General features: G+C 65.5%; 115 protein-coding genes and 1 tRNA gene (1 of these 116 cut by a window edge). 52 read left to right on the plus strand and 64 right to left on the minus strand.

The annotated features are described in order from the left end of the window. The first annotated feature begins 17 nt into the window (after positions 1 to 17). On the plus strand, positions 18 to 929 hold the full coding sequence (locus tag J2W22_RS14565) for a transglutaminase family protein (protein ID WP_307118957.1): 912 nt from the start codon (positions 18 to 20) through the stop codon (positions 927 to 929). Positions 930 to 1090: 161 nt separating this feature from the next. Next, entirely contained in the window at positions 1091 to 2281 is a 1191-nt protein-coding gene (locus tag J2W22_RS14570; RefSeq protein ID WP_307118958.1) for a calcium:proton antiporter, read from the plus strand. Between the two features lie 118 nt (positions 2282 to 2399). Here the strand turns inward: J2W22_RS14570 and J2W22_RS14575 are convergent, their stop codons facing one another. From J2W22_RS14575 to J2W22_RS14590, 4 genes are all read right to left on the minus strand, one after another. Then, positions 2400 to 2672 carry a hypothetical protein gene (locus J2W22_RS14575; RefSeq protein WP_307118959.1) on the minus strand — a complete coding sequence of 91 codons (273 nt, stop codon included), beginning with the start codon at positions 2670 to 2672 and terminating at the stop codon, positions 2400 to 2402. A 38-nt stretch (positions 2673 to 2710) separates the two neighbouring features. Then, positions 2711 to 2884, minus strand: a complete 174-nt coding sequence (locus J2W22_RS14580; protein WP_307118960.1) for a hypothetical protein — start codon at positions 2882 to 2884, stop codon at positions 2711 to 2713. 222 nt (positions 2885 to 3106) lie between these two features. Further along, on the minus strand, positions 3107 to 3352 hold the full coding sequence (locus tag J2W22_RS14585) for a hypothetical protein (RefSeq protein WP_307118961.1): 246 nt from the start codon (positions 3350 to 3352) through the stop codon (positions 3107 to 3109). 208 nt (positions 3353 to 3560) lie between these two features. After that, positions 3561 to 3776: a helix-turn-helix transcriptional regulator gene (locus J2W22_RS14590; RefSeq protein ID WP_307118962.1), complete on the minus strand. Its 216-nt coding sequence runs from the start codon at positions 3774 to 3776 to the stop codon at positions 3561 to 3563. A gap of 757 nt (positions 3777 to 4533) precedes the next feature. Between J2W22_RS14590 and J2W22_RS14595 the strand changes: the two genes are divergently transcribed. The 4 genes from J2W22_RS14595 (at position 4534) to J2W22_RS14610 (ending at position 8088) form a co-directional block, all read left to right on the plus strand. After that, the gene (locus J2W22_RS14595; protein ID WP_307118963.1) at positions 4534 to 6261 is read left to right on the plus strand and encodes a ParB/RepB/Spo0J family partition protein; all 1728 of its coding nucleotides are present in this window, start codon (positions 4534 to 4536) and stop codon (positions 6259 to 6261) included. 55 nt (positions 6262 to 6316) lie between these two features. Continuing rightward, on the plus strand, positions 6317 to 6553 hold the full coding sequence (locus tag J2W22_RS14600) for a sigma-70 region 4 domain-containing protein (RefSeq protein ID WP_307118964.1): 237 nt from the start codon (positions 6317 to 6319) through the stop codon (positions 6551 to 6553). Between the two features lie 67 nt (positions 6554 to 6620). Next, positions 6621 to 7544, plus strand: a complete 924-nt coding sequence (locus J2W22_RS14605; protein WP_307118965.1) for a nucleotidyltransferase and HEPN domain-containing protein — start codon at positions 6621 to 6623, stop codon at positions 7542 to 7544. Between the two features lie 94 nt (positions 7545 to 7638). Further along, positions 7639 to 8088, plus strand: a complete 450-nt coding sequence (locus J2W22_RS14610) for a hypothetical protein (RefSeq protein ID WP_307118966.1) — start codon at positions 7639 to 7641, stop codon at positions 8086 to 8088. A 56-nt stretch (positions 8089 to 8144) separates the two neighbouring features. On the opposite strand, the gene J2W22_RS14615 is transcribed toward J2W22_RS14610, so the two are convergent. The 3 genes from J2W22_RS14615 to J2W22_RS14625 all read right to left on the minus strand — a co-directional run bounded on the left by J2W22_RS14615 (position 8145) and on the right by J2W22_RS14625 (position 9302). Next, complete coding sequence (locus tag J2W22_RS14615; RefSeq protein ID WP_307118967.1) at positions 8145 to 8645, minus strand: MucR family transcriptional regulator; 501 nt, start codon at positions 8643 to 8645, stop codon at positions 8145 to 8147. A 104-nt stretch (positions 8646 to 8749) separates the two neighbouring features. Next, positions 8750 to 8962, minus strand: a complete 213-nt coding sequence (locus J2W22_RS14620) for a conjugal transfer protein TraD (protein ID WP_307118968.1) — start codon at positions 8960 to 8962, stop codon at positions 8750 to 8752. A gap of 19 nt (positions 8963 to 8981) precedes the next feature. Next, entirely contained in the window at positions 8982 to 9302 is a 321-nt protein-coding gene (locus tag J2W22_RS14625) for a conjugal transfer protein TraD (RefSeq protein WP_307118969.1), read from the minus strand. A gap of 171 nt (positions 9303 to 9473) precedes the next feature. On the opposite strand from J2W22_RS14625, the gene traA reads away from it, so the two are divergent. The 6 genes from traA to J2W22_RS14655 all read left to right on the plus strand — a co-directional run bounded on the left by traA (position 9474) and on the right by J2W22_RS14655 (position 20414). After that, positions 9474 to 12290 (plus strand): Ti-type conjugative transfer relaxase TraA, encoded by a 2817-nt coding sequence (traA, locus tag J2W22_RS14630; protein ID WP_307118970.1) that lies wholly within the window; start codon positions 9474 to 9476, stop codon positions 12288 to 12290. A gap of 425 nt (positions 12291 to 12715) precedes the next feature. Beyond that, positions 12716 to 13210, plus strand: a complete 495-nt coding sequence (locus tag J2W22_RS14635) for a TIR domain-containing protein (RefSeq protein WP_307118971.1) — start codon at positions 12716 to 12718, stop codon at positions 13208 to 13210. A 19-nt stretch (positions 13211 to 13229) separates the two neighbouring features. Continuing rightward, positions 13230 to 14681 (plus strand): SIR2 family protein, encoded by a 1452-nt coding sequence (locus J2W22_RS14640; protein ID WP_307118972.1) that lies wholly within the window; start codon positions 13230 to 13232, stop codon positions 14679 to 14681. 6 nt (positions 14682 to 14687) lie between these two features. Continuing rightward, on the plus strand, positions 14688 to 15242 hold the full coding sequence (locus J2W22_RS14645) for a toll/interleukin-1 receptor domain-containing protein (protein WP_307118973.1): 555 nt from the start codon (positions 14688 to 14690) through the stop codon (positions 15240 to 15242). Positions 15243 to 15592: 350 nt separating this feature from the next. Then, positions 15593 to 19204 carry a YobI family P-loop NTPase gene (locus tag J2W22_RS14650; RefSeq protein WP_307118974.1) on the plus strand — a complete coding sequence of 1204 codons (3612 nt, stop codon included), beginning with the start codon at positions 15593 to 15595 and terminating at the stop codon, positions 19202 to 19204. Between the two features lie 121 nt (positions 19205 to 19325). After that, a complete protein-coding gene (locus J2W22_RS14655) occupies positions 19326 to 20414 on the plus strand; it encodes a protein NO VEIN domain-containing protein (protein WP_307118975.1) in 1089 nt (362 codons plus the stop codon). A 129-nt stretch (positions 20415 to 20543) separates the two neighbouring features. On the opposite strand, the gene J2W22_RS14660 is transcribed toward J2W22_RS14655, so the two are convergent. The 4 genes from J2W22_RS14660 to J2W22_RS14675 form a co-directional block, all read right to left on the minus strand. Further along, positions 20544 to 20696: a hypothetical protein gene (locus J2W22_RS14660; RefSeq protein WP_307118976.1), complete on the minus strand. Its 153-nt coding sequence runs from the start codon at positions 20694 to 20696 to the stop codon at positions 20544 to 20546. A gap of 185 nt (positions 20697 to 20881) precedes the next feature. Then, positions 20882 to 20956: transfer RNA gene (locus J2W22_RS14665), tRNA-Glu, on the minus strand. An 82-nt stretch (positions 20957 to 21038) separates the two neighbouring features. Continuing rightward, on the minus strand, positions 21039 to 22802 hold the full coding sequence (gene recJ, locus J2W22_RS14670) for a single-stranded-DNA-specific exonuclease RecJ (protein ID WP_307118977.1): 1764 nt from the start codon (positions 22800 to 22802) through the stop codon (positions 21039 to 21041). Positions 22803 to 22863: 61 nt separating this feature from the next. After that, on the minus strand, positions 22864 to 23025 hold the full coding sequence (locus tag J2W22_RS14675) for a hypothetical protein (protein ID WP_307118978.1): 162 nt from the start codon (positions 23023 to 23025) through the stop codon (positions 22864 to 22866). A gap of 233 nt (positions 23026 to 23258) precedes the next feature. On the opposite strand from J2W22_RS14675, the gene smpB reads away from it, so the two are divergent. The 5 genes from smpB to J2W22_RS14700 all read left to right on the plus strand — a co-directional run bounded on the left by smpB (position 23259) and on the right by J2W22_RS14700 (position 29651). Further along, positions 23259 to 23741: an SsrA-binding protein SmpB gene (gene smpB / locus J2W22_RS14680; RefSeq protein ID WP_307118979.1), complete on the plus strand. Its 483-nt coding sequence runs from the start codon at positions 23259 to 23261 to the stop codon at positions 23739 to 23741. Beyond that, positions 23734 to 24291 carry a DUF2062 domain-containing protein gene (locus J2W22_RS14685; protein ID WP_307118980.1) on the plus strand — a complete coding sequence of 186 codons (558 nt, stop codon included), beginning with the start codon at positions 23734 to 23736 and terminating at the stop codon, positions 24289 to 24291. Before smpB ends, J2W22_RS14685 begins: the two co-directional genes overlap by 8 nt. A gap of 295 nt (positions 24292 to 24586) precedes the next feature. Beyond that, entirely contained in the window at positions 24587 to 26671 is a 2085-nt protein-coding gene (locus J2W22_RS14690; RefSeq protein ID WP_307118981.1) for a M13 family metallopeptidase, read from the plus strand. Positions 26672 to 26851: 180 nt separating this feature from the next. Next, positions 26852 to 29248, plus strand: coding sequence for a hybrid sensor histidine kinase/response regulator (locus tag J2W22_RS14695; RefSeq protein WP_307118982.1), 2397 nt, complete (start codon positions 26852 to 26854; stop codon positions 29246 to 29248). 40 nt (positions 29249 to 29288) lie between these two features. Continuing rightward, a complete protein-coding gene (locus J2W22_RS14700) occupies positions 29289 to 29651 on the plus strand; it encodes a response regulator (RefSeq protein ID WP_307118983.1) in 363 nt (120 codons plus the stop codon). 20 nt (positions 29652 to 29671) lie between these two features. On the opposite strand, the gene J2W22_RS14705 is transcribed toward J2W22_RS14700, so the two are convergent. Beyond that, the gene (locus J2W22_RS14705) at positions 29672 to 30334 is read right to left on the minus strand and encodes a hypothetical protein (protein ID WP_307118984.1); all 663 of its coding nucleotides are present in this window, start codon (positions 30332 to 30334) and stop codon (positions 29672 to 29674) included. A gap of 151 nt (positions 30335 to 30485) precedes the next feature. Between J2W22_RS14705 and J2W22_RS14710 the strand changes: the two genes are divergently transcribed. Next, positions 30486 to 32039, plus strand: a complete 1554-nt coding sequence (locus J2W22_RS14710) for a PQQ-dependent sugar dehydrogenase (protein WP_307118985.1) — start codon at positions 30486 to 30488, stop codon at positions 32037 to 32039. Here J2W22_RS14710 and J2W22_RS14715 read toward each other — a convergent pair. Beyond that, positions 32036 to 32752, minus strand: coding sequence for an MOSC domain-containing protein (locus tag J2W22_RS14715; protein WP_307118986.1), 717 nt, complete (start codon positions 32750 to 32752; stop codon positions 32036 to 32038). The genes J2W22_RS14710 and J2W22_RS14715 overlap by 4 nt on opposite strands. A 9-nt stretch (positions 32753 to 32761) precedes the next feature. Beyond that, complete coding sequence (locus tag J2W22_RS14720) at positions 32762 to 34630, minus strand: hypothetical protein (protein ID WP_307118987.1); 1869 nt, start codon at positions 34628 to 34630, stop codon at positions 32762 to 32764. 197 nt (positions 34631 to 34827) lie between these two features. On the opposite strand from J2W22_RS14720, the gene recA reads away from it, so the two are divergent. The 4 genes from recA to J2W22_RS14740 all read left to right on the plus strand — a co-directional run bounded on the left by recA (position 34828) and on the right by J2W22_RS14740 (position 38650). Next, the gene (gene recA / locus J2W22_RS14725) at positions 34828 to 35907 is read left to right on the plus strand and encodes a recombinase RecA (RefSeq protein ID WP_183996220.1); all 1080 of its coding nucleotides are present in this window, start codon (positions 34828 to 34830) and stop codon (positions 35905 to 35907) included. Between the two features lie 246 nt (positions 35908 to 36153). Continuing rightward, the gene (locus tag J2W22_RS14730; protein WP_307118988.1) at positions 36154 to 37548 is read left to right on the plus strand and encodes an RNB domain-containing ribonuclease; all 1395 of its coding nucleotides are present in this window, start codon (positions 36154 to 36156) and stop codon (positions 37546 to 37548) included. Next, positions 37545 to 38027, plus strand: coding sequence for a DUF1801 domain-containing protein (locus tag J2W22_RS14735; protein WP_307118989.1), 483 nt, complete (start codon positions 37545 to 37547; stop codon positions 38025 to 38027). The genes J2W22_RS14730 and J2W22_RS14735 overlap by 4 nt, the downstream gene beginning before the upstream one ends. Next, entirely contained in the window at positions 38024 to 38650 is a 627-nt protein-coding gene (locus J2W22_RS14740; protein ID WP_307118990.1) for a glutathione S-transferase family protein, read from the plus strand. Before J2W22_RS14735 ends, J2W22_RS14740 begins: the two co-directional genes overlap by 4 nt. On the opposite strand, the gene trhO is transcribed toward J2W22_RS14740, so the two are convergent. Beyond that, entirely contained in the window at positions 38641 to 39501 is an 861-nt protein-coding gene (gene trhO, locus J2W22_RS14745; RefSeq protein ID WP_307118991.1) for an oxygen-dependent tRNA uridine(34) hydroxylase TrhO, read from the minus strand. The two genes, J2W22_RS14740 and trhO, sit on opposite strands and share 10 nt — an antisense overlap. Then, a complete protein-coding gene (locus J2W22_RS14750; RefSeq protein WP_307118992.1) occupies positions 39488 to 40807 on the minus strand; it encodes a dicarboxylate/amino acid:cation symporter in 1320 nt (439 codons plus the stop codon). The genes trhO and J2W22_RS14750 overlap by 14 nt, the downstream gene beginning before the upstream one ends. A 156-nt stretch (positions 40808 to 40963) precedes the next feature. Between J2W22_RS14750 and J2W22_RS14755 the strand changes: the two genes are divergently transcribed. Then, positions 40964 to 42217, plus strand: a complete 1254-nt coding sequence (locus J2W22_RS14755; RefSeq protein WP_373422978.1) for a M24 family metallopeptidase — start codon at positions 40964 to 40966, stop codon at positions 42215 to 42217. A gap of 258 nt (positions 42218 to 42475) precedes the next feature. On the opposite strand, the gene map is transcribed toward J2W22_RS14755, so the two are convergent. Beyond that, complete coding sequence (gene map / locus J2W22_RS14760; protein WP_307118994.1) at positions 42476 to 43234, minus strand: type I methionyl aminopeptidase; 759 nt, start codon at positions 43232 to 43234, stop codon at positions 42476 to 42478. Between the two features lies 1 nt (position 43235). Further along, on the minus strand, positions 43236 to 43442 hold the full coding sequence (locus J2W22_RS14765; protein WP_307118995.1) for a ParD-like family protein: 207 nt from the start codon (positions 43440 to 43442) through the stop codon (positions 43236 to 43238). Positions 43443 to 43720: 278 nt separating this feature from the next. Between J2W22_RS14765 and alaS the strand changes: the two genes are divergently transcribed. Then, positions 43721 to 46372 (plus strand): alanine--tRNA ligase, encoded by a 2652-nt coding sequence (alaS, locus tag J2W22_RS14770; RefSeq protein ID WP_307118996.1) that lies wholly within the window; start codon positions 43721 to 43723, stop codon positions 46370 to 46372. Positions 46373 to 46459: 87 nt separating this feature from the next. Here the strand turns inward: alaS and J2W22_RS14775 are convergent, their stop codons facing one another. From J2W22_RS14775 to J2W22_RS14785, 3 genes are all read right to left on the minus strand, one after another. After that, complete coding sequence (locus tag J2W22_RS14775) at positions 46460 to 46978, minus strand: hypothetical protein (RefSeq protein WP_307118997.1); 519 nt, start codon at positions 46976 to 46978, stop codon at positions 46460 to 46462. A gap of 5 nt (positions 46979 to 46983) precedes the next feature. Beyond that, positions 46984 to 47496, minus strand: a complete 513-nt coding sequence (locus J2W22_RS14780) for a hypothetical protein (protein WP_307118998.1) — start codon at positions 47494 to 47496, stop codon at positions 46984 to 46986. Between the two features lie 72 nt (positions 47497 to 47568). Beyond that, positions 47569 to 49365 carry a cation:proton antiporter domain-containing protein gene (locus J2W22_RS14785; protein WP_307118999.1) on the minus strand — a complete coding sequence of 599 codons (1797 nt, stop codon included), beginning with the start codon at positions 49363 to 49365 and terminating at the stop codon, positions 47569 to 47571. A 424-nt stretch (positions 49366 to 49789) separates the two neighbouring features. Between J2W22_RS14785 and J2W22_RS14790 the strand changes: the two genes are divergently transcribed. Next, positions 49790 to 51511, plus strand: coding sequence for a hypothetical protein (locus J2W22_RS14790; RefSeq protein WP_307119000.1), 1722 nt, complete (start codon positions 49790 to 49792; stop codon positions 51509 to 51511). Positions 51512 to 51568: 57 nt separating this feature from the next. Here the strand turns inward: J2W22_RS14790 and J2W22_RS14795 are convergent, their stop codons facing one another. Then, positions 51569 to 51976, minus strand: a complete 408-nt coding sequence (locus tag J2W22_RS14795; protein WP_307119001.1) for a MarR family winged helix-turn-helix transcriptional regulator — start codon at positions 51974 to 51976, stop codon at positions 51569 to 51571. Between the two features lie 62 nt (positions 51977 to 52038). Between J2W22_RS14795 and J2W22_RS14800 the strand changes: the two genes are divergently transcribed. The 3 genes from J2W22_RS14800 (at position 52039) to J2W22_RS14810 (ending at position 57409) form a co-directional block, all read left to right on the plus strand. Then, complete coding sequence (locus J2W22_RS14800; RefSeq protein WP_307119002.1) at positions 52039 to 53802, plus strand: chloride channel protein; 1764 nt, start codon at positions 52039 to 52041, stop codon at positions 53800 to 53802. Positions 53803 to 53999: 197 nt separating this feature from the next. Further along, positions 54000 to 56588, plus strand: a complete 2589-nt coding sequence (locus J2W22_RS14805; RefSeq protein WP_307119003.1) for a TonB-dependent receptor — start codon at positions 54000 to 54002, stop codon at positions 56586 to 56588. Next, a complete protein-coding gene (locus J2W22_RS14810; RefSeq protein ID WP_307119004.1) occupies positions 56588 to 57409 on the plus strand; it encodes a hypothetical protein in 822 nt (273 codons plus the stop codon). Before J2W22_RS14805 ends, J2W22_RS14810 begins: the two co-directional genes overlap by 1 nt. Positions 57410 to 57615: 206 nt before the next feature. Here J2W22_RS14810 and J2W22_RS14815 read toward each other — a convergent pair whose 3' ends face one another. Together J2W22_RS14815 and J2W22_RS14820 are read right to left on the minus strand one after the other, a co-directional pair. Next, on the minus strand, positions 57616 to 58836 hold the full coding sequence (locus J2W22_RS14815; protein ID WP_307119005.1) for an NADP-dependent isocitrate dehydrogenase: 1221 nt from the start codon (positions 58834 to 58836) through the stop codon (positions 57616 to 57618). A gap of 211 nt (positions 58837 to 59047) precedes the next feature. Beyond that, entirely contained in the window at positions 59048 to 59665 is a 618-nt protein-coding gene (locus tag J2W22_RS14820) for a class I SAM-dependent methyltransferase (RefSeq protein WP_307119006.1), read from the minus strand. A gap of 151 nt (positions 59666 to 59816) precedes the next feature. On the opposite strand from J2W22_RS14820, the gene J2W22_RS14825 reads away from it, so the two are divergent. The 3 genes from J2W22_RS14825 to J2W22_RS14835 all read left to right on the plus strand — a co-directional run bounded on the left by J2W22_RS14825 (position 59817) and on the right by J2W22_RS14835 (position 61829). Next, on the plus strand, positions 59817 to 60212 hold the full coding sequence (locus J2W22_RS14825) for a hypothetical protein (RefSeq protein ID WP_307119007.1): 396 nt from the start codon (positions 59817 to 59819) through the stop codon (positions 60210 to 60212). Between the two features lie 61 nt (positions 60213 to 60273). After that, a complete protein-coding gene (locus J2W22_RS14830) occupies positions 60274 to 61002 on the plus strand; it encodes a phosphatidylserine decarboxylase (RefSeq protein WP_307119008.1) in 729 nt (242 codons plus the stop codon). A 50-nt stretch (positions 61003 to 61052) separates the two neighbouring features. Continuing rightward, positions 61053 to 61829: a CDP-alcohol phosphatidyltransferase family protein gene (locus J2W22_RS14835; RefSeq protein ID WP_307119593.1), complete on the plus strand. Its 777-nt coding sequence runs from the start codon at positions 61053 to 61055 to the stop codon at positions 61827 to 61829. Here J2W22_RS14835 and J2W22_RS14840 read toward each other — a convergent pair. After that, positions 61780 to 61998, minus strand: coding sequence for a hypothetical protein (locus J2W22_RS14840; protein ID WP_307119009.1), 219 nt, complete (start codon positions 61996 to 61998; stop codon positions 61780 to 61782). The genes J2W22_RS14835 and J2W22_RS14840 overlap by 50 nt on opposite strands. A gap of 356 nt (positions 61999 to 62354) precedes the next feature. Between J2W22_RS14840 and rpsB the strand changes: the two genes are divergently transcribed. The 12 genes from rpsB (at position 62355) to fabZ (ending at position 75891) form a co-directional block, all read left to right on the plus strand. Beyond that, positions 62355 to 63152 (plus strand): 30S ribosomal protein S2, encoded by a 798-nt coding sequence (gene rpsB / locus J2W22_RS14845; RefSeq protein WP_307119010.1) that lies wholly within the window; start codon positions 62355 to 62357, stop codon positions 63150 to 63152. A gap of 216 nt (positions 63153 to 63368) precedes the next feature. After that, the gene (gene tsf, locus J2W22_RS14850; RefSeq protein ID WP_307119011.1) at positions 63369 to 64301 is read left to right on the plus strand and encodes a translation elongation factor Ts; all 933 of its coding nucleotides are present in this window, start codon (positions 63369 to 63371) and stop codon (positions 64299 to 64301) included. Between the two features lie 239 nt (positions 64302 to 64540). Beyond that, positions 64541 to 66424: a beta-N-acetylhexosaminidase family protein gene (locus J2W22_RS14855; protein ID WP_307119012.1), complete on the plus strand. Its 1884-nt coding sequence runs from the start codon at positions 64541 to 64543 to the stop codon at positions 66422 to 66424. A gap of 232 nt (positions 66425 to 66656) precedes the next feature. Then, positions 66657 to 67388 (plus strand): UMP kinase, encoded by a 732-nt coding sequence (pyrH, locus tag J2W22_RS14860; protein WP_307119013.1) that lies wholly within the window; start codon positions 66657 to 66659, stop codon positions 67386 to 67388. Between the two features lie 13 nt (positions 67389 to 67401). Beyond that, the gene (gene frr, locus J2W22_RS14865; RefSeq protein WP_307119014.1) at positions 67402 to 67959 is read left to right on the plus strand and encodes a ribosome recycling factor; all 558 of its coding nucleotides are present in this window, start codon (positions 67402 to 67404) and stop codon (positions 67957 to 67959) included. Between the two features lie 54 nt (positions 67960 to 68013). Continuing rightward, the gene (locus J2W22_RS14870; RefSeq protein ID WP_307119015.1) at positions 68014 to 68745 is read left to right on the plus strand and encodes an isoprenyl transferase; all 732 of its coding nucleotides are present in this window, start codon (positions 68014 to 68016) and stop codon (positions 68743 to 68745) included. Continuing rightward, complete coding sequence (locus J2W22_RS14875) at positions 68742 to 69536, plus strand: phosphatidate cytidylyltransferase (RefSeq protein WP_307119016.1); 795 nt, start codon at positions 68742 to 68744, stop codon at positions 69534 to 69536. The genes J2W22_RS14870 and J2W22_RS14875 overlap by 4 nt, the downstream gene beginning before the upstream one ends. Beyond that, positions 69533 to 70690: a 1-deoxy-D-xylulose-5-phosphate reductoisomerase gene (dxr, locus tag J2W22_RS14880; protein ID WP_307119017.1), complete on the plus strand. Its 1158-nt coding sequence runs from the start codon at positions 69533 to 69535 to the stop codon at positions 70688 to 70690. Before J2W22_RS14875 ends, dxr begins: the two co-directional genes overlap by 4 nt. Next, positions 70687 to 71820: a M50 family metallopeptidase gene (locus J2W22_RS14885; protein WP_307119018.1), complete on the plus strand. Its 1134-nt coding sequence runs from the start codon at positions 70687 to 70689 to the stop codon at positions 71818 to 71820. Before dxr ends, J2W22_RS14885 begins: the two co-directional genes overlap by 4 nt. A 68-nt stretch (positions 71821 to 71888) precedes the next feature. Then, complete coding sequence (gene bamA, locus J2W22_RS14890; protein ID WP_307119019.1) at positions 71889 to 74660, plus strand: outer membrane protein assembly factor BamA; 2772 nt, start codon at positions 71889 to 71891, stop codon at positions 74658 to 74660. Then, positions 74660 to 75415 carry an OmpH family outer membrane protein gene (locus tag J2W22_RS14895; protein ID WP_307119020.1) on the plus strand — a complete coding sequence of 252 codons (756 nt, stop codon included), beginning with the start codon at positions 74660 to 74662 and terminating at the stop codon, positions 75413 to 75415. The genes bamA and J2W22_RS14895 overlap by 1 nt, the downstream gene beginning before the upstream one ends. Next, positions 75412 to 75891 (plus strand): 3-hydroxyacyl-ACP dehydratase FabZ, encoded by a 480-nt coding sequence (fabZ, locus tag J2W22_RS14900; protein ID WP_307119021.1) that lies wholly within the window; start codon positions 75412 to 75414, stop codon positions 75889 to 75891. The genes J2W22_RS14895 and fabZ overlap by 4 nt, the downstream gene beginning before the upstream one ends. A gap of 77 nt (positions 75892 to 75968) precedes the next feature. Here fabZ and J2W22_RS14905 read toward each other — a convergent pair whose 3' ends face one another. Further along, on the minus strand, positions 75969 to 76415 hold the full coding sequence (locus tag J2W22_RS14905) for a hypothetical protein (protein ID WP_307119022.1): 447 nt from the start codon (positions 76413 to 76415) through the stop codon (positions 75969 to 75971). 126 nt (positions 76416 to 76541) lie between these two features. Here J2W22_RS14905 and rpmE point away from each other — a divergent pair, with 126 nt between their 5' ends. The 3 genes from rpmE (at position 76542) to J2W22_RS14920 (ending at position 77781) form a co-directional block, all read left to right on the plus strand. After that, entirely contained in the window at positions 76542 to 76772 is a 231-nt protein-coding gene (rpmE, locus tag J2W22_RS14910; protein ID WP_086130097.1) for a 50S ribosomal protein L31, read from the plus strand. A gap of 139 nt (positions 76773 to 76911) precedes the next feature. Beyond that, positions 76912 to 77169 carry a PilZ domain-containing protein gene (locus J2W22_RS14915; protein ID WP_307119023.1) on the plus strand — a complete coding sequence of 86 codons (258 nt, stop codon included), beginning with the start codon at positions 76912 to 76914 and terminating at the stop codon, positions 77167 to 77169. A gap of 93 nt (positions 77170 to 77262) precedes the next feature. Beyond that, entirely contained in the window at positions 77263 to 77781 is a 519-nt protein-coding gene (locus J2W22_RS14920) for a hypothetical protein (RefSeq protein ID WP_307119024.1), read from the plus strand. A 16-nt stretch (positions 77782 to 77797) separates the two neighbouring features. Here J2W22_RS14920 and J2W22_RS14925 read toward each other — a convergent pair whose 3' ends face one another. From J2W22_RS14925 to J2W22_RS23510, 16 genes are all read right to left on the minus strand, one after another. Next, positions 77798 to 78838 (minus strand): DUF2332 domain-containing protein, encoded by a 1041-nt coding sequence (locus tag J2W22_RS14925; protein WP_307119025.1) that lies wholly within the window; start codon positions 78836 to 78838, stop codon positions 77798 to 77800. A 91-nt stretch (positions 78839 to 78929) separates the two neighbouring features. Further along, complete coding sequence (locus J2W22_RS14930; RefSeq protein ID WP_307119026.1) at positions 78930 to 80777, minus strand: methyl-accepting chemotaxis protein; 1848 nt, start codon at positions 80775 to 80777, stop codon at positions 78930 to 78932. 137 nt (positions 80778 to 80914) lie between these two features. Further along, a complete protein-coding gene (locus tag J2W22_RS14935; RefSeq protein WP_307119027.1) occupies positions 80915 to 83425 on the minus strand; it encodes a TonB-dependent receptor domain-containing protein in 2511 nt (836 codons plus the stop codon). Between the two features lie 786 nt (positions 83426 to 84211). Then, positions 84212 to 84430 (minus strand): helix-turn-helix transcriptional regulator, encoded by a 219-nt coding sequence (locus tag J2W22_RS14940; RefSeq protein ID WP_307119028.1) that lies wholly within the window; start codon positions 84428 to 84430, stop codon positions 84212 to 84214. 74 nt (positions 84431 to 84504) lie between these two features. Further along, on the minus strand, positions 84505 to 85140 hold the full coding sequence (locus tag J2W22_RS14945; protein ID WP_307119029.1) for a hypothetical protein: 636 nt from the start codon (positions 85138 to 85140) through the stop codon (positions 84505 to 84507). Continuing rightward, a complete protein-coding gene (locus J2W22_RS14950) occupies positions 85137 to 87245 on the minus strand; it encodes a ParB/RepB/Spo0J family partition protein (RefSeq protein ID WP_307119030.1) in 2109 nt (702 codons plus the stop codon). Before J2W22_RS14950 ends, J2W22_RS14945 begins: the two co-directional genes overlap by 4 nt. 93 nt (positions 87246 to 87338) lie before the next feature. Continuing rightward, on the minus strand, positions 87339 to 87647 hold the full coding sequence (locus J2W22_RS14955; protein WP_307119031.1) for a hypothetical protein: 309 nt from the start codon (positions 87645 to 87647) through the stop codon (positions 87339 to 87341). After that, positions 87644 to 87850, minus strand: coding sequence for a hypothetical protein (locus tag J2W22_RS14960; protein ID WP_307119032.1), 207 nt, complete (start codon positions 87848 to 87850; stop codon positions 87644 to 87646). Before J2W22_RS14960 ends, J2W22_RS14955 begins: the two co-directional genes overlap by 4 nt. Positions 87851 to 87852: 2 nt before the next feature. After that, positions 87853 to 88089, minus strand: coding sequence for a DUF2312 domain-containing protein (locus J2W22_RS14965; protein ID WP_307119033.1), 237 nt, complete (start codon positions 88087 to 88089; stop codon positions 87853 to 87855). Next, positions 88079 to 88234: a hypothetical protein gene (locus J2W22_RS14970; RefSeq protein WP_307119034.1), complete on the minus strand. Its 156-nt coding sequence runs from the start codon at positions 88232 to 88234 to the stop codon at positions 88079 to 88081. Before J2W22_RS14970 ends, J2W22_RS14965 begins: the two co-directional genes overlap by 11 nt. Positions 88235 to 88236: 2 nt before the next feature. Continuing rightward, complete coding sequence (locus J2W22_RS14975) at positions 88237 to 88455, minus strand: hypothetical protein (protein WP_307119035.1); 219 nt, start codon at positions 88453 to 88455, stop codon at positions 88237 to 88239. Between the two features lie 44 nt (positions 88456 to 88499). Next, positions 88500 to 88949, minus strand: coding sequence for a helix-turn-helix domain-containing protein (locus J2W22_RS14980; protein WP_307119036.1), 450 nt, complete (start codon positions 88947 to 88949; stop codon positions 88500 to 88502). 81 nt (positions 88950 to 89030) lie between these two features. Further along, a complete protein-coding gene (locus J2W22_RS14985) occupies positions 89031 to 89351 on the minus strand; it encodes an ogr/Delta-like zinc finger family protein (protein ID WP_307119037.1) in 321 nt (106 codons plus the stop codon). Next, positions 89351 to 89866, minus strand: coding sequence for a hypothetical protein (locus J2W22_RS14990; RefSeq protein ID WP_307119038.1), 516 nt, complete (start codon positions 89864 to 89866; stop codon positions 89351 to 89353). Before J2W22_RS14990 ends, J2W22_RS14985 begins: the two co-directional genes overlap by 1 nt. After that, positions 89863 to 90039: a hypothetical protein gene (locus J2W22_RS14995; RefSeq protein WP_307119039.1), complete on the minus strand. Its 177-nt coding sequence runs from the start codon at positions 90037 to 90039 to the stop codon at positions 89863 to 89865. Before J2W22_RS14995 ends, J2W22_RS14990 begins: the two co-directional genes overlap by 4 nt. Before the next feature lie 337 nt (positions 90040 to 90376). Beyond that, complete coding sequence (locus J2W22_RS23510) at positions 90377 to 90595, minus strand: DNA-binding protein (RefSeq protein ID WP_373422980.1); 219 nt, start codon at positions 90593 to 90595, stop codon at positions 90377 to 90379. Positions 90596 to 90622: 27 nt separating this feature from the next. Here J2W22_RS23510 and J2W22_RS15000 point away from each other — a divergent pair, with 27 nt between their 5' ends. Continuing rightward, positions 90623 to 91042 carry a helix-turn-helix domain-containing protein gene (locus tag J2W22_RS15000; RefSeq protein WP_307119040.1) on the plus strand — a complete coding sequence of 140 codons (420 nt, stop codon included), beginning with the start codon at positions 90623 to 90625 and terminating at the stop codon, positions 91040 to 91042. On the opposite strand, the gene J2W22_RS15005 is transcribed toward J2W22_RS15000, so the two are convergent. Further along, positions 91039 to 91805, minus strand: a protein-coding gene (locus J2W22_RS15005) for an IS5 family transposase (RefSeq protein ID WP_307119041.1) whose coding sequence is annotated in 2 segments (ribosomal slippage) — positions 91039 to 91493 and positions 91493 to 91805 — 768 coding nt in all. Because the reading frame shifts where the segments join, the coding sequence is not laid out codon by codon here. The two genes, J2W22_RS15000 and J2W22_RS15005, sit on opposite strands and share 4 nt — an antisense overlap. 86 nt (positions 91806 to 91891) lie before the next feature. Here J2W22_RS15005 and J2W22_RS15010 point away from each other — a divergent pair. The 3 genes from J2W22_RS15010 (at position 91892) to J2W22_RS15020 (ending at position 93694) form a co-directional block, all read left to right on the plus strand. Next, positions 91892 to 92185: a barstar family protein gene (locus J2W22_RS15010; RefSeq protein ID WP_307119042.1), complete on the plus strand. Its 294-nt coding sequence runs from the start codon at positions 91892 to 91894 to the stop codon at positions 92183 to 92185. Between the two features lie 148 nt (positions 92186 to 92333). Then, positions 92334 to 92825, plus strand: a complete 492-nt coding sequence (locus tag J2W22_RS15015) for a hypothetical protein (protein WP_307119043.1) — start codon at positions 92334 to 92336, stop codon at positions 92823 to 92825. Positions 92826 to 92848: 23 nt separating this feature from the next. Next, positions 92849 to 93694, plus strand: coding sequence for a hypothetical protein (locus tag J2W22_RS15020; protein WP_307119044.1), 846 nt, complete (start codon positions 92849 to 92851; stop codon positions 93692 to 93694). Between the two features lie 37 nt (positions 93695 to 93731). Here the strand turns inward: J2W22_RS15020 and J2W22_RS15025 are convergent, their stop codons facing one another. The 10 genes from J2W22_RS15025 to J2W22_RS15070 are packed head-to-tail and all read right to left on the minus strand — an operon-like array spanning position 93732 to position 100719. After that, complete coding sequence (locus J2W22_RS15025; protein WP_307119045.1) at positions 93732 to 94760, minus strand: contractile injection system protein, VgrG/Pvc8 family; 1029 nt, start codon at positions 94758 to 94760, stop codon at positions 93732 to 93734. After that, positions 94757 to 95134, minus strand: a complete 378-nt coding sequence (locus tag J2W22_RS15030; RefSeq protein WP_307119046.1) for a phage tail protein — start codon at positions 95132 to 95134, stop codon at positions 94757 to 94759. The genes J2W22_RS15025 and J2W22_RS15030 overlap by 4 nt, the downstream gene beginning before the upstream one ends. Next, complete coding sequence (locus J2W22_RS15035) at positions 95134 to 97116, minus strand: phage tail length tape measure family protein (protein WP_307119047.1); 1983 nt, start codon at positions 97114 to 97116, stop codon at positions 95134 to 95136. Before J2W22_RS15035 ends, J2W22_RS15030 begins: the two co-directional genes overlap by 1 nt. Then, positions 97113 to 97316 (minus strand): GpE family phage tail protein, encoded by a 204-nt coding sequence (locus tag J2W22_RS15040; RefSeq protein ID WP_307119048.1) that lies wholly within the window; start codon positions 97314 to 97316, stop codon positions 97113 to 97115. Before J2W22_RS15040 ends, J2W22_RS15035 begins: the two co-directional genes overlap by 4 nt. Then, positions 97250 to 97552, minus strand: coding sequence for a phage tail assembly protein (locus tag J2W22_RS15045; RefSeq protein WP_307119049.1), 303 nt, complete (start codon positions 97550 to 97552; stop codon positions 97250 to 97252). The genes J2W22_RS15040 and J2W22_RS15045 overlap by 67 nt, the downstream gene beginning before the upstream one ends. A gap of 12 nt (positions 97553 to 97564) precedes the next feature. Continuing rightward, positions 97565 to 98074 carry a phage major tail tube protein gene (locus tag J2W22_RS15050; RefSeq protein ID WP_307119050.1) on the minus strand — a complete coding sequence of 170 codons (510 nt, stop codon included), beginning with the start codon at positions 98072 to 98074 and terminating at the stop codon, positions 97565 to 97567. A 23-nt stretch (positions 98075 to 98097) separates the two neighbouring features. Further along, positions 98098 to 99270, minus strand: a complete 1173-nt coding sequence (locus J2W22_RS15055; RefSeq protein ID WP_307119051.1) for a phage tail sheath subtilisin-like domain-containing protein — start codon at positions 99268 to 99270, stop codon at positions 98098 to 98100. Positions 99271 to 99280: 10 nt separating this feature from the next. Beyond that, complete coding sequence (locus tag J2W22_RS15060; RefSeq protein ID WP_307119052.1) at positions 99281 to 99640, minus strand: GPW/gp25 family protein; 360 nt, start codon at positions 99638 to 99640, stop codon at positions 99281 to 99283. A 5-nt stretch (positions 99641 to 99645) separates the two neighbouring features. Continuing rightward, positions 99646 to 100233, minus strand: a complete 588-nt coding sequence (locus J2W22_RS15065; RefSeq protein WP_307119053.1) for a phage baseplate assembly protein V — start codon at positions 100231 to 100233, stop codon at positions 99646 to 99648. 3 nt (positions 100234 to 100236) lie between these two features. Further along, entirely contained in the window at positions 100237 to 100719 is a 483-nt protein-coding gene (locus tag J2W22_RS15070) for a hypothetical protein (protein WP_307119054.1), read from the minus strand. A gap of 192 nt (positions 100720 to 100911) precedes the next feature. Here J2W22_RS15070 and J2W22_RS15075 point away from each other — a divergent pair, with 192 nt between their 5' ends. Next, entirely contained in the window at positions 100912 to 101445 is a 534-nt protein-coding gene (locus J2W22_RS15075; RefSeq protein ID WP_307119055.1) for a hypothetical protein, read from the plus strand. Here the strand turns inward: J2W22_RS15075 and J2W22_RS15080 are convergent. Genes J2W22_RS15080 through J2W22_RS15100 form a run of 5 tightly spaced genes read right to left on the minus strand, consistent with a single transcriptional unit; the run spans position 101442 to position 106372 of the window. Then, entirely contained in the window at positions 101442 to 103280 is a 1839-nt protein-coding gene (locus J2W22_RS15080; protein ID WP_307119056.1) for a hypothetical protein, read from the minus strand. The genes J2W22_RS15075 and J2W22_RS15080 overlap by 4 nt on opposite strands. Positions 103281 to 103283: 3 nt before the next feature. After that, on the minus strand, positions 103284 to 103778 hold the full coding sequence (locus tag J2W22_RS15085) for a hypothetical protein (protein ID WP_307119057.1): 495 nt from the start codon (positions 103776 to 103778) through the stop codon (positions 103284 to 103286). A 2-nt stretch (positions 103779 to 103780) separates the two neighbouring features. Further along, positions 103781 to 104815, minus strand: a complete 1035-nt coding sequence (locus J2W22_RS15090) for a gp53-like domain-containing protein (protein WP_307119058.1) — start codon at positions 104813 to 104815, stop codon at positions 103781 to 103783. Further along, complete coding sequence (locus J2W22_RS15095) at positions 104812 to 105471, minus strand: phage tail protein I (protein ID WP_307119059.1); 660 nt, start codon at positions 105469 to 105471, stop codon at positions 104812 to 104814. Before J2W22_RS15095 ends, J2W22_RS15090 begins: the two co-directional genes overlap by 4 nt. Next, positions 105461 to 106372: a baseplate assembly protein gene (locus J2W22_RS15100; protein ID WP_307119060.1), complete on the minus strand. Its 912-nt coding sequence runs from the start codon at positions 106370 to 106372 to the stop codon at positions 105461 to 105463. Before J2W22_RS15100 ends, J2W22_RS15095 begins: the two co-directional genes overlap by 11 nt. 167 nt (positions 106373 to 106539) lie before the next feature. On the opposite strand from J2W22_RS15100, the gene J2W22_RS15105 reads away from it, so the two are divergent. Next, on the plus strand, positions 106540 to 106851 hold the full coding sequence (locus J2W22_RS15105; protein WP_307119061.1) for a hypothetical protein: 312 nt from the start codon (positions 106540 to 106542) through the stop codon (positions 106849 to 106851). A gap of 10 nt (positions 106852 to 106861) precedes the next feature. Here J2W22_RS15105 and J2W22_RS15110 read toward each other — a convergent pair whose 3' ends face one another. The 6 genes from J2W22_RS15110 to J2W22_RS15135 form a co-directional block, all read right to left on the minus strand. Then, positions 106862 to 108622 carry a DGQHR domain-containing protein gene (locus J2W22_RS15110; protein ID WP_307119062.1) on the minus strand — a complete coding sequence of 587 codons (1761 nt, stop codon included), beginning with the start codon at positions 108620 to 108622 and terminating at the stop codon, positions 106862 to 106864. Then, on the minus strand, positions 108622 to 109581 hold the full coding sequence (locus J2W22_RS15115; protein WP_307119063.1) for a DNA-methyltransferase: 960 nt from the start codon (positions 109579 to 109581) through the stop codon (positions 108622 to 108624). The genes J2W22_RS15110 and J2W22_RS15115 overlap by 1 nt, the downstream gene beginning before the upstream one ends. 116 nt (positions 109582 to 109697) lie before the next feature. Further along, the gene (locus tag J2W22_RS15120; protein ID WP_307119064.1) at positions 109698 to 110180 is read right to left on the minus strand and encodes a phage virion morphogenesis protein; all 483 of its coding nucleotides are present in this window, start codon (positions 110178 to 110180) and stop codon (positions 109698 to 109700) included. Then, positions 110177 to 110662 carry a phage tail protein gene (locus tag J2W22_RS15125; protein WP_307119065.1) on the minus strand — a complete coding sequence of 162 codons (486 nt, stop codon included), beginning with the start codon at positions 110660 to 110662 and terminating at the stop codon, positions 110177 to 110179. The genes J2W22_RS15120 and J2W22_RS15125 overlap by 4 nt, the downstream gene beginning before the upstream one ends. Further along, positions 110659 to 110808 carry a hypothetical protein gene (locus J2W22_RS15130; RefSeq protein ID WP_307119066.1) on the minus strand — a complete coding sequence of 50 codons (150 nt, stop codon included), beginning with the start codon at positions 110806 to 110808 and terminating at the stop codon, positions 110659 to 110661. Before J2W22_RS15130 ends, J2W22_RS15125 begins: the two co-directional genes overlap by 4 nt. A 7-nt stretch (positions 110809 to 110815) precedes the next feature. Continuing rightward, on the minus strand, positions 110816 to 110941 hold the final stretch of the coding sequence (locus tag J2W22_RS15135) for a hypothetical protein (RefSeq protein WP_307119067.1). It continues 297 nt past the right edge of the window; the window shows 126 of its 423 coding nt (coding positions 298-423); its start codon lies beyond the right edge, outside the window; the stop codon is at positions 110816 to 110818.

The raw sequence follows: 110941 nt of genomic DNA on the forward strand, positions 1-110941 counted from the left end.
CCGGGAGGCAGAAGGCGATGCGACTCACAATCCTGCATGAGACCACCTACCGCTATGCGCGGGCGGTGACGCTGTTTCCGCACCGGATGATGCTGAGCCCGCGGGGTAGCCATGATCTCAAGCTGATGACGACGCTGATCAGTTGCTTGCCCCCTGCCGATGTTGAATGGACACAGGATGTGTTCGGCAATCTGATCGCGACCGCCAGCTTCTCCCTAGCGGCCGACACGCTTACCATTACCAGCCAGCTGGTGGTCGAGCAGGACGCATCCGCCTGGCCGGTATTCCCGATCGCGCCGCACGCGCACCGTTATCCCTTCGCCTATTCGCACGACGAGCGCGTAGATCTGGGCGCATTGCTGGTGCCGGAGCATCCGGATCCCGAGGGGCGGCTACTGGCCTGGGCGCAAGCAATCGTCGCTGCGGAGCGGACCGACACGCTCGCCCTGCTTCAGGATCTTAACAGCGCAGCTCGCGCCGGGATCGCCTACGGAGAGCGGCGCGAGGAAGGCACACAGCACCCGTTGAAGACGCTCGACGACGCATCCGGCGCCTGCCGCGATCTCGCGACGCTGTTCATCGAAGCAGCGCGCCATCTCGGCTTCGGCGCGCGAGCAGTCTCCGGCTATCTTTACGATCCCCCTGCTTCCGGCGACGAGCAAGTACCACAGCATGGCGCGACGCACGCTTGGGCGGAGGTCTACCTGCCCTGCGCGGGATGGATCGCCTTCGATCCCACCAACGCCCGGATGGGCGAGGCAAATCTGGTGCCGGTCGCGGTGGCGCGAAATATCACGCAGATTCCGCCGCTGGAGGGCCGCTATGCGGGAGCGCCAGAGGATCTGATCGACATGACGGTGAAGGTAACGGTGAGCTCCGGCAGCGGCCTGACCGCACGGCCGGGCCTGGAGGTGCGCCCGCCCGCCTAGGCGCGAATGGCATCCTTCCCAGAGGCCGGTCTGCATATGCGGGCGGCGGAGATATGAAATGGAACCGAGACTGATAGCCGCCTACACCTTGATGCTGCTCATGGCGCTGCTCCTTGCCGCGTTCGTGGGTTACCGAATCTATCACACGCACGAGCGGCAATATGCGCGCAGGCTCCGCCGCGAAGCGCGCGCGCATGCCCGGGCGCAGCAGCCCGAACAGGATCCGCCGCATCCATGAGCCGTTAGTGACGAGGCCGGGATTTATCCGCCTCGCGGTTGCCTGGACCACTGTGGCCGCGATGCTGCTCGCCGACCCGGTGCGGCTAGTCGGCGCGCATCCGGTGATCACGGCGCTGCTTTTCGCGTGGCTGCTGGCGGTGATCCTCTGGTCAGCATTCGGGGTGGTGCATGAGGCCGAGGAAGTGGCCGAGCGCCTGGGCGAGCCGTTGGGCACGCTCGTGCTCACCTTGTCGATCGTCATCATCGAAGTGGCGTTGATCGGCGCTGTGATGCTGAGCGCCAAGGCGGTGCCGACATTGGGACGCGACACGATGTTCGCGGTGCTCATGATCGTGCTGAACGGCGTAGTCGGCTTGTGCCTGCTGGTCGGCGGGCTGCGCTTCCACCAGCAGAGCTACAATCTTCAGGGCGCGACAGCCTATCTTGCTGTCATCATCCCGCTGAGCGTGATCGCGCTGGTTCTCCCCAACTTCACCACCTCGAGCGCGACAGGCATGCTGTCTCTTCCACAGGCGCTGTTCTTCTCCGCCTTCACCATCGCACTCTATATCGGCTTCCTGTGGCTCCAGACCGGCAGGCATCGCGGCTTCTTCGTCGCTGTCGGGCAGCAGGCCGGAGAGGATGCCGCAACCCCACCACCCCATGGTGAGCGTGTCCCCGGCTCGAATACCAGCCGGGTGTTGCTGCTTCTCGCGAATATCCTCCCGATCGTGATCCTCTCGAAAGATCTGGCGAAGCTGCTCGATCATGGGATCGCAGTGTTGGGCGCACCGACGGCCCTCGGCGGCATCCTGATCGCGCTGATCGTATTCACGCCCGAGGGCATTTCGGCCCTGCGCGCGGTCGCGGCCAACCAGCTTACACGAGCGATCAACCTTTGCCTTGGAGCCGCCACCTCGACGCTGGGTTTGACGGTGCCCGCCGTTCTGTTCATCGGCCTGGCAACGGGTCAACCCGTGATCCTGGGCGTCTCCCCCGCCAACATGGTGCTGCTCGGAGTAACGCTGATGCTCAACACGCTCACTTTCTCCGGCACGCGGACCACCATGCTCGAAGGGGCGGTGCACCTCTCGTTATTTTCGGTCTTCCTCGTGCTTGTGTTCAGTCCCTGATGGTTCGGGCGACTTGCTTCCCCGCTGCTCCCAGATCGGGATTATCGATCACGAAGATCAGACCTTCACCATGTCGCGAACGCGATCGAGGGGCGCGTCGGTAAAGGCGAGCGGGCGCTCATTCCAGGCCAGCCCGCTCGCTGATCGCACGCTCCACCGCTTCGCAGCCGATGGGGCTCGCGACGGCCAGGTCGAGCGGTATCCCTTCGAGATCGGTATGAAAGCTGTTCAGGAAACGGATCGCTGCGTCTGCTCCGAGCAGATTCCACGCCATGAGGGTAACCTGGCTCTGTCGCTCCACACTTTCTGGAGAAAGGCGCGCGCCGGTGAACGGCTTGCGAAACATCCGCGCCCTGGCTGGCGGAGTACCCGTCGCTTGCTTCTCATCCATCAGGCGTTCCCTTGAAAAGGAGACAGAGGTGATCGTCGTCAGCTGGCACGAACAAGGTTTTGCTCGAGGCCAAGTGCGACCCGTAGAGCCCGAATGCGCTCGGCGTAGCATCGTGCGAGGCCGCGATGCGCGAACCGCGCTTCCGGGCTGGTGGCGGCAGCCGCATGCATCAGCGAAACTTGATGGCGATGAAGGAGATAATTGAGATCCATGATCTGCTCCGGCTTTGTAAGCGGGAGCACTCGGTCTCTCAGCCGCCGGCGCCTACGTGATCGTCTGCCAGCGATGTTCAGTGTTATAGCGAATTGGACGCGATAAAGATACCCGGCAGAGGATTAGTTTCTTGGGGCCCTACAGGTGTTGTCGCGATCTCGGCGTTCGGGAATTTAGCGGGTCTTATTTCCCTCGCTTCGTCTGAGCTATTTCGGCGCAATTTAGTGCCACGCGCGGGCACCCGCGAGATGCATATGAATTAGGCGCTGGCCAATGTCGGTCCAGTGCATGGCGGCAGCAGCATTGTGTGACCGCCACGACGCTTCGATGTTGCCGGCAAGGATATCGGGGCCGTCTTCGCCGTGTTCGTCGCAGAATGCGAGGGCAGCTAGCCAGCTTTCGTGATTTCCGGGCATCGTCTGAAATCCGGCGGGATAGCCATGCCCAAGGGCTCTGGTAGCGAACATGAAGGCACCTCCTTTTGGCCTCCAATCCGCTGGAACCCTTGCATTGCCTAACCAAGGACCGCCGGACGAGTTCCGCGGTGCTCTGTTCCCCCATGTACCGAATGCGCGGGGAACCAGAAGGAGCCTGATGGGCAGTGGGGGAAGGGAGGTGTCCACCTCGTACTTCACGGCTATGTCATGGACTGGCGGATCCACCTGTCGACGTAGTTCACACCGAAGCATCGTCGTTCGTTGAATAGAACATCGGATTTCGCAGCCAGGCGCTGATCGCGGACTCGCGCCAGCCGGCGCAGCGCGCGCTGATCTTGATGGCAGGCGGGAAGGTGCCATTCTGCATCTTGCGGTACATCGTCGAGCGGCTGAGGCCGGTGCGCTCGAGGACGGTCTTGATCCGGAGGATGCGGTCGGGGGTGTCTGTCTGCATCGGTATCACCTTGGAACTTGTGCGTCTGAGTGATGCTCCCCGGGCAGAGTTGGACAGAGATTTGGTCGGGAGAAAAGAGCCTCTCTGGTGACTGTGGGGCCATTGGCGGTGATTGGCGGCTCCAGCGTAGATTAGCGTAAGGGCCGGTGTTTGAGGCTGTCGGCCCATGGCGTCTCACGCGCCGCGTGACTGCGCTCTACGCGCTTGCGCGCCGCCGAGTCGCGGTGCGCCTCGGCCCATCCGGGTGACGATCGCGGACGCGGGATCAGTCCCGGGGGACCGATCCGCCGGGCATCGCCGGGGAGCGGAACGCGATAGCGGATGAGCGTGCGCTGGCGGGCTTCTGCGAAGCCGCCAGGGTCCGCAGCGCCTTTTTGGTTTCCGCGTGGCACACCCGACCGGCCGGAAGGCGCGGCGGCGGCTGGCGCACGATTGCGCGCGCACGCCGCCACGACGGCCGGCCGGACTCGAGAGTGCTTCTTTTGTGGGCTCCTGCGGAGCCGGTCGCGCTTCGCGCTGATTGGCTGCGGACGCGCCGCTGTGCGGCGCGGCGTTTGGCCTCCGGCACTCGTTCTGGCGGGTGGGCGTCGCTACCCTGTGATCCCGCCGCGGCGTGCCGCAAGCTGGCTGTGCCAGCTCCTGCTCTTCGTTTCGGCCCTTCGGGTGCGGCCCGCCTCTGCCGGCGGGATCGTCGGTCCGCTCCTGCCGCCCACCCGCCATTCCGGCGCCGGTTGCGGTGGTTTGAGGAGTAAGGACAATGGAACTCAGGCACATCGACATCGCCAATCTCTGCGTCTCGGCCACGAACATGCGGGCCAGAGGGAGCAAGCCGGACATCGCCAACATCCTGCCGTCGATCCGGGCGCGGGGCGTGCTGGTCCCGCTGATCGTGCGGCCAACGCAAGACGAGGGGCGGTTCGAGGTCGTGGCGGGCAAGCGGCGCTATCATGCGGCGCTGGAGGTTGCGGCCGAGAGCGGCGAAGGCGAGGCCCTGCCCTGCGCGGTGATCGCGGCGGGCGACGATGCGGCGGCGCTGGAGGCCTCGCTGATCGAGAATGTCGCGCGGCTCGACCCGGACGATGTGACGCGCTGGGAGAGCTTCACGCGGCTGGTGAAGGAAGGGCGGACGCCCGAGGACATCGCGCTGACCTTCGGGCTGACCGAACTGCAGGTGAAGCGGACGCTGGCGCTGGGCAACCTGCTACCGCGTGTCCGGGGGCTCTATCGCAAGGGAGACATCGATGCGGCGACGGTGCGGCATCTGACCCTCGCCTCCAAGGCGCGGCAGCGCGACTGGCTCGGCCTGCGCGACGATCCCCACGCCTATTGCCCGAACGGGCACCAGTTGAAGGCGTGGCTGTTCGGCGGCGCATCGATCCCGGTCAGCGCGGCGCTGTTCGACATGGCCGACTATCCGGGCGAGGTGATTTCGGACCTGTTCGGCGACGAGCGCTGGTTTGGCGACACTGCCAGCTTCTGGGCGGCGCAGACGCCTGCCATCGAAGCCAAGGCCGAGAGCTACCGCGAGGCCGGGTGGCGCGAGGTGATCGTGCTGCCGACCGGCGAGGCGTTCCAGAGCTGGGAGCATGAGCGCTGCCCCAAGCGCAAGGGCGGCAAGGTGTTCTTCGCGGTCGGCACGCGCGGCGATGTTACGGTCCATGAGGGCTATGTCTCGCGCAAGGAGGCCAGTAAGCTCGAAATGGCGGACGTGGCCGAGAAGCCGGTTCGGCCCGAGACGAATTCGGCGATCCGCAACTATGTCGATCTGCACCGGCACGCGGCGGTACGCGCCGATCTTGTCGGGCATCCCTCGCTCGCGCTGCGGATGCTGGTGGCGCACGCCATTGTCGGATCGCCGCTGTGGAACGTCCGGGTCGAGGATCGGCACGCCGTCACCCCGGAAATAGGCGAGAGCGTGCGGGCCTGTGCTTCGGAGGAGCCGTTCGCCGAGAAGCGGCGCGCGGTGCTGGCGCTGCTCGGCTTTGACGCGAACAGTGCGACCGTTACCGGCGGCTATGACGGCGAGCATGGGTTGGCCGGACTGTTCCTGCGCCTGCTCGAGCTTCCCGAACCGGCGCTGCTCGACGTGTCGGCAGTGGTGATGGGCGAGACGTTGCAGGCAGGCAGCGCGCTGATCGAAGTGCTGGGGCCGTTGCTCAGCACCGACATGGCCAAGGTCTGGCAGGCGGACGACACGCTACTCGACATGGTCCGGGACCGCGAGGTGCTGGGCGCGGTGCTGCGCGATGTGGCGGGGGAGACGGTGGCGAAGGCCAACGAGGCCGCGACCGGCAAGGTCAAGCGCCGGATCATCCGCGACTGCCTGACCGGCAATGGCCGCGCCAAGGTCGAAGGCTGGGTGCCCAAGTGGATGGCGTTCCCGCCCGCTGCCTACACCGAGCGGGGAGGGGTGCCGACCGTCACCCGCGCCGCCAAGGTCAACGGGCTTTCCACCGCATCCGAGCCGCTGCGTCAGGCGGCCTGAGCCTCATGCTGGCGGCCACCGTGCCGCCAGCTTCCCTCGTGTCGGGAGATTTCCGATGACCGACCAACTCGATCCCCGTCTGGCGCGCCGGATGCAGCGTGCGATCCGCAAGCTTCCCCGCGATCAGCGCGACGTGTTCTGCGCCATCCGCTACGACGATCTGGATTACCATCAGGTCGCCGAGCGGTTCGGCATCACGGTCGCCGAAGTCGAGGCGCTTTTCGCCAAGGCGCTCTACAACTTCGTGCGCATGGTCGATGCGCCGCCGCGTCCGTGGTGGCGCTTCTGGTGACTACCTGCCGCGCGGTCCAACCCGCGCGGTTGTTCTTTTCTGTCATGCTCGGATAGGATCGCCGTACATGCGTACCGACCTCGATCATCTCCCTCCGGCCAAGCAGCGCGAGCTGGAACGCGTCGTCCAGATCCTCTTCGAGGAGTTCGCCGACGCGACCGTTCTTGCCAGTTCGGACTGGAAGAAGAATGCGCGCATTCTCAAGGTCATCCTCTACGGCAGCTATGCGCGCGGCGGCTGGGTGGATGAACCGCACACCGCCAAGGGCTATCAGTCCGACTTCGACCTGCTGATCATCGTCAACAACCAGAAGCTGACCGACCGCGTCGAATTCTGGGTGACTGCCGAGGACCGGCTCAACCGCGAACTGGCGATCACCAAGACGCTGCACACGCCGGTCAACTTCATCGTGCACACCCTGCATGAAGTGAACGACGGGCTGGCGCATGGGCGCTATTTCTTCATAGACATCGCCCGCGACGGTATCGCGCTCTATCAGAGCGAGGACAATGAACTCCATGAGCCCAAACCGAAGACGCCGGAACAGGCGCTGGCGATGGCGCGGGAGTATTTCGAGGAGTGGTATCCGAGCGGCGGCGAGTTTTACGACAACTTCCGATTCAACCTGTCGCAGGGGCGACTGAACAACGCAGCGTTTCAGCTACATCAAGCTGCCGAGCGACTTTACCACTGCGTTTTGCTGGTCTGCACGTTCTACACACCGCACGTTCACAACCTCGGCTTTTTGCGCACCCAAGCAGAACGGATCGATCCGCGCCTGATCGACGCTTGGCCGCGCGATATGCGCGTCGATCGCTCCCGCTTCGAGAAGCTCAAGGCAGCCTATGTGAAGGCGCGCTATTCGAAGCAGTATCGGATCAGCGAGGAAGAACTGACGTGGCTCGGCGAGCGCGTTGAAGCATTGGGCCACGCCGTACAAGTGATCTGTGAGGAGCGCATCTCCGCTCTCGAAAAAAGTGCCGCCGCCTAACTGGCACATCTCGTTGTTTCCGCCGTTGCTCGTCCCCGCTTTCGGATTCGCGGACTGTCGTCTAAAGCTGGAAAGCGTTCATCTGGGGGCTCCGATGCTTGCCATATATCTGATCGCGGCTTTGACGCCGCAGGAAGCGCCTATAGCGCTGGTTTGCAGCGGCGGCGGTTCCGCCAACAAAGTCACCACCTCCAGTGCTGAAGCGTGGGACAACCACGGCAACACCGCTGGTGCCACGATCACCGGGCACCGGTCGCAAGGCTTCGAGGATCAGGTGGACCTCGTGATAGACGGCGAGAATAGCCGAATTCGAATGCCCAGGACGATGTTGCCACCAATCCGTGGCGGGGAAGGCGGTTGGTTCAAGCTGAAGAACCTGAAGATCACCGATGTGTCCTTCAGCGGCTCGGCAGCGGTAAACTTCATGAACAGCCCGAAGGTCTTCGTTGATCGTCGCACGGGAACGATCAGCATCAGCGGGAAGGCGGGCGACTACTCGGGCCGCTGCGAACGCATCGAGGCAGGCACCGCGACCAAGTTCTAGTCAGCGACTCATGTGGTAGACTGCGGGCCGGGCCCATCGCGCCCGGCCTGCCAGATTCACGCGGCGGTGCCGGCTTTGACGCGCGGCTTGCGTGTGGGCGCTGCGGAGGCGCTGGACTTTGCCGCACGGCCTTTCGCGCCCAGCCCAATCTTGTGCGCCATCGCGCGGCGGGCCTCGGAGTAGCTCGGCGCGACCATTGGATAGTCCGATTTGAGGTTGTAGCGGGCGCGATACTCTTCCGGCGTGAGACCATGCGTCGAGAGATGCCGGCGAAGTGTCTTGTAGGGCTTGCCGTCGATCATCGAGATGATGTGATCTTTCGAGCCGAGCGATTTCCGCACCGATACGGCCGGCGTGTATTCGGTTTCACCGCCGGCTTCATCTGCCGGCTCAGCTGCCGAGGCGGTTGTTCCAGCGAGCTCGATGACCGTCGTGTGCATCGTGCGCAGGAATGCAGGCACATCTTCAGCGGCCACGCGGTTGTTCTGGTTGCCGAGCCAAGCAATCGTGAGTTCAGCGGCAAGTTCGACGGCGTTCAGGGAATTTTCGTCCGACATACACAACCCTTCCGTGGTTGGCGCAGCGCGGTCTCAGATTTGATAGCTGCACGCCTGGTTGTCGTCCCTGTCGTATGTTGGTCGGCGAAGCAACCAACTCCCGGTCAACCATCGGCTGTATTATCGAACGCGCGCTTTCCGCGGCGGCGCCACAGCAGCACTGCTGGATCGCGGTCCTCGCCTTGTAGAGTCGCTGCGGCGCTCACCAACAATCCGAAGATCACCGCCCGATCATCATCGGTCAGGTCGACTAAGCCCGCTTTCGCGACCAGGCCGCCCAACTCGATCAGTTGGCGCGTGCGCTCGCGGCGCTTCATGACCCATGCCCGCTTATCATCACGCGCGATCTTCGCTTGCAGCCGGTGGAGTGCTGCCCGCGCCCGGCGCAGCGCCAGGATCGTCCGTTGTTGCGCCTCGAGCGCTGCGCGGTGCTGCCTGAAAGAAGGCCGCGCCGCGTTTGCGCCAACCCTCCTTCGCGGCTGCATCCTTGGTGTCGATGGCGCTCAACAGCGCGCCGGCCAGTTGCTCGGCCGGGAGCGCGTCGGCTCCAGTCGCGATGACCAGCTCGCCGAACTGGCGCAGCTTGCGGTCCTTGAGCTGCTTCGCCTTGTCGTTGAGCGCTTGGAGTTCCGAATCATAGTCGCGGGGTTTACGCATCGCGCCGTCCTCAATTGATGATCGAGAACGCTTCAGTTAGTAACTGTATCGATCAGCGTAAATCACCTGAAACATCGTGGGACGAACACGTCCCGAAAAAGATGAATTCTTTTGAGGGCGCGCTTATACGTCGTGCCGACGTTGCTCGTGTAGTTTAGGTGGATTGCCGCCATGGCGATCTACCATTTCTCGGCCAAGATCATTTCCCGTGCCAACGGATCGTCGGCGCTGGCGTCCGCTGCCTATCGCTCCGCTTCGCGCCTCTATGATGAGCGGCTGGATCGACACCACGACTTCTCGAACAAGGCCGGCGTCGTTCACTCCGAGGTGATGCTGCCGGAGAGGGCACCCGAGCATCTCGCCGACCGGGAGAAGCTCTGGAATGCGGTCGAAGCGGCCGAGCTGCGCAAGGACGCGCAGCTTTCCCGCGAGGTGGAATTCGCCATCCCGCGCGAACTGGACCAGACCGAGGGCATCCGCCTGGTACGCGACTTCGTCGAACGGGAGTTCGTCACGCAGGGCATGATCGCAGATCTCAATGTCCATTGGGATGTTGGCGCCGACGGCGAACCTAAACCGCACGCGCATGTGATGCTCACCCTGCGTGACGTCGACGAGAACGGGTTCGGCAAGAAGAACCGAGACTGGAATCGCACCGACCTTCTGGAGAAATGGCGCGAGCGCTGGGCCGAGCACGTCAACGCGCGGCTGGCCGAACTCGATATCGATGCACGGGTCGATCATCGTTCCCTCGAAGCGCAAGGCATCGATCTTGAACCGCAGCACAAGATTGGCCCGGCCGCTGCGCGGATGGCGGAGCAGGGGCTCGCCTCTGAGCGGTTGGAAGAGCACCACGCCATCGCGTACGCTAACGGCGAGAAACTGCTGGCGAAACCGGCGCTGGCGCTCAAGGCGATCACCCGCACCCAGGCGACCTTCACCACGCGCGACCTTGCGATGTTCGTGCACCGCCATAGCGAGGGAAAGGATCAGTTCGATCGCGTGATGGCGGCGGTGCGCGCATCGCCGGAGTTGGTCACGCTCGGTAAGGATGGACGCGGCCAGGACCGTTTCACCAGTCGCGACATGGTCGAGACCGAAAAGCGGCTCGAACGCGCCACCGTCCGGCTGGAGGCGAGTCGGCGGCACGGCATGGACGAGCAGCATCGCAAGCTCGCATTGGTGCGCGCGGAAATGCGCGGCCTGTTGCTATCAAGCGAGCAGCGCAGTGCCTTCGACCATGTTACAAAGGGCCAAGGGTTGGGCGTAGTCATCGGCTATGCCGGCACCGGCAAGTCGGCGATGCTCGGCGTCGCGCGCGAGGCGTGGGAGAGTGCCGGATATTCGGTCCGCGGCGTAGCGCTGTCCGGCATTGCCGCCGAGAATCTTGAGGGCGGTTCCGGGATAGCGTCACGCACGATCGCCAGCATGGAGCATCAATGGGCCGATGACCGTGAATTGCTGACCAATCGCGATGTGCTGGTGATCGACGAGGCCGGTATGATCGGCACTCGGCAGATGGAGCGCGTGCTTACCGAAGCCGAGAAGCGTGGCGCCAAGGTCGTGCTGGTCGGCGACCCGGAACAGCTCCAGGCGATTGAAGCGGGTGCCGCATTCCGCGCGACTGCGGAGCGGCATGGCAGTATCGAGATCACCGAGATTCGCCGCCAGCGGGTGGACTGGCAGCGCGATGCCACGCGCTACCTCGCGACTGAACGGACCGCGGAAGCGATCAGCGCCTATGGTCGGCACGACCGCATTCATGATGCCGAAACGCGCGAGGATGCACGCGCCGACCTGATCGATCGGTGGGATCGCGATCGTTCCGAAGCGCCAGGTGCTTCACGGATCATCCTGACCCACACCAACGACGAAGTGCGCGAACTCAACCTCGCCGCGCGCGATCGGCTACGCGCTGGCGGCGAGCTGGGCGAGGGCGTGCTGATCTCGACCGAGCGAGGCGCGCGCGAGTTTGCGCCTGGCGACCGGATCATGTTCTTGCGCAATGAGCGCGGCCTCGGCGTGAAAAATGGCACGCTTGGACAGGTGCAGTCCGCTACCCAGGCGCGGATGGCAGTGCTGCTCGACGACGGACGTTCGATTGCTTTCGATGTGAAGGACTATGCGAACCTTGATCACGGCTATGCCGCGACCGTGCACAAGGCACAGGGTGTGACAGTCGATCGGGCGCATGTACTGGCCACGCCGGGGCTCGACCGGCACGCCGCTTATGTTGCGTTGTCCCGTCATCGCGATAGCATCGACCTACATTACGGTCGCGATGATTTCGCGGATCGGCAAGCATTGACCCGGGCGCTTTCGCGCGAACGCGGCAAGGACATGGCTGCGGACTATCCATCGCCCGAACGGGCGCAGATGCAGCAGCCGGGGCATAACCGCTTCGCCGGGCTGAAGCTTCGGCTCACGCCGGAGGTGCCGGAGCTGTCTCCGTTCGAACGAGCAGTGGTGCGTGTGGCCCGTTCGGCAGCCGATATTCTGCGCGTCCGAACCGAAGGCTCTGCGGAACTTCCGCATCAACGCGCCGCACTCGACAAGGCTGTTGCTGAAATGGAGGGACTCCGCCCGGGCGTTAAGGGCGACCTGCAGAACGTGTTCAATGCCGATCGCACGGCGATCGATGAAGCGGCGAACGGACGACCGCAAAGAGCGATCCGCGCGATGGCGTTGGAAGCCGAGATGCGAGCCGATCCAGCCAAGAGGGCCGATCGGTTCCTCACGCGCTGGGAGAACCTGCAGAAGCAGTCCCAGCGGGCGTATGTGGCGGGTGATATGACAAGCCACAAAGCCATCCGGAACGAGATGGCGGGCATGGCAAAAAGCTTGGAGCGTGATCCCCAGATAGAGTCGATACTCGCCGTTCGCAAAGCGCAGCTCGGGATCACGATCGACACCGGCCGCCGGCTAGGAGCGGAGCTGGCTTTCAATCACGGGATCGACTTTGGGCGGGGGCGCGGGCTTGGACGCTGAAGCGGTGGCCGCTTTGCGCCCTAATTCTGGCCGTTCAGCTTGCTCCAGCGCGAGCCCGAAACCTGCCATTCGTCAAGCGATAGCCGGAATAACCGACATTGGGACAAAGGCGCGCATCGAGCTTGCCGGCTGCGGGAAGCGGGTGACAGCGTCAGTCTGCACCTTCTGGACTAAGCTGATCGGCATCGAGCACTGCTCGGAGGGTCTTGCCGCGACGCCGAGCAAGTGGAGCGGCGATCGAGATCGATCATTCCAGTCGCCTTGCCGGGTTCACCTGACCGGAACGATCCAGAATTTGGTGGGATATTAACCGAAGGACGGATTTGTATTCGCCTTTCGCTTGGATTGCTCCAAATCGAAGTCGTTACGCTTGCAATCTCTATACTTGGCACCAGATTAGGCGGCAAAATATCAGGGAGAATTACGTGGTTCGTCGTGTCTTCTTCAGCTTCCATTTTGACAACGATTTCTGGCGGACGCAGCAGGTCAGAAATATGGGGGCTCTCGAGGGGCAATCGTTATGCACTCCGAACGCTTGGGAGGAGGTCAAGCGAAAGGGCAAGGCGTCGATTGAGCAGTGGATTGCCGACAACATGTACGGCAAGAGCTGTGTCGTCGTGCTGGTTGGTTCCCAAACGGCTAGCCGCCCGTGGGTCCAGCACGAGATCATCAAGGCCTGGAACGACAAGAAGGGTGTTGTCGGTATCCGCGTCAACAAGCTGCTCGATCGCAACAGCCAGACATCAGTTGCGGGAACCAATCCCTTCGAGGGAATCACCTTCAACTCAGGCAAGAAGCTATCTGATGTCGTTCAACTAATTACTCCGACCGGAAACGACAGCAAGGCCGTCTACGCGTCGATCTCGAATGGCATCGAGAAGTGGATTGAGGATGCTATCGCGATCCGGGGCCGCAACTGAGTAGATTGGGGACGGCGACATGGTGGCGGCGACGACGAAGCGGTTCCTGAAAGATTATCCCGAAGCCCTCATAAGCGGCACGGGCGCAGTGTTCGTCGGTGCTGGCGTATCCATGGGCGCGGGATATCCATCGTGGGCATCGCTCCTCACCGAAGTTGGCGAGGAGCTTGGGGTCAAGCCCGGGGAACTCCACGATCTTGCGGCGCTCGCCCAATGGAGCATCCAGGAGAACGGGTCCGCCACTCAGGTACGAAACGTCATCAAAGAGCAGATCGGCGTCGAACACGCTGTTCCCACGACTTTGGAGATCATCGCTCGTCTGCCGGTGAAGTTCATCTGGACCACCAACTACGATAGATTGGTCGAACGCGCCTTCGGCGGGGTAAATCGACCGATCGACACAGTCTCCGGTGCCGCCGACCTCGCCCTTCGCGCGACGCCGGGAGCCACCCGCCTGTTTAAAATGCACGGGTCTGTCGAGCGGCTAGACGATGTTGTCATCTCCACGGACGACTATGAACTTTATCGCTCAAAGCGGGGTGCCTTCCTGCCCCTGCTGCAGGCTCACCTCTCCAGCATGTCCATGCTATTCCTCGGCATTAGTTTCACCGACCCCAACATCCGGCATGTGCTGTCCCTCATCCGAGAGAGCTTCACGTCCGCACCGCCTGAACACTTCGCCATCGTCCGCCCGCCGCAGCGGGACGACTACAAGACCGACGCCGAGTTCGAGGCGCGCATCACTCAGCACAAGCTCTGGAGCCGGGATCTGAAGCGCTACGGTCTCGTCGTGGTTGAGATCGACGACTATTCCGAGGTGCCCGAGCTACTGCGGCAGGTCGAGCGGCGCGTGGCGGCGCGCCGGGTGTGGGTGAGCGGCAGCTGGCCTCCCGAGGCCGGCGACGAGATCGCGAAGGTCTATAACGTCGCGCACGCCATCGGCCGGCTCGTGGGCGATCGCAACCGCGACCTGGTCAGCGGAGCGGGTCTTGTCGTCGGCTCGGCCTCCATCGCCGGCTTCCTCGACGCGCTGCGATCGAGTGGCGGTTGGGATCTCGAGCGACGCCTCATCGCACGCCCCTTCCCCCAACCAATTCCTGGCGCGGCGCCTGACAGGGCGCAATGGGCAGCCCTTCGTGCCGAACTGGCCAGGATCGCGGGCGTCGTCGCCTTCGTCGGCGGCATGAAAATCGATCCGTCCACCGGCTCGCCGGTGATCGCGGGCGGCGTCCTCGACGAGTTTGAAGCCGCCAAGGCAGCCGACTGCTTCGTCATCCCGATCGGTTCGACTGGCGGTGCAGCGGCTCAGATCTCCGACAGCCTGATCGGGTCCGACATCGAGACGTCCGGGCACAACGCTATGCGCCCCACGGACGACGAACTGAAGGAACTTGCGCGCGACGACACCACCGTCGAGGAGATCGTGAATCTGGTTGCAGAGATCTTGACGCGCATCGCCAAACGAGTCTGAAATCACATGGTAGAATATGTTACCCGTGAAGAGCTCCGCAGTTACGCGACCCGAATGGGAACGGCCGAAACGGCGAGGATCCGCAAGGCTGCCGCTTCAAGGTCACTCGCAGGGTCCACATTCCTCTCCCATTCGAGCAAGGACGATGATCTGGTTGCGGGTGCGATTCGAGTTCTCGAAGACCATGGCGGCAAGGTCTACGTCGACGAGATCGATCCGGAGATGCCTCCCTATACGACTGAAAAGACAGCCGAGCTTCTGAAGACCCGAATTCGCGATACCAGCCGCTTCGTTCTCCTTGCCAGTAAGAACAGCAAGGAAAGCAAATGGGTGCCTTGGGAACTCGGCATCGCTGACGGCGAGAAAGGTATGTCGAAGATCGCGCTCTTCCCGGCATCTGACTCCAGATATGACCAAGCATGGGCATCATGGGAATATCTCGGCCTGTATCGCCGCATCGTTTGGGGCGGCCACCAAAGCTACAATGGGAATATCTGGATGGTGCTCAACGAGAGGGAAAACACCGCCACCGAGCTGAGCAGATGGCTGAAGGGCTACTAGTTCAACCCCGCCGGTACTTTGCTGCGGAGATGCTCGCGCTAACAAAGATGGAGCGGACGTTCCCGCCACTGCGTCGAAACGGCTTATGTTGGTCGAGAACTGATGAACCATGTTGACCCAACGAGCGTCCGCTGACCTTGAGAGACTTCCTGGAAGCGGTCAGTCTGCAAACGGCCCAGGATCTGACCGGCAGCTTGTGCAAAAGCGGCTCGGCTGGAATGCGCCCCACGTTCGGACATTGAAGATCCGCACGCCGTTCTGAAAAGCAGACGTTATGGAGTGCCCATTGTATAGGTAGTAGTCGGCCCAACGTATCAGCGTCCTATGCGCTTGTGCTAGACTGGCTACTTATGAAAGAACGCCTAATCACGCTCGCCCATTGGTTTGCCGGCCAACTCCAGGCTGTCGCCGCCATGCTGGAGGGCGTGGGCATTCCCGCTAGTACGCAATCGAAATTCGTGGATCTCGCGCCGACCGATCAGGCCGATAAGGCCGGCGTATATGCCGAGGCTCTGCTCTACGCGACAAGCAACAAAAAGGTGTTCAACATCGCGCTGACCGGTCCGTACGGCTCCGGCAAAAGCAGCATCATTCAATCCTTCCTGAAACGATATCGGCGGCGCACGCTGCACATCTCTCTCGCAGCGTTCGCGCCCGAGGGCGATACGCGCGGGGAAAGCGTCAGCCGCCAGGAGATTGAACGAAGCATCCTGCAGCAGATGCTCTACGGCGCTGACGCCAACAGACTGCCGTTGTCGCGCTTCAAGCGCATCCAATCGCCCGGGGTCTGGTCGATTTTCAAATCACTTTTCATCATGATTGGCCTGCTCGCGCTATGGCACATGTTCCAACAGTACAAGGCGATTATCAGCGGCGCCTTCTTCACCCCTTTTGCGCTTGGCAATTGGCTGAACCTGGGAAGCTTCGCGGTAGCAGCGTCGTTCCTGTGGATAATGCTTCATCATTTCTACGTCGCGAGCTTCGGAGTGTCGCTTAAGAGCATCTCGTTGAAGGACATCGAGATCAGGCCGGCTTCAGACAATTTGGAGTCGATACTCAACCGCCACCTGGATGAAATCATATATTTTTTCCAGTCAACGGACTATGATTTAGTTATAATCGAAGATCTAGATCGCTTCAATAACACCGAAATTTTCGTGACGTTACGCGAGATAAACAGCCTTGTGAACGAGAATGCTGGTGTCAAAAGAACAATCCGATTCTTGTACGCGCTTCGCGATGACATGTTCGTGAACACAGACCGGACGAAGTTCTTCGAATTCATTATACCAGTTATTCCGATCATCAACGCGTCGAATTCGATCGACATGGTGCTGGAACAGGGGAAACGGCTCGCGCTGGACGGCCGGCTCGATCGGCAGTTCCTGCGAGAGGTCTCGAGGTACCTAAACGATCTCCGGCTGATTCAGAACATCTTCAACGAGTATGCTATTTACGTCGCCAACCTCGAGACCGACCATGACAATCTCCTAGATGCCAACAAGCTGCTGGCGATCCTAATCTACAAGAATGTGTATCCTAGAGATTTTGAGCGGCTGCACCGCGGGGAGGGAAATTTCGCCGGCGTTCTGAAACGTGAGACTGACCTCGTCGCGCAGGGCGAGGCCGCGTACAGGTCCGAGATCGCGGAACTCGAGCAGCGGCTTGAAATTGCCGAGCGGCAGACACCGGCTGACCTGAAGGAATTGCGCAGGATCTACGCCATGGCCCTATTTGAGGGACTCCCGGCGGGTGTCCTCAGCATCAGCTTCGACGGACAAACATGGATTGCCCCCTCGGAGTTGGTCGGGGCCGATGGATTCGAGCGCTGGATCGACGCTCCGCAACTCACCTACCGCAACATTCACGGGCACCAGCAACGGAACCCTATCGCCACCTGGCAAGCCGATGTGGATCCTCACAGATCTTACCAGCAACGCAGGGCCGAGATTGACAATAAAGCGGCCAATAACAAGAATGAGAGCTTGCGCCGAATCAGCGAGCTCAGATCGAAGATCGGGACGCTTCGAACGACCAAATTGAACGAACTGATGCGTTTGAACTCCGACCGCCTCGAAGACCTGTTCGAGAGCTTCGGCGAGAAAGGCGAGCTAGCCCGTTTCCTGATCCTGGAGGGGTACCTCGACGACACCTATTATCAATATACCTCGCTTTTCCATTCGGGCCGGCTGTCGCCGCACGATAACAAGTTCCTGATTCAGATACGGGCATTCACAACGCCGGACCCGGAATTTCCGATCGACAATCCGAAGGAAGTCATCGTGGCAATGCGCGACGAGGATTTCCGGCAGAGCTATGTCCTCAACGTCAAGCTCGCCGACTGCCTGCTGAGTGATCGGTTCCGCTACGCCGAGCAAACGGCGAAGCTTTTCGAGTTTCTTTCGGCCAATTTCGAAAGCTGCGAGGCCTTTTTCGATGCCTATTATGCGGGCGGTCGCGATGTCGCAGGATTGCTATCGGGACTGGCTGGCGCCTGGCAGGAATACGCCCCCACAATCATCGCCAGCCCGCGCAGCCTGTCCCATGTCACGCAATTGCTATCGAGCGTGCCTGAGAAGCTACTCGAGCGCCTGGCGAGGGACAACGATGAACTCGCGGAGTTCGTCTCGGCGAATCTACCTGAGATTTTGGCTCAGGCGCCCGAGATGACTCCGGAGCGCCTCGAGCGCGTCGGCTTTGAAGTCAGGGATCTCGCTTCGATTAAGGAGCATCCCGGGATCATACGCGCGATGTTCGAGAATGGGCTCTTCGAACTCACGATCGCGAACCTGGAATATGCCTATCAGGAGGTCATGGGCGAGCCCGATCTGGAGTCGCTGCGCGCCAGGAACTACACCACCATTCGCTCCGCGAATAACGCAGTATTGATCGACAGGATCGAGCGCGACTTCGATACCTATTTGCACGATGTCCTGCTCGGGCTGGATGACAATTCGACCGAGGACGCCGCAGCTATCCTGGCTATCATCCTCCACGAGAACCTCGATCAGGAAGATCTTGAGGAGTTTCTGGGACGGCAGACGGTCCTCCTGCCAACGCTCGCCGACGTCCCCTCCAAGGCGCACGCGATGCTCTTCCAGCAGCGTGCGATCGAGCCGACTTGGGCGAACTGCCTCGCTTTCATCGAAAGCGAGGGGTTCGAGCCGGAAAGCCTGATCGCATATCTCAATCGAGAAGATGTACGAGCGGCTATCGTCAGAGAGCCGATGCCAAGCAATTCAGCTGCACAACCACTGCGCAAGTTTCTCATTGGCGCGGCGGCGCTGTCGGATGCCGCCTATAAGGAATATGTAGAGGCGTTGCCCAAGCCGTTCGACAATTTCCCGGAAGGACTGGATCGAGCCAAGCTTGGAATCCTGATAGAGGAAAGAAAAGTCACGTTCGACAAGGCTAGCCTCGACGCGCTCGCCCCCGAGCCAGAATTGCAGCTGTTATTCGTGGCAGCGAACGTCGCCGCCTATCTGGCCGATCCTCAAAGCTTTGCGCTCGACGACGAATTTCGGGAACGACTGCTCCGAACTGAAATCGGCGATGGAAACAAGCGCGCGCTGGTCGATTTGATGGACCTCGGCGCGCTACCCGGCCTGCCCGAGCGCGCAGCGCTTATCGGTCCGGTCATCGACCGCAGCGGTACCGGAATAGCCGGTCTGGATGCTGGCTTGGCGCAAACCTTGATCACGCATTCCAAGCCCATCTCGACGCAAATCTCGCTCTTCAACAAATTTCATTCCGTTCTCGCGGACAGCGAAGTCCGTCAGGTGCTGGAAACTCTCCCCCGGCCATTTTCTGAGATCAGGACGGGCTACAGCTCCCCTCGCCTGACGAACACCACCGAAAACATCGCATTGGTCAAATGGCTCGATTCCAGAAACATAATCTCATCCTGGAGCGAGGGTACTTTGTTCACCGACGACATACGCGTGAATCTGAAAAGGCGATGACAAGACGCAAGAGTTGGGATTTCAGCCGCGCTCGAGCTCGCCACGATTTCGAGTGCGCCGCAAGGGATTGCGAAACATCGACCCCTACCGGTTAGTCCAATCGTAAGATGAAGGTGACCCGATGAACCGTCCGCTCGTCGTGCTGCATGGCATCCATCTCAATGACTATGACGGCAGCCTGGAAGGCTTCTATGCGGGCGGCTTCAAGTGGGCGGCGGAAAATGGATGGGGCGGGGAGGTTCTGAATTTCAGGCCTGCCTCCGGTCGCTGCTATGGCCATGTCGAAGTGCTTGAGAACTCGATCCACATCGAGAAGCTCGGCACCACGGCCACGAGCGACTCCATTGACAACGTTTTGGTCGTCTGGACCGCGCCGGATCCGTCGCCCCGTCGAGGGAGGATCGTCGTCGGGTGGTACGACAACGCCAAGGTCTATCGTTATCGCCAGCAGCCCAAGGGCGCGTTGAAGCGAGCGAGGACCTATCGCGATCCGCACTCGCGCAAGCCGCACACGCTGTCGTTCCAGGTCGAGGCGGACGAGAAGGATTGCCGGCTGCTCGCGCCAGAGGAGCGGGTCCTTTGGATCCCGCCGCGCAAGAAGGGCGACAAGGGTATCCCCGGCCAGAGTCCAGTCTACTTCCCCGAGCTGCAGAAGGAGGTCGGGCCCGAGATCGCGCGCCGCATTCGTCATTTCATCGAGACCGGGAAAGCATTGCCGCTCTCGGAGGCTGTCTCGCCGAAATCCGGAAGCAAGGGCAATCGCTTCCAACCGGATCCAGAGAGGCGTAAGGAGATCGAAGATACCGCGATGCGGATCGTGACCGACCACTTCGAGGCGCTTGGCTACGACGTTGACGACGTCTCGGCGACGAAGCTGGGGTATGACCTCGTCGCCGTTCAAGGCGACGCGACGCTCTGCATCGAGGTGAAGGGCCGGTCCGGCAGGGCGGTGGTGGCGGACTTCACCTTCAACGAGTTTGACAAGATACGCCTCGAGGAACGCGGGAAGTTCCTCGATGGGAGCTATCGAATCTGCATCGTCACCGACGCATTAGGCGAGCGCGCCGGCCCGAAACTGCACCATTTCTGGTGTGTCACTCCGCCCGGCGCGGCGAAAACCGCCTCGCGGCACCGCGCTTGGCAAAACATTGGCGGCGAAGGAACGCTTGAGCTGACACCGCGTGAGGCCGCCCAAGGCCGGGTGCGCTAAGCACTCAGGTAAGGTGCGGCGCGGTCTCTGTACCAGCCACGATCGCTGCGACCTTATTCCGAGGAAATTTTGCCAATCGTAGCGGGCGATGGGCGATGCTCAAGGGCCGCCGCATCCAACTAAACGCCGTCAGCCCGGCCTGACCGCCTGACCGAGGCCGGCCGCCTCAACGATCTGTTTGGCGGTCGCGAACAGGCCGATGCCACCAAGGACTATCTGGTCGAGTAAATCCCCGCCGGCCGCATCAGCCAGCCCGAAGAGATCGCTAAACCTGCCAGTCAACTAACGGCCTAGAGGCAGTCGTAAACCGTTCGGACTTGCGAATCTTGCACCGGGGCACGGAATCGACGGCCCAAGGCGTACCGTTCGATGTCACGAAAGCCGAGAAAAAATGTGGGACGAAAAGTGGGGGCGACTTCAGCCAAATCGTCCGAAACGGCGGATTTCCGCCATTTTCCGCTTGACGATGGTGACCCCTACGGGAATCGAACCCGTGTTTCAGCCGTGAAAGGGCCGCGTCCTAACCGCTAGACGAAGGGGCCATGCCGAAGCGTGGAGGCGGCCAGTTAGGGAAGGATCGGCACGCGGTCAAGCGGCTTGATCGATCCTTTTCCGATTATTCGCCTAATCCGCCCATGCGGCATCCTCGACGTGCAATTCGGCGGCAGGGCGGGAGCCCCAGTCGTCGATCCTGGCCCGTCCGGCGAGCCAGAGCTTGCGATGGCGCGGAGCGGAGAGCAGCGCCGCGCCCAGCTCGGTATCGGCCTGGCGGAAGGCGACGGCCTTGAGGCTGCGCCCGTCCGGCCCCGAGACGATCAGCCGGACATGCCCGCCCGATCCGACCACATCGGCCTTGATCACCGTCACCGGCCCGGCGACGACGCGCGGCGCCGGCCAGCCCATGCCATAGGGCCCGCCGACTTCCATCGCATTGACCAGATCGGGGCAGACGCCGCCCGGCGCCACCACCGCGTCGAGCAGCAGCGCCCGCTCGCCCATTGCCTGAGTCACCCGCTCGGCGAGCCGCTCCTCGAGGAATTCCACGAACGCATCGAGCCTGTCCGCGTCGATCGTCACGCCGCAGGCCATGGCGTGGCCACCACCGGCCGCGAGCAGCCCGGCATCCTTGGCGGCGAGCACCGCGGCGCCCAGGTCGACGCCGGGGATCGAACGGCCCGAACCCTTGCCCACGCCGTCCTCGTCGAGCGCGATCACGATCGCCGGCCGGCCGAGCTTCTCCTTCAGTCGCCCGGCAACGATGCCGATCACGCCGGGATGCCAGCCCTTGCTCGCCACCACGACGACCGAGTGGTTGGCCTTGAGCAGGCTGATCTCCTCCGCTTCCGCCTGCACGCCCGCCTCGATCGCGCGGCGCTCCTCGTTGAGCAGGTTGAGCTCCTCGGCGATGGTCCGCGCCTCTTCTGGGTCGCGCGTGGTGAGCAGCCGCACGCCCAGGTCAGACCGGCCGACACGTCCGCCGGCGTTGATCCGGGGCCCGAGCGCGAAGCCGAGATCGGTGCAGGTCGGCGCGCGGGTGAGGCGCGAGGCCTCGATCAGCGCGTTGAGCCCGATATTGCGCCGCTGCGCCATCACCTTGAGGCCCTGGGCGACAAAGGCGCGGTTGAGACCGCGCAGCGCTGCCACGTCTGCCACGGTGCCTAGCGCGACGATGTCGAGCAGGTCGAGCAGCTTGGGCTCGGGCCGGCTGGCGAACCAGCCGCGGGCACGCAGCGTGCGGACCAGGGCCGCACCAAGCAACCAGGCGACACCGACCGCGGCGAGATGGCCATGCGCGGCGCCCTCGTCCTCGTCGAGCCGGTTGGGATTCACCAGCGCCAGCGCCACGGGCAGCTCGGTGGTGCATTTATGGTGATCGACCACGATCACCTCGGCGCCGGCGTCGCGCGCCATTTCCAGCGCCTCGAAGGCCTGGGCGCCGCAATCGACCGTGACGATCAGGCTGGCGCCTTCGCCCTTGAGCCGCACCAGCGCTTCGCCCGAGGGGCCATAGCCTTCCATCAGCCGGTCGGGGATATAGGGGCGGGCCTCCAGGCCCAGGTCCCTCAGAAGCAATATGAGGAGTGCTGCGGAAGTAGCTCCATCCACGTCGTAATCGCCGAAGATCGCCACCTGCTCACGCTTCTCGATCGCGTCGGCGAGCCGCTCCGCCGCCTTGTCCATGTCGCGGAAGATCGAGGGGTCGGGCATGAAGGCGCGGATGCTCGGCGCCTTGTGTATGTCGAGCTCCTCGCGCGCCACGCCACGGGCGAGGAGGAGCTGGGTGACCAGGTCGTCGGGCACCAGCCCGCCGCGCGAATCACTGGCGAGCCCGCGCCAATGCCAGGGCTGGCCGGTGATCGAACGCTGGATATTGAGTACCACGGACATTGGAACAGCTATGGAACAGGGCAGGGGGTCTGTCCATCGCCACCCCGCGCGCTATCCTCTGCTATTCGGCCGGTTGCTGGGCCACCTGCTGGAGGCGCTGGGCATAGGCCCGGGCGAATTGGTCGTGGATCCTGGCGAGGCCGGGATCGGTGGCGGTACGCGCCTTTTCCGCGCTCAGGCGTTGTCGGCGTTCGAGATATTCGCGGTCATTCTGCGGGGGCATTTGAAAGCTCCGGCTTCAAGCGGCAGCTCTCCCGTTGCTGTCATTCAGCGCCGTGCTCGTTCCGGGGACGCCAATGGCCTGTTGATACGCGCATCTGCCGAATCCCGCATGCATCTGGATCAAGATGCAAACGCTTTGTCGCATTTGTCGCACCGCCTGCGTCCAGCGGATTTTCTCCGTGCGAACCGACCGGGCTGGCGCTCACCGGATTACATGCCTACATCGCGCCCCTTATGGCTCGTCCGCGTCCCTCTCCCGAGAAAGTGAAGACCGTCGCCGAGAACCGGCGCGCGCGTTTCGATTATTTCATCGAACACACCTATGAGGCCGGCATCGCGCTGACCGGCACCGAGGTGAAGTCGCTGCGCTTCGGCGAGGGCTCGATCACCGAAGCCTATGCGGAAGTGAACGAGGGCGGCGTCTGGCTGGTCAATTCGAACATCCCCGAGTTCAGCCATGGCAACCGCTTCAACCATGAGCCCAAGCGTCCCCGTAAATTGCTCCTTCATGAGCGCGAGATAAACAAGCTCCATGGCGCGGTGGCGCGCGAGGGCATGACCCTGGTGCCGCTGTCCATCTACTTCAACGGACGGGGCCGCGCGAAGGTCGAGCTCGCGCTGGCAAAGGGCAAGAAGACGCATGACAAGCGCGAGTCGATCAAGGAGCGGGATTGGAAGCGTGAGCAGGGACGTCTGCTCCGCGGCGGCCGTGACTGATACCGCGTCCCCGGCCGACAAGTCGCGCTTCCGTCGCTGGCTCGACAAGGCGACGCCCAGCCGCGAATCGGTGGAGACCAATCGCTGGCTGCGTCCAGTGGCGAACCGGGTGATGCATTCGTCGCTCTGGCGTTTCACCCGCCGATCGGTGCCGCGCGGCGTGGCGCTGGGCGTGGTGACCGGCGTGCTGGTCCCGATGGGCCAGATCCCCGCCTCGGCGGTGCTCGCATTGCCCCTGCGCGCCAATATCCCGGCCGCCGCGGCGACCACCTTCATCACCAATCCCTTCACCACGCCGCCGCTCTGGGTGGCGGCCTATTGGCTGGGCAGCTGGATGATCGGCCCTGGCGAGGTCGTGGCGAAGGCGCAGGTGATCGAGCAGAGCTGGAGCGACTGGCTGGTCCACCAGGCCGGGCCGGCGACGCTCACCGGACTCGTCACCATCACCGGCGCGCTGGCGCTGATCGGCTATTTCGGCACCGCGCTGGCATGGCGGCTGTGGATCGCCCGCAAGTGGAAGCGGCGCCAGGCGGCGCGGGCGGCGGCCTGACCGCGAACGTTCGCTTCCGTTAGGAGGCGGACGCTTCGCCTTTCAGTTCCCCGGCGAAGGCCGGGGCCCAGTATCGGCGCAGCCGGTTGGGGCGATCAGTCCTCTCGAACGACATTGCAACTGGACCCCGGCCTTCGCCGGGGAACAGGGGAGGCAAGATGCACTCCGCCTCCACTGTGCAACCAACCAGAAACATAATTGGTCGCCAGAGTGTAACAATGTTGCGCCGAGTCGATTGACGGAGCGTATCGACGGCGTAAGACAGCGCGCACCAACTCGTTCGGGGGTCTCCTCAATGCGCCTGTCGCTCCTCACCACCACCTTCCTCGCCGCGCCCGTGCTGCTCGCCGGCTGCGCGCACAACCAGCCGCTGCCGACCGCCCCGGTCGAGGCCGCGCCCGTCACCGAGGCGGAAGCCGCGCCGCCGCAGCCGGAGAAGCCCAAGCCGGTCTATGGAAGCTATGGCTTCGACACCGCCGGCATGGACACCGCGGTGAAGGCGGGCGACGATTTCTACAACTACGCCAACGGCGCCTGGGCGAAGAACACCCCGATCCCGGCCGACAAGTCGAACTATGGCTCGTTCAACATCCTGGACGACAACGCCAAGAAGCAGACGCACGAGATTCTCGACGCCGCCAAGGGCGATCCGAATTCGAAGATCGGCACCGCCTATGCGACCTATCTCGACAGCGCTGCGATCGACGCCAAGGGCCTCACGCCGGCCAAGCCCTGGATCGACCAGATCAAGGGACTGAAGGCCAAGGCCGGCTATCCCGCGCTCGCCGCCGCCGCCCGCCGCAACGGCGTGGGCGTGCCGTTCGGCGCCTATGTCGGCCAGGACGACAAGGAGCCGGAAGTCTATGCGCTCAGCCTCGGCCAGGCCGGACTCGGCATGCCGGACCGCGACTATTACCTCTCGAAGGACGCCAAGTTCCTCGAGACCAAGGCCGCCTATGAGAAGCATCTCGCCGCGCAGCTGACCAATGCCGGCGAGCCCAATGCCGCCGCGCGTGCCAAGGCGATCGTCGCGTTCGAGACGAAGATCGCCGCGGTCCAGTGGACCCGGGTCGAGAGCCGCGATGCGAGCAAGACCTACAACAAGATGACCGTCGCCCAGCTGCAGAAGTCGGCGCCGGGCTTCGACTTCAAGGCCTTCTTCGCCGCCGGCAAGTCGCCGGTCGACACCGTGATCGTCGCCCAGCCGAGCGCGATCACCGGCATCGCCAAGCTGATCCAGCAGGCGCCGCTCGACGTGCTCAAGGACCAGCTGCTGGTCCGCACGCTCGACGGCTTCGCCGATGTGCTGCCGAGCGCCTTCGACAAGGAGCAGTTCGCCTTCTACGGCACCACCCTTTCGGGCACGCCGGAGCAGGAGGAGCGCTGGAAGCGCGCGGTGGACTTCACCACCGGCGCGCTCTCGGACGACGTGTCGCAGGTCTATGTCGCCAAGTATTTCCCGCCCGAGACCAAGGCGGCGGCCGACAAGCTGGTCAAGAACGTCATCGCCGCGATGGACCGCCGTATCGATAAGCTCGAGTGGATGGCGCCGGAGACCAAGGTCAAGGCGCATGCCAAGCTCGCCGCCTTCACCCCGAAGATCGGCTATCCGGATCGCTGGCAGGACTATGGCTCGCTGACGATCACCGCCGGCGACGCGTTCGGCAACAGCGTCCGCGCCAATAACTGGGGCTATGACGACAATATCGCGAAGCTCGGCCAGCCGATCCGCCGCTGGGAGTGGGGGATGACCCCAATGACGATCAACGCCTATGCCAATTTCGGCATGGTCGAGATCGTCTTCCCGGCCGCGATCCTGCAGCCGCCCTTCTTCGATCCGAACGCCGATCCGGCGGTCAATTATGGCGGCATCGGCGCGGTGATCGGCCATGAGCTGAGCCATCATTTCGACGACCAGGGCGCCAAGTACGACAAGGAAGGCCGCCTGACCGACTGGTGGACCCCCGCCGACGTCGCCGCCTTCAAGGCGCGCACCGACGCGCTGGTCGCCCAGTACGACCAGTACGAACCGCTTCCCGGCATGAAGGTGAAGGGCGCGCTGACGCTCGGCGAGAACGTTGCCGATCTGGCCGGCCTCACCGTCGCCTATGACGCGTACAAGGCCTCCCTGAACGGCCAGGAAGCCCCGGTGCTCGACGGCTTCACCGGCGACCAGCGCTTCTACCAGGGCTGGGCCCAGGTGTGGCGCCGCAACTATCGCGAGGCGAACCTGCGCCAGCGCCTGCTGACCGATCCGCACTCGCCCTCGCAGCAGCGCGCCTGGGTCGTCCGCAACCTCGATCCCTGGTACGGTGCGTACAACCCCGATCCGGCTACCAAGCTGTTCCTGACGCCCGACAAGCGCGTCCGGATCTGGTAAGCTTCTTTTCCCTCTCCCAGCGGGAGAGGGAAGGGGCCCGCGCGCGAAGCGCGTGGGAAGGGTGAGGGTCGAGATCCAGTCGACCCTCACCCTTCTGCGCCTTCGGCGCTCCCTCCCTCTCCCAAAGGGAGAGGGAATTGTGTCCTTGACCCGCGCCCTCCGACCGAACATCGGTGGCGCATGGCCACGTTGCCCGTCCACACGCCCGTATCGCCGTCTCGCCGCTGGCTGCCCTTCGCGGCGGCGGTCCTCGCGGGCATTTTCGCGGGCGCGGTGATCCTGCTCACGCTGAACGACCGCGCCGTCGCGGTCGGCTTCGTCGCCGCGGGCGTGCTCGTCGCCGGCGCGCTCTGGGGCGCGCGCAAGCTCTTCCATGCCGATGCCGCCGCCGAGCAGCCCATCGACTGGTCGGTCGCCCAGGCGCTCGCCGCCGCCAGCGACGACGCGCTCGCCGTCACCGACCGCGCCGGCCGGCTGGTCTGCGCCAACAGCCGCTTCGAGGCACTGTTCGCCGGCTGGCCGACCCCGCCCAACCTCCCCGTCAGCGATGCAGCCGTCGCCGCGCTCGGCACTGCCGCCCGCACTGCCTGGCGCGACGGCGAGGCGCGCGAGGACGGCATCCAGGTGTTCGGCGCTCCCGTCTCCGCCCGCGTCCAGCGCGTCGGCGAGGAGTCGCTGGTCTGGCGCTTCATCGGCGTCCAGGCGCTCGACCTCGCCAGCCAGACCCAGGCGCTGATCGACGGCCATACCGGCGACCGGCTCGGCTCGTCCGGCATCATGGCCGCGATGGTCTCGCCCGAGGGCCGCGTCCGCGCCGCCAACCGCGTGTTCCGCCTGCGCGCCATGGGCAGCGGCGAGGCGGCGGTGGAGGGCAGGGACTTCGCCCGCTTCCTGATCACCGACTCGATGGGCCTGGTCCGCTTCGAGCGCGAGGGGCTGCAGGGCAATCCGCTCCGCGTGCTCCAGATCCCGTTCCTCGACGGCGAGGAGGCGCCCTTGCTCGTCGCCTTGCTCGACGAGGAGGTGGGCAACGCCCCCACGCCAGCGATCGGCGCCAGTGCCGGCGCGCATGTCCGCTCGCTGATCGCGCTGCTGCCGCTCGGCCTCGCCTTGGTCGATCGCGACGGCCGCTTCGTCAGCATGAACGACGCGTTCGTCCGCGCCACCCGGGTCAACGCCGCCGCCCCGCCGCTTTACCCGGGCGACCTGGTGGTGCGCGAGGACAAGGCGGCGCTCGCCGATGCCGTGCGCCGCTTTGCCGGCGGTGCCCCGCAATCGGCCGAGATGACCGTCCGGATGTCCGACGCGCCCGACGAGCCCGTCTCGATCGGCATCGCCGGCGCGCGCGGCCTGGGTGACGCCGCGGTCCTGATCAGCCTCAAGGACTCCGGCGAGGAGTCCAAGCTCAAGCGTCAGGTCGCCCAGGCGACCAAGATGCAGGCGGTCGGGCAACTTGCAGGGGGGGTCGCGCACGACTTCAACAACATCCTCACCGCGATCATCGGCCATTGCGACCTGATGCTGATGCGCCATTCGCCCGGCGACAGCGACTATGACGACATCCAGCAGATCCGCGCCAACTCCAACCGGGCCGCCTCGCTGACCCGCCAGCTGCTCGCCTTCTCGCGCCAGCAGACCTTGCGCCCGCAGCTGCTCCAGCTGCCCGACGTGATCTCCGAAGTCTCCAACCTGCTCAAGCGTCTGCTCGGCGAGACGGTGCGGCTCGAGGTCAAGCACGGCCGCAACCTCGGCCCGGTCCGCGCCGATCCCGGCCAGCTCGAGCAGGTGGTGGTCAACCTCGCGGTCAACGCCCGCGACGCGATGCTGTCGAAGAACCCGAGCGGCGGCGGCACGCTGACGATCGAGACGATGGCGGTGCCCGCCTCCGAGGTCCGCCGCATGGACGACGACGTGCTGCCGGTCGGCGACTATACCGCGCTGCGCATCGCCGACAACGGCACCGGCATCCCGCCCGAGATCCTCGCCAAGATCTGGGAGCCCTTCTTCACCACCAAGGAAGTCGGCAAGGGCACCGGTCTCGGCCTGTCGACCGTCTATGGCATCATCAAGCAGTCGGGCGGGTTCATCTTCGCCGACAATGCGCCGGCGGGCGGGGCGGAGTTCACCATCTACCTGCCGGTCCATGCCGCGACCGAGGCGCCGGTGCCGGCCAAGCTGCCGGGCGTGAAGGAGAAGCCGGTCGATACCTGGGGCACCGGCACGATCCTGGTGGTAGAGGACGAGGACATGGTCCGCGCCATCGCCGAGCGTGCGCTCACCCGCCAGGGCTATACCGTGGTCACCGCCGACAATGGCGAGGCCGCGCTGGAGCTGATCGAGACGATCGAGCGCCCGGACCTGCTGATCTCCGACGTCGTCATGCCGGTGATGGACGGGCCGAGCATGGCGCGCAGGATTCGCGCCAAATATCCCGACCTGCCGATCCTGTTCATGTCGGGCTATGCCGAAGAGCAGCTCCGCAAATCGATTGATCTGGAGCAAGTTTCCTTCCTGCCGAAACCTTTTTCGGTACAGCAACTTGCCGAAGCTGCGCGGGAAGTGCTCGCGCCGAAATAAACCCTTGGCGTCCCGCGGCTTTTTTGCGATGGAACCCGATATGCCGGGGCCTCAGAAAATACTGATCGTCGAAGACGAGCCGCTCATCGCGATGATGCTCGAGGACTTTCTCGACGCGCTCGACCGCGCCGTCGCCGGGACCGCGGACAGCGTCGCCACGGCGCTCGAACTGGTCGAGGCGGGCGGGATCGATGCAGCGATCATGGACATCAACCTGCGCGGCGGCGAGACCAGCTGGCCGATCGCCGATGCGCTCACCGCGCGCGGCATTCCCTTCGTGCTCGCCACCGGCGGGGCAGGGGACATGGTCGCCGAGGCCTATCGCGATCGCCCGGTGCTCTCCAAGCCGTTCACGATGGACAGTGTCGAGAAGGTGCTCGACAGCCTCGTCGGCGCGGCCTGAGGCCAGTTTCCGCCTGGCAGTCAGTTCCTGAACAACTGATCCACGCTCTTCCCTGAAGCAAGCGCCGCTGCAACCTTCCGGCGGGCGTCATGGTAGACGAGCCCCGGCGTCGATTTGCCCGCAGCCCTGAGCGCCGCTGCCTGCGCATCGGATAGGCTGCTCTCCTGCGCCACATGGTCGCAATAGCCCTCGACCTTCCAGGTCGCGAAAGTCCGCGCGGCCAGGCCGTAGCGCTGGTGGATCAGCAGGTGCGTCGTCTCATGCGCGATCGTGCCGCTCAGCGTGCGCCGGTTCCCGATCGCGGCGCTGTTCTCCACGCCGTCCCCTGCGATCGAGGTGCGGTTGACCACGATGTTCATCGAGAAGGGCCGCGTCACCGCAAAGGCGCCGTGCGAGGTCGGCAGCGAGAGCAGGCTCCAGCGCCAGCCGCCATCGGTGAGATAGACGGATCGCGGGCCCAGCGGTGCCGCGATAGCGCTCATGGCATTGCGCTTCGCCGCCCGGTCGAGGATCGCAGGCATCTCGGGTCCGATCGGTGACACCGAATAGACCGTGATCTCGCCGAACTGCGCGCGATGGGGAAAAGCGAGCACCGCGGGCACATAGACTATGGTGCCCAGCGCCCCGGCGGCCGCCAGCGCGCCGCCGCCCAGCCAGCGATTGAGCTTGCGAAGATCGGTCATGCAGTTCCTCCCGAAAGTGAAACTGCCCAAGTCATCGTCCGCCCGCAAGTCGCCGGAAAGAAAGATGTTTCGCAGTTGTTTCCAGTCATGTCACGACTTGATCGAAACCGCGCGCTGGATCATTCTGCGCCCACAAAGAGGGGAAATCGAAATGCTTCTGTATCGTTCGCTGCTCGCGGGCGCCGCTCTGGCGCCGATGCTGTTCCTCACCGCTTGTGACAGCGGCGGTTCGAACGGCGGTGGCACGCCCACGCCCACCCCGACCACCACGCCGACCCCGACCAACAGCGCGCCGGTGTTCAACTCGGCTACCGCAGTGAGCGTGGCGGAGAACACCACCACCTATTTCTACACCGCGACCTCCACCGATGCGGACGGCAACACGGTCACCTATTCGATCAACGGCGGTGCCGATGCAGCGCTGTTCCAGATCGACGCCACCGGCCATCTCTCCTTCCGCAGCGCGCCCGATTTCGAGGCGCCGCGCGATGCCGACCGCGACAATGTCTATCAGGTGACGATCGCTGCCTCGGACGGCACCGCGAGCACGACGCTGGCGCTCGCCGTCACTGTCACCGATCTGACCACCGGCAATTATCGCGCCCGCCAGGTCAGCAGCGCCTTCACCCAGCCGAACAACCTCGTCGCCAAGCCGGGTGACGCCACCCAGGTGTTCGTCACCGAGAAGACCGGGCGGGTGAAGCTGCTCAACGTCGCGACCGGTGCCGTCGCCGCCACGCCGTTCCTCGATCTCTCCGGCCAGGTCTCGACCGATGCCGATGGCGGTCTGCTCGGCTTCGCAGCTTCCGCCGACTATGTCGCGAACGGCTATGTCTATGTCGCGCTGACCACGACAGCGCACAATCTCGAGGTGCGCCGCTATCGTGCCGCCGCCGGCACCCGCGACGTCGGCGATCCGTCGACCGGGGACGTGATCCTTTCGGTCGCCACCCCGGACAACAACTTCACCGGTGGCTGGATCGGCTTCGGCACCGATGGCTATCTCTATGTCACCACCGGCAGCGGCCCCAATCCGGGTTCGAACCCGAACGACCTGTTCGGCAAGGTGCTGCGCATCGACGTGAGTAGCGACGCCTTCCCGGCGGATGCCTCGCGCGACTATGCGATCCCGGCGACCAATCCCTTCGCAACCACGGGCGGCGCGCCCGAGGTCTGGGCCTATGGCTTCCGCCAGCCGCGCCGGGCGGGGTTCGATACCTTCACCGGCTACCTCTATGTCAGCGATTGGGGTGCCCCGGTCAGTTCCTTCTTCGAGGCCGAGCTCAACATGATCCGGCCCGAGGACAAGGGGGGAGACTTCTCGCCCTGGCGTGAACGGCTGACCAGCTCGGCACCGTTGCCGGCGGGGCAGTTCTACCCGGTGTTCAAGCTGGGCCGTGGCCTCTCCCCGACGACGTCGGCCGAGCACTACACGCTGTCCGCAGGTCCGGTCTATCGCGGGCCGATCGAGGCGCTCCAGGGCGCGCTCCTGACTGGCAGCTACGAATCCCTCAAGACTATCAGCGGCTGCAAGGCGGCGGCACTGGTGCAGAATTCAGCCAGCGGCAACAGCTGCGTGCAGATTCCCGATCTGCAGACCAACCTCCAGCCGGTGACATATACCTATGCCTTTGGCGAGGATGCGAACCGCAACCTCTACATCCTCCAGCCGGACGGGAAGGTCTTCGTCGTCGAGCCGAACTAATCGATCAGCCGGACCGGATCGCCCAGGCGGATGAGCCCCGGGCGCGCCGGTCCGGCATAGATGCCGTAGCAGCTGGCGAATTGCTGCGCGACGGTGCGCAGTACGCGCGGCTCCTTCGCGCCGGTATGCGGGTCGATCGTCACGATCACGCAGCGCTTGATCGGATCGGCGCACTGCACCACCGCGCCGTCCTCGTCGCTGCCGAATGCCAGCCGCCGGCCCTGCCAGTCGCTGGCGGGCAGGTCGCTCTCGACGATCACGTTGATCCGGAACCTGTCGATATCGAGCGCGCAGCCATGCGCCGCCTCCAACGCGGCATGGCCGCCGCTGCTCTGGATCGAGACCGGCATCGAATCATAGCAGCCGCGCGCCACCTGGATCAGCGCGGCGGGCTCACCCGCGGCTGCCTCCAGATGCGCCTTGAGCATCGGATCGTGGAGCGAGATGCTCGCGCCATCGGGGGTCTGGACGGCGATCGCGCTGGTCTTGGGCTTGCCCGGATCCTCGAAGCGCGCCCGGTGCAGCACCATCGCCGGCACCTCGCGCGCAGTCAGCCACGGGAAGCGCGTGCCGTTCGCCGCGCGGACGAACGCATATTGCCGGTCGCCCTCGATTCCCTGCCAGTCGAGCTCGGCCACGCCCAATTGCTCCCCGGCCATCGACTTCACCGGATAGCGATTGAGCGCGCTGACATGGCCGAGGATGCGGGTCATGGCGCGGCGCTAGCCGCTGTCCGCTTCTGTCGCAATCGCCTCGCCGAACAGTCGTTCCAGCTCGCGCGTGGCGGCCTTGCCCCAGAAATCGCCCGGCATCCGCTCGCGCAGATTGACCAGGCAGCTGTCGAGACGGGATGCGCCCTCGCTGGCGGCAACCACCACGCGGCTCTCCTCCAGCGCCATCCGGGCGAAAGGCGCGGGCTCGATCACCCCGGGCGCCGCCGCGAACAGGCCCAGCCAGCGCTTCTCGTACGAAACCGTCTGCCATTGCTGGAGGAAGAACCACAGGCCGAAGCACAGCGCCTCGGGCGTTGCGAAGCGCGTGCGCTGCGCGATGATCGGGAACAGTTTCTCCGAGCCGATCTGGTCATGCTCCTGATCGAGCGAGGCCATCCATTCTCGCAGATACAGGAAGGCATTCTCGTCAAGCTCGGCCAATGCCAGCGCGGCTTCGGCAAGCGCACCGGGCGCGGTATCCGAACTGCCCGAAGACAGCCAGGACGGGCTGCCCGCCGCCCTGCCATAGCTGGTCAGCAATGCCCGCAAGGCGGGCAGCAGCGCCGTCTGCTCGCCGGCGGGCAGGTCACGCACCGCCTGGAACAGCGCCTTCTCGCCGATCGACTTGCCGCCCGTCTTGAAGCGGAAGGCAAGCACGCCGGCGAAGGACAGCGCCTCTGGCCCCTGCGTCTCCATCCGCTGGCGCATCTCGTCCAGCGCGGCCGCGATGGCGGGGCCGCTCAGGTCGGGCAGCGCAATTCGCTGGCTCGATCGTTCGCGCAAGATGGGCTTGCCCGCCTTGTGTGCGTCATCCGCCGATAGCGTTGGCAGTGCCTCGGGCTTGCGTACGCCCGCATGCGGCTCCAGCGGTCCGATCTCGCCGTCGATCGTCACATGGCGCTGCTGGTCGCCGAAGAACGCCCTGAACCCCTTGCTGTCCGCGTCCCATGCCACCCCGTTCAGCTTGCGCAGCAGGTGCAGCAGCAGCTTGTCCTCTATGGTCTGCTCCAGGTTCTCGCGCAGCGGGAGCAGAGGCGCGTCGCCGCTGGCCAGCGCGTCCAGCACCTCGCCGAAATTGGGCAGGCCCTGCAAATCGGCGAGCGACAGGTAGCGGAGGACGATGGTGCGCTGCTGCTCCGCGGGGTCGAGCGGGATCAGGTCCAGCGCGATCCCGAAGCGCCGCGTGCCGTCGCTCAGGTCGGGATGGCGCCCTTCGTCCGAAGGGGCACTGCGCAGGAAGCGGGCGAGCAGGCCGCCGCGTCCGCGCGCGCGGGGCAGGGTGTCGAGATGGTTGCGCAGCGCCCAGCGCCCGTCGGGGCTCAGCCAGCGCAGCCCGGTTTCCGGCAGCTCGAACATCTGGCGGGGCGGATGCGGCAGGCTGATCAACCGGACTTCGCCCGTGACGGGATCGAGGATCGCGATCCGCTGCGCTTCGGTGCGGTTTTCCACACAGGCGATCGTGCCGTCCGCACGGGCGATGAGTTCGCGCGTGTGGAAACTTTCGGCAAGCCGGTGCTGCCGGTCCACGCTGCCGTCGAGCGAGCGCTCGCGCAGGATGCAATAGCCATGGCCTTTCTCGTGCTGGACGAAGAACAGCGCGGCGCGCGCCGGCGACCAGCACCACATATGGGGGAGGACCCAACGGTCGCGGAGTTCGAACACGCGCCGCCGTTCCACCAGGTCGAACACGGCAATCGGATCCACATTGTGCCAGGCGCGCCAGCCGGTCGCGAGCAGGTATCGCCCATCCAGCGGGACGATTTCCCGTGCCTCGACATCCTCGAAGGCCAGGAAATGCCAGGGTTCGGCGTCGGGTTCGCCGGCTTCGATGAGCGTGAGCGATTTCCTGCCGAACAGCGTCCCGCTCGCCACGCGCATTTGCATTCCCCCCTCGATACCTGCGCACCCAGCCTAGGCGAGGGGAAGGGCGCGGGGGAAGCCCCGGCGGTAGGAGTGGAACGATTGTGGAACAAAAATTTGTGTTCCGCTCTTGTTCTTTTGGAACAAAGGCGATACACAGCGTTCCAACACAGGTTGATGCAGCGTGCTAAACCTTCTAGCGACGGGGACTTCCAATGGCAGCTTCGCTCAAGGTGATTGACGGCAACATGGCGATTTCTTCGGACAAGCAGAAGGCGCTCGACGCCGCACTCGCGCAGATCGATCGCGCATTCGGCAAGGGCTCGGCGATGAAGCTGGGCTCGAAGGAGACGATGCAGGTCGAGGCGATCTCGACCGGTTCGCTCGGGCTCGACATCGCGCTCGGCGTCGGTGGCCTGCCGCGTGGCCGCGTGATCGAAGTCTATGGTCCGGAAAGCTCGGGCAAGACCACGCTGGCGCTCCATGTGATCGCCGAGGCGCAGAAGACGGGCGGTGTTGCCGCGTTCGTCGACGCGGAGCACGCGCTCGATCCGGTCTATGCCAAGAAGCTCGGGGTCAATATCGACGAGCTGATCGTCTCGCAGCCCGATACCGGCGAGCAGGCGCTCGAGATCGTCGACACGCTGGTCCGTTCGAACGCGATCGACGTCCTGGTGGTCGATTCGGTAGCAGCGCTGGTGCCGCGTGCGGAAATCGAAGGCGAGATGGGCGACAGCCATGTCGGCCTTCAGGCTCGTCTGATGTCGCAGTCGCTGCGCAAGCTCACCGGCTCGATCAGCCGCTCGCGCTGCATGGTGATCTTCATCAACCAGCTGCGCATGAAGATCGGCGTGATGTACGGCAATCCGGAGACCACGACGGGCGGCAACGCGCTCAAGTTCTACGCCTCGGTCCGCCTCGACATCCGCCGCACCGGCCAGATCAAGGATCGCGAGGACATCATCGGCAACACCACCCGCGTGAAGGTGGTGAAGAACAAGGTCGCCCCGCCGTTCAAGCAGGTCGAGTTCGACATCATGTACGGCGAGGGCATCTCGAAGATCGGCGAGATCCTCGATCTCGGCGTCAAGGCCGGGCTGGTCGAGAAGTCGGGCGCCTGGTTCAGCTATGACAGCGTCCGCATCGGCCAGGGCCGCGAGAATTCGAAGAACTTCCTGCGCGACAATACCGAGCTGCGCGAACGTCTCGAAAAGGCGATCCGCGCGCGCACCGAAAAGGTCGCCGAAGGACTTATGGCGGGTCCCGACGCCGATGACGGCGACGACGATCTATAATGCATTATCAGGCCGCGCCCGCGTGCGACGCGTGCGGCAGCGGTCACGGGCTCAGCCCATCGGAAGACCCGGCGCGTTGCCCCGCGCCGGGTCTTTCCCGTTCCGGGGGCTGTCGCGCGCGCGTTGGGTGTCGTGAACTTAGTGAACTTCCGCCTTCGGCCGGGCTACGCGTTCTTCGCGCCGGAACGCGCTTTGGCGTGTACTTCGTGTACTTTGCAGCGTCGCCGGGCACGCTAAGGTAGCGCGATGAAGGCCGTTCTCGATCCCGATTGCGTGCTGGCCAATGGCCTTGCCGCGATCCGCAGCCAGTATCAGGTGCCCCGCGCCTTTCCCCAGCCGGTGCTCGAAGCCGCCGAAGCGGCCGCCCGGCGGCAGCCTTCCGAGCATGTCGATCGCACCGACATCCCCTTCGTCACCCTCGATCCCGCGAGCGCGACCGATCTCGACCAGGCGCTATGGGTGGAGGCGAGCGGTAGCGACCTGCTGCTGCGCTACGCCATCGCCGATGTCGCCTGGTTCGTCGAGGACGGTGATCCGGTCGATGCCGAGGCCTGGCGCCGCGGCACGACGCTCTATCTGCCCGACGGCAAGGCCAGCCTCTATCCGCCGGTGCTGAGCGAAGGCGCCGCCAGCCTGCTTCCCGATGGCCCGCGCCCCGCCGTGATCTTTACCGTTCGGGTAGCGCCCGACGGCGCGGTGAAGCTCGACGATGCCGAGCGGGCGCTGGTCCGCAGCCGCGCCAAGCTCGCCTATGAGACGGTCACCGATGCCGACTTGCCGTCCCCGTTCGCCGAACTCGCCCGCCGCATCGGGCTGGCCGAGGCCAGGCGGGGTGCGTCCCGGGTCGATCCGCCCGAGCAGGAAGTCGCGCGCCGCGCCGATGGCGGCTATGCGCTTGCCTTCCGCGCGCGCCACCCGTCCGAAGACCAGAACGCAGCCTTGTCGCTCGCGGCCAACCTTGCGATCGCCGAGGTGCTGCAAGCTCATCACACCGGCCTGTTCCGGGTGATGGCCGAGCCCGACGCGGCGGCGGTCCAGCGCTTGCGTAACACGGCGCGTGCGCTCGGCATCGCCTGGCCCGAGGCGCAGCCGCTGGCGCGCTTCCGCGACGGACTCGATGCCGCCGATCCCCAGCAGGCTGCCCTGATGCTGGCGATCCGCAGGGCCGGGCAGGGCGCCAGCTATGCGCCGTGGCGCGCCGGTGCGGCGCCGTGGCATGCCGCCGTTGCCGCCCCCTATGTCCACGCCACAGCGCCGCTTCGCCGGCTCGCCGATCGCTATGTCATCCGGGCAACCCTCGCGATCATGACGGGCCAGCCGGTCCCGGATGCCGTAGCGGAGGCTTTCCAGCGCCTTCCTAAGGTCATGGGTCGAAGCGACGCGATGGGTGGCCAGATCGATCGCGCCGTGATCGACCTGGCGGAGGCGGTGATGCTCGACGGCCGCGAGGGCGAGACCTTCGCGGCGGTGGTCACCGATGTCGACATGCGCGGCGCCCGGATGCAGCTCGCCGACCTGCCGGTGGTCACCCGGATCGACGCGCCCGGCGCAGCGCCGGGTACGGCGCTGCAGGTCAGGCTGGTCGATGCCGATCCTTCCAACCGCAGCGTCCGGTTCGAAGCGATCGGCGGCGCGGCATGACACCGGCCGATCCCGAGGATGTCGCAGCGACCGCGGCGCAGGTCGAGACCTTCATCGCCCGCTTCACGCCCGGGATCGCCGGGCGCGTCCGCGCCGCTCGCGCGGTGCTGCGGGAGCGTCTGCCCGGCGCGACCGAGCTGGTCTATGACAATTATAACGCGCTGGCGATCGGCTACGGCCCCGGCGAGAAGACTTCGGAAGCGGTGTTCAGCCTCGCCATCTATCCACGCAATGTGCTGCTCTATTTCCTCCCCGGTGTCGGATTGCCCGATGCCGAGGGACTGCTCCAGGGTGAGGGGAAGATGGGGCGCTATGTCTGCCTGAAGGATGTGGCGCTGCTCGACGAACCCGCGGTCATTGCCCTGATCGAAGCGGCGCTAGACCGGGCGAAACGCCCCTTGCCGCCTGCGGGCGGGCGGACCATCGTCAAGTCGATCTCGGCGCGGCAGCGTCCGCGCCGTCCAGGGGAGGCAGCATGACCGTCATCGTCCACCATCTCGAGAATTCCCGCTCGCAGCGCGTGCTCTGGCTGCTCGAGGAGCTGGGGCTGCCCTATGAGGTTCGCCGCTACGAGCGGAACAAGGCGACGATGCTCGCCCCGCCCGAGCTGCGCCGCATCCATCCGCTCGGCAAGTCGCCGGTGATCGAGCATGGCGGCCAAGTGGTCGCGGAGACCGGCGCGATCGTCGAATATCTGGTCGAGCTGGGCGACGGGAAGCTCGGCAAGCCCGGGCACCGCGAGGATGCGCTGCGCTGGCGGCACTTCCTCCACTATGCCGAGGGCTCGCTGATGCCGCCGCTGTTCACCAAGCTGGTGCTCAGCCGCGTGCCTCTGCTCGGCAAGGTGGCGCAGAAGAAGTTCCAGCCGATGATCGACGTCCATCTCGACTATGTCGAGGGCGAGCTGGCGGCACGGCCCTGGTTCGCCGGCGACACCTTCACCGTGGCCGATGTGATGATGAGCTTCCCGCTCGAAGCCGCGGTGGCCCGCGCCAACGCCACCGTAGGGAGGCCCTTCATCGATGCCTGGCTGGAGCGGATTCATGCCCGCCCAGCCTATCAGGCCGCGCTCGCCGCAGGCGGACCCTATGCCTATGCGTGATCCCGAAAGGCGAGGTCGTCGCACGCCGGGCAGGGCGCGTCCTCGCCGGCGATGAGGCCCTGGCAGCGCGGGCAGAGGCTGCGGTTGCGGGGCTGGAGCGCGTGGTCGACGGTGACGCGCTGGTCGAAGACGAAGCAATCGCCCTGCCAGCGGCTCTGCTCGGGCGGGACCTGCTCGAGATAGGCGAGGATGCCACCCTTGAGGTGGTAGACCTCATCGATCCCCTCGGCCTTGAGGAAGGCGGTAGACTTCTCGCAGCGGATCCCGCCGGTGCAGAACATCGCGACGCGCGGCATAGGCCCGTCCTTCTCCCGCTCAGCGCGGAAGCGGCGGAACCATTCGGGAAATTCGCGAAAGCTGCGCGTCTCCGGATCGATCGCGCCGTTGAAGGTGCCGAGCGCGACTTCATAGGCGTTGCGCGTGTCGATCACGATCGTGTCGGGCGCGTCGATGAGTGCGTTCCAGTCGGCAGGCGCGACGTAGTGGCCGACGCCGGTGAGCGGATCGATGTCCGGCTCGCCCATCGTCACGATCTCGCGCTTCAGGCGGACCTTCATCCGGTCGAACGGCATCGCCGCTGCGGCCGAGTATTTCACGTCGACCTCCGCGCAGCCGGGCAGGGCGCGGACATGGTCGAGCAGTTGGGCGATCGTGTCGGCACTGCCGGCGACCGTGCCGTTCAGCCCCTCCTTCGCGAGCAGCAGCGTGCCCTTGATGCCCAGTTCTTCGCACAAAGCGAGGAGCGGGGCCTTCAGGCTCTCGACATCGGGAAAGCGAGTGAACTGGTAGAGCGCGGCGACGCGGACCGGCAGGTCCGCGCCGGGCACCGCTGCGGGATCAGGACTGGCCATAATCCTCGAAGCTGTCGGTCTTGGTGGGGGCGCCGCCCATCGGCAGGACCGCCGGCTCGGGCTCGCTCGGTGCGTCGAGCTTGCCTTCCCAGCGGGCGACCACGACGCTGGCGACGGCATTGCCGATCACATTGGTCGCGGTGCGGCCCATGTCGAGGAAGTGATCGACCGCGAGGATCAGCAGCACGCCGGCCTCGGGGATGTTGAAGTGGCTGAGCGTGCCGGTGATCACGACCAGGCTGGCGCGGGGCACGCCGGCGATGCCCTTGCTGGTGACCATCAGGATCAGCAGCATCTGGATCATCGTCATCCAGTCGAGATGGATGCCGTACGCCTGGGCGATGAAGATCGACGCGAACGTCATGTACATCATCGAGCCGTCGAGGTTGAACGAATAGCCGAGCGGCAGCACGAAGCTGGCAATGCGCGGCGGCACGCCGAAGCGGTCGAGCGCGTCGAGCGTGCGCGGATAGGCGGCCTCGGACGAGGCGGTCGAGAAGCCGAGCAGGATCGGATCGCGCAGGTAGCGCAACAGCGTGCCGGTGCGCGGGCCGACGATCAGGAAGCAGGCGCCGAGCAGCACCGCCCAGAGCGCGAAGAGGCCGAGATAGAAGCTGCCCATGAAGAAGGCGAGGTCGCCGACCACGCCGATGCCCTTGGTCGCCAGCGCCTTGGCCACCGCGCAGAACACCGCGACGGGCGCGAACAGCATGACATAGCCGGTGACGGTGAGCATCACCTGGACCAGCGCCTCGAGCCCCTTGACCAGCGGCTCGCCCTTCTCGCCGATCGCGGCGAGGCCGACGCCGAAGAACAGCGAGAAGATGACGAGCTGGAGGATGTCGTTGGTGGCCATCGCATCGATGCCGCTGGTCGGCACGATGTGGATGAAGAACTTGGCGAGGTCGAAGCTGGAGCGATCGACGCCGCTCGAGGCGGTCGCGGCCGGGATGGTCAGGTTGAGCCCGACGCCGGGCTGGAGCAGGTTGACGAAGATCAGGCCCAGGGTGAGCGAGACGAGGCTGGCGCAGACGAACCAGAAGAATGCCTTCAGACCGACCCGGCCGATCGCGCCGCCGCCACCCATATGGGCAATGCCGACCACCAGCGTGGAGACGACCAGCGGGGCGATGATCATCTTGATCAGGTGGAGGAACATCTGGGTGGGGATGTCGAGCCCGTATGCCCAGTTCTCGATCGCCTTTGCCCCTTCCGGCGTGCCGGACAGCGAGACGTTGAGCACATAGCCCAATATGCCGCCGAGCAGCAGTGCTGCCAGAATGAACCAGGTAAGTCGCTTGCCCAAAACAGGGTCCCCCTAAAATCCTTTGGCGCAGGCAAAGGGGATTGCGGGCCGCGGGTCAAGCCCTGCGCGGCCAGCCGATGTGCGCTGCCCTATGCACAGCGGGTATTGCGGCGGCGCCCGAAGCGGCCTTATCGCGTGCATAGTCCTGTCCGGAGAATGCCGATGCGCCTCGACCGCCGAACCCTTGTCCGCGCTGCTGCAGCGGCCCCGCTGCTCGCCTTGCCGAGCGTGCTGCGTGCCGCCGAGCCGGACCTTTCGGCGCTGGAGGACATCACCAAAAGCGCGGTGCCGATCGGCAATGACGAGCGCGCCGCGCGGCTCGCGCGGGCCCAGAAGCTGATGCAGGCGAACGGTATCGGCGCGGTGCTGATCGAGGGCGGATCGTCGCTGATCTACTTCACCGGCCTGCGCTGGGGCCGTAGCGAGCGGCTGACCGCGGTGGTGCTGCCGGCCGAGGGCGAGCCCTGCATCGTCACTCCGTTCTTCGAGGAAGCGCGTACCCGCGAAGGGCTGGCGATCCCGGCCGAGGTGCGGGTGTGGAACGAGGACGAGGACCCGCTCAAGACCGTCGCCGGCTTCCTGAAGGACCGCAAGCTTGCGCACTTGCCGGTCGGTATCGAGGAGACGGTGCGCTATTTCGCCGTCGACGGGCTGCAGAAGGTCGGGCTCAAGGTGGTTTCGGCTAATCCCGTGGTGCGCGGCTGCCGGATGGTGAAGACCCCGGCCGAGATCGCGCTGATGCAGCTGGCCACCGATGTGACGATCGCCGCCTATCGCTGGGTCTATCCGCGGGTCGAGAAGGGGATGAGCCAGCGCGACGTATCGGCGCTGATGGATGCAGCCACGAAGAAGCTGGGCGGCAGTCCGGAGTTCAGCATGGTGCTGGTGGGCGAGGGTGCGGCCTATCCGCACGGGACCAAGGTGCCGTCGCCGGTGGCCGAGGGCCGGATCGTGCTGATGGACTGCGGCTGCACCGTGCAGGGCTATCAGTCCGACGTGTCGCGCACCTGGGTGCACGGCGCCGCCAGCGCGGAGCAGCGCAAGGTGTGGGACCAGGTGGCGCAGGGCCAGCAGACCGCCTTTGCCGCGGCGAAGCTCGGCGCGACCGCGGGCAGCGTCGACGACGCGGTGCGCCGCTATTATGCCTCGATCGGCTGGGGGCCGGACTACAAGCTGCCGGGCCTGTCGCACCGCACTGGGCACGGCATCGGGCTGGACGGACACGAGCCAGTCAACCTGGTGCGTGGCGAGGCGACGAAGCTGGCGCCGGGCATGTGCTTCTCGAACGAGCCGGGCATCTACATCCCGGGCAGCTTCGGCGTGCGGCTGGAGGACTGCTTCCACATGACCGGGAGCGGGCCGAAATGGTTCAGCCAGCCGCCCAGGTCGATCGATGCGCCGATGGGGTGAGGCGCGAGCCTCTTCCTACTGCGCCAGCGACCGGGCGGGCGCCAAAGTACACGAAGTACACGCCCAAAGCGCGTTTTCGCGGCGCAAAGATTGCGAAGGCCGTGCACAACGAGGACTGCACCAAGGTCGCTGCGCAACATTGTTGCGCCGGCGGAATCCTATATTTCCAACCTGTCAAAGAGCGGCCGGGAGCGATCCCGGCGGCCTGAGGGAAACAGACGAAATCCTATTTTGCAACCCGCCCGCGCCGGGGCGGGCTCAGCTGCCGTCGGCGCGCAGGGTGAGCACTTCGACGCCGGTGGCGGTGACCGCCACGGTATGCTCGAACTGCGCCGAGAGCTTGCCGTCGCGGGTGACGACGGTCCAGCCATCGTCCTCGGTCTCGACCATGCGGCTGCCCTGGTTGACCATCGGCTCGATCGTGAAGGTCATGCCCTCGCGCAGCTTCACGCCCGTGCCCGGCCTGCCGAAATTGAGCACCGAGGGCTCCTCGTGCATCTCGCGGCCGATGCCGTGCCCGCAATATTCGCGGACCACCGTATAGCCGTGCTTCTTGGCGTGGCGTTCGATCGCGAAGCCGATATCGCCGAGATGCGCGCCGGGGCGGACCTGGCGGATGCCCTGCCACATCGCCTCCTGCGCCACTTTCGCCAGCCGGCGCGCCGCTGGGGCGACGTTGCCGACCAGATAGGTCTTGCTCGAATCGGCGATGAAGCCGTTCTTCTCCAGCGTGATGTCGAGATTGATGATGTCGCCGTCACGGATGATCGTGTCCGGATCGGGCACGCCGTGGCACACCACGTCATTGATCGAGCAGTTCAGGACGTACTTGAACCCATACTGCCCCTTGCTCGCCGGGCGGGCGGCGAGATCGATAGTGATGAAGCGCTCGACCAGGTCGTTGACCTGCATCGTCGACATGCCGGCCAGATCCTGGCCGTCGAGCATCTCGAAGACCGATGCCAGCAGCTTGCCGGAGATCCGCATCAGCTCCAGTTCGTCGGGTGTCTTGACCATGTCAGGCGGCCGCGGCTTCCGGCCTCGGCGCCTGGGCAAGCTCGAGCTGCATCCGGACGATCTGCGTGAAGGAGAGGGCGGGGTTGGCCTCGGCGAGCATGCCGATCTTCATCCAGAACTCGGCTTGGGCGTTGATCGAACGACACATCACCGTGCTGGCGCGGCGAATCTCCTCGTGCAGTTCGTCGTCGATCTTCACAATGCCCATGATGTTCCTCGGCGAATATACGAATCGTATATAGTTCGTATATTGGTTCGGTTGGGGGGATGCAAATATCTTCTACGTCATCCCCGCGAAGGCGGGGATCCAGAGCCGGAAAGGACATCGCTTCGTTACCCTGGATCCCCGCCTTCGCGGGGATGACGGGTGTTTGGGTTGGACGTGGAGGATGCGGGCACGCCGTTGGCGCCACAATCGTGGAGCTTTCACGCTGATCGCAGTGTTTCGCTTGAGCGAAAGCCTGTCCGCAACTAAGTCGGCGGCTTATGACTTCGACCAACGATATCCGCCGTTCGTTCCTCGACTATTTCGAGAGCCAGGGCCATGCCCGCGTCCCCAGCGCTCCGCTGGTGCCGCACAATGACCCGACCCTGATGTTCGTGAACGCCGGCATGGTGCCGTTCAAGAACGTGTTCACGGGGCTGGAGAGCCGGCCCTATTCGACGGCGACCAGCTCGCAGAAGTGCGTCCGCGCCGGCGGCAAGCACAACGACCTGGACAATGTCGGCTATACCGCGCGCCACCACACCTTCTTCGAGATGCTCGGCAACTTCTCGTTCGGCGACTATTTCAAGGAACAGGCGATCACGCACGCCTGGACGTTGCTCACCAAGGTGTGGGGCATCCCGGCGAACCGACTGACCGCGACCGTCTATCATACCGACGACCAGGCGTTCGAGCTGTGGAAGAAGATCGCCGGCCTGCCCGAGGAGCGGATCATCCGCATCCCGACCAAGGACAATTTCTGGGCGATGGGCTCGGACGGTCCGTGCGGCCCCTGCTCGGAGATATTCTACGATCACGGCGACCATATCTGGGGTGGCCCGCCGGGCTCTCCGCAAGAGGATGGCGACCGCTTCGTCGAGATCTGGAACCTCGTCTTCATGCAGTTCCTGCAGGAGAATGACGAGATCATCGGCGACCTGCCGCGCCCGTCGATCGACACCGGCATGGGCCTGGAGCGCGTCGCCGCGGTGCTGCAGGGCGTGCACGACAACTACGATACTGACACGTTCAAGGCGCTGATCGCCGAATCGGGCGCGCTGACCGGTGCCGCGACCACCGGCGAGAACCAGGCGAGCCACCGCGTGATTGCCGATCACTTGCGTTCGGCCGGTTTCCTGGTGGCGGACGGCGTGCTGCCGGCCAATGAGGGCCGCGGCTATGTGCTCCGCCGCATCATGCGCCGCGCGATGCGCCACGCCCATCTGCTCGGCGCCAAGGATCCGCTGATGCACCGCATGGTGCCGTCGCTGGTTGCCGAGATGGGGGCTGCGTTCCCGGAGCTGGTCCGCGCCCAGCCGCTGATCGAGGCGACGCTGCTGCAGGAGGAGACGCGCTTCCGCCAGACGCTGGCCAATGGCCTGCGCCTGCTCGACGAGGCGACCATCGGCATGGCGGCGGGCGACACGCTGCCGGGCGAGACCGCGTTCAAGCTCTACGACACGTTCGGCTTTCCATATGACCTGACCGAGGACGCGCTGCGCGCCCAGGAGATCAGCGTCGACCGCGCGGGCTTCGACACTGCGATGGCCGCGCAGAAGGCCGCCGCGCGTGCTGCCTGGAAGGGCTCGGGCGAGAAGGCTTCGGAAGAGCTGTGGTACGACCTGGCCGACGAGCTGGGCGGTACCGAGTTCACCGGCTATGCCGGCACCCAGGGCGAGGGCCAGGTGCTGGCGATCGTCAAGGACGGCGCCAAGGTCGACAGGGCGGTGGCCGGCGACAGCGTGACGATCCTGACCAACCAGACGCCCTTCTACGCCGAGAGCGGCGGCCAGATGGGCGATGTCGGCGTGATCGCGAACGACAAGGTGAGCGCGGCGGTGACCGACACCTCCAAGCCGCTCGGGCGCCTGCATGCGCACCATGCCAAGATCGAGACCGGCGAGGTCGCGGTCGGCGACGCGGTGCAGCTCACCGTCGACGTCAACCATCGCGACCGGGTGCGCGCCAACCACTCGGCGACGCACCTGCTGCACGCGGCGCTGCGCAAGCGGCTGGGCGGGCATGTGACGCAGAAGGGCAGTCTGGTGGCGCCCGACCGGCTGCGCTTCGACTTCTCGCACCCCTCGGCGCTTTCGGCCGAGGATATCGCGGACATCGAGGCCGATGTGAATGCGCAGATCCGCCATAACGGCGCGGTCGAGACCCGGCTGATGACCCCGGACGACGCGATCGCCGCGGGTGCGATGGCGCTGTTCGGTGAGAAGTACGGCGACGAGGTCCGCGTGCTCTCGATGGGTTTGGGCGAGGACGCGTCCTATTCGGTCGAGCTGTGCGGCGGCACGCACGTCAATGCGACGGGCGACATCGCGATCTTCAAGATCGTGTCGGAAAGCGCCGTGTCGAGCGGCGTGCGCCGTATCGAGGCGCTGACCGGCGAGGGCGCGCGGCTGTGGCTCAACGGCCGTGACGCGCAGCTGCGCGAGGCGGCGGCGGCGCTGAAGACGTCGCCCGACGATGTCGTGGCACGCGTCGGTGCGCTGGTCGAGGAGCGGCGCAAGCTCGAGCGCGAGCTGGCCGAGGCCAAGAAGGCGCTGGCGCTGGGCGGCGGCGGTGCCGCGCAGGCGGCCGGGCCGGAGCAGGTTGCGGGCATCAGCTTCATCGGCCAGGTGATCGACGGGCTCGAGCCCAAGGAACTGCGCGGGGCGGTCGACGAGGCGAAGCAGCGGGTTGGTTCGGGTGTCGTGGCGCTGGTCGCGGTCAACGATGGCCGAGCCTCGGTGGCGGTCGGCGTGACCGACGGGATCGGCGCGAGCGCGGTGGACCTGGTCAAGGTCGCGGTGGCGGTGCTGGGCGGGCAGGGCGGCGGCGGCCGTCCCGACATGGCCCAGGGCGGCGGCCCGGACGGTGACAAGGGGGCGGAAGCGCTCGAGGCGGTCAAGGCCGCGCTGGCGGAAGCACTCGCGGCGGCTTGAGGCGATCCCAATCCTCCTCGAGCTTGTATCGGGGAGGGGCATCGACGTGCTGTTCCCCGAGACTAGCTCGGGGAGGAATTAGGTGGACTACATCCCCGGCGCCCAGCCTTCCTCGGGCGAGACCCAGAGCGCGCGCTGGTTCATGTCGGCGCGGACCTGGCCGTCGATGATCACGTCGGAGACGAGGCCGTCGCCATCGGGGCGGTCGCGATAGCAGCGCTTCCGGCCGGCGAGCGGCTGGAGCGCGAGCATCAGGCGCTGGCGGACCGAGGTCTCCACTGCCGGGGCGAGCGCGGCGCCGTCCTTGGTGAGCTTGCCCGAGGTGAAGTCGATCGGGCGCACGGTCGAGCAGACCGCGCCGTCCTCGATCTGGCCGGGGGTCTGATACTCGATCAGGATCGTCGGCTCGGTGGAGACGACGCCGGTGATCACCGCGTCGAACCGGCCATCGGCATGCACGGTGTAGCGGACCATGGTCGCGCAGGTCCGCGCGCGGCTGTCCGGGTTGATGCAGCGGATCTTGCCGGCGCGGGCAGGATCGAGCAGGTCGGGTGCCGGCAGCGGTGCGGGCGCGGCGGTGGCGAGCAGGAGCAGGGTGGCGATCATCGGCATCAGTTCCCGAGCTTGTAGCCGTCCTTATCGCCCACCCAGATGAATTTCTGGCTGAGATCGGCGCGGACGGCGCCGTCGATGGTGAGTTCGTTGGTGAGCAGGCCACCCTCCGCCGGCTTGATCGTTGTGCAGGCGGCCTTGCCGTCGAGCGGGGAGATGGCGGCAACCATCTGGCTCTTCACCGCGGTGGCGGTCGCCTCGTCCGCCGGCGCGCCGTTGACGAGCACGGTGCCGCCCTGGAAATCGGCCAGGCTGATCGTCTCGCAGAGCTGGCCGTCCTTGATCGCGCCCTTGGTGCGCACCTCCATGGTGATCAGCGGCGTGGGGGCGAGGAACAGCTGGGTGGTCGATTCATAGCTCGCGCCGCTGATCTTGTAGCGGGTGGTGCCGAGGCAGGTCTTCTTCTCCGCATTGGGCACCACGCACTGGGTCTTGCCCTCGCGTGCCGGGGCGAGCGGATCGGCGGTCTGTCCCGCGGCGGCGAGGGCGAGAAGCAGCAGGCTGGTGATCATCGAGGCACTCCCGGAACAAGCTATGCGGCAAGAGATGCGCTGCCGCCGCGAGGCGGGCAAGCGCAATCGGCGTCAGGCGGGCGCATCGGGCTCCTCCGCGCCGCCCTTGCCCAGGCGCACGCGGCGGAAGCGTGGCTCGCGGTCCATGCCGGCGACGTCCTTGATCTTCTTGCGCATCTCGTCGCGCTTCTCATGGATCGAGGCGATCACCGGGCCGACCGCCATGCCGAGATCGACCAGCACCACCTCGGAGAGCTGGAGCGAGCTCTCCAGCGCCTCGGGCACCGCCTCGGTGGCGCCGGCGCGGTAGAGCTCGGCGGCATGGGCGGTGTCTCGGGCGCGGGCGATGATCGGCAGGTTCGGTACCCAGCCGCGAACGCGGCGGGTGAGGCGGACGGTGAGGACGGGATCGTCCATGGTCAGCACCAGCGCCTTGGCATGGCCGAGGTTGAGCTGGTCGACCAGTTCCGAGCGGGTGACGTCGCCGAACAGCACATTGTAGCCGCCACGCCGGGCGGTGTTGACGTTGTCGATGTCTGCATCGACGCCGATATAGGGCAGGTTGTGGCGGCGGAGCATGTCGGCGACGGTGCGGCCGACGCGGCCGAAGCCGATCACCACGGTGCCGGCCTGGACCTGCTCAAGCGCGGTGTCGGGCACGTCCTCGCTGCGGCTGCGCTCGATCAGCTGGGCGATCAGGCGCCCGGCCTTGGCGAGCAAGGGCGTGGCGGTGAGGCCGATCGCGGTGACCGTGGTCCAGAAGCCGGCGGTGCTGGGCGAGATCAGGCCGGCCGCGCCGGCGACGCCGAGCACGATCAGTGTGGTCTCGGACGGGCTGGCCATCAGCACGCCGGTCTCCGCGGCGGTGCCGGTGCGCGCGCCCGAGAGCTTGAGCAGGCCCATCGTCACGGCGGTCTTGACCAGCATGACCATCAGCGAGGCGCCGAGCAGCGGCGCCCAGTTCTCCAGCACGAAGCGCAGGTCGAGCCGCATGCCGACGGTGATCAGGAACACGCCGAGCGCGAGGCCCTTGAACGGCGCGGTGATCGCTTCGACCTCGCCATGATATTCGGTCTCGGCGATGAGCAGGCCGGCGATCAGCGCGCCGACGATCGGCGAGAGGCCGACCGCGCTGGTCGCCAGGCTGGCGACGATCACGACGAGCAGGCTGGCGGCGAGGAACAGCTCGGGGCTCTTGGTGCGCGCCGCCTGGGCGAACATGCGCGGGAGGAGGAGGCGGCCGCCGAGGAACAGCACCGCGACGGTGACGATGCCGAGGCCGAGCGTGGAGAGCAGCTTCCAGGCGCCGGCGTCTCCGCCGACCGCGGGCGCGAAGGCGCCGAGCAGGAAGATGATCGGGACCAGCGCCAGATCCTCGAACAGCAGCATCGAGAAGGCGGCGCGGCCGACTGCGCTGGTGGTGCCGGCGATCGGGATGACGAGTGCGGTGGAGGAGAGCGAGAGCGCCAGGCCTAGCCCGATCGCACCGCCGGTGCTGAGCCCGGTGAGATAGAGCATCGCGGCGAGGATCAGGCCGGCACCGAGCAGTTCCGCCGCGCCGACGCCGAAGACGAGCGTGCGCATCGCCCAGAGACGCTTGAACGACAGCTCCAGGCCGATCGAGAACAGCAGCAGGATGATGCCGAACTCGGCGAACGGCTCGATCGCATGCGCGTCCGAGATGGTCAGGTGGACCAGCCAGGGCTGTTGCTCGACCAGATCGCCGAGGCCACCTGGGCCGACGAGCGCGCCGACCAGGATGAACCCGATGACCGGGCTGATCCGGAAGCGGGCAAAGGCCGGGATGACGAGGCCGGCGGCGCCGAGGATGACGAGCGCGTCGCGCAGGCCGCTGTTCGCCAGGTTCATCGCCGGGCCTCCGCGCCAAGGGCCGGAAGGTTCGTGTCAGGGACGGGAAGGGCGCGCACGGCGCGCGGGATCATCGGGTGCGGGATCGAATTAATGGGCATCTCCCCCTAGGCAGCATGGCGGGCCGGACATTGCAAGGCCGAGGGACAAATTCCCCTCGGGCTCCGGCGAGGATAGCCGGTGCTTGGCAAGGTTCCGGCGGATTTCCTTGGGATCGTTGAAAATATACGCGAGAACTATCTAAGTTAAGATATTGTCATCCAAATAAAAATAATCCTCTTCTTCTTTCATTTCGGTGCATTTGCCTGATTGAGCGGGTTGGCTTGATGCTATATCTTCAACAAATAGAAGATATGCGGATCAATAGGCCGCGTCGGCGGTCGCCGGGTCGTTTCTTGAAGTCTGGATAGACGGAGGAATCGACATGGAAATTGAATCCGTTCTCACACGCCGCGTTGACCTGCGGAACATCAATCGCCTGCGCTTCGAAGCGATCGACCGCGGCGACCTGGTGATCAAGCCCTTCCTGGCCCCGTGCCGTATCAAGATATTGCTGGTAGCCGATGGCGTGAATGGCGGCTTCGTCAACGTCACCTATGGGCGGCTATATTTCAGCCTCTCGGCACTGTGCGACATCCTGGAGCACAGCCCCGACTGGTGGGTGCGCTACGACCTCACCAAGATGCACCGGCAGACCGATCCCCTTGGCGCGGCGGACAAGAACGACTTCCGCTTCACCGACAAGGATTTCAACATCAACGATTACGACCAGATCTGGTTCTTCGGCGCCCGGACCAACTTCAACGACAGCCAGCGCCTGTCCGACGCGGAACTGGCGATCGTCGCGCGCTGGATGGACGAGAAGCAGGGCGGGGTCTTCGCAGTCGGCGACCATGCCGATTTCGGTGCGTCGCTGTGCGGCCGGATTCCGCGCGTCGCGACCATGCGGAAATGGGCACCGGCGCAGAGCCCGCCGAGCCCGACCGGACTGGACCGGCATGACACGCTGATGCGCGGACACGACAATTTCTACAATTTCAACGACGAATCCGACGACATTCCGATGAAGGTGCGCCTGCGCCGCTATCCCTTGTGGTCGACCTCGCCCTTCCAGCGCCGCTGGGCGCCGCATCCGGTGCTGTGCGGCAAGAAGGGGCCGATCGACATCCTGCCCGATCACCCGCACGAGGGCGAAGTGATCGAGCCGACCAACGGCGCCGCCACCTTCAGCTTCGGCAGCTACACCAACAAGCCCGAATATCCCGAGGTGAACAGCCATCGCGAGATGCCGCACATCATCGCCTGGGCACGGGTGCAGGGCGATCATACCGAGGGGCGCAGCGGCCAGCCCGGCACCGATCGCAACAAGGGCCCGGCCAATGCCAAGGAGTTCGGCGCGGTGGGCGCCTATGACGGGCATCTGGGCAATGTCGGCAGGGTGGTGGTCGATTCGACCTGGCACCACTGGATGGATGTCAATTTGATCGGCCGGCCGCGCACCGGCGACCAGATCGATCCAGTGCCGGACGACGATCCCAAGGCGTTCGGCTTCGAATATAGCGCGGACGGCAAGGCGGCCTATGCGCGGATCAAGGAGTATTTCCTGAACGTCGCCAAGTGGCTCGCCGCGCCGGCCAAACAGAACTGCATGTTCACTCGGGCGACCTGGGGCATCGTGATCCGCTATCCGCTCGCCGAGCAGCTGAGTCCCAAGCTGCCGATCTGGGAACTGGGCGGCTTCGCCCGCGACGCGATCGGGCGCCGGGCGTCGCTGTGCACGATGTATTCCTGGATCAAGCCGCATTTCCCCGAATGGCGCGAGCTGCTGCCGATCGACATCAAGCGCGTACCGGACCCGACCGAGGAACTGCTCGCGCCGAGCTGGGAAGCGTTCGAGGCCTATGTGCTGGGCGGCATCACCCGCAAGATGCTCGAACTGGCCTATGCCGCGGCGGAGAAGGAAGACGAGGTGGCGGACCGCCAGGTCGCCGATGCGATGGCCAAGGGGCTGAAGCTCGGTGCGGAGAGCTTCCACAAGGACCTGCAGAAATCGCAGGAGAAGACGGGACGCCGCTACGCCGAGGTAGTGGCGCAGGGTGCCCGCCTGAAGGTAAGTGCGGCGACCTTCCTCGACGAACATCGCTAGGCATTCGGGCCGGCACCGGGGAAGTCGCCCGGTGCCGGCCCATATGTCGTATGGCGATCAATCCAAGCGTGTTAGCAGCGCAGTGAACATCGGGCGGAGGCGGAGCAGTTCCTCGCGGTGGGTGGCCGAAAGCTGCTCGAGCAGCTCGCCCGCCCGGGGCGTCAGCCCGATCAGCGCCTGGCGCCGGTCGCTTTCCGAGATGGAGCGGGCGACGAGGCCGAGCGCTTCGAGCCGTTCGATCAGGCCCGAGGCGCTGTGCGGCTTGATCACCAGGCGTTCGGCGACATAGCCGATCGTCACCTGCTCCGCCGGCGCGCCGCGGATCGCGAGCAGCGCCTGATGCTGCTGGGCGGTCAGCCCTTGTTCCGCCGCGCGCCGCTCGCTGAACACCAGGAACATACGGAGCGCGTGCCGGAAATCGGCGAGTGCGGCATAATCGACGGGATCGGAAACTTCCCCGGCCATGATCTTCCTTCGTTGACTATATCGTGTTGCGATATATTTGCGCGGCGCGGAGGAACTGTTCCATGTCAAAACCCCCTGTGCAAGCCGCGGTACGGCTTGCCGATTACAGTGCCGACTGGCGGATGGCGATGCTGGCTGCGGCCGCGCTGGTGGTGGGCACCGGCGGTGCGCTGGGGGCTTGGGTCCTCGTCAAGCTGATCGCGGTCGCCACCAACCTGTTCTGGTTCGGCGAGCTTTCGGCTGCGGCGCGCGAGATCACGGACAATCATCTAGGGCTTTGGGTGGCGGCGATCCCGGTGCTGGGCGCGTTGCTGATCGGGGTGATGGCGCGCTTCGGATCGGAGAAGATCCGTGGCCATGGCATCCCCGAGGCGATCGAGGCGATCCTCTATGGCGAGAGCAGGCTCTCCCTGAAGGTGGCGCTGCTCAAGCCGCTTTCCTCGGCGATCTCTATCGGCAGCGGCGGGCCTTTCGGTGCGGAGGGGCCGATCATCATGACCGGCGGCGCAATCGGATCGCTGTTCGCGCAATGCTTCCATCTGAGCGCCGCCGAACGGAAGACGCTGCTCGTCGCCGGCGCCGCGGCGGGGATGACCGGGATCTTCGGCACGCCGCTGGCCGCGATCCTGCTCGCGATCGAAGTGCTGCTGTTCGAATGGAAGCCGCGCAGCTTCGTGCCGGTGGTGGTGGCGGTGCTGGTATGCTTCGCCTGGCGGCCGCTGTTGTTCGATGCCGGCCCGCTTTTCCCCTTCGCGCTCGGCGGCGTGGCCGACAGCGGCATGATGCTGGGGCTGGCGCTCGGCCTGGGGCTGCTCGTCGGGCTGGAGGCGGCGTTTCTCTCGCAATTGCTATACCGGGTCGAGGACCTGTTCCACCGGCTGCCGGTGCACTGGATGTGGTGGCCGGCGATCGGCGCGGTAGTGGTCGGCCTCGGCGGATTGATCGACGCGCATGTGCTGGGCGCGGGCTATGGCAATATCCAGAACCTGCTCGATGGCGGGCTGGCGGTGCGCGCCGTACTGGCGCTGCTGCTGGTCAAGGCGGTGGTGTGGCTGGTGGCGCTGGGATCGGGCACGTCGGGCGGCGTGCTCGCGCCGCTGCTGACGCTGGGCGGTGCGCTCGGCTATCTGGTCGGGCTGTGGCTGCCGGGGACGCCGGGGTTCTGGGCGATGATCGGCATGGCGGGGATCATGAGCGGTGCGATGCGGGCACCGCTGACCGGCGCGCTGTTCGCCGCCGAGCTGACCGGGCATTTCGACATGCTGCCGCTGGCCGCCGCCGCCTCGACCGGCGCCTATGCGGTGAGCGTGCTGGTGATGCGCCGATCGATCCTGACCGAGAAGATCGCGCGGCGCGGGCGGCACATCCTGCAGGAATATACCGTGGATCCGCTCGACTTCCTCCAGGCGGGCGATGTGATGACGCGCGAGCCGACCACGCTGCCGGGCTGCATGCAGGTGGAAGGCGCGGTGGAGTTCTTCGCCGGGCAGGCGGCGCATCGTAGCTATCCGGTGGTGGATGGCGAGGAGAGGCTGCTCGGGCTGGTCTCGCGCAGCGATGCGCTGCGCTGGCAGACCGAAGGGCGGATGTGGGAGTCGACGCTGGCCGATATCCTGTCCGACGCGTCGCAGCCCTGCGCCTTTCCCGACACGCCGATCGGGGTGGTGGCGGACCTGATGGTGGAAACCGGCGTGGGGCGCATCCCGATCGTCGAGCGCTGGAGCAACCGGGTGGTGGGGATATTGTCGCGGCACGACCTGCTCAAGGCGCGGAGCCTGAAGCGGAAGGACGAGCTGGGGCGGGGCCGGGGGTTCGGCGGCCGATAGTGACGGATTCCGTAGCGGTATGCGCATTGGGCAAGCCTGATCGAACATAAACTATCGTCGGTCGCGGAACTGTCACCTTCCCGCAGCGCGATCGTCACCGACCGCGCTCAACGGACCCCTCGAACAGGGCATGCTGCAGCTGCGAAGCCCTGTCGTGCGCGCCGCTCGGCGCGTGCCCAGGACATAAGGGGTCGACAATGCGAACCGTACGCACGCTTGGGATGCTCGGCATCTCCGCGCTTTCCTTCACCATCGCCAATGCAGCGCACGCGCAGAGCGCGGCGGACGACGCCGAGACCGAGATCGTCGTGTCGGGCCAGCGCGCCAGCCAGCAGCGCGCGATCGACGCCAAGCGTACTGCGATCGGCATCCTTGATGTCGCTGCCGCCGACGAGATGGGCCGGCTGCCGGATCGCAACGTCTCCGAGGTGGTGGAGCACCTCCCGGGCGTCGGCGTCACCTATGACCAGGGCGAGGGCCGTTATGTCGCGATCCGCGGCGTGCCGTCGAACCTCAACAACTACACGCTGAACGGGATGGAGATCGGTAACCCCGACGGCACCACCCGTTCGCTGCCGCTCGACATCGTCTCGGGCCAGCTGCTCAACCGGGTCGAGGTCTCCAAGGTCAAGACCGCGGACATGGACGGGCAGGGGATCGGCGGCACGATCAACCTGGTCTCGCAGACCGCGTTCGACTTCAGGGAGGCCTTCGCCTTCTCGGCCAGCGTCAAGGCGGGCTATCAGGAGCTGAACAAGAAGGTGCCGGTGCAGGGCGACGCCAGCATCGCGGCGCGCTTCGGTGCCGATGAGCAGTTCGGCCTGGTGCTGGGCGTCAGCTATTCCTATCGCGACTTCAACAGCGAGGGCTTCTATCCCGACAACTGGAAGCCTGACGCCCGGTTCGCACGCGGCGGCACGCCGGACAACATCAAGTACACCGAATATTCGCTGGCCCGCCGCCGTCTGGGCGGCACCGGCTCGTTCGACTGGCATCCGAGCGATCGCCAGACCCTCTATGTCCGCGGCTTCTATTCGAAGTTCACCGAGGACGAGATCCGTCCGCGCTACCGGCTGGACTTCACCACCACGGCCTTCACCGTCAATCCGGACGGCCTGACCGGCTTCGCCAATGGCGTGGCGAGCAGCGCCACCGGCACCCCTGGTTCGGGGCCGGAGCGCCGCGAGGACCTGCGCCTCGACTACAAGGCCAAGTGGCTCGCCAGCGGCATGGTCGGCGGCACGACCGAGTTCGACGGCTTCAAGCTGGCCTATGAGGGCGGCTACAGCCGCAACCAGACGCTCGACCAGTTCCCGATCTGGCAGTTCCGCTGCAATCCGGGCCGCGTCACCTTCGACTTCAGCGAACCGCTGTACGTGGCGAAGCCGGACACCGAGTGCACCGCCAACCAGATGCAGTTCCGGCAATATCAGTATTCGCACCAGCTCAACGACGAGACGATCTGGCAGGGCAAGATCGACGGCACGATCGATGTGAGCGACATCGGCTTCGTCAAGTTCGGCGCCAAGTACCGCAACACCGACCGCAGCTTCGACCAGGACACGCCGACCTGGGTGCGCGCCTCGGCGACGGCGAACCGCTGGACGCTCGGCCAGTACAACCTCGGTGGCGCCGCGGTGTGCGTCTATCCCGACAATACCGGCCGCTGCTTCAGCAATGGCCCGACCTTCGACATCCCGGCACTGCAGGCGTTCACCGCCCAGCATCTGGGCGATGCGCTGATGCCGCTCGACGCCGCGACCACGCTCGCCAACAATAGCCTGTCCGACTTCCGGCTGAAGGAGAAGGTGTGGGCCGGCTATGTGATGGCCAATCTCACCTTTGGCGCGGTCACCGTGACGCCGGGCCTGCGCTACGAGCACACCAGCCTGGACGACCGCGGCAATGCGCTGAGGGGCGGCTCGGCGATCGTGCCCGTGGCAACGAAGAACAGCTATGACGACTTCTTGCCGTCGCTGGTCGTCAAGATCGCGCCGTCGGACCGGGTGATCGTCCGCCTGGCCTATTCGCGCAGCCTCGGCCGGCCGGAATATTCGAGCCTCAATCCCGGCGGCTCGATCAGCGCGCTGGGCACCGACAACAGTGCCTCGTTCGGCAATCCGAACCTGAAGCCCTATCGCGCCGACAATCTCGACGCGACCGCGGAATGGTACTTCGCACCGGGCGGCCTGTTCAGCGTCGGCGCCTTCGCCAAGTTCATCAAGAACCCGATCTTCAGCCAGGCCACGGTGCTGACCAACGCGACGATCCTGGGCGTCACCTATCCCACGATCAGCGTCAGCCAGCCGTTCAACGCCGACAAGGGCGACATCATCGGCATCGAGGCGCAGTACCAGCAGCAGTTCACTTTCCTGCCGGGGCTGCTCTCGGGCCTGGGCGTGCAGCTGACCGGCACGCTGACCGACTCGAACCTGAAGCTGCCAAACGGGCGGACCTCGACCTTCCCGAGTCAGTCGCGCTATCTCTACGGCGCGGAACTCTTCTACCAGCGCGGGCCGGTGGAAGCGTCGGTTGCCTATCACAATACCGGCCATGCGCTGATCGCGGTCGGTGATCCTGCATATAACGACCAGTATAATGACGATCTGCGCCGCCTCGACGCCAAGGCGAGCGTCGCGATCCTCAAGGGCGTGCGCATCTTTGCCGAAGCGCAGAATCTGACCGATGAGCCGACTCGCCAATACCAGGCCGGCAACCCGAACTGGATCATCCAGAACGAGCGCTATGGGCGGACCTTCTACATGGGCGTGTCGGCGAAGTTCTGATGCTGATCGCCTCGCTCCTGCTCCTGGCCGCCGCACCCGGTGGCCAGGATGCATCGCCGCCGCTGCGCGAAGCTCCCACGCTCGCCCCGGCCCAAGTCACCGCGCGCTGGCCCGCCGAGGAAGCCAAGCAGGGCGTCGTCGCCGATGCCCGGCATTTCTATGCGATCAGCAACAATCTGATCGGCAAGTACGACAAGAAGACCGGCAAGCGGATTGCGCGCTGGGAGGGCGACAAAAGGCTCTACCCGCACATGAACTCCTGCGTGATCGACGCCGCGATGCTGGTTTGCGCGGCGTCCAACTATCCCGCGGTGCCGATGGCGAGCGCGGTCGAGTTCTTCGACACGCGCACGATGCAGCATGTGAAGAGCGTCGCGCTGGCGCCGTTTCCGGGCTCGCTGACCTGGATCGAGCGCAAGGGCGACAAATGGTGGGCGATGTTCGCCAACTATCCCGCCGATCATGGCGGCGAAGGCGGGCGCGATCATCGCTGGACGGTGCTGATGGAGCTGGATGCGCAGTTCCAGCCGCTCCGTTCCTGGCATTTCCCGCCCGAGTTGCTCGCCCGCTTCGCGCCGATGAGCAGCTCGGGCGGCTCCTGGGGCAAGGACGGGCTGCTCTATGTGACCGGCCACGACCGGCCCGAGCTTTATGCCGTTAAGCTGCCCGAGGCGGGCACGCTGCTCGAATGGGTGGCGACGGTGCCGATCTCGACCAATGGCCAGGCGGTCACCTGGGACCCGGTGCAGCCGCGCACGCTCTGGTCGATCGAGCGCAAGGCGCGACAGGTGGTGGCGAGCCGGATACCGGCGGTGCGCTGAGTGCCGCAGGCCGCTCTGATCTATTGCCATAACTGCTCCCCGGCGAAAGCCGGGGCACAGGGTTTCTCTGCCGTCTCGCTCTGTTACCCTGGGCCCCGGCTTTCGCCGGGGAACAAGGGCGGGGAGCAGTTTGCAAAAGAACAGCGTGCAAAAGAAAAGGGGGAGCGTCGCCGCTCCCCCTTCGCATTTCCGGTGATGCCGAAGGATTAGGCCCAGGCAGCCATCTTGGCTTCGAGGTTCTCGCGGATCGCCTCGAAGAACTGCTCGGTGGTCATCCAGGGCTGATCCGGACCGATCAGGATCGCGAGATCCTTGGTCATCTTGCCGCTCTCGACGGTCTCGATGCAGACCTGCTCGAGCGTCTCGGCGAAGCGGGTGACGTCCGGGGTGTTGTCGAACTTGCCGCGGAACGACAGGCCCTGGGTCCAGGCGAAGATCGACGCGATCGGGTTGGTCGAGGTCGCCTTGCCCTGCTGGTGCATGCGGTAGTGACGGGTGACGGTGCCGTGGGCGGCTTCCGCCTCGATCGTCTTGCCGTCCGGCGACATCAGCACCGAGGTCATCAGGCCGAGCGAGCCGAAGCCCTGCGCGACGGTGTCCGACTGGACGTCGCCGTCATAGTTCTTGCAGGCCCAGACGAACTTGCCCGACCACTTGAGCGCCGAGGCGACCATGTCGTCGATCAGGCGGTGCTCGTAGACGATGCCGGCGGCCTTGAACTTGTCGGCGAACTCGGCGTCGAAGGTCTCCTGGAACAGGTCCTTGAAGCGGCCGTCATAGGCCTTGAGGATCGTGTTCTTGGTCGAGAGATACAGCGGCCAGCCGCGATCGAGCGCATAGTTCATGCTCGCCTTGGCGAAGTCGCGGATCGACTCGTCGAGGTTGTACATGCCCATGGCAACGCCGGCGCTCGGGAAGTCGAACACTTCATATTCGAGCTCGTCGCCATTGGTGCCGACCCACTTCATCGTGAGCTTGCCGGCGCCCGGGACCTTGAAATCGGTCGCGCGGTACTGGTCGCCGAACGCGTGACGGCCGACGACGATCGGGTCAGTCCAGCCCGGGACGAGGCGGGGAACGTTCTTGATCACGATCGGCTCGCGGAACACGACACCGCCCAGGATGTTGCGGATCGTGCCGTTCGGCGACTTCCACATTTTCTTGAGCTTGAATTCCTCGACGCGGGCCTCGTCCGGGGTGATCGTGGCGCACTTCACGCCGACGCCGTACTGCTGGATCGCCTTGGCGGAATCGATCGTCACCTGGTCGTCGGTCGCGTCGCGATTCTCGACCGAGAGGTCGTAGTACTTCAGATCGATGTCGAGGTACGGCTTGATCAGGCGCTCACGGATCCACTGCCAGATGATCCGCGTCATTTCGTCGCCGTCGATCTCCACGACGGGCGTTGCAACCTTGATCTTCGCCATTGCTCGCTGTTCCTTTTAAAGGGTTTGGGCGAGCGTCTAGGAGGATGGGGCGGGGGGATCAAGCCACCCCTCGGGGATCGATCTCAGCTCGTCGCTGATGCGCCCCCGAATATTTCTCCGTCATCCTCGCGAAGGCGGGGATCCAGAGTCGCGAGGGACATCGCTCCGTTACCCTAGATCCCCGCCTTCGCGGGGATGACGGGAAGGAAGCTCAGTCGTTCCAGGCCCACCAGAGCTGCGCGGGCGGGATATTGATCCATTCCATGGCGTGATCGATGTGCGACCAGTGCGGGGTGAGGAAGTTCTTCACGCGCGGGTTGTACTGGTAGACCAGGAAAGCGCCGCCCTTGCGGATGATCTCGCGGGTCGCCTTGGCGATCGCGTCGCCCACGCCCGGCGGCAAGGTCGAGAAGGGCAGCCCCGAGGCGATGTAATCGGCATGCTCGAAGCCGTGATCGGCGACGATCTGCTTCACGTCCGCCGCCGAGCCCTGGATCGCGATCAGGCGCGGATCGGGGATGCTCTGCTTCAGGTAGCGGATGAAATCGGGGTTGGTGTCGATCACGATCAGCTTCGCGTCGGGTGCGAGTCGATCGAGGATCGGGCGGGTGAAGGTGCCGACGCCCGGGCCGTACTCGACGAACAGCTTGGTGTTCTCCCAGTCGACCGGGGCGAGCATCTTGTTGATCACGAAGCGGGAGGAGGGCGCCACCGCGCCGACCATCACTGGCCGCTTGAGGAATCCCCGGAAGAACATGCCCCAGGGCGACGGTGCGCCGGCGGGGCGGCGGTTACGCGTACGGGCCTTGGCGGCGGTGGAAGCGGGCATGGGCGACCTTATTACAATTTGGGGACAGTCGCGGCATTTGGGCAATTCGAACGAACATGCAAGCGGCGTGGTTGCATTTCACCGCATCCGAGTGGTTCAGTTGTGGGCAAGTTAGGGTACGTCATCCTTCTTCGCATAGGAGGGAGGACGCATGATCCTAACGATGATGGCGCTGTTGCTGGCGGTGCAGCAGCAGCGCGAGCCCGATATCGCGCGGCTGGAGATGCTGAGCACGGCGGACAGATTCGATCCGATCACCGACGCGGAGCTGGTCGCGGTGGTCAAGGCGCCGTTCGATCCGAAAAGCGAGGTGCGCACATGGAAGCTTGCGGTGGGGCTGCACCGCGGCGTGCCAGTGGTCGCCACCTACACCTGCTCGGACTTGTGCCCCGACAATACCAAGCGAATCATCCGCTACAACGTGACCGCCGGTGCGGCGTGCGACCGGGTGGGCGGAGTCTCAAAGGACATTGTCGTGCCCAAGGGGATCGGCGTTGGGCCTCGGCGCTATTGCCTGCCGGCGGTAACGGCCCCGTTCCAGAACTAGGAGGGATAGAGCGGGCTCCACACGCGTTGTGTTGACCGCGACACGCAGCTAGAGCCTACCGATGGCATCTATTGACAAGCCCCCGCTCGGCACCCCCACGGTGAAGTGGCGTTTCCCCGACATTCACCCCGAGGGCCGCAAATATGTGGCGATCGCCGCTGCGATCGCGTTGCTCAGCCTTTTCGTGTTCGATTTCATCACTTGGCCTTTGGTGTTCCTCACCTTCGGCGTCGCGGCCTTCTTCCGCGATCCGATCCGCGTGACGCCGCAGGGCGAGGGGATGCTGATCGCCCCGGCCGACGGGCTGGTCACGATGATCCAGCGCGTCGAGCTGCCGCCCGAGCTGCGCGGTCCGCAGGCGCTGGGCGAGGCGCCGATGGTGCGCGTGTCGATCTTCATGAGCGTGTTCGACGTGCACGTGAACCGCACGCCGATCACCGGCACGATCCGCCACGTCATCTATATCTCCGGCCGCTTCCTCAACGCCGACCTCGACAAGGCGAGCGAGGAGAATGAGCGCCAGCACTTCATCGTCGAGGACCGGAACGGGCTGCGCATCGGTTTCACCCAGATCGCCGGCCTGGTCGCGCGGCGCATCGTCAGCTTCACCAAGCCGGGCGACATGGTCGTGGCTGGCCAGCGCGTCGGCCTGATCCGCTTCGGCAGCCGCGTCGACGTGTTCCTGCCCGAGGATTATGCAGCCCAGGTCACGCTCGGCCAGCGCACGATCGCGGGCGAGACGGTCATCGCCAAGAAGGGGGCCGCGGCCGTCAGCGGCATCTCGCAGTGAGCGACCGGCGCGGCGACACGCGGCTGCCGCGCACGCTGCGGCCGCGCCGCATGCGGCGGATGCGGCCGGTGCGCGGCATCCCGCTGCGCGCCATCGCGCCCAATGCGGTGACCGCGCTGGCGCTGTGTTCGGGATTGACCGCGATACGGTTTGCCATCGACGGAAAATGGGAACTGGCGGTTCTCATGGTCCTGATCGCGGGTTTGCTCGACGGCATCGACGGCAAGATCGCCCGGATGATGCGCGGCGAGAGCCGGTTCGGTGCCGAGCTGGACAGCCTGTCCGACGCGATCTCGTTCGGCGTCGCGCCGGCGCTGATCCTTTATCTCTGGTCGCTGCAGACGATCGGCCGGTTCGGCTGGATGATCGCGCTGGTCCATGCCCTGTTCTGCGCGCTGCGCCTGGCGCGGTTCAACGCGCAGATCGACGCCGAGGAGCAGCCACACAAGTCGGCGGGCTTCCTCACCGGCGTGCCCGCCCCCGCGGCAGCGGTGCTGGCCTTGCTGCCGCTCTATCTCTGGCTGTTCACCGACGAGCCGCATTTGCGCTCGCCGGCGGTGGTGGCGCCCTGGACGGCGTTCATCGCGGTGCTGATGATCTCGAGCGTCGCGACCTTCGCGCCGCATGTCCGCCTGAAGCAGCGCATCCGCTTCGAGGCGATCGCCGTGCTGGTCGTACTGGTTGCGGCGCTGGTCGCCGCACCCTGGCCGACGCTGGCGGTGATCGCGATCCTGTACCTGGTCTCGATCCCGTTCAGCGTGCGGAGCTACCGCAAGGTCAGGCAGCTGCGCGCAGCGGGAACGGTGCGGGGCGGCGCGCCGGACTAGCGTAGCGTACGGTGACACGGCTGGGCACCAGCTCGGGCAGCGGGCGGGCAACGTTGCGACCGAGTAGCTCGCGCATGCGGGGAAGCTGGCCAGCCACCGAGGTGGCGATCGTCCAGAGGGAAACCGCGAAAGCGGTGCCGAGCAGCAGATAAGCGAACAGCGAAACCATAAAGACTTCCTCCTGGGCGAGGGACCGCTCCAGATGCCGGACCAATGTCCGGCGGGCTGGCTGCGTTCCTTGAACCGCTTATGTACGGTTAATGTTCCGCGGATGTTCCATTGTCAACACCAAATGGAACAAAAGTGAACAAAGGCGTCCCGCGCCGTACGCAGAGGAAGATGGGGCCGCCGCCGCGGAGGCCCATTCGCACCTTCGTATGAAGCTGATGGGAACAGGCGGTTGCGCTCGTCCGCGCTTTCGGCTAGGGGCGCCGCCTCAACCCCGCATGGGAAGCATCATAACCCGGTGCCGAACGCCGTTCGGTCACTCGCTTCCCAGAGGAACAACCGGAAGGAGTTATCCCTATGGCGGCACCCGTCGTCACCCTGCAGCAGCTGCTCGAATCGGGCGCGCACTTCGGTCACCAGACCCACCGCTGGAACCCGAAGATGAAGCCCTACATCTTCGGCGAGCGCAACGGCGTTCACATCATCGACCTCTCGCAGACCGTGCCGCTCTTCGCGCGCGCTCTCGAGTTCGTGAACTCGACCGTCGCCGCCGGCGGCAAGGTCCTGTTCGTCGGCACCAAGCGCCAGGCGCAGGAGCCGATCGCCGAGGCAGCCCGCCGCGCGAACCAGCACTTCGTCAACCATCGCTGGCTGGGCGGCATGCTCACCAACTGGAAGACCATCTCGCAGTCGATCAAGCGCCTCAAGACGCTCGAGGAGCAGCTGTCGGGCGACACGCACGGCCTGACCAAGAAGGAAGTGCTGCAGCTCACCCGTGAACGCGACAAGCTCGAGCTCTCGCTCGGCGGCATCCGTGACATGGGCGGCCTGCCCGACGTGATGTTCGTGATCGACGCGAACAAGGAAGAGCTGGCGATCAAGGAAGCCAACACGCTTGGCATCCCCGTCGTCGCGATCCTCGACTCGAACGTCAGCCCGGACGGCATCGCCTTCCCGGTTCCGGCGAACGACGACGCCTCGCGCGCCATCCGCCTGTACTGCGAAGCGATCGCCATCGCGGCGACCCGCGGCAACCAGGACCGCCAGGCGAGCTTCGGCGTCGACCTGGGCGCCCAGGAAGTCGCTCCGGTCGAGCCGGCCCTGACCGAGGTTTCGGAGCAGGCCGTCGAGGGCGAGCGTCAGATCGACGCGTAAGTTGAAACTGGCTGTCTTCGAACTGACATAGGCGCGCACTAGGCGGCCGTCAGTTCGAAGGCGCCGATCCTTTCTCCCGTTCGTGCTGCGTTTGTCGAAGCACCGTCTTCCTTCCGGCGCCCGGCAAGAGAGAACGGACCTTCGACAAGCGCAGGGCGAACGGGTTTTACATAGATGGCCGGGCTACGCCCCGGCTGCCAGCTAGAGGAATTGAACATGGCCGAGATCACCGCAGCAGCCGTGAAGGAACTCCGCGAGAAGAGCGGCGCCGGCATGATGGACTGCAAGAAGGCGCTGGCCGAGACCAATGGCGACATGGAAGCCGCAGTCGACTGGCTGCGCACCAAGGGCCTCGCCGCCGCTGCCAAGAAGTCGAGCCGCACCGCCGCTGAAGGCCTGGTCGGCCTCGAAGTCTCGGGCACCAAGGGCGTGGCCGTCGAAGTCAACTCGCAGACCGACTTCGTCGCCAAGAACGAGATCTTCCAGACCTTCGTTCGCGACGTGACCTCGGTCGCGCTCGAGCTGGGCGACGATCTCGAGACGATCAAGGCGGCTCCGCTGCCCGCCGGCACCGTCGAGGAAGTGCTGACCAACAACATCTCGACGATCGGCGAGAACCAGGTTCTCCGCCGCGCCAAGAAGGTCGAAGTCGCCAACGGTGCGGTGATCCCGTACGTCCACAACGCCGCGGCTCCGGGCCTGGGCAAGATCGGCGTGCTCGTCGCGCTCGAGTCGGACGCCGCTGCCGACGTGCTCGAGCCGCTCGGCAAGCAGATCGCGATGCACATCGCGGCTGCCTTCCCGCTGGCGCTGTCGGTCGAGGACCTCGATCCGGAGCTGGTCGAGCGTGAGGCCGCGATCCTGCGCGAGAAGAACGCCGACAAGATCGTCGGCAAGTCGGCCGAGGTTGCGGAGAAGATCCTCAACGGGCCGATCGAGAAGTTCAAGAAGGAGAACGCGCTCCTCACCCAGCTCTTCGTGATGGACGGCAAGACCCCGGTCGCCGACGTCATCGCCAAGGCGGGCAAGGACGCCGGCGCCTCGATCGTGCTGAAGGACTATGTCCGCTTCCAGCTCGGCGAAGGCATCGAGAAGGAAGAGAGCGACTTCGCCGCCGAAGTGGCTGCGACCGCTGGTCTCACCAAGTAAGGTCTTCCCGGACCTGAATGCGCGGGCGCTGTCACCCCAGGGTGGCGGCGCCCGTTTGCGTTTCCGGGCGTCGCCCGGTTGCCGCCGCGGCATCGACCCTCTCGACAATGTTCGCTTGGTTTCCTACCAATCTAATACCACTATCGGCAGGAGCCTTGTTCATGCGCATGTCCCGTTCCCTTCACGTTGGTGTCGTCATAGGGCGGGGTGCCGTGCTGGCTCTGGCGATGGGGAGCGCGATGCCTGCGCTCGCGCAGGTCTCGACCGCGCCCGCCATCTTCCCGACGCCGGCGGCGATGCGGCTGACCGGGCCGGACTTCGCACTGGGCGAGACGGTGGTGCTCGTGCGGGCGAAGGGCGTGGATGCGGCGACCGAGAAGCTGGTCCGCGAGGTCCTCGCCACCGGCGGCGTACGCGAGATCCGGGTTGCGGCGGCGCTGCCGAAGCGGCTCGACGCGACCTATGTGGTGATCGGCGGGGGCGATGCGGCGCCGGTCCGCGATGCGCTGGCCCGAACGGGCGCGACGATGCCCGAGCAGGACGAGGGCTATGCGCTGGCCAGCCAGACGAGCGACGGCGGCGCGCTGGTGGTGCTGGCGGGCAGGGACGGGGACGGGCTCTATCATGCCGCGCAGAGCTTCCGGCAGATCGTGGCGCGCGGGCGCGTGTCCTCGGTCACCGTCTCCGATTATCCAGCGATGCCGGTGCGCGGCACGATCGAGGGCTTTTACGGCAAGCCCTGGTCGATGGCCGAGCGGGAGGAGCACATCGCGTTCCTCGCCCGGTTCAAGGCCAACACCTATATCTACAGCCCGAAGGACGATGTGTTCGCCCGCGACAAGTGGCGCGAGGCCTATCCCGCCGACACGCTGCAGGCGCTGGGCAAGGTAGTGGACGCCGCCAATCGCGAGCATGTCAATTTCATCTATGCGATCTCGCCCGGGCCCTCGATCTGTTACAGCGATCCGAAGGATCTGGAGGCGGTGCGCCGCAAGTTCGCCGCGCTGCGTGGGCTGGGCGTGCGCAGCTTCTACGTCGCGCTCGACGACATCGAATATACCAAGTGGAACTGCCCGGCCGACGAAGCGGCGTTCGGCGCGCCCGGCCAGAAGGCGGCGGCCGCTGCGCAGGCCAGCCTGCTCAACGCGGTCCAGGGTGATCTCGCGGCGGCCGGCCATGGCTCGCTGACCATGGTGCCGACCGAATATTACAACACCACCGAATCGCCCTACAAGGCGGAGCTGCGCAAGGCGCTCGATCCGCGTGTGGTGGTGCAGTGGACCGGGACCGATACGGTGCCGGCCGCGATCTCGGTCGCCGATGCCAAAAGCGCGACCAAGGCGTTCGGCCGCAAGACCCTGCTCTGGGACAATTACCCGGTGAACGATTATGGCGAGACCGCCGGGCGGCTGCTTCTGGCGCCCTATGACCGGCGCCAGGCCGGGCTTTCGACCGAGCTGGGCGGCATCGTCTCCAACCCGATGAACCAGGAAGTGGCGAGCCGTCCTGCGGTGACCGGCGTGCTGGCCTTTTCGTGGAACGACCGCAATTACGATGCCCAGCGCACCTGGCGCGCGGCGGCGTTCTACCTGGCCGGCGGCGATGCCGGGACGGCCGAGGCGCTGCTCACCTTCTTCGACACCCAGCATGTCGCGCCCACTTTCGGCCATCAGCCCTGGCAGCCCCAGGCGCCGAAGCTCAAGGCGCTGATCGACACTGCGCGCGACGCGCTGGCGGACAATGATCCGCATGCGATCGCCAGATCGCTCGGCGCGCTGGGTGACGCTGCCGACGCCCTGACGGCAGCGCCCGACCGGATCCGCGCCGGCGTGGTCATGCCGGGCTTCGTCCGCGAGGCAGGGCCGTGGCTCGATGCTGCCGAGCTCTGGGGCCGCGCGCTGCGCCTGACCGTGGACGGCCTGACCGCTGCCCGCGCCGGCCAGCCGGGCGCGGCGCGCGCCTTCGCCGCTGCGGCTGAGCTGGCGAAGAAGGCCGCGGCGATTCGCTCGATCCCAGGCGCCACGCGTCCCGAAGGGCCGATAAAGGTTTCGGACGGCGTGCTGGACCGCTTCATCGCCGATGCGCCGGGGTTGGTCTATCTGGCGCCTGCACCCAGGAACTAGGATACCTTGTTCCCCGGTGAAAGCCGGGGCCCAGGGTCACGAGCGACACGGCAGAGAAACCCTGGGCCCCGGCTTTCGCCGGGGAACTGGAAAGTACTCGCGCATCATCCACAGCTGTTACCGTTGTCACGGCAGGGCGCGCGGCAAATAGGCCGTGCGCCCGCTTGTCCCTTTGTGCGCGCTCCTCTAGGGTCCGCGCCGCTCCCAGTATCCGTAGTAACCAAAGGCTCCGATGACCGCTCCCCGATTCAAACGCATCCTCCTCAAACTCTCGGGCGAGGTCCTGATGGGGCAGGGGCAGTTCGGCATCGATCCGGACACCTGCGAGCGCGTCGCGCTCGAAGTGAAGGACGCCAAGGAAAGCGGCCTCGAGATCTGCATGGTCGTCGGCGGCGGCAACATCTTCCGTGGGCTGGCGGGTGCCGCCCAGGGTTTTGACCGCGCCTCGGCGGATTACATGGGCATGCTTGCTACCGTGATGAACGCGCTGGCGATGCAGAACGCGCTCGAGAAGATCGGTGTGGACACGCGCGTCCAGTCGGCGATTCCGATGGCCTCGGTGTGCGAGCCCTATATCCGCCGCCGCGCCGAGCGGCACATGGAGAAGGGCCGCGTCGTGCTGTTCGCGGCGGGCACCGGCCTGCCGTTCTTCACCACCGACACCACCGCGGCGCTGCGCGCGGCCGAGATGCAGTGCGACGCGCTGTTCAAGGGCACTTCGGTCGACGGCGTCTATGATGCCGATCCCAAGAAGGTGCCGACCGCAAAGCGTTACGATACGCTGGATTACAACCGCGTCCTCGCAGACGATCTGAAGGTGATGGACGCCTCCGCCGTGGCCCTTTGCCGCGACAACAACATCCCGATCGTCGTGTTCAACATCCGCGACGCGGGCAACCTGACCCGCGTGCTGCGCGGCGAGGGCACCTCGACGATCGTCCAGAACGAAACCCAATTCGCATAAGAAGGAGCCGATAATGGCCGCTTACGACAAGGCCGACCTCGAGCGCCGCATGAACGGCGCGGTGGAGTCGCTGAAGCATGACCTGCAGGGCCTGCGCACGGGCCGCGCGAGCACCACGCTCCTCGATCCGGTGACGGTCGAGGTGTACGGCGCGCACATGCCGATCGCCCAGGTGGCGACGGTCGCCGCGCCCGAGCCGCGCTTGCTCTCGGTGACGGTGTGGGACAAGTCCAATGTCGGTCCCGTCGAGAAGGCGATCCGCTCGGCCGGCCTCGGACTCAACCCGATCACCGACGGCCAGACGCTGCGCCTGCCGATCCCGGACCTGACCGAGGAGCGCCGCAAGGAGCTCGCCAAGCTCGCCAGCCAATATGCCGAAAAGGCCCGCATCGCCGCGCGCAACGTGCGCCGCGACGGCAATGACAGCCTGAAGACCGACGAGAAGAAGGGCGTCTATTCGGAAGACGAGCGCAAGCGCCACGAGACCGAGGTGCAGAAGCTCACCGACAGCACGATCGCCGAGATCGATGCGGCGGCGGCGGCCAAGGAAAAGGAAATCCTCGGCAAGTGAACCCGGCCCACGCCCTGTCTGTTGCTTGCCGGAATGACGTCAGTGGCGCTTTCGATGGCCGCTAAGCCCGCTCCCGCGTCGGAAGGCGCCGCGCCGCCGCGCCATGTCGCCATCATCATGGACGGCAATGGCCGCTGGGCGAAGAAGCGTCTGCTGCCGCGCATCGCCGGGCACAAGCAGGGCGTCGAGGCGGTGCGGCGGATCAGCCGCGCGGCGCGCAAGCTCGGGATCGAAGTTCTGACGCTCTACGCCTTCTCCTCGGAGAATTGGCGGCGGCCGGAAGAGGAGGTGCGGGACCTGATGGGCCTGCTCCGCCACTTCCTGGCGAGCGAGCTGGACGAGCTGGTCTCCGAGGGCGTGAAGCTGCGGATCATCGGCGCGTGGCGCAAGCTTTCGCCCGATCTGGTCGCGATGATCGACGGCGCGATCGCGCGCACCGCGAACAATCCGGGGCCGACCCTGGTGATCGCGCTCAACTATGGCGCCCAGGCCGAGCTGGCCGAGGCGGCGCGGGTGCTGGCGGAGAAGGCGAAGGCGGGCGAGATCGATCCTGCGGGCATCGACGAGAAAGCGTTCGAGGCGGCGCTCGACACCGGCGACTTGCCGCCGCTCGACCTGCTGATCCGCACCTCGGGCGAGCAGCGCCTGTCGAACTTCCTGCTGTGGCAGGCGGCCTATGCCGAGTTCCTGTTCACCGACACGCTGTGGCCGGACTTCGACGAGAAGGCGCTGGCCGATGCGCTCGACCAATATGGCCGCCGCCAGCGCCGCTTCGGGGGCCTGTGAGCAAGACCGGTTCCGAGCTCGCCACGAGGCTGGGCGTCGCCTTCGTTTTGATCGGCCTGGCCTTTGCCGCGCTCTATTCCGGCGGCGTGGGCTTCTGGATGGTGGTCAGCGTGATCGGCGTGCTGATGATGGGCGAATGGGCGATGCTCGCCGGCGCCAATCTGAAGGGCAAGCGGCTCGCCCAATATGCGATCTCGGTGCCGCTGGCGGCGATGCTGCCGGGACTGGCCCCCGAGCTGGGCAGTACGGGGCAGGAATTCCTCGCGCTCGGCCTGATCATCGGCGTGTTCTTCTTCCTGGCGATCGTGGCCAAGGGCGGGCAGCTCGCCCTGGGCGCCTTCTATGTCGGCCTGCCGGTGCTGGCGCTGGTGACGATCCGCGAGCAGCCGGTGCAGGGCATGCTGCTGACCTTCTGGGCGATGGCGCTGGTCTGGGCGTGCGACAGCGCCGCCTATTTCGCCGGACGCGCGATCGGCGGGCCGAAGCTCGCCCCGGCGATCAGCCCGAACAAGACCTGGGCGGGGTTCCTGGGCGGCGTGGCGGGGGCGACGCTGTTCGCCTTCGTGCTGGTCTGGCTGTTCGATCTGCCCGTGGCGCTGGCCTGGGCGACGCCGGTGCTCGCCGTGCTGGCGCAGCTCGGCGACCTGTTCGAGAGCCATCTGAAGCGCTGCGCCGGCGTCAAGGATTCGGGCAATCTGCTGCCCGGCCATGGCGGCGTGCTCGACCGGCTCGACGGGCTGGTCGCGAGCGCGCCGGTGGCCGCCTTGCTGGTGCTCTGGCTCGTCCGATGAAAAGCGTGACGATATTGGGCGCCACCGGATCGGTGGGCAGCTCGACGCTCGACCTGATCGAGCGCGAACCCGAGCGATTCGAAGTAGTTGCGCTCACCGCAAATTGCGATGTCGAGAAGCTGGCCGCAGCGGCGATCCGGACTAATGCGCGCCATGCCGTGGTCGCCGACGAGAGCTGCCTGCCGGCGTTGCGCGAGCGACTGGCGGGGACGGGGATCACCGCTGCCGGCGGTCCTCAGGCGGTGTGCGAGGCGGCGCGGATGGGCGCCGACTGGACGATGGCGGCGATCGTCGGCCTGGCCGGGCTCGGCTCGGCGATGGCGGCGGTGGAGCAGGGCGGCACGGTGGTGCTCGCCAACAAGGAGCCGCTGGTCTCGGCCGGCGACCTGGTAACCGCGGCGGCAGGACGTCACGGCGCCACGGTCCTGCCCGCCGATTCGGAACACAACGCGATCTACCAGTGCTTCGATTTCGAGCGTCCCGAAAGAGTACGCCGCATCATCCTCACCGCGAGCGGCGGCCCGTTCCGCGACTGGGACCTGGAAGCGATGCGCGGCGTGACGCCGGCCCAGGCCTGCGCACATCCCAACTGGTCGATGGGCGCCAAGATCTCGGTCGATTCGGCGACGATGATGAACAAGGGCCTCGAGCTGATCGAGGCGGCGCGGCTGTTTCCGGTGGCGAACGATGCGCTGGAGATTCTCGTGCATCGCCAGTCGGTTATCCACTCGATGGTGGAATATGTCGACGGTTCGGTGCTGGCCCAGATGGGCCCGTCCGACATGCGCGTGCCGATCGCCCATACGCTGGCCTGGCCCGACCGGATGGCGACGCCGATGCCGCCGCTCGACTTTGTGGCAATGGCAAGGCTGGACTTCGAGGCGCCCGATGCGGTGCGCTTCCCTGCATTGCGGCTGGCCCGCGAGGCGCTGGAGGCGGGCGGTGCCCGTCCGGCGATCCTCAATGCGGCCAATGAAGTGGCGGTGGCGGCCTTCCTTTCGGGCCGGCTCAACTTTCTTGAAATTGCCGCAATCTCTGCCGATACGCTTGACCGCTATGACCCGGTCGCTCCGGAAAGCCTCGAAGCCGTTTGGGCAATCGACGCCGAGGCTAGGCGGATCGCGGGCGAGCGTGTGAAGGACGGCGTCGCTTGATTCAAACTCCCGGCATCCTGGTCACCGTACTCGCCTTCGTGCTGGTGCTCGGGCCGCTCGTGTTCCTGCACGAGCTCGGCCATTACCTCGCCGGGCGCTGGTTCGGCGTGAAGGCCGAGGAATTCTCGATCGGCTTCGGCCGCGAGATCGCCGGTTTCACCGACAAGCGCGGCACCCGCTGGAAGTTCGGCTGGCTTCCGCTGGGCGGCTATGTCCGCTTCGCCGGCGACATGAACCCGGCCAGCCAGCCTTCGCCCGAATGGCTCTCGCTGCCTGCCAGGGAGCGGGCGCAGACCTTCCAGGCCAAGGCGCTGTGGCAGCGCGCCATCATCGTCGCCGCCGGCCCGATCATGAACTTCCTGGTCGCGATCGCGATCCTCAGCGCCTTCGCGGTCGGCTATGGCAAGGTCGTGACGCCACCGGTGATCGCCAGCGTCGCGCCGGGGAGCGCGGCCGAGCGCTCGGGCCTCAAGGCCGGGGACCGGATCGTTGCGCTGGACGGGCGGCAGGTCGAGGACTTCATCGATATCGGCAGGTTCGCCATGCTCCGCTCGGGCGAGACGGTGACGGTCGAATATCAGAGAGGCGGCCAGGCCCTGCAGACCAGCGCGACGATCGGCTCGCTGACCGAGAAGGACCGGTTCGGCAACATCACGCATCGCGGTGTGCTGGGCATCGGGCGCGGCGCATCTGAAATCAGGCCTGTGGCGCTCTGGGAAGCGCCGGGCGAGGGGATTTCGCAGACGATCGGAATCGTGTGGACCACGATCGAGGGGCTGCAGCGGATCATCCTGGGACGCATCCCGGTGACCGAGCTGGGCGGCCCCCTCAAGATCGCCAAGGTCTCGGGCGAGTTTCTCGCAATGGGACCGGTCCAATTGGTCTATCTGATCGCGCTGATCTCCATTAATCTGGGATTCATCAACCTGTTGCCAGTTCCGGTGCTGGATGGCGGCCATCTCCTGTTCTACGCAGTAGAAGCCGTCCGCCGCCGCCCGGTGGAGCCGCAGGTTATGGAGTGGGCGTACCGGGGCGGTTTGGTCGCAATTCTCGCGCTCATGCTGTTCGTTACGTTCAATGACCTCGGCACGTTCGGCGTGTGGAGAAATCTGGCCGGGTTGATCGGCTGATGTGGTTCGTGCAGGGCGGTGCAAGCCGCGTGGCTGACGGCCGGTATTTTGATTCCGACTGGGGTGGGATGGTGACTGCGATCAAGGCAACGAAAATCGGCGCGCGCGCCACGGCGACGACCCTTCTCGCGAGCACGATGCTCTCGGGCATGGCCGTCGCGCAGACCGCGCCCCAGACTGCTCCGGCGGCTACGCCCCCGGCCGCCCAGGCCGCGCCCGCTCCCGCGGTGCCGGTACCGGCGGCACGGACGATCAAGTCGATCCGCGTGCAGGGTTCGCAGCGCATCGAGCCGGAAACGGTGATGAGCTACACCCGCCTGCGCGTTGGTGACGCCTATACCAACGAGACCATCGACCAGGCGATCAAGGACCTGCTCGCCTCGGATCTGCTCGCCGACGTGACGATCGAAGGCGTAGAGACCGGCGACCTGGTGATCCGCATCCGCGAGAACCCGGTGATCAACCGCGTGATCTACGAGGGCAACAAGCGGCTCAAGGAAGACAAGATCAAGAAGGAAGTGAAGCTGGCGCCGCGCCAGATCTTCACCCGCACCGCGGTTCGCGCCGACGTGGCGCGCATTGTCGAGCTCTATCGCCGCCAAGGCCGCTTCGCCGCCGTGGTCGAGCCGAAGATGGTCAGCCTCGACCAGAACCGCGTCGACGTGATCTTCGAGGTCCATGAGGGCCCGAAGTCCAAGGTCCGCCAGATCAACATCATCGGCAACGAGGTGTTCTCGGACGGCAAGCTGCGCGGCGAGATGGCGACCAAGACCGCCAGCCTGATGCACCTGATGAGCTCGAACACGAGCTATGACCAGGACCGCCTGGCCTATGACCAGCAGAAGCTGCGCCAGTTCTACCTGACCAACGGCTATGCCGATTTCCGCGTGATCTCGGCCGTGGCCGAGCTGACTCCGGACAAGAAGGACTTCATCATCACCTACGTGGTGGAGGAAGGCCCGCGCTACAAGTTCGGTCCGGTCACCGTCGATAGCGCGATTCGCGACTTCGACGACAAGAAGCTCGCCGCCGCGCTGAGCATCAAGGAAGGCGACTGGTACAATGCGAAGGCCGTGGAAGACACGGTCGAGCAGCTGAGCGAGACCGCCGGCATCGCCGGCTACGCATTCGCCGATGTCCGCCCCGACTTCCAGCGCGACAAGGAATCGCTGACGATGGGGATGAATTTCCACATCGCCGAAGCGAACCGCACGTATATCGAGCGCATCGACATCACCGGCAACCGCCAGACCCAGGACAAGGTGATCCGCCGCGAGTTCCGCGTGGCCGAGGGCGATGCCTTCAACACTTTCCTGGTCAAGCGCTCGCAGGACCGCATCAACTCGCTGGGCTATTTCCAGGACAAGTTCGAGATCGAGCGTGCCGAGGGCTCGGCGCCGGACCGCATCGTGCTCAAGGCCAATGTCGAAGAGCGCGCGAACGGCGAACTGACGCTGTCGGCCGGCTTCTCGAGCCTCGAGCAGTTCATCCTTCAGGCGTCGATCCGCCAGCGCAACTTCCGCGGTATGGGCCAGACGGTCTCCGCTTCGGTCGACTATTCGAGCTATTCGAAGTCGGTCGAGCTGGGCTTCACCGAACCTTATCTGTTCGACAAGAACATCGCGCTGGGCGGAACGCTTTTCCGCCGCGACTATAACGCGTTCAACTATATCGGCTCGGATCGCTCGACCACCTACAGCCAGGTCTCGACCGGCTTCCAGGTCGTCGCCGGTGTGCCGTTGACCGAATACTGGACGCTGTCGGGCCGCTACTATCTCGCCCAGGACGATGTGACGCTCGACAAGACGAGCTTCTACACCGATGGCGTCTGCGATCCGCTCAAGGCCGGCCGTTATTATTGCGAGGCGGTGGGTAATCGCATCACCTCGCTGGTCGGCGTGACGCTGACCTATGACAGCCTCAACAGCCGCCTGCGTCCGTCGCGCGGTCAGCGGTTGTCGCTGAGCGGTGACTTCGCCGGCGTGGGCGGCGACGTGCGCTACCTGCGCGCGCGCTTCGATGGCGACAAGTACTGGAACGTCGGCAGCGGCTTCATCGCCTCGCTGTCGGTCGAGGGCGGCTATATCCACAGCCTGGAGAAGAGCCGCGGCGCGGGCATCGATCCGGTGCGCATCACCGACCGCTTCTACCTGGGCGAGCCGCAGTTCCGCGGCTTCGACATCCGCGGCGTCGGCCCGCGCGTCCAGCGCATCAACTATACGGGCGATCCCACCGCGGGCACCCAGCTGCTGGTCACCGACCGCGACCAGATCATCGACGACGCGATCGGCGGCAAGGCCTATTACCTGACCAAGGCCGAGCTCGAGATTCCGCTGGGCGCTGGTGCGGCCGAAATGGGCCTGCGTCCGTCGATCTTCGTCATGGCGGGCAGCCTGTTCAACATCACCCGTCCGGGCAAGACAATCGAGTTCGCGCAGGCGACGGACGCCAGCGGCAAGCTGCTGTTCAATCAGGACGGTTCGCCGACGCTGCTGCCCAAGGACAATTTCCTGAAGGACGGCTCGGGCAACCAACTCTACATCGTGAGTGCGTCCGACGCGACCTATTCGGGCTTCTACACGACCTGTAAGGTCGGTTACGCCGCCAGCGCGACCGCGCCGTGCGTCGGTACCTCGATCAACGCCATTGCCAATTCTCCGATCACGCCGTTTTACGAGCGCTATGTCGGCGACAGCCCGTCGCCGCGCCTGTCGATCGGCTTCGGCGTGAACTGGAATTCGCCCTTCGGCCCGCTGCGTATCGACGTGGCCAAGACGTTGCTCCACGCCAAGGGCGACGACACCAAGCTTGTAACCTTCAACGTAGGGACTCAATTCTGATGATTACCAAGAAGCGCATCTTCGCAGCGCTGCTCGCGGCACCCGCCGCGCTTGTCGTCGCGGCTCCCGCGCACGCACAGGTCAACGGCATCGCCACCGCCAGCCCGGTCCGCGTCATCGATGCCTCCAAGGCGTTCAATGCTGCCCAGCAGCAGATCCAGACGACCTACAAGACCGCGTTCGAGCAGATCAACGCCCGTCGCCAGGCTGCCCAGAAGGAAGCCGAGCCGCTTCTCGCCCAGCTCGACACCAACAAGGACAAGAAGGTCGATGACGCCGAGCTCAAGGCTGCCCAGGCTGCCAAGAACCCGGTGCTCGACAAGATCGCCGCGCTGCAGAACTCTGCGAACACCGACGTCCAGAAGCTGAGCAATCCGGCCGCCCGCGCCGAGCTGTTCGCGATCGAGTCGATCCTGCGCCAGTATGAGCCGGCCCAGCTGCGCGTCGTCACCGCCCGCAAGATCGGCGTGGTGCTGTCGCCGGAAGTGTTCATGTACGCGCCCGATTCGGCCGACATCAGCGACGCGATCACCGCCGAGCTCGACAAGGCGACGCCGACCGTGGGCATCCAGCCGCCAGCCGACTGGCAGCCGGCCCGTGAGACGCTGGCGCTGCAGCAGCAGCTGGCCCAGATCGAGCAGGTCCGCGCCTATCAGGCCGCTGCCCAGCAGCAGCGCGCTGCCGGTGCCGCTCCGGCTGCCGCGGCGCCTGCGCCTGCCGCTGCCGGCGCCAAGAAGCCTGCTGAGCCGCGGTGAGCGAGGAAGCAACGGCAGCCGTCGACATCGGTCCGCTTGACATCAAGCGGGTGATGGCGGCGCTGCCGCATCGTTACCCGATGCTGCTCGTCGATCGCGTCGAGGAGCTGGTCCCCGACCAGCGAATCGCCGCGATCAAGGCGGTCTCGATGAACGAGGAATTCTTTCAGGGGCATTTCCCCGGAAGGCCGATCATGCCCGGCGTCCTCCAGGTGGAGGCGCTGGCGCAGGCGGCGGGCGTGCTCGCGGTCGAGAGCCTTGGCCTCGCCGGATCGGGCAAGCTCGTCTATTTCATGTCGATAGACGGGGTGAAGTTCCGCAAGCCGGTCGAACCTGGCGTGCTGCTCCGCCTCGAGGTCGAGTTCATCCAGAAGCGGTCGCGCGTCTGCAAGTTTGCAGGCAAGGCGCTGCTGAACGGCGAAGTCGCCACCGAGTGCGAGTTCACCGCGATGATCGCGGATCCGCCCGCAGCCTGAGCGGCGATTGCAATTAAGTCAGACGCCGGCGGATGGGGTGACCCCGTCTTGCCGGCGTTCTGCTGTCCGGCGTCCGGCTAGTCCGATGGTCTCGGGTTCCGGTTTCTGGCACGCTCCGCCCGGCGTTCGGCGGCTTTCTCCTGCCGTTCGAGCCGGCGTGCCTCACGCAGATAGCGTATGCGTTCGGACCGTGTGAGTATCGGCGCACCACCAACCACGATCTCATCCATCGACACGTCCGCCGGTGCGACCTGCGCGGCGGGCGCTTCCTGTGCCGCGGCGGGGAACGTCGCGATGCTTGCGGCCAGCGCCGCCGCGGCGATCACCGCCTTCCCGGCCGGGCGACGATAGGAAACGCATAGCGCGCCCTGCGCGGTGGCTAGCGTGCGGAGCCGTTCCGCATCGCCGAGCGGATCGAGGTCGGTTACCCGCTTGCTGCATTCGCGGCAGAAATCGCCGTCCATCACCGTGTCCAGCCGGTCGGCGACGGGGCAGGGACGGGCGATCTTGGGAAAGCTGTCCACGACGTTGCTCCCGGTTGCGTCCTGTCAGCCTATATTGGGGCTTGGCCGTTGCCTAGCGGCTTCGTCTCTGCTAGGCGCGCGCCTCTTCTGCCGGTCGGAAACCGGTGGCTTTGCAAGGAATTCAACGTGAAGAAAGATACCCACCCCGACTACCACATGATCAAGGTGCAGATGACCGACGGCACCGTGTACGAGACCCGCTCCACCTGGGGCAAGGAAGGCGACACGATGACCCTCGACATCGACCCGCTGGCGCACCCGGCCTGGACCGGCGGTTCGCAGCGTCTCCTCGATCAGGGTGGCCAGGTCGCGCGCTTCAACAAGCGCTTCGGCGGCCTCAACCTCGGCAAGAAGTAAAATTCTGGTGGGCTTTCGGCGCATTACCTCGTTAACGCGCCGTTAGCCAGCCGAGGGTAGCTTGCCTGGCATGGCAAGCGCAGCACGAGCATTCGCAGCGGAATTCGAACCGGCCGAGGAACTGGGCCGGCGGCGTTCCATGCGTGCGCCGGTCTCGCTCGACGCGAAGATCGGCCGCGGCGGACTGGACCGCGCGCTCTGTAAGGTGGTGGACGTGTCGCTGCACGGCGCGCGAATCCAGACCTATTCCGAAGTCCGCGCCAATTCGATGATCTGGCTGGCGCTGCCCAATGTCGGGCATGTCGCGGCCCGCGTGGTCTGGTCGAACGATTTCGAGGCGGGCCTCGAGTTCCAGACCTCGCTTACTCGCGAAGCTTTCGAGACACTTACGGCATAACGATGGCACCACGCGCCGAAAGGAGGCGCGGGGCGATTGCGCTTGTGTTCAAACTAAGACATCTTTGGCCAACTTCACCTGCTGGGGAAACTGGTGATGCTCAAGGGTCTGCTGCTTTGCGCGGCGGCATGTGCCGCGCCCACGACGGTAATGGCTGGCGACAAGGACCTGCCGATCGTCCCGAACGTGAAGGCGATGCTCGCCGCCGATGGCGGTGTGCGTCCGGCGGCGCCCGGCCGCAAGGTCGCGGTTTCCCGGCCTGCGACCTTCGTTCCGATCGCCTATCGCGGCCTCGAACGTCCCGATCTTACCACCGCAACTGTTTCGCAGCCCCCGGTGCGGCTGCAGTCCGGCACGTCGGTCGCCGAGATGAAGGCCGCGCGGGACTGGCATCTCGCGGTGGTGGAGAACAGCGAGAATGCCACCAGCGCGCGTGGGGGTAGCTGGGCGGTGTACGATACGCTTTCCGACCATAGAAAGCCGCGTTTTCGCCGTTCGGCGTTGAGTACCATGCTGGTTCTCAAGATCGACGGGAAGTCGGACACCTCGCCGGTCAGCGTAGGCGGGGGCGGGGTCGCTTCCGCACTGTGGAAGGCGATGCCGGGGGACTGATCCCCCGGACACCTGTTCAGCCAAGCCAGTCGATCCAGTTGCCATAGGCGTGGCAGGTCGCGAGCCTGCGCGTCTCGCCGCTCGGCCAGCAGGTGAGCGTCAGGTGCACCTCGCTGCGCGTCGGCGTCCATTCGAAGCCGATCCAGGCCAGCGGACGCTCGGCCGTGGCCCGTGCGCCAGCGCCGTGGATCGCGCGCAGCACCGTGCCGCGATCCTCGCCGCTCAGATATTGCAGCACCATCGAGTGGAAGACGACGCGGCAGCGGCCAGAATCCTGCGGCTCGGCCAGGCGCTCGACGAGCCAGGAGGCGGCGTCCTGCCGGTCGATCCGCGGCGGATGGCACAGCGCCAGGTCGAGCGCACGCTCGAGCCGGCGGGCGCGGCCGGGCTGGTCGGCCCAGACATAGGAGAGCAGCCGCTCGCGCGTCGCCGCATCGCCGGCATCGAGCGGGTTGAGGTCGACGCCACGCGCCGCCGCCACCTCGATCGGAGCGGGGAAGGGCGCGGGGCCCGTCCACAAGGGCACGACGTGCACCGGCGACTCCATGTCGCCCGCCAGCACGCCGCCCAGGTCATAGCCATAGCGCGCTAGATTGAGGTTGAGCCCGCAGCTCGAGCCCAGCTCGAGCAGCTCGAAGGGCAGGTCGAACTTGCGGCGCACCACCATCAGCGCGGCACCGATCGCGGCGGCGCGGCCGACTTCGTTGGTCTGCGGCGTATCCTGCATCCAATGGGCGATGAAATCGTCCGAGGCGGCGAGGGCAGCGCCGATCGCGCCATCATAATCGTCATGCTCGCGGGCATAGAGCGCGCGCAGGGCGGCAGGCTCGCCCCGCCGCGCCAGCGCGTGCAACGCGGCGTTGAAGCGCATCGCGAGCGCCGAGGCGGAAGGATCACGCGGCCAGCCGGCGATCAGCGCGGAGGTGCGCGGCGCCAGGAAGAGCTGGCGATGCCCGGCCTCGAGCACCGATGCGACAAAGGGCGAGCCGAGCCGCCGTGCGACCCGGGCCTGGCGGTGGAGCTCCCCCGCGGCGGCATTGGGCACCATCATGTTCATTCTGTTTTCCTTGCCGCCCCTGAAAGGAGCGGAGACATGCAGGTACGAAAGGGTCCGGCCCGGCGGCATGACGCCTCCGGGCCGGTGGTCTTCAGAAGGACTGCCAGTCGTCGAGCGCAGCGCCGTTGGTCGGCCGGACCAGCGCCGGGATCGCCGCGGCCGGCAGCGGCCGGGCCGCGATGTCGAACCCGCCACGCGCCGGCTTGCGGCCGCCGCCATGGCCGGCTCCGCCGACGTTGAAGCGACGGGCCTGCTCGGAGAGCGTGGTCACTTCGCTGGCGAGGTGACGCGCCGCCGCCGAGGTTTCCTCGACCATCGCCGCATTCTGCTGGGTCGACTGGTCCATCGCGCCGATCGCCGTGCTGACCTCGCTGATCGCGGTGGCCTGGGCCTGGTTGTCGGTCGCCATCTCGCCGAGCAGCGAGTGGACCTCGCCGACGCCGGTCGAGATGTCGGCGAGGGCGCCATCGACCTTCTGCACTGCCTCGACCGCCGACACGATGTCGGTCTGGGTCGCGGTCAGCTGGTCGCGGGCACGGCCGGCCTCTTCCTCGGCACGCATCGCCAGAGCCGAAACCAGGTCGGCGACGACTGCGAAGCCACGGCCCGCCTCGCCGGCACGGCCGGCCTCGACCGCCGCGTTCATCGCGAGAACGCGCGTCTGGAAGGCGATCTTGTCGAGCCCTTCGATGACGCTGTCGATGCCCTTGGCGCTGTCGCTGACCCGGTTCATCGCCTGCATCGCCTCGTCCGCGGTCTCGCGGCCATTGGTGACCGTGGCGATCGTCTCGTCGGCGCGCGAGACGGTGCGGTTGGCCGCATCGGCGGTCGCGCGCAGGCGGCCGTTCATCTGGGTCACCGCGGCAGCCGTCTCCTCGAGGCTGGCGGCATTGGCTTCGGTGCGGCGGGCGAGATCTTCCGAGGCCTGGGCGATCTCGTTCGAGCCGGTGTTGATCGACTGGGTCGATTCCATCACCGAGGCGATCAGGCTGCGCAGTTCGCCCACGGCGGCGTTGAAGTTGGTCTTTACCGCTTCATAGTCGCCCGGGAAGGCCTGGGTGATCTCGGCGGTGAGATTGCCGCCGGCGAGCTCGGAGAGATGCGCCGAGACGGTCTCGACGACCATCTTCTGCTCGGCTTCCGCCTTGGCATTGGCGGCGTCGGACGCCTGCTTGGCGACCGCCGCGTCGCGGAACACCAGCACGGCGCGGGCCATGTCGCCCAGCTCGTCGCCGCGATCCGTGTCCGGCACCGCGATATCGTTCCGGCCGGCGGCGAGATCCGCCATCGTCCGGGTGAGGCCCGAGACCGGGGCCGCGATCAGCCGGGTGAGCATCACCGCGAGCGTGACGGCGATGCCGATCAGCGCGAGCGCGCCGAGGGCGAGGACCCACAGCGCCGTGCCGATCGCGGATTCCTGGCTCGCGCCGTTCTTCTCGATCAGCGCATTCTGCGCATCCTTGATGTCGCGCAGCGGCAGCACGGCGGCACTGGTCAGCACGGCCTTGCCGGCGGCGCGCACGTCCGCCTCGGCCGCATCACGCTGGCCGGACTTGACCTTGGCGATCAGGCGATCGCTCCAGTCCTTGCGCCACTTGAGCGTCTCTTCGCGCGACTTGAGCAGCGCGTCGAGCAGCTTGGGCTCGCCCTTCAGCAGCCCCTCAAGCTCTGCCGAGGTCTTGTCATAGTCCTCGCGGCCCTCGTTGTACGACTTGAGATAGGTCTCGTCGCCGGTGACCAGGAAGCCGCGCATCTGGCTGTTCTGGCGCAGCAGCGCGGTCTCCAGCGTCAGCGTCTTGGCGTGGATCGACTGGCTGAGATTGTTCGCGTCGGTCGAGCCGCGAATCGACGAGATGCTGGAGTAGAACACCAGCATCACGACAGCCGCCGTCGCGCAGATCGTCAGGAACGAAAGCCCCAGCTTCCTGGGTATCTTCATGGCCTTCAGCATATATTCCTAGCCTTTCCAGGTGGCGGCTCTTGCGACCGCAGGTGTCGCCACCCTCAAAGGGGGCCTTCCGATACGGATCGGGACCCGGGCTGCGCCCCCTCGCGCCGCCCGGGTCCCTTTCCCCATCAGAAGTCGAAGCGGACCGCCGCCGAGATGGTGCGGCCGTTGAGCACATGGGCCCGGGCCACACCCACCGCCGGGATCACCGCGTCGTCGATCGCAGTGATCGCGATGACGTCGAAGAGATTGGCGGCGTTGAGCGACAGCGTGACCTTGTCGAGCGGACGGAATTGCACGAACGCGTTGGTCGTCGTGTAGCCCGGCACCTTCAGCGTGTTCGCGGCGGTGGCCCAGCTGCCGGTGGTCCCGATGACGACCGCGCCGACGCTGAACTTGTCGGTCGTGATCTGCGGGGTCACCTGGTAGATCAGCTTCGCCTGGTGCTGCGGCGTGTTGCCGCTGTTTGCCGGGGTGAACACGTCGTTCGTGATCTCCGCATCGGTGTAGGTCGCACCCGCGGTCAGGCTGAAGATGCCCATGCGGTAGCTGCCCTCGAACTCGGCGCCGATCGCCTTGTAGTCGCGCAGCAGCGGCAGGCCGGTGGTCGAGTCGAGGTTGCTGTCCTCGGCCTTGGCCCAGAAGCCGGTGAGGTTCAGCGTCAGGTTCTCGTTGCGGTACTTAACGCCCGCCTCGGCCTGGTGCACGACGTCGACCGCATTGTCCTTGTCGACCATCTTGCCGGTGTTCGGGTTGACCAGCGGGCTGAACTGGATGCGGTCGCCATTGGCACGGCCGCCGCGGCTATAGCGCGCGAAGACCGCGAGCGGCTCGGCGATGCGCCAGTTGATGCCGGCCGAGTAGCTCAGATAGCCATAGGTGTAGTCGACCACGCCGGGGGTGGCGGGGGTGATCGCCACGGCCATTTCCGGAACCGAGATCACGCCGTCGCCATTGACGTCGCGCGGGGCGACGCCGACGCGGCCACCGCCCAGGTCGGCACCGAACACCGTGCCTTCGGCCTTGCCGAAGTCATAGCGGATCGAGCCGCCGATCGCGACGCCGCCGATCTTGAGGTTGACCGAGGCGAAGGGCGCGTTGGTGGTGTAGCCGAGCTTGTAGCCGCGGCGGAACTGGCCCGGGGTCGGCGCGCCATAGCGCAGCGTGCCGTCCTGGGTGACCTTCACGCCGCCGGCGGTGGCGACGTCGAGCAGCTGGGCATCGCCATTGTCCGAGATGCCGCTGAGCACGGTCGCCCAGTTCCAGTCGGAGTCGATGTTCTGGTGCGAGCTGTAGAGGCCGACCGTGGTGGTCAGGTCGTTGCCGCCGAGCTTCCACACCTTGCTGGCGCGGATGTCGTTGGTGACGTTGCTCAGGTCGTTCAGGTCGGTGTCGGCGAGCATCATCAGCGCGCCCAGGCCGTTGCCGTTGAGCGTCGACGGGCTGGTGATCACCGAGCCGGTGTTCGGGCCGCTGGCATAGCGCAGCGTGCCGCCCGGGGCGCCGAACGCCGCCGGCATCGCGGCCGCGGGCACGAACTGGGTGTAGTAGATGCCCATATAGTGGTTGGACATGTTCGAGTAGCGGAACTTCTCGGTCACGTCCCAGCCGGCGATGTCGAACTTGGCCTCGAGGCCGACCGACTTCTGGATCGGGTGCTGGCCGGCGGTCACGTCGTCGCGCACCGGCTGGTTGTTGCCGTCCAGGGTCAGCTGGGTCTGGTAGAACTTCGAGAACAGCGAGTCGTGACGCACGTCATAGCCCGCGATGTTCTTGTACTTCGGATCGGCGTTGGTGCCGCTCACCGCGATCGGGGTGATGTCGTACGCGGGCGTACGGTCATCCAGATACTTGGCGTAGAAGCGGATATAACCGCCGTCGAACTCCTTGGTGACGTTCAGCTTGATCTGGCCGCCGCGGGTCGAGGTGAAGCCGGTCGCGCGCGGGCCTTCGCCGTCGCGATAGAAGCCGCCGACATGGAAGCGCAGCGTCGGGGTGATTTTCGCGCCATAGTCGAAGTCGATGCGGCGCATGCCATAGTCGAGGCCGGCCGAGAGCTGGACCGAGCCGCCTTCGACGTCGCCGGTCTTCGAGATGAAGTTGACGATGCCGCCGGGCGAGTTCGACGCGAAGGTCGAGGCCGAGCCGCCGCGGATCGCTTCCACCGCGGCCAGGTTCAGGTCGGCGCGCAGGAAGGTGTCGGCGGTCGCGAAGGCGATGTCGCCGAATTCGAGCACGGGCAGGCCGTCTTCCTGCAGCTGCAGGAACTTGGCGCCGGTCGAGGCGATCGGCAGGCCGCGGATGGTGATGTTGGCGCTGCCTTCACCGGTCGATGCTTCCGAGCGGATGCCGGGGATGTCGCGCAGGATTTCGGAGATCGAGCGGGCGCCGATCTTGTCGATCTCGCTGGCGCGCAGGGCGCTGGTCGAGGTGGCGCTGTCGAGGCGGTCGCGGCCCTTGGCGACGCCGGTCGAGAAGACCTCCTCGGTCTTCTTGGCGGCCGGGGCGTTCTGCTTCTCGCCCTCGGGCTTGGCGTCCTTGCCGGCGACGACCGGGGCGGCCGGCGTGGTTTCCGACGCCATGGCCGGAGCGACCAGCGCGAACGGGGCGACGGTGATCAACAGGAAATGCTTCTTCATGTTATGCTTTACCCACCTTGAAATGGTGACCCGGACGGGTCGTGCTCCCTGGAATCTCGTATGTTCTGCTGCTTCGGCCCGGCCGGGCGTGGCGCGGGCGAAGCGGAAACCGATGCGGAAGGAGGCCTGCCGGGCGGTGCGGACGCGCTGGGCGCGCAAGGAGGCTGCCCGGCGCGACGGGCGTCACGCTGGCTTAGGCCTGTTGCGATGCCGGATTGCGTTCGCGCGGAGCGGTTCCCCCAAGCTCCTCGCGTCGACATGGCGAAACGGCGCGCTACGCCGTCGCTGCCTGTCCCTGGAATATAGCGCTGCCCTCGCCGGACAGCTGCGCCTGGCCTTGCTCCTTCCCCCTCATGTGGCCGGAGGGCCACGCGGTTAATATAGCCGGGCGTGTCTGCGAGGTGTCGAAACTACGTAAAATAAATATTCTGCGCAGAATCTGTATATCTCTGAGAAGCAACGGGTTCTTCGGGAGGCAGCCGCGCGGTGTCGCAAATTCGGCATGCATTGTTGCATGACGGACACATGTCCGCGCTCCGGGCGGGTGGTGGCGGAGGCGCTGGGAGATGTGGTGGAGCGTAGCGGGGAAGGGTTCGAACCCGGGCCGGGTTCGCGAGACCGAACGGCCGCCCGAGCTTATGCGAGGTTCCAAGACAAGGGCTGGCGGAGAGGGTGGCAGTGAGGAACATAGGATAAACCCCCGCTATCATTCGATTATTCAGGCCCTAGGTTGAAGGATGCCCCCACCGATGCCCCTCCCCGTGGGGCGGCGGGACAGCAATTTTCTTAGTCGGCGATCGGCTGAGCGGCCTTCCACGCCTCAATTTCGCTCTCGAACCAGCCCACCCGACGCTTTCCGAGGCGCCGGCGCTGCGGGAACGTTCCCGCCTGGATGTGACGGTAGATGGTCGCGCGGTGGTACGAGGTCTCTCTACAAACCTCCTTCATGCTGAGGAGGCGGCCATGGGGCCGTTCCGCGGTCGGTTCGCTCGGCACCTGGTTCATTGTGGCACTCGCTAGACGGTGGTCGGTGAAGGAGGGCGAGCGCCGATCAGAGCGTCTGGAGCCCCTTTGAAGGCCTACGCCCATTGTGAGACCCTCGAAGAGATTGCCCTGGTCGTGTGGTCGCACCCGATGTCGCGGCGGACGCCGCACCGTGGGCAGGGATCGCGATCGACGCGCATCGTGGCCTCCTGGGCGATCGTCAGCACCGGCCCTCGTGTCACCTCGATCGTCGGCTTTTCCCGCTGCGGCCGCGCCGGCACCTGGCGGCCCTCGAGCAGCGCAGTCACGCGCTCGAGTGTGGACCGGCTCGGGCGCTGCGCGCGTTCGAGCTGAGCCACGAAGGAAGATGGCTGCCCCGTCAGTGGCGCGCAGAGCGTGTGTAGCGGGACGCCTTTCTCGCAGGCGATCCGACGAAGGCGGCGAACCAGGTCGGCGCCAGTCGTCTCAGGTGCCTTGTTGGGTACACCCTTGATTTCTTCTGTTGCGCGGCCGGTGGCCACGATGGTCACCCGGCGGGCACGGTTGAAGCGGTCGACCCGGATCAAGCCCTTCTGTTCGATTCCCCGAAGGATATAGGTCGCGTCGCTGGCTGAGCCCTCGAAGGTCTGCGCGATCGCCGCATTGGTCGGGCAGGGACGCCCATCATTGGCGGCTTCCTCGAGAAGTCGGTAGACCATCGTCTCGCGGGGAGAGAGGCTCGAGGCGCTCATGCAATCCCCTCCAATTCGTCGGGTCCGGCCTTCGCAGCCTGCGATTTGAAGCTGAGCGCGGGGTGCACCCAATCCTTTGGCGAGGCGGCGCCGGGCAGCATCTCGGCGGAGTCGCCGGCAAACAGGCGGGCCATATAGTCGGTGAGCGCGCCTGCCCGGAGCTTGGCCCAGGTCGCGGTGCCTGCCATCGAGATGAAGGGCACGGCGATCTCAAGGCAATGATCCTTCGAGAACGCGCGGAAGAAGCTGGCGGTCGGCGTGAACACGCGGCTGGCGCGCAGCTCGCGGTCGGCACCGATCCCGGTGTCGAGCGCGACGTGATCATGCATCGGGATTTCGTAACCGGGCAGGTCGAGCGATCGCTCGAGAGCGAAGCCGGCGAGCACCGCGGCTGCGAAGTTCTTCTCCCGGTCGGGAAGGTCCTGAAACGCGGCGAAGGCCTTAGGGAGATCGGCCTCGGTGAAGCAGGGCATGGTCGCGATGGCACGAAGCATCCCGGCGAAGCCGTTCCCTTCGACTTCGTCGATCATTGCGCGGCCGGGCTCGTCATCCCTGTCGGGGCGCGCCAAGGGCACCATTCCGACGGCGGCGCTGCCATCGCTGGTCAGCGCCATGCGCAGCTGCGACCATAGGAAGTAATCGCGGCCTACCGAGCCGCCGGCCTGGGCATCTTCGCCGAGGAGCGCGCGGAGCATCGCGCGGCGGAGCGAGCGCATGGTCTGAACGCCATCCTGGGTCAGGCCGAAGGTCGCCTTTGCCTGACTGTCGGCCTGTCCTCTTGCGACGAAGGGTTCGCCGATCGGCGGCTTCAACGCGGCGCCGGGCTTAAGCGGGCGGGCGGGCTTGGCGTCAGGCGCCGGGCGTTGCGCCGGCACGGCTTTTGGTTCGGGTCGGGTCGCTTCGGCCTTCGCCTTCTTGCTCGTCCACCAGAACGCCGGCTCGGCTCGGCCGCTGTCATTGATGCTGATCGTGGCGACGATATCGCCGTCTGGCAGGGGGATCGGACGCCGGGCTTCCACCTCGGCAATCTGCAGTTCGATCTCCGCGTCGATTGCGTCGAGGGCGGCGACCTGAGCCTCAGTGCCCGGCAGCTGGCGGCCGTCGGCGCCGACATAGGCGCGGCCGCGCTCGACCAAGTCGTCCTCGTCCCTGCGCAGCGAGGCGAGGCGGAGATCATCTTCGGGGCAGAGCGGGCCCAGCGGAGGTTTGATCTCCAGGCTATGGTCGGCCATGTCGAAGTCGTTCTTCGGCGGCTCGGCCTGAAAGCGCAGCTGCGGGCGGCTGGTCTGGCGGCGGATCTGGCCCCGAAGTTCGTCCAGCTTCGCGCCGGCGAGCTCGCGAAGCAGGCCCTCATGGGTGATGATCCCCCGCTGCTCGCCGTCATCGGCGAATAGATCGAGCTCGAAGCCGCCGTTCTTCGCGCGATAGGCCTGGTCACCAACGAATTTCAGGAGGCGGCCGAGCTCCTGGTCACCGACCTTGAGCAACTGGCGGACCAGGTCGGCGGTGCGCTTGTGCATGGGCTGCTGCTGGAAGGCCTTGAACGCCTCCAGCTGCGCCTTCTCGTCGGTGCTGACGGCGAACGCCTTAGCGCACTGCAGCGTCAGAGAACCATCGGTATAGGAATCGAAGATCGGCTTCGGAAGACCGCCGATCCGGACGGCGCGGCGGATCCAGTCGATGTCGCGGGTGTAGAGGCCGGCCAGCTGCTCGAGCGTCTTCCCCTTGCGGTGTGAGGCGGCGACCGCGGCATAGAGCTCATAATCGTAGAGATCCTCGCGCTCCACATTCTCCACCACCGACAGAGCGATCAGCTCGGCCTCGGACTGGACGTCGCGCACCGCCACGTCGATCGGGTGATCGATCGGAAGCAACCCTTGCTTGATCGCCCAGGTGAAACCCTTCAACCGGCGCTTGCCGGCGAAGACGCCCCACTTGGCCTTGTTGCCGCGCATCGGGTGCACGACCAGGGGCATCAACTGTCCGTTCGCAGCGAGCGATCGGCCCATCGATTCGATCTTGGCAGGGGTGAGCGGGCGGTTGTCGCGGCGCGCGTTCCAGGGGGAAACCTCTAGTTGCGCGATAGTCATTGTACTAGTCGGCATGGGCGTGTTCCTCGGTTGCTTCGGGGCGTACGCGCACGCCGGCGGGTGCAACCGCCGGCGTGCAGTGCTTCGGGACATCGATGGAGGGCAGCTTCACGTGGCCCACGCTTGGAGCTGGGCCTCGATCGACTGCAGATCGAGGATGGCCGCGCGCAGCGCGGAGCGGTGCGCGATCGTCGTGAGACGCTTGCCGCTATCGCCGGCGGCGAACACCAGCAGGGTGCCGCCCAGCTCTGGCGCCGGATACCAGGCTTCGATCAGCAAGCCGGCCTGCAGCCGCTCCACCGCGACCTTGGTGGGGCTGAACGGAAGAATGACCTCGCCACCAGGCACGACGAAGATCGGGCCTGGCAGCGGTGCCGGGTACGGCACCGGCGGCAAAATCTCGGCGGCCCCCATCATGCGCCCCCCTGCAGGCGGCGGCGCTCGTCGAGCGCGAGGGCCAGCTTGCCGAGCAGCTCGGTCGCGTGCGCCTCGTCCAGGGGGACATCGAGAAAGTGGCGGAAGCCGCGGGCGGGGCCGGGATCGGTGCTGAGCATCAGCTCGACGACGATGTTGTCGCCGTCGCGATCGAGGCGGACGTCGGTGGACCAAGGCGTCTGCATCGTCAGATCCCCAGCGCTTGCTTGTAGGTTTCGAGCAGCATCTCCGCTTCGTCGCGGTGGTGCTTCTCCATCCGGCGCAGGCGGACGATGTTGCGCATCGTCTTCACGTCAAAGCCGGTCGACTTGGCCTCGGCATAGACATCCCTGATGTCGTCGCTGATGCCCTTCTTCTCTTCCTCGAGGCGCTCGACGCGCTCGATGAACAGGCGCAACTGTTCGGCCGAAATGCTATCGGACATGGACGGGGTCCTTCTTTGGAGTGGAGGCCCAGCCGCTTGCGACGGCACCGGGCCAGGCATCGAGATCCTGGGCGAGTTCATCGAAGGCCCGGGCGGCGAGCTCGACGCGCTGGGCGACTTCCTTGGCGATATCGATCAGCACCATGGTCAACCTGCCCACACGATGCCGGTGGCAGCGAGCAGCGCCGCCTTGGGTCCGGCGAGAGTGGCGATCAGCAGCAGGCCGATTGACAGGCCGAGCAGGAAGATCCCGGGCAGGCTCATGCGATCGAGGAAGGAGCCGTCGCTGGGGGTCCGCCTTGGCTTGTGCACACCGCAGGTGCAGCCCATCGGGTGGACCGCGCCGCGGCGCCGCTGGATGACCATGCGGGCAGGGCGGAGGGCGCGCGGGCGCCGGGACTGCGCCGCGCTCACGCTGCCATTCCCTGGCTATGGTCGGGTTCCGGGGCGGTGTCGCCCTCGTCGCCGACAGGCTGCGCTCCCTCGCCCGGCTCGTCGACGGGGCAGGCGTTGCACAGGTCCGGGGCGATCAGGGTGCAGAGCCCCAGAATATCGTCACGGCAGGGCAGGCGATCGCTGCAGGCGCAAATACGGCAGAGCTGCGGAGGAGACCGATCCTCGCCGGCGTGGATCTCCGTCAGCGCGTGCAGGACCGCCCCATCGAACGGGAATGCCTTGGCAAGGCAGGCGACGACGTCGGCCGTGATCGGCACCTTGTCCGCTTCGAGCAGGCAGAGCCATTCGACGCGGCCGAGCCGGTCCAGGTGCGGCACGGTGCCGACGATGCCGGCGACGTCGTCGATCGACAGGCCTTGGGCCTCGCGGCGTTTCCGGATGTAGGTGCCAGGTGACATGACCATCGGGCGATCCTTTCGGGCAGCAGAAATCCGTCCCCGCAAGCTGATTGCTTGCAGGTCCGGCGGTGACGGGGGAGGGCGGCGCTACTGGCTCAGCGCGTGATCGACACTGTCGTCATTGCTGGCTGGCGGCACCTCCGGGCCGCTGGTCCGCGCAGGGTCGGTATCGTTCGCGGCACGCCTGCGCGGCGGCACCGTGCGGAGGCCGGCGAACGGCTTCGGCGACACGCCCGCCGAGATCCGGTGTGTGATCTCGACGGCACCGCCGAAGGAGGCGCCGCAGGCCTCGATATTCTCGCACTGGTAGAAGACCTGCCGGAGGGTGGTTCCCTCCTGCCGACTGGAGCGGATCGCGAGGCGACCGCCGCAATCGGGACAAAGCAGACCGTGTGGGCTCCTGCTCACTAGTTTGCCCCCCCGTGGGGCGCATGCTCGGGCTTACTGCCATCGGGCCCTGTGCCGCCGGTCAGCAGCGCGAGCGTGCTCTGTTGCGCCTCGATCGATTCCTCGAGCTCGCGCCGGGCGAGGGCGAGGTCCGCATCGGTCGCATTCGGTGCGAGGGCGAGCACCACGGCCGAATTGGCCTCGCCGCCCTCCTTGATCTGTTTGGCCACCCGTCGGGTCAGTTCCTCGGCGGTGCTAACACTGCTGTGCTGTTCGGCTTTGATGCGCGAGACGAAGCAATCGGCGAAGGGCGAGCCCTCGCCGCCGGCGCGGCGATAGGCGAGCTCGAGCGCGAAAGCGTCCTCGAGCGAGATCATCGCGCTGGTGTCCGGCTCCGACCAGTTGGTCACCGTGCGTACCGCGACGGTCTTGCCGCGCCGCTGTGAGACCACGGCGGCGCACCCGTCCCAGCCAAGGTGATCGGCGATGCGCACCAGGGCGCGTTCGAAGCTGACCGGGGCGCGGAGCTTGGTCATCGCAGCAGCCCCAGCAGGCCGACGGCGAGCAAGCCGGTGCCCAGCACGACCAGGTTTGCACGCACGGCGCGGGCCCGTGGCAGGTCCCTCGCACGGCGGCCGACGACGATACCGGCGGCGCAGATCAGGCCACCGACAAGAAGGCAGAGGGTCGAGGCGCCCTGCAGGGTCATGCGCTGCACCTGGCCGGCGCCGGCGACGAGAGGGACGGCCGGCGCCGGAGGCGACCCGAGGCGCGTTGTGCGCTCGCGGGAAACGGGAAAGCAATAGGGGACTGCCATAGCGGCTTCGAGTGCCGGAACCCAATGGGCTCGGCCGTTATCCTCGGGTCGGTCCCCCGGCGACGGGTTGCGAAACCGGACGCCGATGGAAAGCGACCATCGGCGCCAGGCTCGGTACGCAGGACAGGCGGAAGTGGGGCTACCGACGAACCGCCGGGCACGGAGCGCGTCGCAGCGCGATCGGTCCGCGGCCGATCGCGAAGGGGGGAAAGAGGAGATGCGTGCAGGATCACGCAGCGCCGTCCTTGATGCCAAGGGCGACGGCGATCTTGTGAGATTGACCACGCCGGCAGGGTCGGCCCCCGTCCAGAATCGCGTGCACGAGACGTGGATTGAACCCGCGCCCCCGAGCCCATTCGCTCACATTGACGCCTTCAGCCGCGAGTCGGGCGCGTACGCGTCCCGCCCGCACAGCGATGTCGTCGGGTGTGGCACCGGGGTCAAACATGTGCTTTGTGCCATTCTGTAGAAACTAGTGGCAACAATTCATCAGGATTGCACAAAGGTCAATCGAAATTTGTTCAACCTTGTAGAATTTTCCTCCCGTTTGCGTGCCGAGCGCAAAACGAAGGGGCTCAACCAGACCGAGTTCGGTCGGTTGGGCGGGGTCGGCCTTCAAACTCAAAGCCGGTATGAAAAGGCCGAAACCGAACCCGGCGCAGAATATTTCGCGAATCTCGCCGGGGCGGGTGTCGACGTGCATTTCGTCCTGACCGGAAGGCGAGCTCGGGAATTGTTCTCCGAGTCGCAAACGGAGCTGATCGACTTGATCGCCCTGCTCGACGATGCCGATCAGTCGGCAATCCTTCACCTGACGCGTTCACTCGCCCAGCGAGCTCCTGCTTCAGCTCGCCTGCACACACCGAACGCCGAGTTCCGCGGCGAACGGGACTAGGCCGTAGACTCATAAGCGCGGAGCCAAAGGCGCATTGAGGCAAGTTGGACCATGGCCAGGAAGTTCTCCGCTAACTTTTCGTAGCGAGTGGCAACGCGGCGGAAGTGCTTGAGTTTGGAGAAGAACCGCTCAATCAGGTTGCGCTCGCGATAGAGCCGCTTGCTGAAGCAAGGCTTCCACTTTCGATTGGATTTGGCCGGGATGTTGGGCGTGGCGCCCTGTTCCTCGATCAGCGCGCGGATGCGATCGGCATCGTAGGCTTTGTCGGCGAGCACGATCATGTGCGGCCCAAGGTGGTTGGGCAGATCGTCCGCGACTTGGCCATCATGTGCCTGCCCAGCGGTCAGGCCGAGCCGGATCGGGAGGCCTTGCGCATCGACGACGGCATGGATTTCGGTCGTGAGCCCGCCTCGGGAACGACCGAGACAATGATCTCGATCCCCCTTTTTGCCGTCGCAGCCTGTTGATGCGCCCGGATGGAAGTGCTGTCGATCATCTGGATGTCGCCGTCATAGGCGGCGGTGATGGCATCCATCATCCGATCCCAGACGCCTGCCTTTCGCCATCGCACGAAGCGATTGTAGCAGGTGGTGCGCGGACCATAGCGTTCGGGCAGATCGCACCATGGTGCGCCGGAACGCAGCACCCAAAAGATGCCGTTCAGCACCCGACGATCATCGACGCGCGGAACGCCTCGCGGCTTGTTGGGCAGTAGCGGTTCGATAACGCGCCATTCGAAGTCGGTCAGGTCATATCGGCTCATGCGGAGTGTGAATCAGAATTGGGCGGAATATGGAAGGTCATCACGCCTCTGTTGCGGACCTCACAAGCAAATGCGATGCTCGGAATATGCAAGAGGTCGTGATTGATTGTTCCGGCATCGGATCGACAGAGGAGTTCTGGCAGCGTTATCTCGACGCTGCGAAACCCGAGGGCGCCGCAATGTTCGGTCGAAATCTCGACGCCTTCTGGGACGCAATCGAAAGTGGCGGACCAGGATGGCCGGGAGAAGTCTCGCTCGTCTTCAGGCATTCCGCTCAACTGTCAGGTTTACGAACGAGCGGCGGCGATGCGTCGTTTCTCGATGCGCTCAAAACCATCGCGGACGAGGCAACTGTAGTGAGCGTAAAATTCGTCGATTAGCGCCTCGAAGACCTCTTCAACCGTCCCGCATTTATGAGTTCACGACCTAGTGCAGCCAATCCATTTCGGCGCGAACTAAGGAGGACATAGCCCGCCACACCGGGCATCAGTCTCCCGGGCCCTGGGGCGATCCGGGCGAGGGGGAAGAATGTCGAAGCAAGATCGGGCGGTGCGAGCCGTCGCCGCAGGCAAGAAGTTCCAGGCAAGCGGGAAGCAAATACAGGGATGCGGCTGCGCGATAGTGCTGCTCGCGGTGCTGATCATAATTCTCGTGTCGCTACTTCCTAAGGAAGAAGGGGGTGGCGATCGTGCTGCAGCCTTCCCATTCAAGGCCATCGGGAGCGGGATCTACACGGTCATCATTCCCCGCGATGCGAAGCCCGAGGCGATTGATCGCGCCGCTAGGGCCCAATGTGCTGGCAAGTCCCTGTGTGACGTTTGGGGCTGGGTGGACGCGGACCGCGTTGCCACCGCTCCGCAAATGACCAACCGCGAGACAGCGGCGCGGATATACAGCCTGAAGATCAACCGAAACACCGGGTACGATCGCAGCACCTTTGCATGTTCCGCCTTTCCCTCCGCCCCGAAGGATCAGTGCAGTGAGCCGCCCAGCGAGGCCGAGCTAGAGAACGCGTCTTGAGCGGCGGCGAGGAGGATTGATCGATGCGCCCGAGGCAGGAGGTCACGCCGCTCGCTTCACCGGAGCCGAAGATCGAGTTCAAGTATACGCCGGCCTATGAGCGGACGCGGCGCAACTATCTGTTTGTCTGTGCCCTGCTGATCCTCTTCGCCCTTGCGGCGCCCGACAAGATCAAGGTCCCGGGCTTCAGCGATGATGCCGGGTTGCCTGCGTGGATCGGTTATATCGCGCTTTGGTTCGCAACGCTCTACTTCGGGCATGAATACCATGCCGAACACTTGGTCGCCGTCGCCCGCAATAGCGAAATGTTGGCAGGTCGATCAGATGAGCAAGCCGCCGCGGCAATCTTGGACCGCCTTCATCAGTTCGATTTGATCAGCCCGGTCAATGAGTTTTCGAACCGCCTGACCCGTTCTATCGATTCGTGGGAAGATACAGCTCAGAGGATCTCCGGCGAGATCTTGTCGACGCGAATCGTGGAGGAAGTGCGCGATCAGATCATGAGCCTAGCGCGGGCCAGGGTAGGGCCCCCAGCATTGGAATACGGGGAGGTCGAGCAATCTGTGCATGCCCGCATTCGAATGATCGGTGAATCCGTCTCGCTGGTCGGGGAGCAGCTGTCCGCTGAACTCGCCAGCGTTAAGGAGGAAGCGAGGAACACCTTGGAGGTGTTCAACGGGTATATCCAGAAGATGGACACGCTGCGAGAGAGCCTTACGCAAAGCAGCTCGCACATATACTCGTCGCAGGTACGGTCCTTCGACCTGAATACCAAACTGGGATGGGGAAGTTTTGTCGTGGCGACGCTTTTGACCATTGCTCGGGTGGTGGAACACCTCTTCTTCACTTCGACATTCCACCTCACCTAACGGACCAGCAGCTGCGCCCTTTTCGCGTCGGGCAGATCTAGCCCTTTGCCTCGAGCGTAAGGCTGGTACGCAGGCCGCCGGACTTGTCCAGGCTGTGTGACACCTCTGAGAGGATCCAGTTCGACCCATCCACCCCGGGCTTGAAGCCCTGCAGCGTGACGTTGCGCTCGGGGTAGAGGTCCGGGCGAGGATCCGATAGCTCGATCGATGCCGATGCGCCGGCGCGCTTGGTTCGGCCGTTCTCGGCCTGTGCGGCCTGCTGCGCGGCCGCCTCGCTGTGATAGACCTTTCGCAGGCGCTTCGGCTTGCCGGCGCCGCCGCCGGCCTTCACCGTCTTGCGTTCGCCGGCGTCCTGGTCGTGCCAGCGCGCCTCGACGCCGGCATCGGCTCCCCGGGCGGTGAACCGCACCCTGCAGCTCGATACGTCGGGGCGGGTCAAGGTGAGCCCGGGCAGGGCCTTGCCGCTGGCGGTGGTGCCCTTGCCGATCCGGCTGAAGAGCAGCTTGCCGTCCTTCACCGTGGCGACTGCGTCGTGATCCTTCCCCAGGCGGCGGAGCAGGGCCATGTCGCTGGTGTTGTGCTGGACGAGCGTGGGAACGGGGATGCCGGCGAGATCGGGATCGATGCGTGGATCCAGGCCGTTGGCGCCAGCGAGCTCGCGCACGATCGCGCCCAGCGTCGTGCCCTTCCAGCTCCGCTCGGTGCGGACGCGGAAGCCTGCGGTCAGGTCGGCCGCCCGGGCGCGGACCGAGATCTGGTCGCTCGGGATGCTCCACTCCGGTTCGTCGACCTTGAAGGCGCCTTTGTCGACCAGGCCCTCGCCTTTGATGCCCAGCTGCAGCCGGATCACGGCGCCAGAGGGCGGAATGGCGAGCATGCCATCGGAATCGTCGAGCACCAGGTCGAGCTGATCGGCCTCGCCGCCGCGCTTCGAGGTGAGGCGAAGCGAGACCAGGCGCGGCCGGACCTTGTCGGTGATGTCAACCAGCTCCGCCGCGGCCGCGAAGATATCGCCGGCGAGATCGGAGCCCGCGAGGGTGAGCCGGAAATCGGCCCGCCTCGTCATGCCTCGCGCTCGAGCTCGAGGGAGAAATCGATCACGCGCGGCACGCCGTCGACGAGCATCGCCTTTCGCTGCTCGCTCATGCGTAGGATCAGGAAGCGGCCGAGGATCCTGCCGGTGCCTTCGATGAAGTCGTAGCTCTCGCCCTGGTCCGCCATGTCACGCAGCGTCTGGATGGCGCCATAGCTGCCCACCGCCTCGGGCGCGATCAGGCCGCCGATCGAGATCCGCTCCGCGCCGGGGCCGACATATTGGGTGGCATCCCGATCGCCGACGCGCGGCGTGCGCGCATACGCCCATTCGGTGTCCCGCGCGAAATCGGAGAAAGGGAAGGTCGCCAGCTCGAAGACGAACAGGCCGAGGGCGGCGAGCGCCATCAGTCGCGATCCTCGAAGCTGGAGCCGTTTTCTTCGGCCTGCAGCCGCTTGAGCTCGGCGTAGAGCTCGCGCGCCTGGGCGCGCATGTCGACGCCTGGACCGCCCTGGACGGTGATGTAGAAGTTGTTCGTTACCGGCACCGCCGAGGCTCCGCGCCCGGGCGTGCCGGCGCCGGCGGCCGCCGGCGTCGCCATGAGCGCGCTGCCCGCCATGGCGGCCGTCATCTGGTTGCCGATGCCGCTCAGCCGCGAAAGCGGTCCACCGACGCCGCGATCGAGGCCCTGGTCGAGACCCGCCATCATGTGCCCGCCGATCGCGGCGAAGACGCGGCTTGGCGACTTGATGCCAAGCACCGCCTTCAGCGCGGTGACGGCACGTGCACCGAGGCCCATGATGTGCCGCGCCAAGCGCAGGGGATCGAGCGCGGTCAGCAGCCCCTCGAGCATCATCTTCCCGATCGACGACCAGGACGGGATCAGGGAGCGGAGGAAGTTGACAGCACCCATGAACGCCGAGCCGATGCGGGCGCAAAGCTTGCTGAAGAAGTTCGAGATCGGCCCCCAATTGGCGTAGATCGCATAGGCCGCTGCCGCGAGCGCCGCGACGATCACCGCGATCCATCCGAAGGCCGCGAGCATCGAGATGCCCAGGGCGCCGGCGACGAAGCCGAGGCCGGACAGGATCGCCCCGAAGACCGTGATCGCGCCGCCGGCGATGGTGAGGATCGGGCCGATCGAGGCGAGCGCGATGATGACAGCGAGCAGGGTGTCCGGGCTCATCGAGTCGATCACGGCGGTGACCTTCTCGAGCAACCTGGTCAGGGCGGGCAGGATCTTGAGCGCGGCGCCGCCAAGGCTCTCCTGGAAGGTGCGCCAGGCCTGTTGCGAGCCGGCGGTCGGGTCTGCATCGCGCTGCGCCTTGGCGGCGCCGCCGAATTGCTTGTCGAGTTCGTCCAGGATCATCGCCTGGGCTTTGGCGGTCTCGCCCGCCTTGACCCAGGTCTTGATCTGCTCCTTCTGCTCGGCGCTGAGGCTGACGCCGGCACGGGTGAGGGCGCTGATTCCCTTCACCGGATCGTTCAGCGCTTTGCCCACCATCAGGGCGCGGCCCTGCAGGTCGCCGCCCAGGCGCGCGGTGAGGTTCACCGCGGCGAGCTGGGCGCGGTCGAACGCCTGCCCCGACACATTGCCGAAGGTCAGCATGTTCGCGGTGACCTGCTTCATGATGTCGTCGTCGTCGAACAGGGAATTATCCTGCAGATCAGACGCCTGCTTTGACAACTGCTCTAGCGACCGCCCGGCCTTTGGGCCCATCGAGTCGAGTGCAGACTTGACGTCGGCCGACGACTTCTGGCTGTCGATCGCGGCCGGGATCGAGGCCACGGTGAGCGCGACGAGTGGCGCGGTAACACCGGCGGTCGCCATGGCGCCGGCGCCGGCGATCTTGCCGCCGGTTTCCCGGATGGCGGCGCCGCGCCTCTGGATCCGCTGGATGCGCTCGAGCCGTGCGCGCTGCGCCTCGAGCTGCTCGTTCGTTTGCCGCGTCTCGCGAGCAAGACGCTCCTCGTGCTCGGTCAGGCGAGACACATCGACGCCGGCGCGCTCGAGGCCCCGCGACAGGTCCTGGAGCCGGTCCCGGTGTGTCGCTGCGCGGGCCGCAGCCGCGGCCTCGGCTTTCTCGGCCGCCTGCAGTGCGCGGGCGAGCTCCCTGGTCGGGGCATCGGTCCTGGCGATCTCCTCGCGCACCGCGGCCGTCCTGGCGCGCAGCTCGGCGAGCTCCTCGGCGCTCTTCTGGAATCGCTGCTCGGCACCGCGGAACTGGGCGAGCTGCATTTGCGATCGCTTGAGGCCTGCGAGCTCCCGCTGGGTTTCCGCCATCGCGCGGCCGAGGCCGCGGGTGCCGCCGGTGAGCTGGCGCAGCGGCGCGCCCAGGCGATCGAGCGCGGCGAACAGCACCTGGACCCGGACACTTCTCTCGCTCACCCTTCAGCCTTTCTCATTTTCTCGAAGCGATCGATGGCAAGCGACTGCCACATCATCAGTTCGTCCAGCGTCATCGCCGCCATCACCTCGGGCGGCCAATGGAACACGGCGGCGATGTCCGCGCAGGCCTGCTCTACAGGCCCGGGTTCTCCGCCCTCATCGCCGCCGTCAGAAAAAAACAGCCGATCTCGACGCCGCACTGCAGCAGGTCGGCGGGATCCATGCCGGCGGCCTCGATCTCGGTGATGGGCGGGTTCGAGATCCGGGGCAGCAGCTTGATCACCGTGTCGGTCTTCAGCTGGGTGAGGTCGACCAGGGTGAGGCCGCGCAGCTCGCCGCTCATCGGCTTGCGGAGCTGCAAGGTCTCGATCGAGGTTTCGCCGCGGGCAATCGGCTCCTCGAGCGGTACGTTCGCGATCTTGACGGGCTTGGACATGGAAACCTCCGTTCAGAGCTGCAGGGCGGCGCGCATCGCTGCGCTGCGATCGACGCCGCCGACGATGAACAGGCCCGAGATCATGTCGATCTCGATCAGCGCCGCGCCGTTGACGATCAGCTTGAAGTAGGTGAGCGTCGACTTGACCGCGTGCTCGGTGTTGTCGCCGGTCTTGGCGGTGCCGAGGTCGATCTCGGTATGCATGCCGCGCGTGACGATCTCGGCGGTGATGGCGGTGCCCAGCTCTTCTTCCTGGTACCAGCCCACAAAGCGCTGCTGTATGCCGGAGACGCCGAACTCACCGAACTGGCGCATCACCGCGACGACCAGGCCGCCATACTTGGTCGTCATCTCGAGCTTCTCGAGGCCGAGCGCGATATCGATCTCACCGAGCATGCCGGCGGCGCGATACTGCTCGACCTTGAGCGCGAGCTTGGGTAGCTCGATCTCGGGCACCTTGCCGAGATAGTTGTCGCCGGCGTTGTAGACGGTGAAGTTCTTCAGCTTGTGGGGGAGGCCCATGTGCGGATCCTTTGCGCGCTAGGTCAGGCGGTCGCGGCGTTCAGCTGGTCGCCGAAACCCGAATAGTATTTCGTGGTGACGCGGAGGTTGTTCGTCAGGGCCTCGAGCGGCGCGATCGAGGTATATTCGACGTCCATGGTGAGCTTGCCCGCAGCGAGCGATTCCGCCGGGTTGGCCGTCCCGTCAAACCAGGTATTGCCACCGATGATCCGGCCTTCGCGCGTCCAACGGCGGAGAAGAGCGTTGCCCTCTTCGACCAAGTCGCGGATCAGGCCCAGCGTCATCGGCCTGTCGATGTAAGGCGCCTCGATCTGCGTGAGTGCATCCTTCAGCGCCTGGGCCGTGCGCGTGGCGACCTCGAAGGAGAAGAAGGGTTCATCCGAACAGGTGCGGTTCCCCCAGAACCGGTAGCCGTTCATGCAAATCAGGGTGGTGACCTGGGCAGCATTCAGGACGCCGGCGTCGTTGTCGGAATCGCGGATGTCGAAATGGACGTCCTTGCTGATGCCGGTGACGCCGGCGGCGACGACATTGGATAGCGATTTGTGGAAACCGATCCGCTCATCGGTCATGGCGCGCTGGCCGAGCGCAGTGGCGATCGCGTGCCCGTCGAAGCCGGTCCAGTCGGGCCAGATCAGCTCAAGCTCGCGATCGCCAAACTGGCCACGGTAGATGGTCGCACCTTCGTTGGTGTCCGTTTCGGCCCCACGGCAGCTTGCGTAGACCATTCCGTCGAGCTTCTTCGCCACGGCGACGGCCGCGACGATGGCTTGCTGCGTGTCGAGGCCGGGCATGCCGATGATCCTCGGCCGAAGGCCAAGGATGCCCTCAGCCGCGAGTAGCGCCTTCACACCGGTATAAAGGCCATCGACGCTGCCACCGACCACGTTCGCCTCTGTCTCGGCCTGGTCGGCACCCTCCGGTATGCGCACAACGATCGTCAGCGGCGTGCCCTGGTCGGCAATCGCGCCCAAGACCTTCGCCATCGTACCGCCGGTCGACAGCGCAGTTGCGGCGCGGAAGTCGTTCACCCGGACCGGACGATTGAGCGGGAAGGCTGCGTCGAGAGCCTCGGTCGCGGCGCCAGCCTCGGCGCTGGCGGTGACGATCACGCCGATGATCGCCATCGACTTTTCGAGGATCGGACGGATGCCCTCGACGGGCTCGAGGAAGGTGATGCCGTGGAAGAAAGCCATGCGAGGATCCTCAGCTGGAAGCGGGACGGAGGGGGATGGAGAGGCGGGCGAGGCCGGTGACGCCGGCGGCTTCGGTGAGCTCGCCTTCGAGGTCGACGCCGAACCGCCCGCCGGCGAACTCGGCGGCTTCGCCGGTTAGCGTGACGCGCGTCAGGCGGATGCGGGGTTCCCAACGGCGGATCGCATCGGCGATGGCGGCGATAAGGCGGAGGCGGCCGAGCGCGTTCATCGCCTGGTCGATCAGCTCGAACACGGCCGAGCCATAATCGCGGCGCATCAGGCGGGAGCCGATCGGCGTGGTGAGGATATCGGTGATCGACTGCGCCAGGTGCTCGAGGCCCGAGAGGCGCTTGCCGGTTTCTCGGTCCATGCCGATCATTGCGGCACCCCCGAGATCCCGCTGCCCGGCTGCACCTGGCCGTGCTTGTGGGTTTTCAGGCTGATCGAGCCGGCCTTGACGTCGTCGTCGCTGGAGATCTCGCCGACGGCGTGGAGCTGCGCCTCGAGCTCGACGTTGTCGGTGACCTTCAGCTGGCCCTGGATCTCGACGTCGCCGACGAACTTGATCCCGCCAGGCGCGGTCACCGTGGCCTTGCCGCCGCCGGGCAAGGTCGCCTCGAGCCCGTGCGTCACCGGATCGTAGGCGAGCTCGGCGCCGTCCTCGAACCGAATGACGTCGCGGTCCTGGTCTCCGATCGGCGGAAAGGCATTGCAGACGACGCCACGCATGGCGATCGCGCCTTCGATGTCTGCATCCGGCGCGAAGAGCACGACCTGCTCGCCCACCTTGGGCCGGATCCAGATCGACGTTCCGCCGGCGGCGCCGGTGAGCCAGCGCAGGTTCGCCGTGACAATCTCCCCGACGCGCACGGCGATGCGGCCGCCGGGCAGATCGACGCTGTCGATCGTGCCATAGCGGATCAGCTCGCCCATGCGGCCCGGGAGATCGTCCTCGGCGGTCACGGATCAGTCGCGCTCGAGCTCGAGCTCAACGGTGAAGACCTCGGCCGAGGCCGGGGTGTAGACGTCGCGCGCCTCGAGGAGGACGTAGAGGTCTGCGCTCGGCGCGACGGTGTCGAACTGGATCGCGCAGGCAGCGCGGCCCTGGGCGGCATCGCCCAGCACCTGGTCGATCGTCACGTCGACATGGCCCAGATAGCCCTTGGCCCCACCGTTGGTGACCGAGAAGGCGCCGTTGTCGCCGTTACCGGCGGTCGGCGCCGCGGTGAACAGGTGAACGCGGAAGGCGGCCGCGGTGACCGAGACGCTGCTCTTGGTGAGCTGGATCCCGACGACGCTGCCGTTTCCGCCCGGGAAGCGCGCCGCCGCGACGTGCGGCACGACCACGCTGGCAGCGGTGGCGTTGTTGGCGACTAGGTCGCCCGAGGCATATTGGGTCGTGTTCGCCGGACGCGTGAAGGTGACAGTCTTGGTGGCGCGGTTGTTCATGGCGGCGGTCCTCGCTGGTGGGTGCGGGCCGCAGCCGGCCCGATTGAGCGGGGCCTATGCTGGAGCGCGGACGCGCGACGATCACGTTCCCACTGTTGTAAGAAGCGGCGTTACAACACTGGCTGGGTGAGCCAGGCGGCCCCGCGGGCGGACAGCACAGCATGCGCAAGTCGAGGACGTTGACAGCCCCCGGTGTTCATTGTGCTTTGCAGGAAGGCGATTGAGACCTGGGGGATTGAGAAAGTGGAGCTTCCAGAATTTTGGCTCTTTGAGGCCACCAAACTTATGGGCCAGCTTGCTGGGGCGCTCCTTGTGGCATGGCTGGCAGTCCGGTGGGCGCTGCGGCGTTACAAGCTGGAAAAATCGTGGGAAAAGCGCCTACAGGCCTTCACGGACATTGTTCTTGCTCTCGGTCAGATGCAGAGCGTGCAGCTTTCCTGGCTGGAAGAACATGAGGGCGCTTTCTCGTGGGCGCCAGAGCACAAAAGCGATCTCTCCCGCCGATACCAAAGCGCAAAGATAAAATTGGAAGAGTCCCGCGCGATGGCGGCGCTCATTCTGCCAGATAGCACAGGGGAGTGCATTCGTTCACTGTTCGCAGCATTGGAGAGAATCCCGGAGGACTGCCCTCCTGCAGAACTGTACTCTCGGTCGCTTGATCACATCGATGAAGCGATGAGAGATATTTTACGCCAGGGCCAGAGGGCGCTTGGCAAGTTCTACTAGATCGGCGCCCCGACGCCGTCGACGATACCTCCCGTTGTCATGTTCACCTTAAGGGTGGACTTCTTCCCCCGAAACTCGACGGCGACGATCCGCGCCGCCGTGTTGAGATAAAACATCGCTCCGCTGTTCTTCACCTGGCCGGTGCAGTGGACAAGCCAGAGCTCGGTCCCGTCGAACGGCGCGGTCGAGCTGGCACCGTCTGCCCAATAGGGCGACTTGCACGAGGTGGTGCCCTGGGCGGCGCCGGCGCCGGTGGTGGTGTTGGTCGGCTCGTACATGTTGCAGTTGAGCGCCAGGCCCTTCGCCCCGCCGGTGAAGGCGAACACGGCACCATAGGTGAGCCCGCCACGGCAGTTGACCGCGGTGGTGCGGCCGCGATCGTGATCGGTGATCGCGTTGCAGCTGGTGTTGACCGCGGGCTGACCCTTGAAGTTGTTCGGGCCGAGATGCTCGGCGACGAAGTCCTCGACCCAAGTGTGCTGGGCGCTGCCCTGCTCGGGCGCGTTGCTGTTACCGGGCACATAGAGCGAGTGGGTGTTCACGCCGTCGAGCCACCCGTACTTTGCCTTGCAGCGCTTGATGATCGTGCGGGTGACCGAGCGCGAGCCGAAGCTGTTCCCGCTCGAACCATAGGATTCGCAGTCGATCCAGGTGACCTGGATATCGTGCACCACGTTCGGCGCGGCGGCGCCGATCGTGTAGGTCTGCGGGTGCGCCCAGAAGAAGATTGCCTGGTCGGCCGCGCCGCAATTGAACACGCAGCGGAAGTTCTCGACGAGCAGGCGGGACCCTTCGGCAAGCGAAAAGGTGTTGCCCGCCTGCAGCTCGGAATAGGCGAAGTTGACGCCCGGGTTGGGTTTAGCACCCGAGGCGAGCTTGACGTACCAGGTGCCCGTGGCGGCGAGATAGTAGAAGCTCGGCCTATCCTGCATTGGCACGAGAACTGCGGCCTCGTCTGCAAAGGGCCCGGCAAGTGCATCGCTGAAGGTCGGCGCGCCGTCGGCATCCAGGACGGACAGGTCGGCGACGAAGGGCGAGTTCTTGGCGGCCGCGCTGATCGCGCCGGTCGAGCAGGCCCAGATCCCGTTGCCCTTGGGGATCCAGGCGAAGGTCGCCATGGTGTAGTTTCCGCGCATCCCGGGCAGGAGCCAGGGCCGGCCCGCGCCGATGTTCTTGATGCGGAGCCGCTTGGGATTGCCCGGCGTGCCGATCAGCATGTTGCCGGTGTCCCAGCCCTGGGCATTGCCGGCGATGAAGGTGGTGCTGTCGACCAGCAGGTCGAACACTACCGAAGAGCCATCGGCGTTGATTTGGGTGACGGCATAGTTGACCGTCTTCCAGGCCGTGCCCGGGGTGAGGCCGTTGTTGGCGTCGTTGCCGGTGTCGGTGTGGACGTAGCGGACCGCCGCGGCGATGCCCTGCTTGGTCGGGTCGTAGATCCGCTCGACGAGGACCTCGATATAGGTGAGCCCATCGGCGGGATTGCGGAGGCGCAGCGCGCCCTTCCACTCCGCGCGGATGTTGTAGGTCTCCGGCATCATAGAGATGCAGCGCAGGCCGTTCGAGAACCAGGTCACGCCATAGTCGTTTTCGTACCCGGTGATGCCATTGTCGGCGAGATCGATCCACCCGATGGGGAGGTTGCCGTTCAGCTGCGGGAAGCCGGCGGCCGCCGCGGCGTTGGCGGCCGCGGTGGTGGCGATGGCAAGCTGGGGCGCCACAGCAGCAGCGGCGAGTGCGCCGGCACGCACGGCGACGGTTTCGACCCCCGAGAGGGCCGGGATGGTTTCCAGGCCAGTCGGATTGTCAAGCGTCGTGAGGGCGGAGATCTTCACGGGTCAATCCTCGTCGGGCCAGTGGTGGTCTGCGGTGGGGTCGAAGCTGGCGAGATCAGCGTCGGTGGTCCGCTCGAGCAGGGCGCCGATCGCAGCGCCGGCGGCGCGGACGGCGTCGATGCGGGTGCGGCGGGCGATCGCGCCGGCCGTGTCGATCGTCGTCGCGCCGGCGCTGGCGATCGCGAAGGCTGCAAGGGCGAGCGCGCTATTGTCGTTCGCCTGGGTGGCGAGGCTGGCGATGGCGAGGATCCGCCGGCGGGTTTCGCGGCGCAGCTGGCGGCGGGCGCGCTGGCGGCGCTCCTCGGGCGAGCGCGTTCCCGGGTCTGCCAGGATCGGGCGCCCGCCTGGGCCCGCGACGATCTCCTTGCCCCTGGCCTGGCCGTCGAGCAGTCGGGCATGGACCGCTGCCGAGACCGGTACGGCGTCGACGGGAATGACCCGGTGTACGTCACGGTGGAAAAAGCCGGCGGGGCTCCACAGCAGGCGAGAAGCGGCCATGCTCAGAATCCGATCGCGATATAGGTGGTGGTGATGCCGCTTCCCCGGTTGCTCGAGACGGTGAAGCCGCCGCTGGTGATCGTGGACTCGATCACCTCGGGGAAATTGTCCTCGTCATTGGCTTCATCGAGCCCGGACTGGCCGCCGCTGCAGACCGCGGCGAAGCAGGCATTGGGGAAGGCGAGCGGGAAGGTGACGGCGGTGGTGTTGTCCGCAGCAGCTGTGAAGCGACCCCATTTGACGATCGCGCCGCCCAAGATCGGGGTGTAGCCGTTGGTTGCAAGCGAGCGTGTGATCCCGGCGATGCCCGCCGGCGTGATCGCCTTGCCGTTCTGGACGCCGGCGAGGATCTCGGCCGAGCTGGCGATCGCGACGTCGAGCACCCGGCTTGCCGCTAGCGAGCCGCCGCCCGTGACCAGGCCGGAGCCGGTGATGGTGCGGGCGGCAAGCGCGCTGAGCGCCGTTTCCAGGGCATCGATATCGACGCCCAAGGCGGTGGCGAGCGCGTCGAGCACGCGCTTCACCTTCTTCGGCGACATGATCCGTTCGTCGTCGGTGCCGGTGTCCGCCTCGGCATCGGTTGCGATCTCGGCCACACCCTTGGTCGTTTCGGTCGCCGGCGGGTTGAGGAAGTTGGTGTCGCCGAAGACGAGTTCGTTCGCGTTCCCGGTGGGGAAGGCGATGTCGATCGCGTTCAGCAGGGTCGAGCCCGCGGACTTCTGCACAATCAGACCGGCCTGGCCATAGACGGCGAAAAGTGTGCCGTCGTCGAGGTAGAGGCCGAAGCCGCGCACCGAGTAGGAGAGCGGCGCCTCATCCCGGACGATCATATGGACGATGTAGTTGTCCAGGGCGGTGCCCGAGATGGTGTCGACCCGCCGGAACTCGCCGGGAAGCGCGGTGAGCGTGGGCGCCACGACGAACACCTGGTCGGTGAAGCCGACCTCGGTGATCGCGAGATTGATATCGTCGTCGAGCTGCGCCTCGGTAAAGCGCTGCAGGCCGTCGGCAGTAACGACGAGGGGAAGTGCGGTCATGGGGCGGTGTCCAGAAAGGTGGAATCCTCGCTCTGCAGCGGCTCGCCGTTCTCGTCGGTCAGCAGGGTCGCCCAGGGCTGGGAGGTGTCGACGGTCAGGATCATGTCCTCGCGCTGCAGCAGCGCTACCCGGGCCACGCCCTGGACGCCGATCCCGCCGGCGAGCGTGACTTGCTGGACCAACTGGAAATGCTCGCGCAGCGGCTTGGTGCGGGAGACTTCGCGGATGACCTGGTCGGCAAAGGCCGCGGTCGCGCGTTCACCGCCCGGGGCGGTGCCGTCCTCGAGCACCAGAGGCAGGATGACCTCGAAGGTGTGCGGCGTGCCGCGCGGGGCGGTCTCGTGCCATTCGACGATCGTGGCGAGGTCGTCGAAGCGGGCGAGGACCTGCTCGACCGAATAGCGGGTGCCCTTCCGGCGATGCTCATCGATCGAGTTGGCCACGGCCTCGCGCTTGATGCCCTCGGACCAGTCCGCATCCCAGGTATCGACCGAGAGCGCCCAGGCCAGCCAAGGCAGGATCGGGAGCGGGCAGGTGGCGGGATCCCATAGCTCCGCGAGCGGCATCGGCACCTCGCCCAGGCGCTCGGACACCTTGGCGACGCCGCGCTCGAGCGCCGTTGCGTTCGGCGCCAGGAGCTGGGGGTCAGTCGTCATAGCCGCCATGCGCAAGCGCGATGTTGGTGCACCAGGCCGCCTGGGTCATGTCGCAGACCACGTCTTCCTCGAGCTCGAGCTCGACGCGCTGGATGCCGGGCACGGTAAGCGCCGCATGCAGGCTCGAGACGGTGATGTTGCGGCCGAGCAGGCGGCTCGCGGCCAGATAGGCATCGAGGCGGACGCGGGCGGCGGCCAGGACGACGTCGCGATCGGGACCGAGGAAGGTGTAGAGGGTGCCGACGACCTCGAACTCGACGATCTCGGCCGAGGCCACCGTGACCAGGTCGCCCATGGGACGGATGCGATTGCCGGCGATCGGCGTGAGGACCACGTCGACGGCTTCGAGCGTGTCGGCGGGCGCCGTCCCGTCTCCAGTCCGTGAGAGCACCGAGACCAGGACCTCGCCCGGGGCCGGGGAGGTGGCGCTGGCATCGAGCACGTCGGGGTGGGCGGACTTGGCGTGGAAGACATAGGCCAGCGCGGGCCCGGCGACGGAGAACCTCTCGGCCGCCAAAACGATGCGTTGGCGGTAGGGATCGTCGTCCTCGAGCGTGGGATCCACGCCGTGTTCGGGATCGCCCTCGTCGATCACCAGGCGCGGGACTCCGACCAGGACGCCCAGATGGTCGAGGTTCGTTTTGGTCGCGTAGGCGACGAAGAGCTGCAGGGCGCGCTCGTTGAACTGCTGGCGCATCAGCAGCTCGCGCCAGGCCAGGACCTGGAGCAGCTTCATGATCGGGTCCGACTCGACCGTCGCATCGAAGTCGGGAAAGAGGTCCGGCTCCTGGATGCGCGCGATCAGCGCGGCAAGGATCGCCTCATAGCCAACGGGTTCGATCACCGTGGGCGGCGTCATCTGCGACAGATCGATCGCGGAGGTGGTGGACAGGTCGGGCACGCCGGCACTTCGCCGCGCGGGTGGCCGGCCTGCCATGCCGGACTGTTGTAAGAGCGTGCGTTACAACAGCGTCACCAAGCTCGGACTCCGCCGCCCACCTGTTGCTTCCCGGCAGTGACGGACGGGCCAGGCCGAGCTATCGAGCGAGTATGAAGGAACGACATCAGATGGCGCTCAAGTTGCGCGAACAGAGCGCAACCTTCCAAGCGATCGGCGAGGCGCTCGGTGTGAGTCCTAGCCGCGCGAACGAGATCTACAAGCGCGCGCTTGTCGTGCAGGAGGAAGAGGTGGCGGGAATGGGCGTGCAGGCCATTAGGATCCTGCGGCACTATCGAGGCGATCTGCATGAACTTGCGTCCTTCGCCGAGCGAGATCCTCATGGTGCGTGCACGCTGCTGATCCAGGAACCTAATTGCCTTCGTAGGCACGCGTACCAGATCATTGACTGGCTGAAAGCTAGCAATCGCGAGAAGCCCTAGGCCGGGTAAGTCAGCTTGGCAGCTCTCCGGGGGCGTCTCCTACTGTCGGTGCCGGGGTGTTTGTGAAGTGGGTGGCTACGATCTTTTCGGCCATCCGAGCGTATTGGCTGGAATGATAGACAGAAAAATCGAAATCATTAAGCCCCGCTAGCTTGGATCTTACGACATCCTCGCTAAGATCTTCGCCGCGCTCGATAAGTAGTCTCAGTGCAATCAGGAAGCTATTGATATAGGTGGTGGCAAGAACCCTTCCTGGAACTTTCGCAGCGGTCGTCCATCGAGATTTATCTAAGTTCCTTTTTACGGACCGCAAAAAGGTATTCGTTGTATTGACGCAAAAGGCCACATAGCTCTCCAGGAGCGTCAGGTCTGATCCGGAAGCGACCAAATCTTTGTTCGCTTCCTTCCATATCGAAAATATCGAATCGGATCCGCTTGTTTTCACTAGCGGCTTTAGGCCGTAACTGACAATAGATGCGGTCTTAAGCTTCTCAGTGTCGTAAAAGTACTGTTGGATAAATCCTGATAGCGGGCCATCCTTCGCCATGCCAGCCAAGGTGCGCGCCGCAATCGACTCCCCCGAATAAGGATCTAAGACGATGCCGATAGCCTGTTTCAGTGGCGACTTTGCGCTAGTCTGGGTAGAGTTAATCTCCAAGAAAAGCTTCGCCTCAAATTTTTGACGATCCGGTTCACTTATATTATTCGGATAAATGATGCCCGTGACCAGAAGGTTTTGCTGTATTCTCAGCTGAGCAATCTCTGCGTCGTCAGACACGCTCTCATGGTAAGCAAAAACCCGATGCTGGCCATCGATTAGCCCGACAGAGTTCGGTCTATCTGGGAGTTTAATTAACACTGGGGCAGTGTCAGTTAAATCCTTTGCCTCAAGCGTAGTTCCGTCTTCTCCGATAGGTTTAACATCAGGCGGCAAGGTCACGATAATATTATTTATGAATACCCTGCGCTCCTTCTTCAGGTAAGCTCGGATAGCCTCGACTTTGGCCTTGGAAATCATCCTTTGATATAGGTTGAGCGAGTCTCGCCACCCATCCTTGCGTAGTACATACGCAGTGCGGAGTAGGGCCTCCGGGTCTGCATAAAAGGAGACGACCTTATATCCGTCGTCAAAATTAGAGTGTGCTTCAGGGAGCAGCGATCCGCTGTACTCTTTCCCAGCGGATGAAACGGATATCTTTCCACCACTTCCAACCTGCTTGTAATCCACTCCAAGGAATTCCAAGAGTTCGAGTATCGCAGATTTCTTTATGGCATCAATTACGGATGAAAAGTATCTCGCTGCCGAGTAGTCCAAGTAGGACGGATTTGGCACATTGCTCTTGTAGTGACTCTCAAAGTCATATCTTGAGCAGTAGACAATTTTGACAACCAGCTTGCTGGCGTGATAGTGCTGAGGAAATTGGTCAGCAGAGTCGATGAACTTCTGCTTCAAGAACTGAATAAAAGCAGGCCGGTCGGCGTCTATCTTGTCGTAAAGGACTTTTTTCGGTTTCAAGTGCGCGCCAACACTCGAGGGCTGGGATGTCGTGTATTCCATCAGAAGAATGACGTTCTCATAAACGAAAACGTCGTCGAAGTCTGACTTCTGCCCGTCGTAGGTAAACTCTTTGTCCGAGACGGCGGTCACGCGGTGGAAGCCGCAACCGCGAAAAATGGACCGAATCAGCGAACGATGATCCGCTTGGACCTTCGCATTGACCTGCTCGGGCGTTAGGGCCCTAGGGGCCTTCTTCTTTTTCGGCGCCGCCATTATTCATTGCCCCCCCATTCCTCGGGGATAGTAGCCACGGCTTCCCCGAGCTTGGGCGCCCGGACCGCAAGGCCGGATCTCCGCAATGCCAGTTCGCCAGAATTCAATTCATTCAGGCGCTGCTGAGCAAGCGCGATGTACCGAGGATCTTTGTCCACGCCGATTACCCGCCGTCCGGCCTTGATGGCGGCGATGGCGGTTGTGCCTGCCCCAAGGAATGGATCCAGTACTAAATCGCCCGGCTGGGTGAAGGCCAGGACGCAGCGCTCCGCGAGTTCGTGGGGAAACTGGCAGGGATGAATCGTCTTTTCTGGATGGTTTGCCTTCACATTTGGCAAATCCCACACTGGATCGTTTAGGAAGGCGTCTTCTGCCGAGAACGTCCAGAAGTCGGCCGGATTCTTTCCCTTCGGGTTGCCGCTAAATTTTCCCGCCTTGCCTTCGCCCTTTGCATTCGAATGCTTCTTACCGGGATAAAGTTGGGGCACTCGGATCGGATCTAGGTTGAAGGTGTATTCGTCGGACTTCGTGAACCAGAGGAGCGTTTCATACCGGCCCGAGAATCTCTTCGTCGCATGAAGCCCGAAGTTGAAGCGCCAGATGATCCTGTTCCGAAGCTTAAGTCCTAGCTTGGAAAATATATCGTAGAAAAAGAAGTCTAGGGGGTAGACCACTCCGCCTTCCACGAAATTACCGGTTTGCCAGCATAGGCTTCCCGTATCAGAAAGTTTTAGATACAAGCTCTCCGCTATTGGTCGGAGCCATTCCAAGTATTCTTGCAGCGACATCTTGCGGTCGCGCTCATACTCTTTGCCAATATTGTACGGAGGAGACGTCACAATAAGCGATACTTCGCCATTGTTTATAGTCTCAAGTGCCTTTGCCGCATCATCGTGTATTAGGTTGGCGTCTGTCGCGTTGGCCGCCACCACCTTAGACTGCTCCAATCCCGCCCCCAATTACTATTCCTTGCCGCTCGTACCTCAGTGGCACGCTACTCGAAAGAGCGATCCCCGCAAGCGGCGCCGAAACGGTTCTTTTGGGTAGCCGACAGGCCGCTTTGCGTCCGGCGGCGTCAGTTCCCGCCAATATGGGTAATAACACTTGACGTCAGCCGATCGCGGTCCTCGTCGGACAGGCCGAGCACCACGCGCTCGGGATAGGCGACCTTGGGGGAGCCGGCCTTGTCGGACACCTGGTCGACTAGGCCGAGCTGGTGCACCGACATGATGCGGTCGGCCGAGCTGCTGAAGCCGAGCTCGGCGCCGGCGGCGGTCGCGCGCTTCACCAGGTAGCCGGGTGCCTTCTGGAACATGCGCGGTGGTCGAAGATCCTTCTTCTTGCGCGCGACCGCGCCCAGACTCGCGGGCCGCAGTGAGCTCGCCTTGCGGGGCTCCATGCGCTCGCCATCGGGCTGGACGTTCGCGCGAATCCGCTTGGCATTGCTGGCGCGCAGGTCGTTCGCGATCGCGCCGGCGAGCTTTTTGCGCGCCGGCGGCGCGATCGACGCCGCAAGGCGCGCCAGTTCATGGTCGAGCGGATCAAGCGGGTCGCTCATGGCCGCGGGATCAGCTGCTCGCCCCCGAGCCAGATCTCGCGCAGTGGCGTGGCGCCGGCGCCCTCGAGCAGCATGTCGCCGATCGGCGGCTCGGGGAGGTGCGTGACATCCCAGCCACCGCCATCGCGTGGCGTGAGGGTGACGGCCTCCGAAAGTTCGAACTCCACCTTCAGATCCCAGCTGTTCGCATCGAGGATGTGCGCTTCGAACTTCACGGCCTCGTCGCCGCGCTGGAAGTTGAGCAGGAGATCTGCCTGGGCTTCGCGCAGCCAGAGGAGCACCGGCACCATGATCGCGTCAGGCGAGCTGGTGAGGCCCTCGAGCAGGATATTCGCCCGATATCGCCACTCATAGCCGAGCGCGGTGGTGAGGCGCGTGACGACCCGGCCCTTGTCCGCCCAGATCATCAGGCGATCCGGGTTCTGCGCCAGCTCCGAGTTGGCGGCGACGATCGCCGCGCGGCATGCATCGAGCTTGTTCATGGCGCCGGCGCCTTCGGGCAATCGGCGCGAAGAGGCTGGCCCTGGGACGCGAGCACCTTGCACTGCAGCGCGACATAGTCGAGCCGCATCCTGCCGGCGACGTCGTAGAGATCGTAGAAGCCGCCGATCGCCGTGATGCCGTCCATGGTCCCGTCAGCCAGGCGGCGCGGCCGCGGGAGCAGCGCCGGCGGCTGCAGGTCCGATGCCGGGATCCTCGCCATTGGCTGCGGCGGCGGCGTGGTCAAGCGCCCGCACCCCGTCAGCATCGATGCAGACATT

It is taken from the genome of Sphingomonas kyeonggiensis, from assembly GCF_030812785.1.
GTDB lineage: Bacteria > Pseudomonadota > Alphaproteobacteria > Sphingomonadales > Sphingomonadaceae > Sphingomonas > Sphingomonas kyeonggiensis_B.

Bases quoted from the DNA above. Each gene is read 5' to 3' on its own strand.
- J2W22_RS14565 (WP_307118957.1), top strand. From the start codon at position 18: ATGCGACTCACAATCCTGCATGAGACCACCTACCGCTATGCGCGGGCG.
- J2W22_RS14570 (WP_307118958.1), top strand. From the start codon at position 1,091: ATGCGCGCAGGCTCCGCCGCGAAGCGCGCGCGCATGCCCGGGCGCAGC.
- J2W22_RS14575 (WP_307118959.1), bottom strand. From the start codon at position 2,672: ATGGATGAGAAGCAAGCGACGGGTACTCCGCCAGCCAGGGCGCGGATG.
- J2W22_RS14580 (WP_307118960.1), bottom strand. From the start codon at position 2,884: ATGGATCTCAATTATCTCCTTCATCGCCATCAAGTTTCGCTGATGCAT.
- J2W22_RS14585 (WP_307118961.1), bottom strand. From the start codon at position 3,352: ATGTTCGCTACCAGAGCCCTTGGGCATGGCTATCCCGCCGGATTTCAG.
- J2W22_RS14590 (WP_307118962.1), bottom strand. From the start codon at position 3,776: ATGCAGACAGACACCCCCGACCGCATCCTCCGGATCAAGACCGTCCTC.
- J2W22_RS14595 (WP_307118963.1), top strand. From the start codon at position 4,534: ATGGAACTCAGGCACATCGACATCGCCAATCTCTGCGTCTCGGCCACG.
- J2W22_RS14600 (WP_307118964.1), top strand. From the start codon at position 6,317: ATGACCGACCAACTCGATCCCCGTCTGGCGCGCCGGATGCAGCGTGCG.
- J2W22_RS14605 (WP_307118965.1), top strand. From the start codon at position 6,621: ATGCGTACCGACCTCGATCATCTCCCTCCGGCCAAGCAGCGCGAGCTG.
- J2W22_RS14610 (WP_307118966.1), top strand. From the start codon at position 7,639: ATGCTTGCCATATATCTGATCGCGGCTTTGACGCCGCAGGAAGCGCCT.
- J2W22_RS14615 (WP_307118967.1), bottom strand. From the start codon at position 8,645: ATGTCGGACGAAAATTCCCTGAACGCCGTCGAACTTGCCGCTGAACTC.
- J2W22_RS14620 (WP_307118968.1), bottom strand. From the start codon at position 8,962: ATGAAGCGCCGCGAGCGCACGCGCCAACTGATCGAGTTGGGCGGCCTG.
- J2W22_RS14625 (WP_307118969.1), bottom strand. From the start codon at position 9,302: ATGCGTAAACCCCGCGACTATGATTCGGAACTCCAAGCGCTCAACGAC.
- traA (WP_307118970.1), top strand. From the start codon at position 9,474: ATGGCGATCTACCATTTCTCGGCCAAGATCATTTCCCGTGCCAACGGA.
- J2W22_RS14640 (WP_307118972.1), top strand. From the start codon at position 13,230: ATGGTGGCGGCGACGACGAAGCGGTTCCTGAAAGATTATCCCGAAGCC.
- J2W22_RS14645 (WP_307118973.1), top strand. From the start codon at position 14,688: ATGGTAGAATATGTTACCCGTGAAGAGCTCCGCAGTTACGCGACCCGA.
- J2W22_RS14650 (WP_307118974.1), top strand. From the start codon at position 15,593: ATGAAAGAACGCCTAATCACGCTCGCCCATTGGTTTGCCGGCCAACTC.
- J2W22_RS14655 (WP_307118975.1), top strand. From the start codon at position 19,326: ATGAACCGTCCGCTCGTCGTGCTGCATGGCATCCATCTCAATGACTAT.
- recJ (WP_307118977.1), bottom strand. From the start codon at position 22,802: ATGTCCGTGGTACTCAATATCCAGCGTTCGATCACCGGCCAGCCCTGG.
- J2W22_RS14675 (WP_307118978.1), bottom strand. From the start codon at position 23,025: ATGCCCCCGCAGAATGACCGCGAATATCTCGAACGCCGACAACGCCTG.
- smpB (WP_307118979.1), top strand. From the start codon at position 23,259: ATGGCTCGTCCGCGTCCCTCTCCCGAGAAAGTGAAGACCGTCGCCGAG.
- J2W22_RS14690 (WP_307118981.1), top strand. From the start codon at position 24,587: ATGCGCCTGTCGCTCCTCACCACCACCTTCCTCGCCGCGCCCGTGCTG.
- J2W22_RS14695 (WP_307118982.1), top strand. From the start codon at position 26,852: ATGGCCACGTTGCCCGTCCACACGCCCGTATCGCCGTCTCGCCGCTGG.
- J2W22_RS14700 (WP_307118983.1), top strand. From the start codon at position 29,289: ATGCCGGGGCCTCAGAAAATACTGATCGTCGAAGACGAGCCGCTCATC.
- J2W22_RS14705 (WP_307118984.1), bottom strand. From the start codon at position 30,334: ATGACCGATCTTCGCAAGCTCAATCGCTGGCTGGGCGGCGGCGCGCTG.
- J2W22_RS14710 (WP_307118985.1), top strand. From the start codon at position 30,486: ATGCTTCTGTATCGTTCGCTGCTCGCGGGCGCCGCTCTGGCGCCGATG.
- J2W22_RS14715 (WP_307118986.1), bottom strand. From the start codon at position 32,752: ATGACCCGCATCCTCGGCCATGTCAGCGCGCTCAATCGCTATCCGGTG.
- J2W22_RS14720 (WP_307118987.1), bottom strand. From the start codon at position 34,630: ATGCGCGTGGCGAGCGGGACGCTGTTCGGCAGGAAATCGCTCACGCTC.
- recA (WP_183996220.1), top strand. From the start codon at position 34,828: ATGGCAGCTTCGCTCAAGGTGATTGACGGCAACATGGCGATTTCTTCG.
- J2W22_RS14730 (WP_307118988.1), top strand. From the start codon at position 36,154: ATGAAGGCCGTTCTCGATCCCGATTGCGTGCTGGCCAATGGCCTTGCC.
- J2W22_RS14735 (WP_307118989.1), top strand. From the start codon at position 37,545: ATGACACCGGCCGATCCCGAGGATGTCGCAGCGACCGCGGCGCAGGTC.
- J2W22_RS14740 (WP_307118990.1), top strand. From the start codon at position 38,024: ATGACCGTCATCGTCCACCATCTCGAGAATTCCCGCTCGCAGCGCGTG.
- trhO (WP_307118991.1), bottom strand. From the start codon at position 39,501: ATGGCCAGTCCTGATCCCGCAGCGGTGCCCGGCGCGGACCTGCCGGTC.
- J2W22_RS14755 (WP_373422978.1), top strand. From the start codon at position 40,964: ATGCCGATGCGCCTCGACCGCCGAACCCTTGTCCGCGCTGCTGCAGCG.
- map (WP_307118994.1), bottom strand. From the start codon at position 43,234: ATGGTCAAGACACCCGACGAACTGGAGCTGATGCGGATCTCCGGCAAG.
- J2W22_RS14765 (WP_307118995.1), bottom strand. From the start codon at position 43,442: ATGGGCATTGTGAAGATCGACGACGAACTGCACGAGGAGATTCGCCGC.
- alaS (WP_307118996.1), top strand. From the start codon at position 43,721: ATGACTTCGACCAACGATATCCGCCGTTCGTTCCTCGACTATTTCGAG.
- J2W22_RS14775 (WP_307118997.1), bottom strand. From the start codon at position 46,978: ATGATCGCCACCCTGCTCCTGCTCGCCACCGCCGCGCCCGCACCGCTG.
- J2W22_RS14780 (WP_307118998.1), bottom strand. From the start codon at position 47,496: ATGATCACCAGCCTGCTGCTTCTCGCCCTCGCCGCCGCGGGACAGACC.
- J2W22_RS14785 (WP_307118999.1), bottom strand. From the start codon at position 49,365: ATGAACCTGGCGAACAGCGGCCTGCGCGACGCGCTCGTCATCCTCGGC.
- J2W22_RS14790 (WP_307119000.1), top strand. From the start codon at position 49,790: ATGGAAATTGAATCCGTTCTCACACGCCGCGTTGACCTGCGGAACATC.
- J2W22_RS14795 (WP_307119001.1), bottom strand. From the start codon at position 51,976: ATGGCCGGGGAAGTTTCCGATCCCGTCGATTATGCCGCACTCGCCGAT.
- J2W22_RS14800 (WP_307119002.1), top strand. From the start codon at position 52,039: ATGTCAAAACCCCCTGTGCAAGCCGCGGTACGGCTTGCCGATTACAGT.
- J2W22_RS14805 (WP_307119003.1), top strand. From the start codon at position 54,000: ATGCGAACCGTACGCACGCTTGGGATGCTCGGCATCTCCGCGCTTTCC.
- J2W22_RS14810 (WP_307119004.1), top strand. From the start codon at position 56,588: ATGCTGATCGCCTCGCTCCTGCTCCTGGCCGCCGCACCCGGTGGCCAG.
- J2W22_RS14815 (WP_307119005.1), bottom strand. From the start codon at position 58,836: ATGGCGAAGATCAAGGTTGCAACGCCCGTCGTGGAGATCGACGGCGAC.
- J2W22_RS14820 (WP_307119006.1), bottom strand. From the start codon at position 59,665: ATGCCCGCTTCCACCGCCGCCAAGGCCCGTACGCGTAACCGCCGCCCC.
- J2W22_RS14825 (WP_307119007.1), top strand. From the start codon at position 59,817: ATGATCCTAACGATGATGGCGCTGTTGCTGGCGGTGCAGCAGCAGCGC.
- J2W22_RS14830 (WP_307119008.1), top strand. From the start codon at position 60,274: ATGGCATCTATTGACAAGCCCCCGCTCGGCACCCCCACGGTGAAGTGG.
- J2W22_RS14835 (WP_307119593.1), top strand. From the start codon at position 61,053: ATGCGGCGGATGCGGCCGGTGCGCGGCATCCCGCTGCGCGCCATCGCG.
- J2W22_RS14840 (WP_307119009.1), bottom strand. From the start codon at position 61,998: ATGGTTTCGCTGTTCGCTTATCTGCTGCTCGGCACCGCTTTCGCGGTT.
- rpsB (WP_307119010.1), top strand. From the start codon at position 62,355: ATGGCGGCACCCGTCGTCACCCTGCAGCAGCTGCTCGAATCGGGCGCG.
- tsf (WP_307119011.1), top strand. From the start codon at position 63,369: ATGGCCGAGATCACCGCAGCAGCCGTGAAGGAACTCCGCGAGAAGAGC.
- J2W22_RS14855 (WP_307119012.1), top strand. From the start codon at position 64,541: ATGCCTGCGCTCGCGCAGGTCTCGACCGCGCCCGCCATCTTCCCGACG.
- pyrH (WP_307119013.1), top strand. From the start codon at position 66,657: ATGACCGCTCCCCGATTCAAACGCATCCTCCTCAAACTCTCGGGCGAG.
- frr (WP_307119014.1), top strand. From the start codon at position 67,402: ATGGCCGCTTACGACAAGGCCGACCTCGAGCGCCGCATGAACGGCGCG.
- J2W22_RS14870 (WP_307119015.1), top strand. From the start codon at position 68,014: ATGGCCGCTAAGCCCGCTCCCGCGTCGGAAGGCGCCGCGCCGCCGCGC.
- dxr (WP_307119017.1), top strand. From the start codon at position 69,533: ATGAAAAGCGTGACGATATTGGGCGCCACCGGATCGGTGGGCAGCTCG.
- bamA (WP_307119019.1), top strand. From the start codon at position 71,889: ATGGTGACTGCGATCAAGGCAACGAAAATCGGCGCGCGCGCCACGGCG.
- J2W22_RS14895 (WP_307119020.1), top strand. From the start codon at position 74,660: ATGATTACCAAGAAGCGCATCTTCGCAGCGCTGCTCGCGGCACCCGCC.
- J2W22_RS14915 (WP_307119023.1), top strand. From the start codon at position 76,912: ATGCGTGCGCCGGTCTCGCTCGACGCGAAGATCGGCCGCGGCGGACTG.
- J2W22_RS14925 (WP_307119025.1), bottom strand. From the start codon at position 78,838: ATGAACATGATGGTGCCCAATGCCGCCGCGGGGGAGCTCCACCGCCAG.
- J2W22_RS14930 (WP_307119026.1), bottom strand. From the start codon at position 80,777: ATGAAGATACCCAGGAAGCTGGGGCTTTCGTTCCTGACGATCTGCGCG.
- J2W22_RS14935 (WP_307119027.1), bottom strand. From the start codon at position 83,425: ATGAAGAAGCATTTCCTGTTGATCACCGTCGCCCCGTTCGCGCTGGTC.
- J2W22_RS14940 (WP_307119028.1), bottom strand. From the start codon at position 84,430: ATGAACCAGGTGCCGAGCGAACCGACCGCGGAACGGCCCCATGGCCGC.
- J2W22_RS14945 (WP_307119029.1), bottom strand. From the start codon at position 85,140: ATGAGCGCCTCGAGCCTCTCTCCCCGCGAGACGATGGTCTACCGACTT.
- J2W22_RS14950 (WP_307119030.1), bottom strand. From the start codon at position 87,245: ATGCCGACTAGTACAATGACTATCGCGCAACTAGAGGTTTCCCCCTGG.
- J2W22_RS14955 (WP_307119031.1), bottom strand. From the start codon at position 87,647: ATGATGGGGGCCGCCGAGATTTTGCCGCCGGTGCCGTACCCGGCACCG.
- J2W22_RS14960 (WP_307119032.1), bottom strand. From the start codon at position 87,850: ATGCAGACGCCTTGGTCCACCGACGTCCGCCTCGATCGCGACGGCGAC.
- J2W22_RS14965 (WP_307119033.1), bottom strand. From the start codon at position 88,089: ATGTCCGATAGCATTTCGGCCGAACAGTTGCGCCTGTTCATCGAGCGC.
- J2W22_RS14970 (WP_307119034.1), bottom strand. From the start codon at position 88,234: ATGGTGCTGATCGATATCGCCAAGGAAGTCGCCCAGCGCGTCGAGCTC.
- J2W22_RS14975 (WP_307119035.1), bottom strand. From the start codon at position 88,455: ATGGTCATCCAGCGGCGCCGCGGCGCGGTCCACCCGATGGGCTGCACC.
- J2W22_RS14980 (WP_307119036.1), bottom strand. From the start codon at position 88,949: ATGGTCATGTCACCTGGCACCTACATCCGGAAACGCCGCGAGGCCCAA.
- J2W22_RS14990 (WP_307119038.1), bottom strand. From the start codon at position 89,866: ATGACCAAGCTCCGCGCCCCGGTCAGCTTCGAACGCGCCCTGGTGCGC.
- J2W22_RS14995 (WP_307119039.1), bottom strand. From the start codon at position 90,039: ATGACCCTGCAGGGCGCCTCGACCCTCTGCCTTCTTGTCGGTGGCCTG.
- J2W22_RS23510 (WP_373422980.1), bottom strand. From the start codon at position 90,595: ATGTTTGACCCCGGTGCCACACCCGACGACATCGCTGTGCGGGCGGGA.
- J2W22_RS15010 (WP_307119042.1), top strand. From the start codon at position 91,892: ATGCAAGAGGTCGTGATTGATTGTTCCGGCATCGGATCGACAGAGGAG.
- J2W22_RS15015 (WP_307119043.1), top strand. From the start codon at position 92,334: ATGTCGAAGCAAGATCGGGCGGTGCGAGCCGTCGCCGCAGGCAAGAAG.
- J2W22_RS15020 (WP_307119044.1), top strand. From the start codon at position 92,849: ATGCGCCCGAGGCAGGAGGTCACGCCGCTCGCTTCACCGGAGCCGAAG.
- J2W22_RS15025 (WP_307119045.1), bottom strand. From the start codon at position 94,760: ATGACGAGGCGGGCCGATTTCCGGCTCACCCTCGCGGGCTCCGATCTC.
- J2W22_RS15030 (WP_307119046.1), bottom strand. From the start codon at position 95,134: ATGGCGCTCGCCGCCCTCGGCCTGTTCGTCTTCGAGCTGGCGACCTTC.
- J2W22_RS15045 (WP_307119049.1), bottom strand. From the start codon at position 97,552: ATGTCCAAGCCCGTCAAGATCGCGAACGTACCGCTCGAGGAGCCGATT.
- J2W22_RS15050 (WP_307119050.1), bottom strand. From the start codon at position 98,074: ATGGGCCTCCCCCACAAGCTGAAGAACTTCACCGTCTACAACGCCGGC.
- J2W22_RS15055 (WP_307119051.1), bottom strand. From the start codon at position 99,270: ATGGCTTTCTTCCACGGCATCACCTTCCTCGAGCCCGTCGAGGGCATC.
- J2W22_RS15060 (WP_307119052.1), bottom strand. From the start codon at position 99,640: ATGGACCGAGAAACCGGCAAGCGCCTCTCGGGCCTCGAGCACCTGGCG.
- J2W22_RS15070 (WP_307119054.1), bottom strand. From the start codon at position 100,719: ATGAACAACCGCGCCACCAAGACTGTCACCTTCACGCGTCCGGCGAAC.
- J2W22_RS15085 (WP_307119057.1), bottom strand. From the start codon at position 103,778: ATGGCCGCTTCTCGCCTGCTGTGGAGCCCCGCCGGCTTTTTCCACCGT.
- J2W22_RS15090 (WP_307119058.1), bottom strand. From the start codon at position 104,815: ATGACCGCACTTCCCCTCGTCGTTACTGCCGACGGCCTGCAGCGCTTT.
- J2W22_RS15095 (WP_307119059.1), bottom strand. From the start codon at position 105,471: ATGACGACTGACCCCCAGCTCCTGGCGCCGAACGCAACGGCGCTCGAG.
- J2W22_RS15105 (WP_307119061.1), top strand. From the start codon at position 106,540: ATGGCGCTCAAGTTGCGCGAACAGAGCGCAACCTTCCAAGCGATCGGC.
- J2W22_RS15110 (WP_307119062.1), bottom strand. From the start codon at position 108,622: ATGGCGGCGCCGAAAAAGAAGAAGGCCCCTAGGGCCCTAACGCCCGAG.
- J2W22_RS15120 (WP_307119064.1), bottom strand. From the start codon at position 110,180: ATGAGCGACCCGCTTGATCCGCTCGACCATGAACTGGCGCGCCTTGCG.
- J2W22_RS15125 (WP_307119065.1), bottom strand. From the start codon at position 110,662: ATGAACAAGCTCGATGCATGCCGCGCGGCGATCGTCGCCGCCAACTCG.
- J2W22_RS15130 (WP_307119066.1), bottom strand. From the start codon at position 110,808: ATGGACGGCATCACGGCGATCGGCGGCTTCTACGATCTCTACGACGTC.